Origin of the sequence: Streptomyces alboflavus (assembly GCF_000716675.1) — a bacterium.
Lineage (GTDB): Bacteria > Actinomycetota > Actinomycetes > Streptomycetales > Streptomycetaceae > Streptomyces > Streptomyces alboflavus.
The window spans coordinates 113,502-201,314 of sequence record NZ_JNXT01000017.1; the positions used below are offsets into that span (position 1 = coordinate 113,502).

Consider the following 87,813-nt stretch of genomic DNA (forward strand, 5'->3'; position numbering starts at 1 on the left):
GGAACGCCTCGCGGCCTGCCAATACTCCATGGCCCACCCGGAGGACGGCACCCTGGTCCCGGCCTGCGTCCAGCACGCGGTGCTCGACCCGGCCGAAAACGCGGCGCTGCGCAAGCTGCTGCCCATCGTCGAAGTCCGCACCACCAGCGCACGGAATTCATGAACGCTCAGGAGCCGGAACACCACGGCCGCAGGGGAGGAACAGGGATGCGCATCGGCGTCATCACAGGATCAGGCAGCTATGACTGGCCGCACCTGGAGGACGGGCCCCGGCGGACCGTGACCACAGAGCACGGCGCCGTGACCGTCGCCGAGGGGCGGGTGAAGGGCGTGGAGATCGTGCAGCTGTCCCGGCACGGGGAAGGCCATCTGCGGCTCTCACACCAGGTCGACCACAAGGCCAACCTCGCCGCGCTGCGGGCGCTGAACGTGGACGCCGTCATCGCGCTCACCGTGTGCGGAGCCGTCGACCGGGCGGCCGCCCCTGGCTCGCTCGTCGTCTTCGATGACCTGTACTTCCCGTCCAACCGGCTGCCCGACGGCTCCCCTTGCACGTGGTATGACACCCCGGGTGCCGTCGGCCGCGGTCACTGGATCTTCGACCGGCCGTTCTGCGAACCGCTGCGCCGTGCTCTGATCACTGCCGCGCAGGACAGCGGCGTGCCCGTGGTGGAGAGCGGTGTGTACGGGCATGTGGACGGGCCGCGCTTCAACAGCCGGACCGAGATCGCCGCACTCGCCGCGGCCGGGGTCACTGCGGTCAGCCAGACAGCGGGCCCCGAGGTCGTGCTGGCCGGTGAGGCCGAACTGCCGCTGGCCCTGGTCGGATTCATCACCGACTACGCCAACGGGATCGCGCCGGAGCCCGAACCGGTCGAGGCTCTCCTGGAGCGGATGGCCGCGAGCAAGCGCATCTTCGCGGACCTGGTGGCAGGAGTGGTGCCTGCCCTCGGTGCGCTGCCTCCGACCGGCCTCGTCCACCGGTTCGGCGCATGAGGTCGGCGAGCACCGCGGCCGTGCTGGTGATGGCCAAGGCCCCGCGGCCGGGCACGGTCAAGACCCGCCTGCACCCCCTGCTCGGCCCGCAGCGGTGCGCCGTCCTGCAGGCCGCCCTGATCCGCCACACCGTCGAGACGACCACGGCGGCCGGCCTGCACACCTACCTCGCCTACGCCGCTGACGACACCCCGGCCGCGTACGACTTGTGTCCTGCCCCGCCCGCCGGGGTGCGGGTTCTCCGCCAGCGCGGCACGGATCTCGGGCAGCGGATGACGGCGGCGGTCGCGGACGTCTTCACCGACGGCGCGGGACCGCTCGTGGTGATCGGCACTGACGCGCCGACCCTGACCGGTGACGACCTGTACGCCGCCTTCGAGGCACTCACCGGCGCCGACGTCGTACTCGGCCCTGCGCTCGACGGCGGCTACTACCTCGTCGGCATGCACCAGCCACGCCCCGTGCTTTTTGGGATCGACCCGGCCCTGTGGAGCACGGACAAGGTCCTGGCCGCCACGCTGGCCCAGGCCCGCAGCGTCAGGCTGCACCCCAGCCTGCTCGCGCCGCTGCGGGACCTGGACACCCCTGATGACGCGAGGGCGCTGCGCGCCGATCCGCTCCTGCCGGCCCGTATCGCGTCCCTGCTCGGCCCGTTGGAGACGGCATGAAGGTGTCGATCGTCGTTCCCGTCCTCAACGAGGAAGCCACCGTACAGACGGCGCTGGCCCGGCTGTGCCGCGACTTCCCCGACTGCGAACTCGTCGTCGTGGACGGCGGCTCCACCGACGCCACCGTCGAACTCGCCACCCCGCACGCGAAAGTGGTGCACAGCCCGCGCGGCCGGGCGGTGCAGATGAACACCGGGGCCGCGCACTGCACGGGCGAAGTGCTGTGGTTCATCCACGCCGACACCCACGTCGCCCCGGACGCCCTCGCTCAGATCCGCGCTGCCCTCGCCGACCCCAAGGTGGTCGGCGGCGGCCTGACGCTGCGCTTCGACCGGTGCGGCGCGGGCCTGAACTATCTCGCGTACACGTCCAACGCCCGCGCCCGCCGCCTCCACCACATCTTCGGCGACCAAGCCATGTTCATCCGCCGCGACGTCTTCGACGCCCTCGGCGGCTTCCCCGACCTGGCCATCATGGAGGACCTGGAGATGTCCCGGCGGCTGCACCGCCGCGGCCGCCTGACCGTCCTGCCCGCCGCCTCCACCGCCTCCGCACGCCGCCTGGTCGCTCACGGCGTATGGCGAATGATCGTCTTCATGCAGTACCTGAAGCTGCTGTACTTCGCGGGCGTCGACCCCGAAACCATCCGCCGCCGCTATGCCGCGGGCCCCCGCCTGCCCCGGATCAGACACAGCCGGCCCACACCGGGCCGCCCCTGAACACCCCCTCCCCCACCCGGACTCACGAAAGACACCTCTGACCATGCGGATCGCAGTGTGCGGCGGCCCCTACGGCAACCCCTACGCTCTTGAGTCGTCTATCGCCGACGCCCGTGCCCGCGGTGCCGAGCGGATGTTCTGCCTCGGTGACCTCGGTGGCTTCGGCGCCGAAGTGGACGCCCTGTGGCCCCTGTTGACCGACAACGACATCGAGTGCGTCGCCGGAAACTACGACGTCGCCATCGCCCGCGGTGACACCGACTGCGGCTGCGGCTACCGCGACGCGAAGGACAACGAGTACGCCCAGCTCATCTACGACCACACCCTCGCCACAACCAGCCGCGCCTTCGCGTCCTGGATGGGCCGGCTGCCCACCGAGCGCCGCGAGACGATCTCCGGCCGGGACGTACACATGGTGCACGGCTCCACCCTCGCCCTGAACGACTTCTGGTGGGAGTCCCTGCCCGACGACCAGCACCGGGCTCGCGTGGCTGCCTCCGGGGCGGACGTCGTCCTGTGCACCCATAGCGGCCTGCCCTGGCAGCGTCGCATCGACGACACCCTCGTCGTCAACGTCGGCGTACTCGGCAAACCCGCCAACGACGGGACACGGGAGGTCTGGTACGCGCTCCTCGACCTCGACGCCGGACAGGCCACGGCCGAGCTGATCCCGCTCGCGTATGACTGGCAGGCCCAGGCCGCCTCCATGCGTGCGGCCCGCCTGCCCGGGGTCTTCGTGGAGACGATCGAGACCGGTTGGTGGACGACCTGTCTGGAGATTCTGCCACCGCGTGAACGCTCCCGGGGCCGCTTCCACCTCTATCGCTCCACCCACCCCACCGCCTTCCGACCGGCCGACGACGGCTGGGGCGAGGCGAGCGGCCACGCGCTGGAGGGGGACCGGCCGGTGGTGCCGCTGTTCGGCAGCCCGTACTTCCCTTCCCGGCTGTGGCTGTACACCAATTTCCACTGCAACCTGGCCTGCGACTACTGCGCCGTCGCCTCCTCCCCCAAGGCAACACCGCGCACCCTGCCCGCCGACACATTCCGTGCCCTCGTCGACGAGGCTGCCGCAAGCGGCTTCACGGAGCTGTACGTCACCGGCGGCGAGCCGTTCCTCCACCCCGAGATCGTCGCCCTACTCGACCACGCCTCCGCCCAGCTGCCCACCGTCGTCCTGACCAACGCGATGCTGCTGCGCGGCCGTCGCGCGCACGGGCTCGCCGCCCTCGCCGACCGCAAGCTCACCGTCCAGACCTCGCTGGACGGCGCCACACCCCACGCCCACGATCTGCACCGCGGCGCCGGGTCCTGGCAGCGCACGCTCGACGGCATCGGCCACCTCATCGAGATGGGCCTGCCGCCCCGCGTCGCCCTGACCGAAACCCCGGACAACACCACCGAGATCTCCGCCACCGCCGCGCTCCTGGGCCAACTCGGCCTCCCGGAGGACCATTTCGCCGTACGTCCGCTGCTACGCCGCGGCTTCTCCGATACCGGCGTCGAGATCGGCGAGAACACCTCCATCCCCGAACTCACTGTCAGCGCCGACGGCCTCCACTGGCACCCCGCCGGGGCCGACCGCACCACCAGCCCGGACCTGCACCTCGCTCCTGCTGGAACACCATTGGAGCGGGGCCAGCAGTTGGTGACCGAGCGCTTCTTCACCGCCCGGCTCACTGACGGGAGCCTGCCCCGCCCCGTCCACTGCGCCATCTGAACCGCCCGCGCCGCAGCACAGGGAGGAACCCCAATGCCCCGCACCCCGCATGTCGCGATCCTCGGTGCCGGCCCCGTCGGCCTGGACGCCGCACTCGCCTGCGTCGACGCCGGATGGCCCTTCACCGTCTACGAGGCCGGACAGACGGCCGGAAGCCATGTGCAAGCCTGGGGCCACGTACGGCTGTTCACTCCATGGGATCTCAACCTCTCCCAACGGATGCGGGCGCACCTGGGCGAGATTCCCCAGGACGGCAGTTGCCCCACCGGCCACGAACTGGTGAGCCGGCTCCTGCACCCGCTGGCCCAGCTCCCCGCGGTGGCAAACCGTTTCCGTCACGGCACCCGCGTCACCGCCATCGCCCGCGCCGGCCTCCTCAAACACGAACAGATCGGCACCGAAGCCCGCGCCGCCGCCCCCTTCACCCTGCTCCTCGACACCCCTGACGGCGAGGACACCGCGGAGGCGACCCTCGTCCTGGACTGCACCGGCACCTACTCCCACCCCAACACCCTCGGCGACGGCGGCATCCCCTCCCCTGGCGAGCGCACCCTCGGCCACCGCATCACCCGAACCCTCCCCGCCACCGACGACCCCGGCCGCTGGGCGGGCACCGTCCTGCTCGTCGGCGCCGGCAAGTCCGCCCAGACCGCGGCCCGCGACCTGGGCGCGCTTCCCGACACCCGGCTCGAATGGGTAGTACGCAACCCGGCCCCCGACTGGGGCGCCATCGAGAACGACACACTCCCCGGCCGCCAGGAACTCGTCGACTCCTCCAAGGAGTTGACCGACGGAGCCAACCCCCGCGTCACCGTCCACACCGGTGCCCGCGTCCAGGCCCTGCACACCGACGGCGATCACATCCGGGCTCGCCTCACCACCTCCGGCGACCCGCGCGACGTCCTGGTCGACCACGTCGTCTCGCTCACCGGTTACACCGGCGACCCGGCCCTCTACCGCCAGCTCCAGGTCCACGAGTGCTACGCCACCGGCGCCCCCATGAACCTCTCCGCCGCCCTGCTCGCCGCCTCCGGAGCAGGCGCCGACTGCCTTACCCAGCCCGCTCCCGGCATCGCGCAACTCCGCACCCCCGAATCCGACTTCTACATCCTGGGCGCCAAGTCCTACGGCCGCCTCAACACCTTCCTCCTCCGCACCGGCTACGAACAGGTTGACGCGGTCATCAGCGCCTACACCTGATACTCACTCCCCGTTCGACCGCGAGGTCAGCTGCCTCGCTCACGCGCCAGGGCCGCGAGCGCCTGGTCCAGCAGGCAGCTCACGATCTCCTTGCGGCGCCATGACAGGGTGTCGACGACGAGCTCGGGCGGCACCAGCCGTCGGAATACCGTCTCGTGCCTCGGCCGCCAGGGATCGAGGGTGACCCGCGCCCACCAGCGCGTCTGGTAGTGACTGGTTGGACCTGCTGGCGCCTGGGGGTCCCAGACATGCTGGCAGGCCAGGTAGCCGTACTCCGTCACCCGGGCGCATGCCTCCTCGGCGACTTCACGGACCAGGGCCTCGACGGGGCGTTCTCCCGATTCGATCTGGCCGCCGGGGAGATTCCAGAAGCCGTCATCGGTGGCCACGAGGACTACAAGTCCCGTGGCCGTGAAGCACAATCCGTACGCCTGGCTGACGAGCCCCTCGGGCGGATACCAGCCCGGCGCCATCAGCGTGAACGTGGCGGGGCGGTCGACGTCGTCAACAGGCTGCGGCGAGACACGGGAGTCGACGGGTCCACCCGAATCAGCACGGCGAACGTGGCCGCGCCCGCCATCCCCGCCGTTCGCATCGTCGATCTCAGCCATGCCGCTGTCCCTTCGCTCACCTCATAGCCCGCGTCAGGCGGCAAAGTGCTGCCGTCTTACCCGCTGGTACGTATCTGCGCTCACATACGTGTACCGCGCACGGCTCCTAGCGTGATCGGCGTCAGCATCATTCGTGCATTCGTGCATTCGTGCAGAAGGGCGCACTGCCATGACCACCGCACACGCTTCCCCACAGCATCGCGCCGCCACGGCGATTCCGGCCCATGCCATGTTCGGCGCGGCCGGTGGCATCGTCGGCGGCGTCGCCTTCGGCATCATGATGCAGGTCTGGGACATGATGCCCATGATCGCGATGCTGGTGGACTCCACCTCCACCGCAGTCGCCTGGGTCGTCCACCTGGCGATCTCCGCGTTCGTCGGCATCACCTTCGCCCTGCTGGCCGGCCACCGGGCCGCGAAGATGATGCCAGCAGCCGCCTTGGGCCTCGCCTACGGCGCCATCTGGTGGGTGCTCGGCGCTCTGTGGCTGATGCCCGCCAAGCTCTCCATGCCGGTCTTCGAAGTCAACGAGATGGCGTGGAAGTCCTTCGCCGGACACCTTGTCTACGGCCTGCTCCTGGGCCTGGCGTACTCCTGCATCCACCAGGTCATGCACCGCGACGGCACCCGCTCCGCCTCGTCATGACCACCGCCGACCGGCCGTCCCCACTCCCCCCGGGGATGGCCGACCCCACTGGAGTGACCGAGGATGTCGCGACGTCAGATGACATCCCCGGTGGCGGGCCCATCCCCTACTGTCTGGTCAACGGCGTCGGCGCGCTCGCCGAACCCCCTTGGGGTGCCGGGCCGCCGCCCTGGGCGCCGGGACGACGCGAGGAGAGGGCCCGCATGGCCGAGCACGTGGGAGAGGCCGATACAACCTGGTGCCTGGCCGAGGTCGACATCTTCTGCGACCTGAGCGAGGCAGAGATGGCCGCCATCGCGGACGCGGCTCCGATGAAGAGCTACCGGGCGGGCGAGATGCTGTACGTGCCGTCCCAGCCGTGCGAGGTGCTGTTCATCCTCAAACGCGGTCGCGTCCGCGTCTTCCGGGTCTCCGCCGACGGCCGCGCCCTAACCACCGCGATCATCGCTCCGGGCACCATCTTCGGTGAGATGGTGCTGCTCGGGCAGCGGATGTACGGCAACTACGCGGAGGCCCTCGACGACGTGACCGTGTGTGTGATGAGCCGCGACGAAGTTGACCGGCTCCTGCTCACCGACCCGCGCATCGCGGTGAGGATCACCGCGATCCTCGGCCGCCGTCTCGCCGACCTTGAACAGCGCCTGTCCGACAGCGTGTTCAAGTCCGCCGCACAGCGGGTCGCCACCACTCTGATCACCCTGACGCCTTCAGAGGCCCCGCCGCGCGCCCTGCGCCCGATGAGCGGGCACCCACAGATCTCCCTCACCCACGAGCAGCTGGCCACCCTCGCGGGGACCTCGCGCGAGACAGCCACCAAAGCGCTGCGCGACTTCGCCGACCGTGGCCTGCTGCGGCTCGGACGCGGCAAGGTCACCGTCCTCGAGCGGGACCGCCTGCGCGACGAGGCCGGTTGACGGTGCTCACCAGGAGCGGCGTCTGCCGGCTGGCGCACAGATCCGTCCATAGGCCGGTCAGGATTCGATGAGCCCGCACACCGCTGCGGGGTGATCGGCGGCATCCGCCGTGCTGGTGGCCTGCAACTCGTCGCGCAAGGCGAGGAGTTGTCCGACTATGGCGTCGATCTCCTCGATCCGCTCCGTCAGTAGCTGCCGCACCAGGTCGCACGGCTGGCGCTCACTCTCCTGTCGGGCTCGCAGGATGCGGGTGATGACGTCAAGGCCGAGGCCGAGGGCCCGCGCCCGTCGGATGAACACGGCGGTCCCCACCGTGTCGGGAGCAAAGAGTTGATAGCCCGAGTGGGTGTGCCCGGCCACGGCCAGCAGCCCTCTACCCGTCCACACCCGCAGTGCCTTGCGGGTGACCCCCGCCGCCGTGGCGACCTGGCCGATGGTCATCAGCTCCGTCCGGCTGACCGTTGCCACCGCTTCTCACCTCCTCGCGTGTCCAGTGTTGACCATGCCCCTGGGGCACGGTTCCACCCTGGAAACCACCGGAACAACCCGGAAGATTCCACCCAATACGTCCTCGGGACGTGGAAAGAGGAGGCGGTCATCATGCCGATGAAGGAAGGCGAGGTCTACACCTGCCCCTGCGACGCATGCGACTGCACGATCAAGGTCTTGGTGTCGGCCCCGGCAACCTGCTCCGGAACGGCCCCGACCTGCTGTTGCGGCAAGGTGATGGTCAAGAAGGCGGAGGGCTGAGCCTGCCGTTGTGAGGAGCGCCAGTAAACCGACCGGACGCGCCAAGGCTGGCCCCGGGCGAGTGCCTGGCGCTCCGACGCTCCGGCTTCGGGTGCGTTCAGCAATCGGTGCGGGCACTGTCAGCGAGAATCCGCTCGACGATGGGGCGTGCGACGTCGAAGGCTTCGGCGACGGGCAGGACCTCGGCGTCCGGGTGCTCGGCGAGCCAGTTCTTGGCAGCGTCGGCGCTGGTGAAGAAGTGGACCTGGTTGCAGAAGGAGGCGCGGACCGAGGTCGGCGCGTCGGGGGTGACGAGCGAGACGACGGCGGTGGCGGGTTCCACGTCGGTCGGCCCGTCGGGGGTCGCGGTGAGACGGACCGGCTCTCCTGTGGCGCGGCACGGCGAGGTGACGCGGGCGGGGTGACCGAGGACCGCGGGGAAGGCCAGGGTGTCCAGGGCACACCAGGTGTAGAAGGTGTGGCCGCGCGTCTCGTAGCGGTGCGGGGTGGGGTTGAAGGTGAGGCCGTAGCCGATGATCCGGCCCTGAGCGTCGTACTCCGTGTCGGGCATGGCGGCCAGCGCGGCGCGGATCTCTTCGGCGGGGCGGCCGGTCTGGGTGGCGAGTTGCTCGACGGTGACCGGCTCGCCGGAGGACAGCAGCGTCTGGAGTGGGCGGACCAACCACATCCGCAGGCCGGGGGCGTTACTCAGCGCTTCGGTGAAGCGGGTGGCGAACTTCTGGGTGTCGGTGTCCATGGCGGTTCCTTCCCTTCCCTGTGTGTGGATGGGTTCGATGCCGCCGACCGTAAGGTCTGCCCCCGGGGTGAGAGTCAACACCGCTGGCCGCATCCGCGTGGGTCACCTGCCCAGCGCAGGTCGCCCTCGGCCAAGTCGGCACGGTGCTCGTTCTCGAACTCCTCGATTCGCTCCAGGATCTGCTGCTGAGCGGCGATGCGCTGCCGCAGCCGCTCGCGGGAACGGTGCAGTAGCTCCGCCAGGCGCATGCCGGCCGGCTGCCCGTTGTCGCCGTCCGCCCAGGCGGCGGTCAGTTCGCGGATCTCGGCCACGGTCAAGCCGAGCCCGCGCAGTTCGCCGATGAAGCGTACGCACCACAGGGCGTCGGTGGCGTACAGCCGGTAGTTCGCGGCGCTGCGGCCGAGGGTGTAGATCAGTCCGAGGTCGGTGTACGCGCGCAGGGCCTTGACCGGAACGCCGGTGCGGCGGGACAGCTCCCCGATGGTCATGGCGTGCCGACGCCGCGCGGGCCCGCTGGACTCCATGAGTGCCTCCCTTCCGCCGTCGACTGCTCAGCCGGCGCAGCAGGAGAGCCTGGCGATGTCGCTGGTGAAGGTCTGGGCGGCGAGTTTGAGAGCTTCGGCCATGGTCAGGTACGGGGTCCAGGTGTGGGCGAGCTGGTCGACGGTCATCCCCCCGCTGATCGCGTAGGTGACGGCAGTGATGATCTCCCCGGCGCCGTCGGCGATCACATGGACGCCGAGCACACGCCCGGTGTCGGCGTCGGTGACGAGCTTGACCAGACCGCGGGTGTCACGGTTGGCCAGCGCACGCGGCACATACTCGAGCTGCAGGGTGCGGCAGTCGCATCGGATCCCGGCGTCGGCCGCCTCGGCGTCGGTCATGCCGACGGCGGCGATGGCCGGGCTGGTGAAGGTGACCCGGGGCAGCGCGGCGTAGTCCAGAGTGCGCTCCGTGCCCGCGAGGGCGTTGTCGGCAGCCAAGGTGCCCTGGGCAGCGGCGACGTACACGAACTGCGGGCCTCCGGCGACATCGCCCGCGGCCCAGATCCGCTCGTTGCCGGTGCGCAGGTTGCCGTCGACGAGAACCTCGCCGCGCGTCCCGGTCTTGACCCCCACCATGTCGAGGTTCATTCCCGCGGTGACCGGGCGGCGGCCGGTGGCGATCAGCAGCTGCTCGGCCCGCAGCTCGATCTTCTCGTCACCGCGGTCAGCGGTGAGGGTGTAGCCGTGCGCGTCACGCCGGACGGCGGCGAGGGCCGTGCCGGTGTGTACGGCGATGCCCTCGCCGGTGAACACCTCCTCGATCACCTGTGAGACTTCCGGCTCCTCGAACGGGGCCAGCTGGTCCAGCGCCTCGACGACGGTGACGCGGCTGCCGAGGCGGGCGAACAGCTGGGCCTGCTCCAGGCCGACCGCGTTCCCACCCACCACGACCATCGACTCCGGCAGCGCGTCGAGCTCCATAGCGGTCGTCGACGTCAGGTACCCCGCCTCCTCCAGGCCGTCGACGGGCGGGGCCCACGGAGTCGACCCAGTCGCGATCAGGTAGTGGGCGGCCTCGATGCGGCGGGAGCCACCGTCGTTCAGCTCGATGTCAAGGACCGGGGTCTCGACGGTTCCGGCGAAGGTGGCCGTGCCGCGCACGATGTCCCAGCCGTAGTCGTCCGCGAGGCTGGTGTACTTCTCCGCGCGCAGCCGCTCGACCAGGGCATCCTTGCCGCCGATCAGCCCTGCGAAGTCGACCGGGATCTCGGCCTGGGCCAGGCCGGGGAAGCGGCCTGCAACGGCAGCGCCGTGGCGGGCTTTGGCGGCGGCGAGCAGGGCCTTGGATGGCACGCAGCCGACGTTGACGCAGGTGCCGCCGATCGTTCCGCGCTCGATCACCACCACTCGCCTGCCCATGTTCCGGGCGGCGATGGCCGCGGCGAACGCCGCAGAGCCGGAGCCAATGATGGCCAGATCCAAGCCAAAGCGATCTGTCGTAGTCACGATGACACCTCCACACCGGTAGCCCCGGAAGCCCAGGCCCCCCGACTCTGGATCTATTTGCCTTGCCGAATAGCTCGATGCCGCCATACTATTCGGGTAGGCGAATAGTTCAAGTGGTGGAGGTCGGACCTATGCCCCAGCGCCGCGCGGCGGACGCGCAAGCCATCACGGTGGACACCTGCTCGCACACGGACACGGTCGCCACGTTCTTCCGTGCGCTGTCCGACCCCACGCGGCTGCGGCTCCTGGAATTCATCCTCGGCGGCGAGCGCACCGCTGCCGAGTGCGTCGCTCACGTCGGGATCTCCCAACCGCGGGTCTCCGTACACCTGTCCTGCCTGGCCGACTGCGGCTATGTCACCGCTCGCCGCGACGGCCGCAGACTCCGCTACACCGTCGGCGACCCGCGCGTCGCCGACCTGGTCGTACTCGCCCGCGCCTTGGCCGCGGACAACGCCATCGCACTGAACTGCTGCCCCCGCATCGACCGACCTCGCCCCGAACCAGGTGAGTGACGATGCCTACACCCAGGAGACCGTCCCACGGGAGCGGAACCGCGGCCGCCGTCGGGGCCGCGTTGGTGATGGTCGTCTGCTGCGTCGGACCCGCCCTATTGGCCGGCGGCGCGCTCGGCGCCCTCGGCGGAGTGCTGCGCAGCCCGTGGCTGATCGCGGTGGGCACCCTTGTGGTGGCCACCGCGATCATCCTGGTCGTGCGCCGCGGCCGCGCCGACCGCGCACACTGCTGTAGGCCGCCGCTCAACCCTCCAGGCCAGGAGCAGCAGGCAGATCCAGATCCGTCCGGGCGTAGTGATTGAAGTAGTTCGTGAACAGGTTCACCGCGACATGCGCGAACGCCTCGGTCAGCTCAGTGTCCGACCACCCCTCATGCAACGCCCGCCGCCACGTCGCATCGTCCACCTCGCCGACCTCGGCGGCGATCTGCCGTACGACCGAAACAAGCGCCGCCAGCTTCGCGTCGAAGTCAACCTCGCCCCGGCGGATCGCGACCGTCTGCTCCTGGCTCAGGCCGGCCGCCTTCGCCGACAGGGTGTGTGCGGACTGGCAGTACGCGCAGTGGTCGATCGCCCCCACCGCCAGGGCAATTGCCTCCCTCGTACGGGCGTCGAAGGTGCCGTACTCGGCAATCGCACCGCTCATCCCCGCATAGGCAGCCAGCACCACTGGCGAATGGCCCATCTCCGCATGGATGTTGAGCAGCTTCCCGAACCGCTTCTCCAGCTGCCGCAGCGTCTCGCGGCTCGCCTCCGGAGCACTTCCGACCGTGTGGACCGGGATCCTGGACATCGCTGTCTCCCCTTCGTCAGACGAGCGCCCCGCTTGGGGCATGGAAGGGGAACCCGGCACTACCCCGGTCTCCTTCCGCTCCGCCGGCCCCGGATGGAAGCCCCGCGCCTGCCCACCGGGTTCCTCTGTCACAAGCGTCGAGAGAAGGTGAGCCGGTCATGATGCGCGCGATCTGGAACGGAACGGTCATTGCGGAGACCCCTCGAACCAAGCGGGTGGAGGGCAACCACTACTTTCCGCCCGAGTCCCTCAAACGCGAGTACTTCACGGAGAGCCCGACCAAGTCGTTGTGCTTCTGGAAGGGCGTTGGCCGCTATTACACGCTGACCGTCAACGGCGACGTCAACCCTGATGCGGCTTGGTACTACCCCCACCCCAGCCCGCTCGCCCGCCGCATCAAGAACCATGTCGCCTTCTGGAACGGCGTGACCGTCGAAGGCACCCGCGAGGCAGCGTCGAGGGCGCGGCGATGACGGCGCAGACGAAGCGGAGCCTGGTCTCGCCCACCTCAGACCTTTGATCAGGACTCGGTGTAGCGGGCCAGGAATGAACGCTCGGAATCCGAGAGGCGGCGGGGCCGACCGGTGTCGAGGTTATAGGCGGCGATGGCCGTCGTGCCCTCGGCGTACAGTCGGTCGGCGTCTCGGATCTGGTACGCGAGCTCGAAGGACACCGCCCGGCTCTGCGTAACCCAGACGTGCACATCGACTGGGTCTTCGCGGTAGTGCAGAGGGGCTCGGTATTCGACACTGGCGCGGCTCACGACGAACGCGTGCTGGCGGCGGCCCGCTTCGTCCGCAGGCAGAACCTCCTGGAACATCCTCGTGCGCGCCTCCTCCATGAACCGGAGGAACAAGGCGTTGTTGACGTGCCCGTACGCGTCGGCGTCAGCCCAGCGCAGCGGGCAGGGGTAGGTGTACCTGTGCACGAGAGGGTTCTTTCTGCGGGAGGGGTGGGGCCGCGGTAGGCGTGGCGGTGGCCACACCTACCGCGTCGGTTCTGGCGCGTTGCCGCTGCCGGCGCGGCTCCAGAGCCGGTACGGGATCTAGGCGGCCTCGCCGTGCCAGCTCGGCGGATCGCTGTCGGGCCGAGGCAGCTCAGCCTGGATTTCGCGGAGCACGCGCTGCTCCACGTCGCGTTCGTCGAGAAGCTGCTCGATGCGCGTCGCCGCCGCCGATGGCTCGGCAGGCAGTCCCAGGCGTACGAGCTGCTTCATCTCAACAAGCCGCTCACCTGACAATTCCTCACGCGGGACCCGCGCTATCACCGTCGTGGGCGCCACCTCGGTGACGCCCCACAGCCCGGAGCTTTCTTCGACAGCCCAGAACACGCTCCTCTTGGAAGGCGAGAGCGTCAGTTGAGCGTCGGGGCCCATGAGGCGGCTGAGGGCAGGCAGGGGGGTAGCGCCCTCTCCCGCTTGCGCCGCGGCCTGCGCCGGGCTACTGACCATGCGGCGGGCTGTGCGTGCATCGTCGGCACGGAGGCGTTCTGCCTCGGCGATGCGGTCCTGCGCCCGGCCCCGCTCGTGTGCCGAGTTGTGTGTCTCGTCGGCCCAGGCGTCGCGCACACCGCCCAGGGCGTCGCGCTGGGCGTCGGGTTCCACCTCGGCTCCGGCCTCGACCCACGTCATGACGACGAACCGGCAGTCGGGCATGATTGCGGGGTACGCGACGTGGCTGACGATCTCGATCGTCCTGTAGTCGAGCGTCGGCACGGTGGCGAGGAAGACGTGGCCGTCCCTGTGCTCGACGAGGTCTTCGTCCGACTCCCAGATGCGGCGGACTTCCGGGTTCTTCTTGACGTCCTCGATGAGTTCCTTGAGATCAGCGTCCTCGCCGTGCGTGGACTCAGCGAAGCGCAGCATCCTCACGAAGACCGTGGCGTGCTTGTGCCAGTCGTGGTAGGTGGCCCGCCCCTCGGCGGTAGTGAGCGCCCACCTGATCAGGTTGGCCCGCGGCTCCATCACCCAGGGCCACGTTTCAGCCATCGCCTGGTTGTAGGCGAGGATGTTCCAGTTTCTGTCGCTGAGGTAGGTGGGGCTGGGCATCTGCTGGTCGATGAGCAGGCGCAGCGCGGGCCCCACCTCGGGCTGCCCCTCCGCCGGCGCGGCGCGCAGGTAGGTGCCGACGTTGTGAAGCAGCAGCGCGTGACGCTCCTCGGAGTCGAGCTGCAGCAACTCGGCGAGGGCGTGGCACTGTTCCTGTGTGAAGCGCGGCGTGGCACCGGATTCGACGCCGCGGTACTTGCGCTCACTGACCCCCAGGGCTCGGGCGGCTGCCAGCTGTTTGATCCCCGCGGCCTTCCGCCACCGCTTGAGCATCGCGCCGAAGCCCATGAACTGGCCGGCGGGCGCATGCTCTGCGGGCACGAGCTGTGTCTCCGCAGCACGGGCCGCCCCCTGGTCGCCACGCCGCGCTGCTCTCGTACTTGTACTGGAGGTCTCCTCGTCCGCAGCGCCGTTGCTGTCGGGATGGCCAGGCTCGTTCGCGACCATCAGATCCTCCCTCTTCTCTCGGACCGGGGACTCCTGTTTTCGGGCACGAAAAAGGAGGGTCAGCGCGCTCGCTGGCCCCCGCCCTGCCCTTTCCCCACCACGACCATACGCAATATTCAGGCGATCTTGACCATGTGTGGCATCAACCACACACCACCGGGAATGCATTGTTCACACCTGAACGGAATTCGAGAACGCGGGGAGACGATCGCTACCGAATCGGGCATCTCGACAGACAGCCCAAGATCACTCCGTGAAACCGGCAAAAGTTTGCCGGTTTTCGTTCCCTACGTTTCAGGCCGGTCTAGACCAGATCGCTGAATTCGTTCCAGGCGCCTTCGGATCACCTCATTCCGCTTACTCCGCAAGCGACTTACGGCTCCGTAGGCGACCAGGCGAGTGCGTGCCACCTGCATCATCTATGCATGCAAATCGGGCAAAAGATCGCCGTTGACGCCCCTCGTGCGGCTTGGCTTAAATCCTTCTGACCAGCCGGTTCAACACGTTGTGTCATGAGGCGCAGGGGGTCGCAGTGCAGATCATCTCCGGGATGCTCGGGACGATCCGACGGCTGCCTGCGTCACGGCCCGCGGCCTCGACCCGCAGGCGCCGGTGTCGACGCCCTCCGTCGGCGACTTGTACCGCCGCCTTTAGCTAAGTCTGGACCTTGTGACGGCACCCGCATATGTTCGTCGTCCCTCGCCGGGCCTCCCGCTCGGCGTCTGACGCCAGAAGGAGCGGCATGCGGTTCACGCGAGCCAGCCGGACCGGGTAGCCCGCAAAACAGCGGCGGCGCCCGAGAAGTGCAACTCCCAGACGCCGACCGCCAAATGGAACTCCCGCCCGTGCAAGGGCCGGAGATTTACCCACCTTCACCGCGCCGGGCCAATTCCCAAACACGCCCCGGAGCGGCTTCTACTTCAGAGGAGAGTGTTGCATGCGCGCTGCCCTGCGCAAAAGGCCGGTCCGCCCGGCCAGCGCGGCAGGCTGCCCCCTGTCCACCGCCCGTGACCGCGTGCCGGTCGAGCGGGGCCCGCTCCGGCATCGCGTCGGAGGTGGGGCCTGATGGCACGCATCCGCACGATCAAACCCGAGGCGTTCGAGTCGGAGGACCTGGCCTCGGTCAGCCTCACTGCGGAGCGGACCTTCTTCGGGCTCCTGACCCAGGCCGACGACTCCGGCCGGCACCGCGACCACCCCGCCATCATCGCCGGACGGCTGTGGGCCCTGCGTCCGGAGCACACTGCCACCCACGTCGCCCGCGACCTGGACGAGCTGGCCTCGGCCGGGCTGGTGTGCCGCTACACCGGGTGCGACGGGCGGACCTGGCTGCACATCGTCACCTGGGACCAGCACCAGAAGATCAACAAGGCGACCGCTTCCCGCCTGCCGCGCTGCCCCAGCCACCAGGCCCGGCAGCACTGCGGCAAGTGCCAGGACGCGGCCTGCCCCAGCACGCGGCGCGAGGCGTCGCCCTCGGCGGCGCTGTCTCCTCCCGGAGAACTCCCGGAGGACTCCCGGAGTCCGCAGGGAGGGCTCCCCAGGCCCGTCACCCACGCCACCGGCACCCCGGAGCGTGCTCTGGAGCCCGAGACGGCCACGGTCGGCGCCCCCACGGACACCGACTCGACGTCTGCGGGTAAAACCGCAGGTCAGACGGCACTACCGGAGGACTCCCGGAGGACTACGGGAGGACTACGGGAGGAGTCACGCCCTGGATCTAGGATCTTGGATCCTGGATCTTTCCTTACGGGGCGCGAGGCGCCCGCGCCCGACGCCTCCTCGGCGAAGGCATCGGCCAAGCAGCTGGTGGGCGAGTACGTACGAGGCTGCAACCGGCGCCCGCCGGCGGACTTCCTCGGGCATCTGGGCCGGAAGATCAGCGCCCTGCTCGACGAGCGGTTCGAGGCCGACGACATCCGCGCCGCCCTCGACAAGCTGCGGGCCAAGGGCCTCAATCCCAGCGTGCTGCCGAGCCTGGTGAACGAGGTCGTCAACGCGACGCCACAGTCGGCTGCCGCGCTGTCGTCCGCCTCCGGCGCGGGGCCCTGGGCCAGCACCGGAAGTTCCTACACGCCGTATCTCAACCCCACCGCCGAGCCGACGACGTTTGGAGGCGGCCTGTGACCCGCGCCCGCTACGCCGACCCGCAGCCCGCGATCTCCGAGCGGCTGCGTGCCCGGCTGGAGGCCAAGCTCGCCGAGCGCGGCCTGGATCTGGACCGTCCGCTGCCGGACACCCCGGAGCCGATCCCGGCCCTGGAAGCTGCCCAGGCGCGCATCCCGGTCGACTACCGCTCCGCGCTGCCCGAGCACCCGGACGTCGCCGCGTGGGTGAGCGCCATCGCCGACAACGCCGTGGCGCCGAACGCCGAGGGCGTCAACCCGCACTACGGCACCGCCGGGCGCAGGGAGATCACCCACGGGCCCAGCCTGCTGCTGTGGGGCTCCACCGGCGCCGGCAAGACGCACCAGGCGTTCGGCGCGATCCGCGCCCTGACCGCTGCCGGATGCGGGGTGCACTGGCACGCAACCACCGCCGCCGATCTGTACGCCGAGCTGCGTCCGCGCGCCGGGGTGGACCCCGAGCACATGCTGCGGCGGATCATGCGGATCCCGCTGCTGCTGCTCGACGACCTCGGCGCGGCCAAGCCGAGCGAGTGGACCGAGGAGATCACCTTCCGGCTGATCAACTGGCGCTGCCAGAACCGGCTGCCGACGATCTTCACCAGCAACATGCCGCCCGTACGCACCGACCGGATGCCCGCGCGCCAGGCGGTGCTGCGCGACAAGGTCGGCGACCGCGTGCTCTCCCGCCTGTCCGGCATGTGCACCGCCGTCGAGTTCACCGGGCCAGACCGCCGCTTCCAGCGCCGCTGACCTGCCCCTGCGCCACCGATCCCACCGTGCGGCCCTGCCCGCCGCGCCCTGCCCCGCCTCGCCGCACACCGCCGCACCGCGGTGCTGCCCTGCCGCCTTCCTGCGAGGCGACCTCGGAGACTCCCTTGCGCTACAAGACCACCAACGACTCGCCCGCACCGGACCTGCGGGGAACCGGCGACCACAGCTGGCACCCCCGGGGCTCCTGCTACGGCATGGACCCGGCCCGCGCCGACAAGCTCTTCTTCCACACCGTGCGTGACCGCCGGGCCATCGCCGAGGCGAAGCGGATGTGCGCCACCTGCCCGGTGAAGAAGGACTGCTTCACCTACGCGATCGACCACCAGGTCATCTTCGGCATCTGGGGCGGCCTGACCGACAAGGAGCGCCAGTCCTGGCTGAAGAAGCGCGGCGAGCGTCTGGACTACGACCGCGTACGCGCCACCCTCCAGGGCCGCGATGTGCCTCTGAGCACCGCGGAGCGCAGCACGGTCATCCACCAGCTGTGCCTGCGCGGCTGGAGCCCGGAACGCGTGGCCCACCGGCTGAACGCCGATCTCGACTGGATCCGCGACCTGATGCGCGAGGCCGCACGCGTCATCGAGGCGCGCGACCTCTACTGGGATCTCGTGGAGGAACCCGACGGCACCCTCCGCGAGCGTCGCCCGGACGAGCTTCGCCCGGACGAGGACGGTGCACCGGAAGGCCGCGAGCTGCAGACCCACGCCCTGATCGCCTCCCTCGGAAAGGCTGCATGACCACCCCACCGCTTCAGAGCCTGGGACCACTTCGCCATCGAGACCACCTGGCCCACGAGGTGCCACCGGTGAGCATCACCACGACCCACCGCAACTTGATCATCGGCGGTGCTGCCCTGGTCGCCGCAGTCGCCATGGCAGCCTCCGCCGACACCCTCGCCGCCCTCGGCCGCGCTGTGGGCTGGGGATACGTGCTCTCCTGGGCCCTTCCCGTCAGCGTCGACGTTTTGGCCTTGGTCGCCGGCCTTGCCTGGATCGCTGCGGGTACCGGCCGCAGCCTCGGCCGCGTCCTGACCCTCCTCACCGTCGCCGTCTCTGTCCTGCTCAACGCCTTGGGCCACCTCGTATCGACCGGGCACCTCACCGCCAGCCCGTACCTGGTGATCGGCGTCTCGGCCGTGCCTCCACTCGCCGCAGCACTCGCCGTGCACCTCGGTGCCACCGTCACCACCGACCGCACCGCGCCCTCGACGGACCACGACCGAGTGGACCACGGCGACGAACGAGCGAACCAGACCGGTCCTAAGAATGCGGGCCAGGACGCCGGGGCAGACCAGCTGCCGGACCACGAGCACGGGCGGACCGCGGACCAACCGCCCTCCCCTGCCCGCGCCGACGACGAGCACGGACCCGCCCAGGAGCATGGTCCGGTGAGCGCGGACCAGGGCGCCCCGGCGGACCAGATGCCGGACCGCGAGCACCCGCAGACCGCAGACCACGACACGCGGACCACGGACCAACCAGCCGACTCCGCCCCTGCGGACCGCGGGCGGACCACGTACGCGGACCGGCCGATGGGTCTGGTCCGATGAGCGCGGACCAGGACGCCCCGGCGGACCAGATGCCGGACCGCGAGCACCCGCAGACCGCAGACCACGACACGCGGACCACGGACCAACCAGCCGACTCCGCCCCTGCGGACCGAAGCGAAGGTCGAGGTCGCCCGCAAAGCCGCCCTCGAAGAAGGCCGGATGACCCGCCGGGCCATTCGACCGCACCTGCGCAACGCCAACATCACCGTCAGCAACGAGCTGTTCAGCGACCTCCAGGCCGCCCTGTACGCGGACCCGACGCTCGCCCACCTGCCCCGAGACACGAGGAGAGCCCGATGAAGACCTGCGAGCGCTTCGAGCGCATCAAGAGCGGCTACGAGCGGGACTTCACCTACCTGCGCAACCACTCCCAGCGCAGCGCGGGAACGAAGGCGGCGAAGACGAGCGCGACCAACGCCCTCGCCGTGAAGTCCCGCATGGCCAAAGCCCTCGGCCGGCACTTCAACAGCTGCCCGATATGCGGATGATCAGGCGATAACCGCAGGTCAAACGCCCTATCCCTCGACGCGGTGGCCCGGCCCGGTGCCGGCCACCGCCCCGGCCCTGGAGGACCCGCCATCCGCTCCCGCCACTCCCGTACGTCGATCCCGACCGCAGCCGAAGCGAGTGCCTGGGCGGAAGTCCTGGTCCGCCGCCGTCTCCTGCACGCCGCCGTCCTGGCCCCGAGCGGGCAGTGGCTGGTGCAGAGCACGCCCGAGGCGCCCGTGCGCGTTCTGGACGGGCGCGTCGCCATGGTCGATCTCGCCGCCCAGATCCAGCACCACACCCGCACCACGAGGAACCGCACCCGATGACACACTCGAACAACACGCCGCCCCACTCCCCCAACGAGTCGGTGCCCAACTCCCTTTCGCGGGGAGCAAGTTGTAGGTTCGGACACTCCCCCGCGGGGGGAGTGTCCGAACCAGTCCCCGCCCCAGGGGTGGCGGGGCCCGACCAGCGCCAGGAGGCGCAGGTCGGGAGGGCTGCGACCGAGGGCGGATCGCAGCCAGGGCCCGCCCGTTCCGGGCGGTCCAAGGGGAAGTCACGCCCGCGCGACAAGAAGCAGCGCCGCGCCCACAGCGTCCGCCTCAACGAAACCGAGCACGCTCTCATCCAAAGGGGTGCAGACGCCGTCGGCATGAGCACGGCGGGCTTCCTCGCGTACTCCGGCCTGGCCATGTCCCGCGATCAGTCGCGCACCGCCGTGGCCATTGCCACCGAACGCGATGTGCTCACTGAGCTGTTCGCCGCGCGCCGGCAGCTCGGCTGGGCCGGCAGCAACCTCAACCAAGTCGCCAAGGCCCTCAACTCTGGTGGCGAGGTTCCTCACCTGGCGGCGGTCATCGCAGACATTCAGCGGGCGGCCAGGTCGGTGCAGGTTGCCGCTGACCGGGTCGCCAACCGGCAAGCAGGTGAGGCGGCTTGATCCCCAAGGTGCACAAGCAAGGCAGCGACACCCACGGGCTGCTCAAGTACCTCTACGGCAAGGGCACGCGCGAGGAGCACATCGACCCGCACCTGGTCGCCTCCTTCGACGGCATGGCTCCCGACCCCGGCCGTGACCCGGGCGCGACGAAGCGAGACCTCCAGCAGCTCCTCGACCAGCCCTTGCAGCTCCTCAACCCCGACCAGCGCCCCGAGAAGCACGTGTGGCATCTGTCCGTACGCAACGCCGTCGAGGACCGCATCCTGTCCGATGAGGAGTGGGGGCAGATCGCGCGCCGCATGGTGGCCGCGACCGGCATCGATCCCGGCGACGGGGCGGGCTGCCGCTGGGCGGCCGTCCGGCACGCCGATGACCACATCCACATCATCGCGACCCTCGTACGCGAGGACGGCCGCCGTCCCGATCACCATTTCTCCGGCAAACGCGCCCAGGCTGAGGCCCGGCTCCTTGAGGTCGAATACGACTTGCAGCGGGTCAATCCTGGGGACGGCACCGCCGCGAAGAGGCCCACCAGCGCCGAGCGCCACAAGGCCGAACGCCAAGGCCGTGAGCAGACCGCTCGCGAGGAGCTGCGCGAGACCGTCCGCCGGGCCGTGGCCGGCGCCACTAGCGATGAGGAGTTCTTCGACCGGCTGGCCGCCGCCGGGCTGCTCGTCCGCAAGCGCCTCGCGCCCTCCGGTGACCTGCTCGGCTACAAGGTCGCGCTGGCTGACGACCACAACAGGGACGGTGAGCCAGTGTTCTATCCCGGCTCCAAACTCGCCCCCGACCTCTCCCTGCCCCGTATCCGCGAACGCTGGTTGGCCGCCCAGCACGACGTCGCCGCCGGGCCGGACGATCGCGCCAGCGCGCCGAGCGGTCCGGCACGGGCACGGCGCCGTGCGGCAGCCGCTGCCTGGCAGGCAATCCTGATCATCGACCACGGCGACGACCGTCAGGCCGCAGCCCACATCGCGGCGGCCGGCGAGGTCCTCGACGCCCTCACCAAAACCTCCGCCGCCCACACCCGCAAGCAACTCAGTGAAGCGGCACGGGCTTTCGAGCGCGCCTCACGCTCCCACGTACGAGCCGAGCGCGGGCACGACCGCGCCCTGCGCCAGGCCGCCCGCGACCTCATCTACGGCGGACCTGCCCAGGGCCGAGGCGAGGACGGCGCCACCACCGCCATGGTGATCGACATGGTCGCCTTCCTGGTCATCGCCGCAGCTCACTGGCACGGCAAGAAGAACCACGCCCAGCAGGCCGCTGCCGCCCGCCAGGCCGCCGAACACCTGCGCGCCGCCTACCAGTCCGCCGCCCAGCATCCGATGGCCGTGCTGCGCCACCGTGGCCGCCGTCTCTCCCAACCGCTCCAGCGCCGCCAGGCGGCCCACCTTCGCCAGGCGGTGCCGGAGCTGGCCGAGCAGATCCTCGCCGAGCCCGGCTGGCACGCGCTCGCCGCCACCCTCGCCGACGCCGAAGCCGCCGGCCATGAGCCCGCCGCCCTGCTCGCCGAGGCCGTCGCCCGCCGCGAACTCGACACCGCCGAGTCGGTCAGCGATGTCCTGGTCTGGCGGCTGCGCCGCCTGGCCGACCTGCCCGCCGACGCCTCCGCCATGCCCGAGGTCGGCACGACCACGCCGCAGAGCGCCGGGCGGCCGAAGCGGCCCTCCACCGGGCGCAACAACCGGCCCAGGAAGGCGAGATGATTCCTGAATCCGCAAGTTGCAGCAGGTCAGGGGCTTGGGGCACTCTCCGTGTGGCCGATGAACGACGAAGAGGGGGACGAATGTTTCGACGACGCGCGGACCGCGAGTTCCGTGACGCCCAGCTCGCCGGCCAGGCGATGCTGCAGATGCACGCGACCTGGCAGGCGCCCGACTTCGCCAGCCCGGCCGCCGAGCCGGCGCCGCCCGCCCAGGGCATCGGGGAGGTGCCCGACTTCCCGCCGCCGGACCTTCGTGTGCCCTCCCGCCACGAGGTCGAGGGCCTGATGATGCGCTGGGAGCAGCCGCTCGTCATCGACGGCGAGGTACGCGAGTGCCCGCAGTGCGGCGCGTACCGGGACTGGATCGTCTTCAGCATGCGCGACGACACGATCTGGCTGCGCTGCCGCGCCGGCCACAACACCGCCGAGCCGCGCCTGGACCCGGCCTGGTACAACCGCAACTCCGGTCCGGTGGACCACTTCCACCCCACGCTGGACGACGGCCTGCGCCATCTGGGCCACTGACCCCGCAACCCCTCCCCCGCCGGCAGCGGATCGCGTGTCGGCCCAAGTCAGACCTTCCGCGCCGTACATCAAAAGGGGTTCCGCATGCGTCGCCACACCACGACCGCTCTCGTCCTGACCACCCTCGCCCCACTCGCCCTCACAGGCTGCTCCGACGACAGCCACGGCTCCTCGGGGACTTCGCCTGCGGCGGCCTCCTCGTCCCGCGGTGGAAGCTACGCCGCCGGGGCCACGCCGCTGTCCTCGGCCGCGTTGAGCAAGCGGCTCCTGACGGAGCAGGACCTGGGCGAGGGCTACGTACGCAAGGCGGAGCGCGCCCAGCACAATGACGACGTCACGGTGATCGGCTGCCCCGCGCTGGCCAAGCTCGGCGGGGACGCGGCGACCGGCGGAAGCCTCGACTTCCCGCGCAAGGCGAAGGCCGCGTTCACGTACGGCGCTGGTGGCACCTCCGAGGTGAGCGAGGAGCTCTACAGCGACACCGCGCCCAAGCTGTCCGACGGCGTCGGCCACATCTTCAACGCGATGGCCTCCTGCCCGAAGTACCAGGTCGTCTCGGGCAGCACCGCCATCGACATGACCACCCAGGCCACCACCGCTCCCCAGCTCGGCGAGGAGCAGTGGAGCCAGCTGCTCACCTACTCCGCCGGCGGACAGCGCAGCGTCGTCAAGCAGACGGCGATCCGCACCGGCACCGTGGTGGTCATCGTCGCCGGTTCCCCGGCCCTCGTCGATGCCCACCTGGACAAGGCGCTCGCCAAGATCCAGTCCCGCTAAGCCCCGCCTCCGAGGACGGTGCCCCGGCCGCTGCCCAGCAGCGACCGGGGCACCGCCGTATCGCCATCTGCCGCTAGCAACGCACGCACCCCACGAGGTGGTTCACGGTCTCTTCTCCATCGGTCACGTCGTACAGCACCACCACGCGGGTGGGGATCGGCTGCTCCGGCGGGCGCAGAGGGTCCGCCTCCAGCAAACCGAGCACGCGCTCCGGAAGCGCCCGGAGTACCGGCTCGCGGACCTCTCCGTCCGTCGCATCACCGAGCCAGGACCCGACGCTGACCTCGGGCGTCCCTCCGCAGGCGTGACTCGGGGAAGCGAAATCGCCACGGTCGACGCTCTGCAGCGTCGCCCATCCGGAGCGCTCCATGCCCTCGGCCCGACGCTGGATGGCCTTCAGCATGCCGGTGCCACGAGGGCCTCGCGCACCGGACTTGCCCTTCAGATCGCACAGCACCTGATTCCACGGCGCAGACATCTCCCTGAGCTGCACATGGGAAATCCAGCGACTGACGCCGAGAGCCTGGCCGAAGAGTTGCGCCTGAACGTGGTGGGCTGAGAGGAGCGAGCAGCCGTAGTGCGAAAGGTCAGGGGCCGTATGCCCGCACAGCATCTGCGCCGCGTCCTTTCGGATCGCCCACGCCTCGTGGTTGTACAGGAGATACACCGGAATGCATCCAGCCACCAGCGCGTCGTGAATGAGCAGGTCGCACTGGAACGCGTCACGCTCCTTCAACCAGTAGCGGAACCCGTATTGCCCTTCTTTGGACTCCCTCTTGGCCTGGATCCGAAACCCCAGTCCGTGAGACCGGTTGTGAATCCACAGTTCCCAGTCCGCCCCGTTGAAACTCTCCTGCTCCTTGTTGAACTGGATGACTTTGACGCGACTGCCCATGGCCTGACGCAGATGACGGACATGGACGTCCGTGAAGGTCTCTTCGCCGGGCGGCGGAGAATGTGGTCCGTAGCCGTCACCGAGCCAGTGGTAGGTGTCGGAAGCCATCCATTTCAGAAGGCCGCACAGCGACGGACGCGATCCGGGCCAGACGGTCTGCTCACGAGGGTCAGGACGGAGCGACATGATCATGGGCTCATCAGATCACCGCTTCCCTCGGGTTCCAAGGGCCAATATCACTGCGCGTACGACAAAAGCCCGGCGGGCCAAGGGCCTGCCGGGCTACGGGGTGGGTCAACGCCTGCTCTGACGCTTACAGTTCACGCGTCGGCCTTGCCGGTCCGGGGCGCTCCACGGCGACCAGGCGCTCACGGCGCAGGCGGACCTCGCAGAGGCGGTCCTCGCCGGTGAGGTAGACAAGCAGTTCGGTGGGCCCGGCGGTGCCGCGGCCGAGGACCTCCGCCACATGGTGGCGCTGGGCGCACCCGGAGAGGGTGTAGGCGTCGCCGGGTTCCAGCGCGGCGGCCGTGTCGTCGAGCACGTCCCGTGTCCGGTCCTGCCAGCCTGCCGTCTCCTCCCGCAAGCGGGGCAGGGTCTGGATCTGTCGCAGCACCTCGGTCTCCTCCCAACGGTGTCGGCAGGGCGCGCACGACTGGGCCCCGGGGTTGGGACGATCCAGCGGCTGTCCGCAGTACGCCGTGCCGGTGGCCGCGTCGCGGTGATGGCCGGTGACGAGGTTGCCGCGGCCCTTGGGGGCCCACAGCAGAGCGTCGTCGACATGGCACGGCTCTGCGTCGGGCAGCGCCAGCTGGCCGACGGTGTTGTGGAAGCGGTCAAGAGCGGCGTGGAGCCCGGTGCAGTTGGCGCACACGCGTCGCGCGGTGGACGACCGGTCATCCAGCGACTTGCCGCAGTAGCCGAGCAGGTGCCCGGGGATCGGCCGGTGCGCGGCGGCGCTCTTGCCCGCGCCTGCGGCAGGGCGGAAGTCCGGCTCGCCGCCGGGGTGCGGCGCCGTGGTGAGGATGAGCCAGGCGCGCGTACAGCTCTGGCACAGGGTGTGCGCCGTGTTCTCGCCGATGGGCTGAAGGTCGGGCGAGTGCGTGGCGCACACGGTCAGCGGCTGGGCGCCATTGAGCAGGGCGCCGTAGTGGGCGGTGCCGTTCGTACGGCCGATGGCGAGCCGGATCAGCGGCAGGGACAAGGGACCTCCGTGAGGTAGGCGGCGGGGACAGGGCGGTCAGGCGCGTACGGCGCACAAGCCCACTGGTGAAGAGGTGGTGAGGGCACAGTCGTCCTCACAGGGATGACCCGCGCGGGCCTGGGTGGTGTGGGCCCGTTCGTGACAGCTGATGCACCAGGCGGGCACGGGGGCGAGGTCGCGGTTGCGGGCGAGGAAGCCGACGGAGCCGCAGCGCTCGCAGCACTGCGCGCCGGAAGCAGGGAGCGGGCTCGCGAAGGACACCTCTTCCGAAGGCTGAGGCACGAACGCGGCACGCGAACGACGCGGCGCCGTTCGCGTGCCGGGCTCCGAGTCAGCCGCGGTGGACGATGGTGAGGCGCTTCTCCGCGCTCTGCGGCAGCCGGTGGCGTGCCACCGGGACCGGGGAGGCAAGCGAGGAAGCGAATGCGGCGACCAGCTCGTTGGGGACACTCGGGCTGAAGTTCGCGCACCACAGGTAGGGGGCGCCGAACGTGGGCTCGGCCCATGCCTGCCAGCCCATCAGGTCCTCCCGCAGGTCGGCGTCGGCGATCAGGTCCGGCAGCATCTCGAGCGAGACGTGCGAGGCGAAGCCCGGGTCCGTGGCGGCGGTGCGGGGGCGGTCCACGTCACGGATCCAGCCCTGCGCGCTCAGCGCCGTGACCACCGCCTCGGGCTCCTCGAAGCCGGAATCGGGCACCGTGCTGGCGTCGAGCGCGACGAGGAAGTCGTGCAGTGCCTCGTGCGGAACGCCGGTGGTGAAGTAGGCGTTCCACTGCACCAGGGCGCTGGCGGCGTCCGGGCGGGCGGAGATCTGCAAGGCCACCCGCAGGCCGCCGAGCGTGAACGGGCTGCTGGCCAGGATCCATTCGGCGCCGCGCAGCTCGTCCGGGCTCACATACAGCAGGGTGTCGCGGGCGGTCGGCCACATGCGCCAGCCAAGACCGGTCAGGGTGTCGCCGATCCGTTCGGCGAGGGCGTCGTCGTCGCCGGCCAGATGGCGCGGGGTGACCCAGTGCACCGGGTCCGGCGAGGCGGCGGGGTAGGAGGAGTCAGAGGGATGGTGCGGGTGCAGGGGCGCCTCCGTGGGCTCGGGGGTGGTTCACTGCCCGCCGCTGGGGCGGGTGCCGCGCCGGCGGCGCGGCGGGGCCTCGGTCGGTTCGTGCCAGGTCAGCGCGACCGCGACGTCAGGTTGCAGGGGGCCGAACTGCTCGGCCTCCTCCGGCTCGGTGAGGAACAGCACGGGACGGCCCTCTTCGTCGCGGGCACTGGTAACGGGGCCTGCACGGTGGGCCATCGGGAAGTCGGGGTTGATGGCGAGCTGCACGACGGCGGCGCGGTCGCAGGCCGCCAGCTGGTCGAGCAAGTCGCCGACGGTCGGCTCGGGCTGTGTGTCGAGCGGCTCGGTGCCCTTGGCTTCGGCGATGAACACCACCGGCCGGTCGGCGTCGTCACGGGTGGGGACCACGCCGCCCAGGCGGCGGGCCGTGCGGGCGAAGGGGTTGATCCACAAACGGACCACCACGTCGCGGTCGCTGGCGGACAGGCTCTCCAGCAGGTCGCCGACGGTCAGCTCCGGGGCCAAGGTGTTCTCCTTGTAGTAACGGGCGCCCCACCAGGGGCCGAGGGCAGGGTACGTGCCGTACGTGAGCGGCAGATACGAGCCGCGCGGTGGCAGTGGGCTCACAGCGGCCGGGAGGTGGCCAGCACGCGCTGGACCGTAGCCGCGACGATCTCCGCCGGCGTTTCGGTGTCGAAGCAGATCCGGTAGCCGGGGACCTTGGCGGTACCGGTGACCGCCAGCGTCCAGCCGTCGCCGTCGGTGCCGGGGCGCCCCAGAGGGAACCATCCGAGGTAGAAGCGGCCGTCCTTGCTGCTGACGTGGACATCGGCCCGGTCGTCCACGACGAGGTTGAAGAACTCCGCCTTGAACAGGTCGGTGACCATCGTCGGCTGGCCGGGGCCCAGCTGCCACGAGCGCAGCCGCAGCGCCTCGGTAGTGGTGGAGAATCCGGGTGTGGACGCGTCCACGGTCACGGGCATCACCTCTCTGACCTGGGGTTTCGGGGAAGGTCGTCTACGTTGACATGCCCCTGGCGGCTTCCACCAGTCCTTTCGCGATCTTTCCTGTCTGCCCCCGGCGAACTGCCGAAACCGACTGCCGCAGGCACCGGGCAGACGGTCGAGCCTTCGCCTATGCGCGTGTTGCCGCCGACCAGGCGGCCCCGAGTTCCACGAGCCTGCGGCGGAGCTGGCTTCGCTGGTCCTCCAGGACCAGTGAGGTGGGCGACAGGACCAAGACGTTGTCCCGGTACGGGAGGAACCCGAGCTGCTCCCACCCTCTGGCGATCTTGGTTGTGACGCGGTCCCACTCGGCTTCGTTCCGCAGGCTGTCCGCGCTCAGGTCGGAGACTCCGGGCGAGCACGCCACGGCTCGGCATCCGGGCATGAGCCGGAAGATGGCCTCTGCGGCGAGGATCACGCCCAGGCCGTGCCCCCTCCATTCCTCGTGCAGGGTGACGCGGTCCATGACGAGCAGGGCGGAGCCGTTGTACTCCAGTAGCTCGCTGACCTCGTCCGTGTAGTAGCCGGTGGCGGGGTCGAGGAGGACCTGGGCGATCTCGTAGAGGTCCTCCGACTCCTCCTCCATGGCCGCGAACGCGTTGCGCCCGCGGTCAAGGTGCACGCGGAAGAAGGTCATCGAACCGGCCGCGCTGTCACTCACGGTGTGCGCCGGGCAGTGTTCTGCTTCGCACGCGCCGGGCGCCGCCGGGCAACGGCTGCCGTCGTGCACCCGGCGACGGTGGAGGATCTCCACGCTCCACTCTTCCAACGCGTCCGCGTGGGGGGGTGTCACTCAGCATGTCGGCGTAGCCGATGCGCAGGTGCAGCTCGGAGGGGTCGCCGGGGAACGGCAAGGACTCGGTCACCGCGGCAGCCTAATCACACGGAGGGACGAAGCTGTGATCGGTCGAGAGGGTTGCCGCTGGGGGCCGACTCCCGTCACCCCTTTCAGACGACCTTTCCGGCCGCCGCCGACGCCGTAGCCACACTCTGGGCGAACAGCCCCACATGACCATCACACGCGTAGAAGCGGCGGCCGTCGTCGGGGCCGGCGCAGGGCTCGAACCACATCACAGCAGCATCTCGACAAGAGTGGTGGTCGCAGGTGTGGGGGTCGGTGAGCAGTTCCACCAACCCCATCCGCGCGTGAGTCATGGGTGGAGACTATTGCCTGCGCTGGACACGACGAAGCCCCCGGATTCGCGAAGCGAAGTCCGGGGGCCGTATTCGAGGGGCGTGTTGTTAGCTCTCGGTGGAGGTGTCGTTGTCGGAGTCGTCCGTACGGCGTCGGCGTGCGGCCAGGAGTGCGCCTCCGCCGGCGGCCAGGAGGATTCCGGCGCCGCCGAGCAGCCACGGCGTGGCGTCGGCGCCGGTGTGGGCGAGGGAGCCGTCGGGCTCGGGGGCCGTGGTGCTCGATGCGGTCTCGTCGGAGGCCGGGGAGCCGGTCGGCTTCTGTGTCGGCTCCGGCGTGCCGTCGTCACCGGAGCCGCCGGACGTCGGCTTCTCCGTGGGCTTGTCCGTCGGCTTGTCCGTCGGCTTGTCGGTGGGCTTCTCGGTCGGCTTGTCGGTGGGCTTGTCCGTGGGATCGGGGCTCGGCGGGGTGGTGTGGGTCTTGGCATTGGTGACGGTCACGGTGACCGGGTCGCCGGGCTTGGCCTTGAACTCGCGCTGCCCCTTGTAGAGGTCATACCCCGCGGGCGCCTTGGTCTCCTTGACCCAGAAGTCGGTGCCGGTGCGGTTGTTGACGGGGAGCTTGGCGGTGGCGGTGCCCTTGTCGCCGGTGGTCAGGGTAAGGAGGGTCTTGTCGCCGGTGCCGATGTTGACGGTGGCGCCGGGCAGGAGCTTGCCGGTCTTGTCGTCCTTGGCCTTCAGTAGGACGTAGGCGGGCTTGAACGGGTCGATGATGGTGAGCGGGGCGTCGGTGCCGGGGGTGACGATGACGTCCTGGTCCTCGACGACGTCGTGCAGCGGGCTGCCGCTGGAGACTTCCTTGAGCCGGTAGACGCCCGGCGCCAGGTCCTTGAAGGACAGGTGGCCCTCGGCGTCGGTCTTGCCGCTCCCGGCTTCCTTGCCCTTGGCGTCGTAGAGGGTGAAGGACGCGCCGGGCAGGACGTCGCCGCCCGGGTCCTTCTTGAGGATGGCGACGCCTCCGCCTTCGGCGGCATTGCGCGGGGCGGGCGTGGTGGAGGCGGACGGGGTCGGATCCGGGGTCTGGGCGGAGGCGGTTGGGGCCCAGGCCAGGGATCCGGTCACGGTGGCGGCGACGGTGAGGGCCGCGGTCGGCAGAAGGCGGGCGGGTCGGGTGTGCAAGTAGGAACTCTCCAGGTAGAGGGCGGAGTTGCTGGGGCGAGGGGTTGGTCAGCGGGTCCGGTTCGGGCCGGGGAGCGCAGGGGGCACGGGGAGTGGCGAGGAGGCGGGCGTCTGCTGCGCCGGGGTCGTCGCCGCGACGTACAGGTGGCGTCGGGTGTGGAACGGGACGTCCTTCACCGCGCGGCTTACCGGTTCCGTGGAGACCAGGGAGGCGGTGAAGGCGGCGGCCAGCGTGGTGGGCGTGCCGTAGGAGAACCGTGCGCGCCAGTAGGGCTCGCTCGGGTATCCGCCCGAGGCCGACCAGGTGGGTGAGTCGGCGCCGGTGATGGCGTAACGGTGCCGTACGACGCCGAGGGACTCGGGATCACGGAAGAACTGGGTGCCGTCGGTTTTGATCTCGTGGCTCCAGCCGCGGGCGAGGAGCTGCATGTACGCCTCCTGCGGCGGGGTGTTGTCCTCCAGCAGTCGGCCCTGGCCGCTCTGGCGGTCTTCGAGGTAGAGGTCGACCAGTTCGCTGTGGAAGTCGTGCAGCAGCTCAACAGGGGTGGTGGCGTCGAAGGTGACCTGCCAGGCCGCGGGGCCGAACGGGGCGCGATTGTCGGTGACCGTCCACTTCCCCTTGCGCGGGCTGTCGCCATCGGGGGCCAGGCTGGCGACCAGTCGCAGGCAGGGGCTGGTGGCAAGGGCTGCTCCGTCGTCGGCTTGGTGCACGGACCAGTCCTCGGGGAAGGGCCAGACCGTAGTGAGGTCGACGGCTCCGGGGCCGGCCAGGTGGCGGGGCAGGACCTTCACCTGCTGGCCGGGGTCGAGGTTGGTGAAGGGGTCGGTCGACATGGGCGGGTCCTCAGCGGCGGCGGGCGGGCAGGGCGGCACCGGCCACGGCCGGTGGGAGTGTGGTGGTGCTCCAGCGGGGGACGCTGCGCGTGCCGAGCGCGGGCGGGCGGCGGGCGGCGGTCTGCTGGACGTCGAGCGGGGTGGGCGCGGGAGGCTTCGGTAGCTCGACGGGGGTGAGCTGGGCGAGTTGAGCGAGCCGGGGGCTCAGGTCGGCCTGGTAGCGGGCGATGGGGGCCGGTGCGACAAAGGAGGCCGCCATCGCGGCGATCAGCCTCTTCGGGGTGCGTGCGGTGAAGTTCGCCTGAGCACGAGAACTCCGTACGTCAGGTCCGGCCCACAGCGTCACCACTTCGGCGTCGGGATCGCCGCTGACGACGTCGATGCTCGCGCCGGCCATCTGGTCCGGTGAGACGACCTCGATCAAGCCGCGGGCGAGCGGCTTGCGTTCCCAGCCCGCGTCCAGCAGGGGCTGGACCGCATCGGTCCACTTGTATGAGTGGTCCGCCAGGAAGCTCTCGCTGTCCTCATCCCACTCGCCGGCCAGGGCGTCGATGAAGTCGCGGACGATCTCCGGCGGCATCTTGTCGCTGATACTCGCCGTCCAACGGGATGCGGAGACGGCGTCCTTGGCGGCGCTGATCTTCCACACGTCGAAGTCGTCGCCGAACCAGCCGATCTTGATGCGGTGGTCCGGAGAGGCGATGAGGAGCTGGCACGGTCCGTCGTCGAGATGGTGGTGCGGCCACTCTTTGACGGGCTCGAAGCTGGGATCGCCGATCCCGCCAAGGCCGGCGAGGTAGCGCGGGAAGACGTAGACATCTCCCTCGATCGGGGTGGGGTCGGTCATGGGCACATCCGTCGGGGTCGGGTGGGAGGTCAGCGGGCGGCTGGCGGGCGCGCGGTGGGCGTGGCCGGCCTTGGCGGAGCGACGGCCGTGGACAGGTACGGTGACACCTGGGAAGGGGCGAGTTCGGCGAGGACCTGGCGCTTGAGCACGCCGCGCTGGTCGGCGTTCAGGACGGACATATCCAGTCGTCCGGGGCTGGTCTCGAAGGGACGCAGCCGGTGGCGGATGTGGTCGTAGCCGACGGGGTGTTCGTCGGCCAGACGGTGCAGGGCCTGGTCGAAGAGGCGGCGGTGTTCGGCGTGGTCGGGTTCGTCCTGCTCGCGCTGGGTGATGGTCTGGGCGTACTGGCGGGCGACGCGGGTGTTCTCGGCGGTGCGCTGGTGGACGGCGACAAGGAACCGGCGGGCATTGAGGACGGCGAAGGCGGCTTGCCGCGGCATGACGTCGAGATCGGTGGTGAGCGAGCCGAGCTGGGTGGGGCTGGTGGCCCCGGCGAGCGGGGCGGTCATCTCGGCCAGTTCGTCCAGCGCGGTGCGCCAGCGACGCAGCAGCAAGGGGTGGCGCAGTTCGACGTTGCGCTCGTCCTGCTCCCGCGCATCGGCGGCGACGGTGTTACGGAAGGCGAGGGGGCTCTTGGCGAGCAGGTCGTGGACGACCGGGGTCATGGTGGCGAAGAGCAGGCCCTCGCTCGCGCCCCACTCGATGGCGTCGAACACGTCGGCCGGAGCGGACCGTTGGGCGGGTGGCTCGAGCTGGGTCGCGGCGTATTCCTGGGCGAGGAGTTGCTCGAAGCGGTTGGGGTGGGCGCTGCGCAGCCAGAGGCGGGCTGTGGCGGCGGAGTCGGTGTCCACCTGGTGTCCGGCGGAGGCGTGGTCTTCGGTGCGGCGCCGGTCGGCTTCTTCGGCGCGGGCCTGGGCCAGGGCTGAGCCGATCTGCTGGAGCTGGCGCAGGGTGCGCTCGGCCCGCGGGTCACCGGTCCAGGTCATGCGTTCGGAGGCGACCTGTATCTCGCCCTCGGCCCAGCGCAGCGCGTCGACGAGGTCGTCGCGGAAGTGCGGTCCGTGCAGCAGCTTGCGGGAACTGCGGGGCAGGTGACCGGTCGCGTCCGCGATGGCGGCCGTAACCAGGTTGCGGAAGCTGTCCTGCAGGAGCGGCTGGAGTGTCGTGGCGCCCATGTGAGCGACGTCGTTCAGGAGCAGGGAGCGGCGCTCGGACGGTGAGGGGCGGGAGGGCTGGGGCATGACGGTGGTTCCTGTTCAGCGGGCAGGGCGCGACGAACGTCGTGAAGGGTGCAGGCGGTGCGCGCGAGTTACGCGGTGGACGCGGACCGCGGAGGTTCGACGGCGACGGTCAGGTGGCTGAGGGCCTCGCCTGCGCGCGCCTGGGCGATCTCGGCCGTGGACGCGGTGGTGATCAGGAACCCGGCGCGGGCGCTGAACATGTCGCCGGCGGGCGGCAGGACGACGGTGTCGCCGACGATGCGCTGGAAGACGACCCGCTCCAGCCACGGGGTGCGGGCGGCGAAGCCGTCGTCGAAGTGGCAGTGGGTCAGGGTGCCGGAGGCGCTCGGGTACAGCAGGCGGATCGCGGCGGCGCCGTGGCGGGTGCGGGTGAGGTCGGGGGCCTGGCCGCAGGCGGTGTCGGCGGCGGCGCGGGCCAGGTCCACGCCGGTGGCGAGCTGGACCAGGTGGCCGATCATGTCGCCGCCGAGGCGCGCGTTTACTTCGATCAGGCGGGGGCGGCCGTCGACCAGGCGCATCTCGACGTGGCTCACGCCGTCGGTGATGCCGAGCGCCTTGATGGCGGCGGTGGCGACGGACACCACCTGGTCGAGCAGTGGGTCGGCGGCGTCCACGCTGTGGGCGACTTCCTCGAAGAACGGCGCCTTGCCGAGGGTCTTGCGGGTGACGGCCACAGCGGTGGTGTAGCCGCGGTGGGTGACGCACTCGACGGAGACCTCGGGTCCGTCGAGGTACTCCTCCACGAGCAACTTGGTGCTTTCGATGCCGTCGAGGGCGCCGGTGGCGGCGAACTCGAAGGCGTGGGGCAGTTCTTCGGCGCGGTCGACGCGGATGACGCCGATGCTGCCCGCGCGGGCGGCGGACTTGAGCACGATCGGGTAGCCGATCGTCTCGGCAGCGAGCGCCGCCTCCAGCAGGGAGCGCACGGTCATCGACGCGGCGGAGGGGACGCCGTGGCGGGCGAACAGGGTGCGGGCGGTGGCCTTGTTGCGGGCGGCCTCCATCACCTCCGGGCTGTTCGACGGCAGGCCAAGGCGCCGTGCCAGGCGCGCGGTCTGGACGAGGTACCACTCGGTCCATGTCGCCACCCCGGCCAGTTCGTGCCGCTCGGCCAGGGCCTGACCGGCGGCGGCCAGCGCCTGGGCGTCGTCGGGATCGGCGATCTCGAAGTCGGCGATGAACTCCCGCTCCCAGGTGGGCACGGCGGGAGTGATCAGGACGACGTCGTACCGGGCGGCGACGGCTTCGAGGCAGTAGCCGCGGTATGCCTCGGCCTCCGGACCGGCGGCGGAAACGACAAGGATGGTGGGCAAGGACTCTCCAAAAGGAAGCAGCTAAGGGGCAGTTCGGGCACGGCGGGGCCGGTTCAGGAGGTGCGTCGGCGGCGCAGCTCGAAGACGGAGGCCCACTCGGGGTGGTCCGCGACCAGCTGCCGCGCATACAGCGCGGTGTAGTTGTTGTTGAGCCCGCGCAGCCCCTGCGGGAGTCGCCAGCGCAGGGCCTCGAACAGCTCCTTGAGCCCGATGCGGGTGGCCCCGGCGGCCAGCCGTTCGACCGTCAGCCGCTCCAGAGCCCGGTAGACGTAGGGGTGTTCGGCATCGAAGGCGAGAAACTGTTCGGTGATGGTGGGCCTGGCCCCCGCACGGGAAGAGGGGCGGGCGACCGGTATGACCGTCTGGGCGGCGGCGGGCATGGGCATGGGCATGGGGTGGATCTCCAGGGCGAAAGGGCAGGGAGTCAGGCGAGACGGGCGTGAAGGCCGGGGAGCGTGCGCAGGCGGACGAAGGCGAGGCCCAGGCCCAGGGCCTGCAGCACCGCGCAGGCAGTGATCACATGACCGAGCAGGGCGGGCGGCACCGTGGCGACCAGGACGCCGGCCAGCGGGAACGGGATCAGGAGCAGCAGGATCGTCAGGGAGAGAGTGGCGCCGAACACCTGCTGCGGGATGAGGTGGGAGCGCAGGGTGCGCAGCACCACCGTCATGCCGCCCTCGCCGGCCATGAGCACCGCGATCAGCACGAGGTAGGCGGTGTAGGTGTGGGTGAGGGAGACGGCCAGGCACCCGCAGGCCGCGACGGTGGCGGAGAGCGCGCCGACGGGCCACAGGCCGAAGCGGTCGATGGCGCGGCGGCACACCGCGACCGTGATCAGGGAGGCGACGGCGGCGACCGACCAGATGAGGCCCACGTCCGCGCTGGAGTGTCCGAACTCCTTCACCACGATCACGGGGGCGGCGGCCTGGAGCAGGCCGATGGCGAGGTTGGACAGGGTCAGTCCGCAGACCAGCCAGCCCAACGCGGGCAGCGAGCGCAGCGTTGTCCATCCGGTGCGCAGCCCCGCAAGGACCGGCTGCGGCATCTCGGTCCTGGTGACGTGCTGCCGAGGGGCGAGGGCGGACGCCAGCAGCGAGAAGGCGGCGATCGTGACCAGCATCCCGGCCGCCCCGGCCCGCTCCAGCAGCAGGCCGGCGACGGCGGGGCCGGCCAGGGTGGCGACCTGGTCGATGCCCAGGAGGACCGACTGCACGCGGTGGGCTTGGTCTCCGGCCTGGCGGCTGGCGACGCCGCCCGCCGTCTCGGCGGCGATGTAGGAGAACTCGGTGAGCACGCCGGTCGAGGCGGCGAGCAGCAGGACGGCGACCGTGGTGGCCAGCCCGGCCTCCAGGTGCGGCAGCGCGAGGGCGGCGGCCACGACCACCACGGCCCGCAGCATTGAGGCTGTGCGCAGAACGCGGGTGGTGCCGTGGCGGTCGACCATCGCTCCGGCGACGGCGAACGCGCCCAGGCGCGGCACCCACTCCAGGGCGAACGCCAGCCCGGTCAGGGACGCGGAGTTGGTGGTGGCGAGCACCAGCAACGGGATGCCGTACGTCGTCATCGCGAAGGCGCCAGCATCCATGCTGCGGGGCAGGTAGATGCCGCGCAGCAGGGTGGGGACCGGCCGGCGGGCATGCCGGGGTCCGACACTCGATCTCACGCAGCGGGCTCCCACTCATCCGCCGCGTGGGAGGAGTGGAGGGCCGTGCGGTGCAGGACGTACGCATGCGCCTTAAGCCAGGCGGTCAGGACGTTCCGCGGGCCGTCGAGGGCGGCGATGGCCTCACGGTCGAGGACCGCATCTCCAGGGACCGCCAGTCCGCTCGCCTCGCCGAGGCGGGCGGCGCCGTGTGCGAGAGCCGCTGCGTGGCCGAGCAGGTCGAGGGTGCGCTGGACTCGGGTGACGAAGTCACTGGCCACCGTGGGGAATTGGTGGGTGCGGGCCCAGCGGGCGGCCGTGTCGTACACCTCGGCCAGTTCCTCGCCGCTGTCGGTCAGGCGGTAGCGGACTCGTTCGTGCTCATCGCCGTGGACGAGGCCGAACTCGCGGGCCCGGTCGATGGCGTGGCGCAGTTGGTTGATGGCCACATCGTCGAAGGTGCTCTGCAGGCTGCCGCGGCGGCGGCTGATGGGGCCGTTGTCGTCGATCTCGGTGACCAGGCGGATCAGTGCGGGCAGGGACAGCGCCCTGATCGCCCGGCGCGCCTGCGGGTGGTCGGTGGTGGTGACGCGGCTCATCGGCGCGGCCCTCCTGCCTGCGGAAGGGCGATGGGGCGCGCCGGTATCTGGTGCGAGAACAGGTCGCCGCCCTTCCAGGCGGTGGCCGGCGCGGCCGGGGACTGGGCGGACAGAGCCGGGGGCGTGGCGGCGGGCGCGGGAGTGGCGGGTGCCGGTACGCGGGGCTGGGTGGTCAGCCACGGTCCGGACTTCGCCTGCGTCTGCGCCGGAGCTTGGCCCCACAGGGGGTGGGTGTCGGCGTCGGCGAGCGAGCTCCCCTTTGCCCAGGCGCTCAGAGCCCGGTAGACGGGGGCGAGCGCGTGGCCGTTGGCGGTCAGCTCGTAGACGCGTCCGTCCTTGCGGACCAGGCCGTCGGAGACCAGGCGGTCCACCTGGGGGTAGACGTTGCTGAGCCGGTAGCTGGGCATCGCCGCGGCGGACAGCGCCTTGGCGCTGGAGGCGCCGCGTTCCTTGAGCGCCCACAGGATCGGCGTGGCGTGACGGGGGCCGATCAGCGCGAGGGTGTCTTCGATGTTCTGTGCGGGCGCGACCGTGGCGAGCGGCTCCAGCTTCCCGGTGTCCTTGTTCTTCGCCAGGGGCTTTTCCAGGTGGCTCTCGCCCCAGGCAGCGATCACGGTGAGGACGGGCAGCAGATCGGCGCCCCGCCCGGTCAGGCCGTAGGTGACGTGTCCCTGGGAGACTTCGGTGCGCTCGACCAGCCCGGCGTCGGACAGCTTGCGCAGTTTGGGGTGGAGCGTGCCGTCATTCAGCCAGGGCAGGCGCGGCTTGATCTCCGCGTAGCGCAGGGGCTGGGTGGACAGGGTCATCAGGATCCACACGCTCCACAGCGGGGTGATCATCTCCAGCGACTCGGTGACGCGGGCGACGTCGACCTGGGTGGAGCGGGGCAGACCGGTGGTGGCCAAGGGGGTAACTCCTAGGGCGGGGCAGGTGGATCAGCGGGTGCGGGTGGCAGCGGGCGCCGCAGCGGAGGCGGGTGCGGCGGGGGCCGCCGACGGCGGGGATGGTGTGGCGGGGACGCGGTGCAGGCCGGCGAGGACGGCGCTGACGGTCTTGGCGTGGGCGTCCCGGGTGGCGACGGATTCGGCGATCCGGCGGGCGCAGTCGAGCAGGTGACCTGCTTCGAACTTGCCGATCTCCCGCTCTGGGTGGGCCAGTTCACGCAGCCGCTGGAGCTGGAAGGTGATGTTGCGCTCGGAGAGCTGCAGATCGGTGTGGCTGCTCGTCAGGGCGGCGAGCATGGTGCCGGTCGGGTGGGTGTCGGCGTGGGCTTCGAGGGCGGCTATCGGCTGGCCGTACAGGTCCTCGATGCGTTCGGCGATGGTCTGGGAGGTGGTGTGGGGCAATCGGGGGCTTTCACGGTCGGCGGGCCCGCACCGCCCCGGCACGCGCGGGTGCCGGGGCGGGCGGGAGCGTGGTGGTGAGCCTGGGCTGGGCGAGCTGCACCGGCCGTTCGGTGCGTACTGCGGGCGGTGGCATGGTGCGCAGCAACTCGGTCAGTGCGGTGGCGTATCCGTCGCGGGCGGACAGGGCCGCCTCCATCCACTGCGCGTCGAACCGCAGGTCGTCGGCGGACAGTTCGCCCATGTCCCGGTCGGCGGCGGTGGCGTCGTGGATGCGGTCGCGGACCCGGGCGACCTGTTCCTCGGCCACCGCCAGCCAGGAGCGCAGCTCCAGGGCGCGCGTCAGAGCGGCGGACGCCTCCGGGCCCGCGGCCTGCGCGTACAGCTCGCTCAGCGAGGCGCCGAAGGCTTGGGCCAGTGCCTCGTCTTGGCTGGTGGGCTTGGTGACGACGCTCACCGCACCGCTCCTCGCACCGGTACGGACGGCGTGGGTGTGCTCGGCGCCGGTGCGGTCTGCAGGGCCGGGCTGCGGCGGGGGGCTACCTCGGCTCCCCGCCAGGCTCCCGGTCCCCTACGGCCCAGGGAGTTCGGGTCGGTGTAGTGGCGTACGACCATCGCCCGCCCGTCGCGCACCGCCACGGCGGCATTGACCTGGTGGGCCAGCGCCATGACCGAGTCGTCCAGCACGTCGCCGGGGGCACTGTCGAGGGCTGCGACGAGGGCGTCCTCGGCCTTCTCCAGTACCTCTTGGGCCTCGGTGAGCATTCCGTACCACTTCACGACGACGGTGGCGTCGTTGTTGGCGTGCGGGGCGGCGGCCACCGCCCGGCGCAGGTCGGCCAGCGGCATCTGGAAGCGGGCCTCGATCTGCTGGGTGATGACGCCCATCACGTCATCGGCGTCGTCGGGCACGACGTGGCTCCTTTCCTTGGAAATGCGTGGGCGAGACAAGAACGCGCGCTGTGCTGATCAGCCGCGACGACCGAGAGAAGGTGGCGGAATCCGGTGAATTCGCCGGAGTGCGGTGCCTAGTGGAGGCATGTGTAGACCTCGCGGTAGACGTACGAGCCGGAGACCCAGCCCTTTACGCCGGTGTTCTTGTCGGTGATGTAGTGCCAATTGCCGCTGGTCTTGTGGACCGTGAACTTGTGGCCGGCATAGAGCACGCCGACGGCGGTGGACTTGGCCGACGTCTTGGAGCGGATCGTCACGGCCTTCGTACCGACCTTCCACGGGCCGAGCCGGTCGCACTGGCCGCTGACCAGCGCAGTGGCCGGAGCCTGCGCAGGGGCGGCGCTCGCGGACGTGGCGGCGACGAGCGGGAGAGCGAGCGCACCGAGAACGGCGGGGGAGACGGCTATGCGGGTTGAGCGCATGGGGAATTGACCTCCAGAGGGAGAGGGAACGGAACACGGATCCACACCCGGGCTGACGCCGGGCGGGTCGGGTTCAAGAGTCCGGAGAATCCCCGGTTTTGCTAACCGGGGATGTGCTGCTATGTTTCGCCCTTCACCGGGGCCGGCGCCTCACGGATTCACCCCGGAGAAGGCCGGATGCGGCGCGAATTCGCCTTTCTCGTCAGCGAGTTGGGCCACTACGCGGCGCGGGGGCCGAGGGAAGGCCGGGCAGCGTGGACGGTGCGCTGTGCCGGGTCGCTGTCTGGGCGGTCGGCAGGGGGACGTCTTCGCCGGACCAGTGGGCCTGCCACCAGGCGGTGGCCTGCTCGTAGGTCGCAAAGCCGCCTTCGCGCAGGGTGTGCGTCCAGTGCTCCGTGTCGACCTCTTCCAGCAGCACCCGGAACCGCAGCGGCGCCTTCTCATCGATGGCGGCCAGGAGCACCGTGATCTGCACGCGGTCCGGGTCGTCGTCCGAGGTGTAGCTGGTGACGAGGGCGAAGTGGTCGCCGTCGGAGGTGAGGCGGTCCTCCAGCGCCTTGGTGGCCTCGTCGGCGGCGTCGGTGCCCATGTCCGGGCGCAGGCCGATGGCGTCCTTCGGGCAGCCGCGGGCGATCAGCCAGCTCTGCGCCATGGGCACCAAGGGCAGCTGCTCGTGCTGGAAGCGGAAGGTGCGGGCCTGAACGTCGCGCTGCAGGTGGAGGGCCACCAGCTGCGGCTCGCCGGGTATGCCCCAGGTCACCGCGCCGTTGTGCAGAACGTAGTAGCTGTGCCGTTCGTCGTCGGTGTGGTACTCGGCGAGCACGGTGAGTTCAGTTGCTTCGATGTCGATGTGCTGCCAGAACTGCTCGGCGACACGGTCGTTGACGGCGTCATAGCCGTCGAGGCGGAAGTCCGGGGATGAGGGCATAGGGGCTTTCGGGGACAGGGGTGCACGCGGAGCGGTGCGGGTTCAGCGGCGGGCGGGGGTGGCAGCGGGCCAGGTGCCGGGCCGGGACACGGGGACGGCGCCGGGCGCCCTGGGCGAGCGCGGGGCGGTCAGGGCCGCGCGGCCGGTGTCGGTCAGGGTGACGGGCTGGCCTGCCGTGACCGGGTGGGAGGTGTCGCGCACCACCAGGCGGTCCTCCTCCAGGCGTTGCAGCTGGCTGTAGGGGATGCGGGTGCCGGAGGCGGTGACGACGTACACCTGCTGCGTCAGCAGGTTCTGGTGGAGCTTGGCGCCCTGGGTGATAGCGAGCAGCGCGGCGATGTCGGGCGCGGGCAGGTTCGGCACGTCGCGAGGAGCCTTGTCCCGGGCGGCGGCTTCGACGGGCTCGAGCGCGGCGATGGCCTGGGCCTGCCGCTCATCCCGGGTGCGGGCCGCGTCCTCCAGCAGGCCGACGGTCCGGTCGATGCGCTCGAACAGCGCGTCATCGACGGGGTACTCGCCGGAGGAGAGGCTGTTGAGCTGGGACCGGTAGAAGATCACGTTGGTCTCGGCCTGGACGAGGGCCCGGTGGGTGTCGACCAGGTGGGTGTGCGGTTCGTCGAGCAGGTCGCGGTCGCGGTGCTGCCACAGCCGGTCGATGCTGTGGCCCACGGCGGCCTCGATCCGGTGGTCAAGCTGGGTCAGAGCCTTCTTGACCGGAGCGTTGCGGGGCATAGAGAGGTTCCTTGGAGTGGGGCGAGGTCCGGTGCGCGAGGCCGCTCACGCCGAGATGCAGGCGTACGGCGAGGTGCGGTCCGTGCCGCGTTTCGCGGACCGGGCCAAGACGCCGGAGCAGGCGGAGCATCGGACGGTTGGATGCCTCGGTGTAGGTGCTCAGGGTGCGGGCGCCCCGGGCGTGGGCGTACTGGGCGGCGTGCCGGGCCAGCGCGGTGCCGATGCCCCGGCGCTGGTGGGCGTCAGCGACTTGGAGACCGAGGTCGAAGACGCCCGCTTCCCGGCTGACGGGACCCGTGCACACCAGCGCGAGCGGCTCGTCCCCGGCGCCGAGCCCCAGCCAGCAGTCGGCATGCTCCAGCAGCTGGCCAAGGGTGCCGTGCGGCAGGTGCGTACGGCCCCAACGGCGCAGCAAGTGCGCGGAGGAACAGCGCTGGTGGAACGCGTCGACGAGCGGGAAGTCCTCGACCTTTACGCGGCGAAGGGCCGTGAGGGCGGGGTGCCTCAGCAGGAGCAGTCGGGCAGCGCGGCCTCAAGGGAGCTGCGCAGGTATCCCTTGAGCTGGCCGGTGCCGAAGCGGACGTTGCGTGGCCGCGCGCCGTACGGGGCCAGGAGACGGCCCAGGCGCAGTGGCGTGAGTTCGGCGTACGACCAGCGGCTCTCCGCCATTCCGGGGAACTGGCGCAGGCGGTCGGTGAGATCGGCCGAGGACATGGCGTCCGGATCGCCGTCAGCGGCGAAGACGTCGAGACACGCGTGGACGATCGTGTGCTCGGTGTCCGGGCAGGAGCGGCAGTCCGCCTCGTCGGCGGCGGCATCCGCTTCGCCGTCACCGCCGACGGGGGCACAGCAGCACTGGGTGCTGAGCAGGCGGGTCAGCTCGGCGCCGGCCAGCACGCGCAGGATGAGGACGTCGGTGAGCTGCTCCAGCTGCTCGTGGGTGTCGGCGAGGCAGCCGGTCGGCTCACCGCCGGCCACGGCGAGGAGCTGCGCGTCCAGCTGCTGAACTCGGCGGTAGGTATCGACAATTGCCCGGTGGTGCGGGTTCTCCTGTGGGGTGTCGAGTCCGGCGAGGGCGGCCGTGAGGTCGTCGAGGCCGGAGGGGAAGTGGGTCGTCAAAGAGTGCGGTCCTTCGGAGTCAGGGACAGGGCGGGGCGGGGAAGACCGGGCACCGCGTACGGCGGCGGGCCCGGCTTGGGGACGTCGCGGCGCGCCTCCAGCTGCGGCGAGCGGGAGCGGGCGGCATGGGCGAGCGCGCTCACCGGGCGGCGCGTGATGCCCAGGCGTTTGCGGGCGACGTTGTACACCTCGTGGCGGTCGCGCGGGCGTACGGCCACCACATGGATCTCGGTGCGGTGCGCCGCCTCCGGCGGGGCCGGGCGCTGGGCGTAGACGATGCGCCAGGCTTTGCGATGATCGACGTACAGCTTGCGGTAGTCGGCGAGTTCGCCGATCAGTTTGGGGCCGAACTGCTTGGCATTGACGACGTCTTGAAGCTGGGCGAGGGCCAGGTCGCGGATGTCGCCGGGGGCCTGAAGGAGGTCGGTCAGGGCGCGCGGGTCGAAGGAGAGGCCGAAGGCGGGCTGTTCGGGCCCGCTCATGCGGCCTGGTCCGGCTCGCCGGGCTCCGATTGGTCCGCGGAGGCCGAGCGGGCGGAGCGGATCGAGGAGGTGGGGCCGGGCAGCAGGCGGTGTGCGTCGCGGTCGGGGTCGGTCTGGCAGGCCGAGAGCGGTCCGCCGGGGGCGCGCACATGGGCCAGGCAGTGGGTGAGGAAGTCGCGGTGCCACACGAACATCCCGGACGGCCCGGCTTCGGGGTCTTTGTGCTGCTGGTAGGCCATCCACAGGGCGTGGAGCCAGGCGACGACGTCGTCGTGCTCCTGCCACTGCTTGCACCACGGGGCCGCGGTGGTGACCTCGGCGCCGTAGGTGTCAATGAGGAAGCCGTCGACCCAGTCGGTGAGCGCGTCCAGCTCGTCCTCGTACTCCTCGCCCTCCAGTTCCAGGATCGGGCGCGGCTCGGGCGGCGCCTGGATCGGCGCTCCGGGCATCCCGGGAAGGCTGGGCATGCCGAACGCCGCGAAGGGCGAGGGGTCCGGTGGTGCGGAGAGGCTGTCGAGCTGCCGGGCCTGCTCGGCCTGCTGCTCCATGAGCTTGCGGACGCTGGCCTCGACGCTCTCCAGATTCGAGTCCGGGAGCCGGACAGGGTCCATTTCCCCGTCGTCGGGGAGGTCTATGGATTCGGGCACGAAGTAGTTCTCCTTGAAGCCGCGGCCGATGGCGTGGGAATGACGGCTCCACGATCCAGAGATTCCCCGGTTTCGCTAACCGGGGATCCGGTGCTATAACGCATCGCGCGGCACGGGGAAAGGCGAACCAGAAGTCCGCTCTTGCCCCGTGCCGACATCGGGAAGTCCCTAGGCAGACAGGACGAAGTCGTCCTGGGACAAGGTCTGTTGCACGGTCACGGTCAGCCGGTCTGCGGCCACCTCGGCGTACTCGCGGGTCTTCTCCACCCCGATGAACGAGCGCCCCTCCAGCAGGGCCGCAACGCCGGTGGACCCGGATCCGGCGGTGAAGTCCAGCACGGTGCCCTGCTCGGGGCAGATCTTCACCAGCTCGCGCATCACCTCCACCGGCTTCTGCGTGATGTGCTGGCGGTTCTTGCCCGAGGGCTGCGATGCGGAGTAGAGGCCGGGCAGATAGACCGGGTTCCGGGAGCCGTCGATGGCGCCCTTCGAGCCCCAGATGATGAACTCGCAGTTCTGGGTGAAGCGGCCCTTCTGCGGCCTGGCCTGCGGTTTGTGCCAGGCCAGCACGCCGCGCCACAGCCAGCCGGCGGCCTGCAGGGCGTCCGTCGTCGTCGGCATCTGGCGCCAGTCGGTGAACAGCAGCGCGGTCCCGCCGGGCTTGGTCAGCCGGTGCGCCTCGGTCATGATCTGGGTGAGCCAGAAGCCGTAGCTGCGCTGATCCATGTTCTCGCCGGTGAAGTCCGGCAGTGCGTGCTGCGCGTCGGCGGAGGTGTACTTCTGCTTCGCGCTGCGGCTGGTGCGCTCCTTGGCTGTCCGGCCGCCGCTGTTGTACGGCGGGTCGGTGATGACGGAGTCCACGCAGTGGTCCGGAAGCTCGGCAAGGACGCTCAGCGCGTCGCCCTGATGCAGGGAAAAAGGCAAAGGGATACCCCAATTCGGGTCGATGACAGGTAGGTAGAACGCTCCGACGCTCAGGCAGAACCCCACGGGCCGAGACCGGGCATGAAGATGCCCGGGGCCCGTGATGCGGGTGCGAGGGGGAGGAGTCATCAATGTAGGGCACGATTCCCGGTGGAGCGGTGTCGCTGGGCGAAATTCCTGCGGAATTGTTTTCTGACTGAGTGTTATGCCGCCGACCGGGGATCCGCGCTTAGTGTTTTAGAGCCCGGCAGATCCCGCCGACGGCTCCCCACTCCGCCCGCCCTCACGAACCGAGGACCGCCATGCCTGGCCACACCTGAACCTGACCGACGCACGCAGAAGCGAGGTGCAACTCGCCGCGTGCGTCGGGGCCCCGATTTACCCACCACCGGCCACCGCGACCTTTCCCAAGCACGCCCGAGCGGCCGGAACTTCACCCCTCAAGGACGCCCTTGTGACAACTCCCTACCCTCCCCTGCCTGAAACCCCGCCGCCGGCAGGCGTGCCGGATTGAAGGCGATAGCCGCCGGCATCGGCGTCGTCTTCCTCTCCCCCCTGCTCCTCGCGGGCACGGCCATGACGGTGGCCGCCGCCTCCAGCGAAGCCGCCGAAACCACCAGCTCGTTCAGCGGCTGCCTGCATGACGTCGACACGGACGCCGTCACCAAGCAGGTGACCAAGATCCTCGACGGTGCGTCCGCGAAGGACGTGAAGGTCGAGGGCCTGTCCCTGCCCGCCGAGCAGGTCCCCAACGCCCAGACCATCGTCGCCACCGGCCTCTCGCTGGAGGTACCCAAGCGCGGGCAGATCGTCGCGCTCGCCACCGCTATGCAGGAATCACGGCTGCGCAACCTCGGCTCCGGCGACCGCGACTCGCTGGGTCTGTTCCAGCAGCGACCCAGCCAGGGCTGGGGCACCGCCCAGCAGATCCGCGACCCGGTGTACGCCTCGGAGCGGTTCTACAAGGCGCTGCTGAAGGTCAAGGGCTGGGAACAGATGACCGTCACGCAGGCCGCCCAGGCCGTGCAGAAGTCGGGCTTCCCGGACGCGTACGCGCAGTGGGAACCGCTGGCCACTGCCCTGCAGAAGGCCATCGCGAAGACCTTCCCCGGTGGCGACAAGGACAAGCCCGCCAAGGGCGGCGACAAGTCCAAGGACACCGACTCCCCGGCTTCCGGATGCGGTCCGGCCGAGGACGGCTCCTCCTACGGGCGCATTCCCGAGGGCAGTGTGCCCAAGGGCTACACCATCCCCAAGGACGCCGACCCCAAGGCGCGTAGGGCCATCGACTGGGCGATGCACCAGCTCGGCACGATGTACCAGTGGGGCGGCAGCTGTACGGCTGCGCACGGCCCTGACCCGATGGGCCGCTGCGACTGCAGCTCGCTCATGCAGCAGGCGTACGCCAAGGCCGGGATCAAGCTCACCCGCACCACGTACACCCAGGTCAACGAGGGCAAGGCCGTCTCGCCCGACAAGCTGCAGCCCGGCGACCTGATCTTCAGCCGCGGCACGGCCCAACGCCCGGAGCACGTCGGCATGTTCATGGGTGCGGGCCTCGTGATCGAGGCCCCAAAGACTGGCAAACCGGTACGGATCACGCCTCTGAAGGACTGGGCGATTCTCGCCGTCCGCCGCGTCCTCTGACGCCGCCTGCCGCCCGACTCCCCGCACCACGCGGACCGGGCCGGCCCCTTCTCGGCGCCGCTCGCGCCATCCCCCTTCACCTCGTCCCCCCTGTCGCCGGCCGCAGTCGGCCTGCGCACGCAAGGAGTCCCGCCACACCCATGCCCATACCACTCGCAGACCGCGTCATCCAGCTCGCCTACGACCCAGGCGTCTCCCCCAAGGGCGGCGGCCTGCCCGGCCTGGCCGTCCTGAAGAACGTCGTCAACAGCATCAACCTCTTCGGCATCGTCGCCGTGGTCGGGGCCTTGGCCGTCTCGCTCGGTGTGTGGGCCTGGGGCCACCACACCGGCGGCCACCAGGCCGAGGCCAACGGCAAGAAGGGCGCCATCGTCGCCGCCGGCGCCGCGCTCGGCCTCGGCGCCGCCAACGGCATCGTCGCGTTCTTCAGCGCCCTGGGGTCGCAGGTCCACTGATGAAACGTTCCCTCTCTCTGTCCTCCTACGGCGTCGGCTGGTCGGCCAACCGCCGCATCGCCATCGTCGCGATCATCCTCACCGCCCTGCTGGCCCTGGCTGCCGCCGTCGCGTTTTTCACCGGCCGCGACAACGGCGGTCACTCCGACTCCGGCTCACCGTCCGCCGCCGACAGCACCGCGCCCTCCGAGAAGGCGCCGAAGCCGGGCACCGGCACCGGATCGGTACCCAAGCCGCCGCAGATCGCCGAGCCGGTCGCCTTCGCCAAGGCCGCCGCCCAGATGCTGTGGACCTACGACACCCGGGACACCACCCGGGACCAGCAACTGGCTGGCATGCGCGCGTGGATGACGAAGGAGACCAAGTACGCCGACTGGTCCTCGGTGAACGCGCAGGTGCCGGATCCGACCCTGTGGTCGCGCATGGCCGACAACGACCAGCACGCCACCGCGAAGATCACCGAAGGCCACTACCCGGGCGCGTTCAAGCAGGCCCTGGCCGACGATCCGTCCGCGATCACCGAGGCGTACGTCTACGTCGTCACTGTCAACGGCAAGCAGGAGATCGCCTGGAAGAAGGGCGGCGGCGGAGCTGAGGAACGCGCCGTGACCCTGGCCGTTCAGTGCCACCCCGGCCACGACTGCACCCTGGCCGCCATCGCCCCGAACGTCACGCAGTGACCCGCGCCTGACACAAGAAAGGAGGCCAACTCCCCGTGGGTTTCTGCAATCTCCCCCTCGCCGACAAGGTGTGCGGCATCGCCGGCGCCGCCAAGGGCGCCGTCGACTTCGCCAGCGATCCGGGCAAGGTCATCGGCGACTGGATGGCCAAATCCTCCGGCGAACTCGCCGCCGCCGCAGCCGACCTGGCCGCCAAGGCCGTCAACGCCACCACCAAGGTCGACCTGAATGCGGGCTGGTTCCGCGACAACTACGAGATGCTGCTGCCGATCGGCCTGGTCATCCTCGTCGCCACCTTCTGCGCCCAGCTGGTGCGGGCCGCGATGAAACGCGACGGCCAGGCCCTGAGCCAAGCATTCACCGGCACAGCTTCCGGCGTGATCTTCGCCTTCAGCGCCATCGCCCTGACCACCGTCGCGATCGAAGTCGTCGACGCCCTGTCGGACGGGCTGTTCAAGGCATCCAACCTGTCGATCGAATCGGCCGTGCGGCGCATCGTGAAGGTCTCCCAGATCCCGGCGCTCGCCGGATTGGGCTGGCTCGTCGCGGTCTTCGCCGCCATCGGCGCCGCCATCGGAGCGTTCCTCTACTGGTGCGTGATGATGGTCCGCAAGGTCGGTATTTTGGTGATGGTGACCTTGGCGGTCTTCGCCGGTGCCGGCGGCGGCTGGGAAGTCGCCCGCCGCTGGCGCCGCGGCTGGATCGAAGCCACCGCCACCCTCGTCGTCAGCAAGCTCCTGATGACCGTGATCTTCGTGCTCGGCATCGCCGCCATGGGCAAGACCGAGGCCAAGGACGGCCTCGGCGCGCTCGCCGACGTCATGTCCGGCATCGTGATCATGGTGCTGGTGCTGCTGTGCCCGTACGCGACCTTCAAGTTCGTGCACTGGGCCGCAGAAGGCACTGACGGAGAATCGATACACCGAGCCGGTGGTGCCGGAGCCCAGCTCGCCAAGCAGCACACCGAGCGCGCAGGCCGCAAGGCCGCCGCGATGGCGGCCACCGCCGGAACCGGCGGCGCGGCAGCCGGAGCGGGCGCCGCCCCGCAGGGACCTGACTCGGTGCCCGGCGGCGGCTTCCCCGGCGACATCGCCGCCAACCCCACCGGCGGCAGCGGCCAGGAATCCGGCAACTCCGGTGGTTCCTCCGGCGGCCAGGGCATGAAGGACGGGCTGGAGAAGGCCGTCCAGCCTCCGCCCACACGCCCCAGCGATGACACCAGCGGCCAGTTCGGCGGCGGTCCCGGCCAGGGCGGACCCGGCTCAGGCTCGGGCTCCCCGTCCGGCGGCGGGTTCCTGTCCAACCCGGCGGGCTCGTCCACGCCTCCGCCGCAGGGCGCACCCCCGGCCCCGAACTCCGCTTCCTCATCCGGTGCCAGCGGCGCCGGCGCACCGCCTCCGCCGCCTCCGCCCACCGGCATCTGACCCCGCCCCTCACCCCGGAGCGGCACGCACCACGCCCCCGTGTGTGCCGCTCCGGCCCCGCCCGCGCACCACCGGAACGGCCCTTGTCTGAACTCTCGATCACCCCCCTCACGGTCAAATTCCCCCACAGGTCGAAGCGCGGCATCCTGCTCGGCCTCACCCTTCCCCAACTGGTCCTGGTCTCCTCGGCGTTGGCGCTGCTGCTGGTCACCGTCGTCAGCACCGGACTCCTCGGCGCGATCGTGCTCGCCCCGCTGTGGGCCGCGGTCGCCGCGCTGGTCGCCATCCGCCGCAACGGCCGCTCCCTGATCGACTGGGCGCCGATCGTCGTCCGCTTCGCCCGGCGCCGGCGCAGCGGGCAGACCCTGTGGCTGGCCCGGCCGGTCACCCGCCCCCGCCACGACGGCACCCTCCACCTGCCCGGCACCGCCGCCTCCCTGCGCGTCGTCACGCCCTCGGACTCGGCCAACGGCGCCGCCGCGGTGCACGACCCGCACAGCCAGACGCTGACCGCCGTCGCCCGCGTCTCCAGCAGAGCCTTCGCCCTGCTCGACCCCGCCACGCAGAACCACAACGTGTCCGGGTGGGGACGCGCCCTGGCAGGCATCGCGCGGACCGGGCATGTCGCCTCCGTGCAGGTCCTGGAGCGCACCGTGCCCGACAGCGGCGACACCCTCGCCCGCCACTGGGCCCAGCAGGGACGCCCCGAGACCCCGGTCGCCGGGCAGGTGTACTCCGACCTGGTCGCCTCCGCCGGACCGGCCGCGGCCCCGCACGAGGCGTACCTGGCGATCTCCCTGGACCTCAAGGCCGCCAAGCGCCTGATCAGTCAGGCAGGCGGAGGTTTCCCCGGCGCGTTCACGGTGATGGAGCAGACCACCAGCGCTATCGCCCAGGCCGCCCGCAGCGCGGGCCTGATGGTGACCGGCTGGCTGACCGCCCGCGAGATCGCCGCCGTCATCCGCACCGCCTACGACCCCAAGGCGCTCTCCAACCTGCAGCAGTGGTCCGAGAGCGGGCGCGCCGAGGCCGACCCCGCTGCCGCCGGGCCCGTCGTCCAGGTCGAGGAGTACGACCGGGTGGCCACCGACTCCGCGCGGCACGCCACGTACTGGGTCGAGGACTGGCCGCGCACGGAGACCGGCGCCGGGTTCCTGCACGGGCTGATGTTCACCGCCGGTGTGCGGCGCAGCCTGTCCCTTATATACGTGCCCCAGGGGCTCGAGTCCGCGATGCGCGACGTCCAGCGCAAGAAGGCCGCGATCATCTCGGATGCCGCCGAGCGCTCGCGGCGCGGCCAGGTCGACTCCGAGGCCGACAGCGTCGAGTACGCCGACGTCAAGACCCGCGAGCGGCAGCTGATCGCCGGACACGCGGACGTCGCCCTGACCGGCCTGCTCACCGTCTCGGCTGAGACCGACGCCCTGCTGGACGCCGCGTGCGCGCAGATCGAGACCGCCGCCGTCACCGCCCAGGTCGACCTGCGCCGCCTCTTCTACCAGCAGCCCGACGCCTTCACCCTCGGCGCGCTGCCCCTGGCCCGCACCGCCCTGTAATCCACCTCGGCCCCACCCGATTGGGGCCCGTGCCCTGCCGCACCGGCAGGAAGGATCTTCCCCTTTGACCTCAGCCACCCCCGTCGGCGACGCGCACCCCTATCTCCGGGCTGCCAGTGCCGGAGTGCGCCACCACACCCGCACCCTCACCGCCGAAACGGCCACCGCGCCGGTGCCCGCGGACCGCACCCACCTCGACGTCCTGCACGCGCACCTGATCGCCCTGCACCGCCTCGTCGACCAGCTCCAGGCAGCAACCCGGCCTCCGCACCCCGCGGCAGGACGGCAGCTGGCCACCGCCGGCACCCGGCTGTGGCAGGCCGGCGCCGCCCTCCACGACGCCTTCCACCTCCTGCCCGCCGTCCACGAGACGTCTGCGGACGAGGAGGAGTGCCGCCCCGAACGGCTCCCCGAAGGCCCTCCGGTGCTGACCATCTGCCAGCGCCACCTCGCCGCCAGCCACCTCGTGCGCCGCACGACCACCCCCACCGACCTCAACAGCCCCCTGCACGGCCACAGCACCACCTGCGCCCTGTAACTCCCCTCCTGCGAAAGGCCCCTGACTTGCGCACGCTCAAGCGCTCCACCTCCGCCGCCCTCGTCCTCGCCGCGCTCACCGGCACCGCGGCCCTGGCCATCGCCACCCCGGCATCCGCCGCCAGCTACCACTGCAAGACCAGCACCAAGTCCGTCGACGACGCCGCCTACGACGGCATATGGGCCGACAACTGGGACTTCACCGTCAAGCTGTGCTCCAAGCAGTCCGGCGACTACCTCTACAGCTACGCGTCCATCTCCTGGGACGGCCCGGCGTACGGCCGGGTCGACGACTCGAGCATCTTCGACGGCGCGTACTTCAAGCTGCAGGCCAAGAAGTCCGTCTCGGGCACCGACCCGGTCCTCAAGTCAGCCAACTACTACGGCATCGAATCGCGGCTGGAAAACAGCGACTCCAACGCCAACTACAACAACCACTACACGACGCCCGTGATGAAGACGAAGGTCGGCGCGGCGCGTGTGCTCACGGACGGCGAGCTGCACCTGGACTGGAACAACGACGGCAACGGCTACGGGCGCCACCAGTTCACCGCCTCCCCGGTCGTGTGATCGCCCGCCTCCCCGACCGCCGTCATCTGAAAGCCGCCCCGTCATGACCCACCGGCCCGCCCGGCGCGCCCGCCGCGCCTCGGCCTCTCCGCTGTTCACCCCGCACGGCACCGACCGCGCCAGCCGCAAGGCAGCGCGCCGTCAGCTCGCCGAGGCCGCCGCCAAGGCCCGCGCCGAAGCCGCCCTGCACCCGGCCGGCACCGAACCGGCCGAGCAGGAGATGCCGCAGCCCCTCTTCCCGCCCAGCGGCCGTCCCGGCCCCGCCTCCGCACGCGGCGGCAAGCTGAAGCTGCCCGCGCACCGCATGACCACCGCCACCGTCGCGGGCGCCTACCCCTTCCTCGCCGAAGGCGGGCTCGGCGCCGAGGGCATCTACATCGGCCGCGACGTGCACGCCGAAGCCTCTTTCTGTTTCGACCCGTTCGCCCTGTACGGCAAGATCGAAGGCTTCACCAACCCGAACGTGCTGCTCGCGGGCGTGATCGGCCAGGGCAAGAGCGCCCTGGCCAAGTCCTTCGCCCTGCGATCGGTGGCCTTCGGGTACCGCGTGTACGTGCCGTGTGACCCCAAGGGGGAATGGACCCCGGTGGCCGCCGCGCTCGGCGGCACCTCGATCGCTCTCGGCCCTGGACTGCCGGGCAAGCTCAATCCCCTGGACGCGGCCCCTCGCCCGCCATCGGTCTCCGAGACGGACTGGGCGAGCGAGATCCGCAAGAGGCGCCTGCTACTGCTCGGTTCCCTGGCCCGCACCGTCCTCGGGCGGGACCTGCTGCCGATGGAGCACACCGGCCTCGACGTCGCCCTGGACGCCGTGGTCACCCGCGCCGCCGCGAGCGGACGCACCCCGCTGCTCGGCGACATCGCCGCCATGCTCAACAGCCCCGACGAACTCGACGCGGCGGGCGGCCTGATGTCCGGCCGCCTGGGCGATGCCTCCCGCGACCTGGCCCATGCCATGCGCAGATTGGTTCACGGTGACTTGGCCGGCATGTTCGACGCGCCCTCCACCGTGCGCTTCGACCCGAGCAGCCCGATGCTCACCATCGACCTGTCCCGGCTGGGCGGCTCCGGCGACGACACCGCCCTCGTCCTCGCCATGACCTGCGCCTCCGCCTGGATGGAGTCCGCCCTCTCCGACCCGAACGGTGGTCGGCGCTGGATCGTCTACGACGAGGCGTGGCGACTGATGCGCCACCCCGGCCTGCTGGCGCGCATGCAGTCCCAGTGGAAGCTCAGCCGCGGCCTGGGCATCGCCAACCTGATGGTGATCCACCGGCTGTCCGACCTGCTCACCGCGGGCGACGCCGGATCGCGCGGACGAGCCCTCGCCGAGGGTCTGCTCGCCGACTGCTCCACGCGCATCATCTACCGCCAGGAGACCGACCAACTCCACGCTGCCGCAGCCCTCTTGGGCCTCACCTCAGTGGAGAGCGACGCCATCTCCCACCTCAACCGCGGCAGGGGCCTGTGGAAGGCCGCCGGACGATCTTTCATCGTTCAACACCTCCTCCATCCACACGAATTGTCACTATTTGACACGGATGCCCGAATGCATTAGCGCATCGAACTGCCGAACGGAAACCCCGTGACCACCGCTTCCCAGCCCAACCCGACCGGGCCGTTGCGCTCCTTCACCGTCGCCCAGGACGGCACACTGCACTTCACTGTGCGCGCCCGGGACCTCGACCACGCACACGAACGGATCGCCGGTCTCGAAGCCTCCGAAGCCGGAGCAGAAGTCCCCCTGGGCGACGGCGTCCAGCTGACCCACGTCACCTACGGCGCTGTGGCCGACTCCGACATCAGCCCCACCGATCCACAGGCCCAGAGCCCGGCTCAACCGCCCGCCCTCGGCACCCAGATGGTGGTCGAGGCCCTCGGCACCTCGCCGCAGCGCCTCGGCCGACTCCACACGACTGATTCCACCGAGGACGCCGTCGCCTGGCTCGTGGTCGTGGCCGCCCGCCATCTGGACCGCGTACACGAACAGCTCATCAACGCCGCCCAGTACGCGGCCTCCACTCTGACGCGCGTCGCCACCGGGAAGGCGCAGATCAATTCGTTGGGAGTCCTGCAGAACAGCGCCACGCAGATCGACATCCTGGCCGCGCGCCGCGCCGACGCCATCGAGCGCCTCAAGGAAGTCCTCCATGTCTACCGCCAGGTGGCAGCCCCCGACGACGTCACCGCGCAACCGGCGCATCACGCCGGCCAGGCCCCGATCCGCCCGGCCGCCCCCATCGCTCCTCCCGGCCGCCCATCGCGTCGCCGGTGACCCTGCCCCTCTCTTCCAAGGAGTCCATGCCCGCCTCCCGCGCCGACCTCGCCTCCTTCTCCGAGGCGCTCGCCGCTCGCCTGCCCGGCGACTGGCACAGCACGTACCGCCAACACGACGCGCACGGCGACCAGTTCCCTCTCGACGACGAGGTCTGGGACAACGGTCACGTCAACTGGGCATTCAGCGAGTTCGTCCTCGGTCACGACGCCCAGCTGGCCGGGCCCGACGGTCAGCGGCTGTGCGTCATCGACCGTCCGCTGCATCCCGACCAGTTCCTCGTGGTTCCCCTCGCCCCGGACGAGGGCCTCAAGTCCCACCACTTCCATGGCGTCGACGAGCCCAACGGCATCAAGGTCGGCAACGACCCGCTGCGCGCTGCCGTCGCGGTCAGCCGCCGCGTCCTGCCCCGCTACCAGCGCGCCCTGGCCGCCGTGCGCCACAACGCGCAGGTCCAGCCCGAGCCCCCGCTGCGCCCCGCGCCGCCCGAGGTCGACCAGGTCCTCACCCTGACCCGGTACGCCGACGGCGCGTTCGGCACGCCGTACGCGACGGTGCCCGCAGAGGCCCGCAGCACGCTCTACGTCCACGGCTTCCAGTACCACCCGCACCAAGGCGCCTTCCTCCTGCCCGCCGCGTACGGCGAGGCCGGCCAGGCCCTGCGCATCCAGGCCGTGGCGCAGCAGCTCGCCGCCCACCGCATCGGCGTCAACCTCCGGCACAGCCCGCCGTCTCCCGCCGCGCGGCCCGCGCTGAACACCCGCGCCCCGCTGCCGAGTTCGACGCCCGCCGCCCATCACCGCTAGACCCCGCCGGGTATCGCGGCCCGACCCTGCTTTCAGGAGATCCCACCTGTCCACGTCTTCCGCCACCCCCGCGGTCCCCGCCGCGGACATCACCACCCCCACCGATCCCGACGGCCGCTACGTATACGGCCGCCAGGTCCTCGCACTCACCGACCAGCTCAACGGCACGACGTCCTACGAGCACGCCGCTGCCCTGGCCGACCAGGTCCTGGAACCGACCGACGGCCTGCTGGAGCGACTGGCCGAGTTCTTCGAAGCGGCGGCCGAGAAGGCCAAGGAGGCCGACCACGACGACGGGTTCGACCTCCACTACGACCTGGAGGACGCAGCGTCCACCCTGCGCGGGCTCGGTGAAGACCTGCACGTCGCCGTCGACCGCATGCGCGCCCTGGCCCCGCGCTCCCCTACACGCCAGGCCACCAAGGCGACCGTCACAGGCTCGAGCATCGGGCTGCCGACGGCGGTGCTGCCCACGCCTGGTCGCACCCGGTGACAGCGCCAGAGGCGCCCGGTTTGCTCGCCGGTCTGGAGCAGGCGGCGCACCTGCACTCGCTGGCCGAGCGCATCCACCATGCCGCCGACGATCTGCCAGCCCCGCAGCCCACTCACTCGCTCGCCAGCATCAGCGAGGACGTCGAGGACCAAGTCCGCGTCATCGCGGGCGTCTTCGCCTCGCTCGCGCATGAAGCCGCCGTCCACGGCCGGGCGGCGAAGCAGCATCTCGGCGCGGCAGATGCCCTGGCCCACCGCAAGGTCGCACTGATGACGCGGGCGGCCGATCCTCTCGGCTGGGCACTGGCCAAGCTGGGCGAGGCCGTCGCCCAGATCGGGCGCCTCCAGGAGATCAGCGCCGGCCCACGCACCCCCGAGCGAGCCCAGGCCATCGACACGGCACGCGCGGCCCTGGACGACCGGCTGTTCAGTGCCCACCGGCACCTGACCGACGCGGCCGGCAACCTGCACCGGGACGCCGACCTGCTCGTCGCGGCGGCATCCGGGGCACGGCGCGGGCCAACTGCTCCGCCCGCTCACCGCAACCGGACACCCGCCGCACGGCCCGTGTCCACTCGCCTGCCGCCGACCGCCTCTAGAACCCTCCGCTGACCTGCGCAGACACCGTGCGATACCCCGCTGCGGGGCAGCTTCGCGCCCGCGTGACCGCGCGGGTGAAGGCGGCAACATAGCCGACGATCCCCGGTTAGCGAAACCGGGGATCGTCCGGACCCTAGAGGCGGATCACCCCACCACCCCTTTCTTGAGGAGCACCTCATCCGCCGCCCCCTCCACCGTTTCCCCCTGGCCATCGCCACGGCCTGCGTGGCCCTGGCCGCGACTGCCTGCGACAGCGGCAGCGACAACCCCGAGGCCAAGAACCCCGCTCCGTCCGCCAGCGCCGACAAGGAACGGGAGCTGCCGCCCGCGCTGACCAAGCAGCAGGCCCTCGCCGAGATCGACCGGTATGCGACGGTCAACAACAAGGCCAATGCCGACCGCGACCGCGACCTGCTCGACACCATCGAGGACGGCCCCCTGTATGCCATGTCGGTCTCTGAGTACAAGGAGACCGAGGGCCTGACCAAGTCCGAGCGCAAGGCGTACAAGCCGTGGGCGTACGACGCCAAGAGCGCCAAGCTGTACATCCCGCGCATCGCATCCGGGCAGGCGCGCTGGTTCGCCGCCGCGCTCTCCAGCACCAAGGGCAAGGCCCCCGACCGGCTCGCCGTCTTCGCCGAACAGCCGCAGCACAAGCGGTGGGAGATGGTCTCCGTCGCCGATCTGTACGGCACGGACCTGCCCAAGGTCGCCCTGGACGCCGACGGATACGCCACCGCCGTCGCCGCCAACGGCAACAAGGACCTGCCCGCGGGAGCCGACCTGCTGCGCAGCGGCATCCTGGACAACTTCGCCACCGGCGGCCAGAACTCCGGGAAGAAGGTCTTCGCCAAGAGCAAGGCGAGCAGCCAGCAGATCAAGGTCCACGACGAGACCGTCAAGCAGTACGGCAGCCAGGGCACCAGCACCTTCGCCGGCGCCGCCAACCGCTACCGCGACGCGTACGCGCTGAAGACCACCGACGGCGGCGCGCTGGTCTTCTTCTCCCACACCCACACACAGACCGACGCGGTCGCCCGCTCCGGGCTGCAGCTCAACCCCGGTAAGGGCGACCGGGCCTGGCTGCACGACATCCCGCGCACGAGCATCCGCTACGAGTTCGTCTGCAACGACGCCGCCATTGTCCCCGCCAAGGCCGCGCCCTCCACGCTCCTGGCCTACACCTGCGCCCGCACCGACGCGTCCGGCCCGCCCGTGAACTCCCCTTCCCTGCCCCGCGTGTAGCGCGGCCTTCCACCGCACCTCACCTGGAACAGCCCTTGCCCGACCCCGACTTCGAGCTGTACGACAACGTCGGCCGCGACGCCGACCAGATCGCCGCCGCCCGCTACGGCATCGCCACCGACCGCGACCTGCTCCGCTGGGCGAAACGGGATGCCGAACCCTTCCTGGGCGAACACCCGCTACCGGACACCCCCTTGCCGGGCCCGGACCTGGCCCCGTATCACCACGCGCTCGCCGCCGCCGAGACACCAGCGCAGGCCAGCGCCGTCACCCAGCACCTCCTGGACGCTGCCGGACCCGTGCTCCAGGCGGTCAGCGACTACCTGCTGTCCGCGGCCCGATGGCGCGGCCAGAACCGCGGAGCGGAGCCAGAATCCCCGCCCAAGATGCTGATGGCAGCGGCCAGCCGCAGCCTTGACGCGCTGGCCCTCGCGCACAGGGCCGACCTGGCCATCCTGCGCGCCGCCTACGACCCCGCGCCGACACCGAAGGCGCGGGCCAACGACCCGACCAGTGCGGCATCTGCTCTCCCCCCGGCTCCGCCACACACTCCTCCCACCGGGCCGGCCCCCGGCCGGTAACCAGCGCTCCCCCGAGGTCACTTGTCCACCGGATCCTGCATCGCCCGCCCCACCGAGACCGGCTACACCGGCATATACGTCCACTTCGACGGCTACCCCAGCGGGCGCCTTCCGCTGCTCCTGGCCGCCTACCAGCACCGCTTCGCCCACGACGTCGAAGCCATGAGCGTCCACCTCATCGACCAGGTGGCCATCGCCTGGGACGAGCTGGGCACCGACCTCCTCGACGGCGCCCCCAAGTCGCTGGTCAAGAGGCTGACCGGCGGGCAGAGATGGCCCAGCCGCGAGATGGACGACATCATCACCTCGGACGGCTCCCCGCCCGAGCGGGTAGTCATCACCGAGGTCAACTCCAGCTCGCTGTCCTGGGGCTACGTTCTGCATCCCGCCGGGATCGAAGTCATCAGCCTGTACGCGGCCGACCGCGGACCGATCGTCGACTGGAACACCGACCCGCGCACACGGTTCAGCGACAGCCCGTACCTGTGGCTCCCCGGCCATCCGGTACCCGCTAGCCGACCGCCGCGCACCCGGCCAGCCCCAGCCGCTCCGGCACCCGCCTCACCGGCCACCCGGTCCGCCGCCCACCGCTGACCTCGCCTCTTTCGTCTCTGGAGAACGTCCTGTCCTCGCACTCCCGCCCCGACATCACGGTCGTCATCGCCACCCGGCTCCGGCCCGAACGCCTGGGCTACCTCGCCGAACTGCACACCAGCCTGACCCGCCAGACCGTGCCGTGGGAGGCCGTCCTCGTCCTCGACGGGGCCGACCCCGCGCTCCTGCCCGAACCGCTGGCCGCCGATGCCCGCATCCGCGTGGTCGAAGTGCCCCGCCCGGTCGGCGCTGCCGCCGCCCGTAACCTGGGCCTGCGCACCGTCCGTACCCCTCTGGTGTGCTACATGGACGACGACGATCTCGTGCCGGACGACAGCCTCGCCATCCGGCACCAGAGGATCACCGAGACCGGTCTGGGCTGGGTGGCGGGCTGGAGCGCCGACCTGCACGAAGACGGCTCCACCACGCTCTGGCGCTGCCCGACGCCGCCCGGCGTGCACCAACCCGGTGACGTGACCGGGTACTGGACCAGTCCCGAGGCGCAGATCCCGCTCGGCCAGACCATGCTCCTGGCCCGCACCGACCTCGTGATCGCCGCGGGCGGACACGGCGGGCTCCCCGCCGGAGAAGACTTCTTGATGGTCAACGGCGTGACCAACCTCGCCGCAGGCGAACTGCTTCCGCACGTCGTCTATTTCTATCGGCAGCACTCCGCCCAGATGACCGCCGGCGGCGCTGTGGCCTACCGCAGTCTGCGGGGTCCTTCGCGCGATTTCGCCTTCCGGCACGGCCGCGCACTGCGCTCCGCGCTGCGGCACGCGCAAACGCGCGGGCAGGAGCTGGTGTCCTGATGGCCTCCGGCGTCACCCAGGCGACCTTGGACTACCTCGCCCGGCGCCTCAACGACGTCGCCGCTCAACTTCCCACCACGCATGCGGATGTGGACGCAGCGGCGCTCACCGACGACATCGCCCTGCTCGCCCATCACCTGACCTACGCCGGCGAACGCGCGCAAGAGCGCTTCGCCGACCCCGAGACGGTCCACCTCCCCGAGCGCCACACTCTGATGCGGCTCGCCGAGGCGATGACCGTGATCACCAGCGCCATGGGTCACCTCACCGAGGCCCTGGACTGCGTGTCGACCGGCTTCTACCGGGAGGCCATCCCCGGGGTGGAGACCTCGCACCTGCGAGGCGACCCCAAGGCACTGCGGATCATCGCGGCCGAGAAGTGCCGCACGGCCCGGACCCGGCTGATCGCCACTGCTGCACAGCTCCACACGGAGACCGGCGGGAGAGCCAAACAGCCCCCGCTGGCCACGGCCCCCGTGGCACCTCCCCCCGTTCCATCCCCGTCCCCCGCGGTCGCCGTGTCACGGACTGCGCGCTGACCACCTGGACCCCATGTCGCCCACACCACCCACGCAAATCATCCTCAGCACCAGCCGCGCCAACGGGCTCGTCGCCATCCCCTACGGCGAGGAGCACCGCCGAGCCACCAGCGCCCTGGAAGAAGCCGGATTCCACCGGATCCACGGCGGCGCCTTCGCCGCGCCACTGGCCGACTGGCCGGCCACCCGTCAAATGGCCAGCGCCCTGGTGCACCGCGCCCGCGAGCACGGCGCGACCATCACCACCAGCCCCCGTCCCTACCTCGCGGACTTCGGCGACGACCTCGCTGCCCAACTGCCCGGCACCTGGAGCGCGCAGCTGGAGCTCTACTACCACCCCGTGGTGCAAGAGGACCTCATCGGCCCGCTGTGGGACAGCGGAGACCTCCTCCAGGCGCTGCTCCACGACCCCGTACCCGCCGCCGTTGTCCTCAAGAACGGGATGGGCACCGAACTACTGCTGATCGAACGCCCCGGGCACAGCAGCAGATACCTCCTGGGCGCCTTCGCGACCGAGGAGTACGACGACAACTGGGAGGAGCCGAATGCGCCCCGCAGCATCGTGCTGCCAGGCGACCCGGACCTCGCAGCTCGCGCCGTCGCCACCTCGTTCCTGCCCTCCTACAGCCGGGCCCTGCACCAGCGTCGGCTCGACACGGTCCTGCGCGCACTGGAGCGCATCCGGGCCGAGTACGAGACCCTGCAGGCCATCAAGGCGTCCGGCCGCTACAGCGACGGCGTACCGCTCGCCGACGCCCGGATGATTCCCGAGATGGAGCGCACGTTCGCCGACTTCGCCTGGCTCTCCTTCCGCGACGTCCTTGAGCACGCTCCCGTCCTGCTCAGCCGGTGCCGCCCTGCCATGACCCCCTGGCCCCAGGACGCCGCCGCGCTGGAGCGTCTGCGCACAGCAATCGCCGACAGCCAGGACACGCGGGACGAGGACAAGGCCCTGAGCGGCGTCCTGTTCTCCGTCGACGGGTGGAAACAGGCTCGCAGCCGCTTCGGGGTCGCAGCCCTGCCCGCGATCGAGACCTGGCTCGCCGACAGCGAGACGTTCGAGCGCCAGGCCCGCGCCGCCGTCCCGGGCGGACCGGTGGCGCTGGCCGCGCCGAGCCCGCGCTTGCTCACCGCCCGCCCGGCACCCCCCGCCGTGCCCCGGTCTTCCGCGGCGCACCGCTGACCCCGCAGAAAGGATCCGCCTTCTGTCCGACCACTTCCACTTCGCTGTCCACCCCGAACACGGCTTCGTCGCCGCCCCCACCGCCGCCATCACCCCGCACCTGGCCGAGTGGTTCCTCACCCGCGAGCAGTTCGAGCCCGTCCCCGACCTGCCGGGCCTGTACCGGCTCACCCAACCGGAACAGGACGGCCAGCGCCGCACCCGCCAGGCCGTGCAGGACCTGCGCCGACACGGCTTCGCCGTGCAGGCCGACTACTCCCTGGACCCCGCGATCACCCCCGGGCCCGCCCGCCCGTACCTGCGCAACGGGCTGCTCGAGCGACGCCAGCGCATCGCCCAGGCCGCCGCGGCCACCTCGCCGCAGCGCGCCCCCGCGCTGTCCACCGCCCCAGCGCAGCCCTCGGCGCAACCGGCTGCGGTCCCCGTCGCCGGACCTACCCACGGCGTCGGGCCGGGCAGGGGACGGTGAGCGTGAGCGCCGAGCCCATCCGCATCGCCCGCAAACGCGGCGGCGAGGTCGAAGTCGAAGGCCCGGTCGATGAGTTCGCTGCCCAGATCCTCGACCGCGCGGGGTTCATCTTCCGCCCGGCCTTGGGCGGCGTGTGGATCCGGCTGCACTTCGACACCGGCCAGGAGCGCGAGAACCAGAAGGCCACCCACGCCGCCCGGATGCTCAGCGCCGCGGGCTACCAGGTCGACCTCGACCCGAACCTGCTCCCCGCCGCCGGGCACCGCGCGCCGGTGAACTGGTGGCCACCGCGCACCGGCACCGCCATGGCAGCGCAGCCCGCGCCCAACTCCACGCAGCGGCCCCGACGCTGACTTCCCACGACACAAGGCACCATGACCCCATCCGCCAAGATCACGTTGTACCTCAGCGCCCGCGGCAAGATCATCGCCCTGCCGAGCGGGACCGGCCGCAGGTGGGCTGAGACCGCCCTCGACCTGTCCGGCTTCACCCAGAATCACGATCAGATCCACACCCTGGCGCTGGATGACCAGGCCCAGGCGCGCCAAGCCCTCACGCATCTCCACCAGGCCGCCCGCGACTGCCAGGTGACCGTGACCACTCACCCCCGCCCCTACCTCGGCGATGTCGCCGAGGCGATCGTGGCGGCGCTGCCCGGTCACTGGATGGCAGAGGTCGAGCCCTTGCGAGAGCAGCAGGACCAGCACTACCTGCGGGACTACTTGTGGGAGACCGGCACGCTCCACGGCCTCCTTCAGACGAACAGTCTCGGCTTCGCGGCGATCCTCCGTGACGGCGGCGGCACCGAGCTGCTGCTGGCCGAACGGCCCTCGGACGGCTCGTACATCGTCGCCGCCCTGACCCCGAGCCCTGATCACGTCCGCGTGACAGGTCCGGCTCCGCGCAGCGTCATCGCGTCCGACGCCCGGCTCGCCGCCCGGTTCATCCAGACCCGGCTGCTGCCCGACTACGAGCGGGCCGTCCATCTCTCACGGCTGGACGAGGCGGAGGAGGACCTGCGCTGGGCTCAGGAGCACGGACCGGGGACGTACGACACCGTGGACCTGGAGGCAGCGCTGTACCGGTTCCGCACCCACGCCACCGCGTTCATCGCCACCCTGCGCGCGAGCACGCCGCTCTCGACCGAGCAGGCCATCTTCCTCGATCGCATGGAGGACGGCCTGCGTCTCGACGAACTGGAGGACCCGGATCCCGAGGCCCTCGCCGATGCGGGAGCGGTGTGGCTCATCGACGGCGAGGAGCTGATCGAGATGACCCGCGCCGCCACACCCCCTGCCCCCGTCACCCCGGCAAAGCCCAAGGCACTGACCGCAGCCACGCTGCCCCCGCCGGCAGTTGTCACCGCCCACGGTGTGCGCCGCTGAACCCCGCACGCCGCCACCGCGCACCCTGTCCCGGAGCACCCCATCACCGACACCCCCGCCGAAGACCTCGGCACTGCCCTCGACGAACTGCAGACCTTTCAGACGCAGTTCGCGCTGATCCACAGCCGCTACGAGCGCGCCTGGTCCCACGCGGCCGGTGCCGCAGATGCATCGCACGCCGCAGCAGTCATTGCGCGCGGCAGGCGCCAAGACGGCGCCGAGGCGTTCGAGCGCCACGTGCTGCCGCACACGACCACGCTGCTGGCCGCCGCGCGGAGCGCCGTGGACGCCATGCCGCCGGCCCGCCACCATGCGGCCTGGCGCGAGCTGATCGACGACATGGCCCACGCCGCCGACCAGATCCACCGCATCCGTTCGGCGCCCGCCGGCCAGGACGAGCCCGATGCTTCCCGTGTCCGCCACCTCCAGTTGTGGCCCTACGTGCTGGCCTGGGCCGAGAGGTCCTTCATCATCGGTGACCTCGCCGGACAGCACCGCCCCGTCGCCCCACCCCTGAGCGGTGAAGAGCTTCGGCTCTGGCAGGGCCGTGCGCAAGCAGCTTGGCAGCGCGGCGACTTGGACACGACGGATGTCTGGTACAGCGCCAGCAACGAGCTGATCACTCTGGCATATCTCGTCGAGCAGGGCGAGCAGACGGTGGTGGTCCTGGCGGGCGAACTCGGCAGCGAGCAGATGCGGGTCCTGAGCCACTACGACTCCGTGAACAAGGCAGTCGAAGCGGCCCCGCCCGCAGTGCCCGCAGGGGTCCTGCACCCGGACATCGCTCCCTTCGCACCCCAGGCCCCCGCAGCGGAGACCCCGGTTGCCAAGCTGGTCCGGCAGGTCGACGAGGCGCGGCACACCGGGGACATCTACATGGCCCTGCTCGACGCCGTGGATGACTCCGGCTTCTCCCGCGGTCCGCTGCCCCGCCTGTCCGAACTCCTGGACCGGGCGGCGAAGTTCGCCGACGCACTGGAGACGAAGCAGGGCCAGCACTCCGCCGCCCGCCTGTCCGTGCTCGCGCGGCAACTGGGCGCGCTGAAGGAGGAAATCGAGTCCGCCGCGGAGAGCCTCGGGGCCGGCGTCCTGCCACCCCACCGCACTCCACGCCCCGTCTTCCACACCCTCCCCACGCCCCCGGCACCGCCAACCGCACCGCCCGCCGGACCGACCGCGCCCAACAGCCCCGGCCCTGCCCGCCGCCGCTAGCACCCACGCACCGGGGTGTCCCACCACAGAAAGCACGCGTTGACCTCCACCACCGGCTCCGGCCCGCTGCTCGCGCAACGCCACGTCGCCCGCCTGCTGTTCGGCACACTGATCGGGAGACTCCCTAATGGCATGGCTCCCGTCGCGATCCTCCTCCTCGTCGCCGACCAGGGCGGATCGCTGAAGACGGGCGGCCTGCTGTGTGCGCTGTACGGACTGGCCTCCGCCGTCGGGCAGCCGGCCCTGGGCCGGATGGTCGACCGCCGCGGACAGACTCTGGTCACCGCGACGGCGGTCCTGCTCACCACCGTCTGCCTGCTGGCCCTGCCGATGGTCGAGGTTGCCGCCCGGCCCGGCCTGGCCGCCGCTCTTGTCGCGCTTGCCGGGCTGAGCACCCCGCCGCTGGAAGCAGGACTGCGGGCCCTGTGGCCCGTGGTCCTGCCCGACGAGGCGCGGCGCCGGGCCGCGCTCGCGCTCGACACCGGCGCCCAGGGACTGATCTACGTCACCGGGCCGCCGCTGGTCGCCGTGCTGTCCACGACGGCGGGACCGCGCACCGCGATGGTGGTGAGCGCCGCGCTCGGACTGCTCGGCGCCGCCGTGGTGCTCAGTGCCGCGCCCTCGCGCCGCTGGCGCCCGGCTCCCGCACCCCAGCGCACTGGGACGCTCGGGCCCCTCACGCACGCGGGGCTGCGGTGGTTGTTCGTCGCGGTGAGCGGCGTCGGTTTCGCCCTGGGAGCGATGAACGTGTGGGCAGTCGCCCTCGCCGACCAGCTCCGGATGGACCTGTTGTCCGGGCTCATCCCCGCCGCGCTGTCCACCGGCAGCCTCGTCGGCGGCTTCCTGTACGGGCGGCGCACCTGGCCCGGCACGCTCACCGCGCAACTTCTCTCGGCGGCCCTGCTGTTCGCCGTCGGATGGCTCCCGCTGATGGCCGCCACCGGGCCCGTCTCGGCCATCGTGCTGACGGCAGTACCGGGTCTGCTGCTCACCGCCGTGATCACCTCGGCGTTCCTGACGGTGGACGCCCTCGCCCCGCCCGGCACCACCACCGAGGCGTACGCCTGGCTGATCGCCGCCGTCGGCACCGGCCAGGCCGCCGGGACCGCCCTGTCCGGCGCGCTCGCCGAGCACCCCCTGATCGGCCCGGCTCTTCCCGCCGCCGGCGCCGTGCTCGCCCTCACCGTCCTGCTCGCCGCGCGCCGCCATCTCGCCGTCCTCGGCGCCACCGCTCGCCGCCGGGGCAGGCACCGCCGCACACCGACTCACGCCGCCCGCTGAACACCCGCCACCACAGATAGGAGACCCGCATTGCCCGAAGCACCAGCAGAGCCGTTCATGACGATCCGGCACGCCATCACCGGCGAGATCACCACCACCGGCTACAACGCCGCCGCCCGGCGGATCCTCCTCCAGGACGGCTTCGAAGAGACGCCAGGCTGCGCCTGCCGAGCGACGGAACCCGGTACGGAGCAGACGCACGGGCCTGCTCAGCAGCCAGCGAGCTGCTCGTCGCCGGCCTCCTGCACCTGGACCGAGCCCTCGGTCGGCCGGTGAGCGCCGACGGTACGCCCCGGTTGGCCCGGTCGCCGATGTCGGCGCCGTCCGTGATCCGCTCCGAGAGAGGCCAGCCTCTCCAGCGCATCGCCAACCCCGCCCGCACCCGCACCTGTTGAAGGATCCTCGTTTTGACCACACCCGGAACGCGCACCAGTCCCGCGCGCACCAAGGGCGGCGAACTACGGGCCAAGGTGGCCCGGCTGCTGGCCGACCGGCCGGCGGACACGCTCACCATCGGGGACATGGCCAGGCAGCTGGGCCACTCCCACGGCGCCGTCCGCAACGCCGCCCTCACCCTGGTACGACGCGGCGAGGCCGACCAAGGCGGAACCGGACAACCGGAGTTCCGCGCGAGCGCGAAAACCGCCGCCGCCGCGCAGACCGCTGTGATCAGCCCACCGGGCACCCACTCGCCCCGCGCCCAGGCGGCCACGACCCGCACGGCCATTCCCGCAGCAGCCACGCCCCGCCAGACCGGCCCGATCCGCCGCGCGGGGGGCCAGATCTACCACCCCCGGGAGCTGGCCGATCTGCCCGACGTCGAGGCGTTGAATCGCTTGCGCGACGCCGACGTGCCGGTGCTGCTCTACGGCCCTCCGGGCACCGGCAAGACGAGTCTGGTCGAGGCGGCGTTCCCGGACCTGCTCACCGTCGCCGGTGACGGCGACACCACGGTCGGCGACCTGATCGGCGAGTACACACAGGACGACGCGGGAGCCTACGTCTTCCAGTACGGGCCGCTGGTCACCGCGATGACCGAGGGCCGCGCCCTGCTGATCGACGATGCCACCTTGATCTCACCGAAGGTGCTGGCGGCGCTGTATCCCGCGATGGACGGGCGCCGGCAGATCCAGGTCAAGGCCCACAAGGGCGAGACCATCAAGGCCGAGCCGGGCTTCTACGTGGTGGCGGGCCACAATCCCGGCGTCCACGGGGCGGTGTTGACGGAGGCGCTCGCGAGCCGGTTCAGCGTGCAGATCCAGATCGGCACGGACTATGACCTCGCCCTGGCGCTGAGGATCGATGCCCGGGTGGTCCGGGTCGCCCGACACCTCGCCCACCAGGTCGAACTCGGCGAGCTGGGCTGGGCCCCCCAACTGCGAGAGCTGCTCAGCTACCAGAAGACCGAGGCCGTCCTCGGCACCAACGCCGCGCTCGCGAACCTCGTCGGCATCGCTCCCCCGGAGGATCGCGACATCGTCGCCGACGCCGTCATCAAGGCTGTCGGCGTCAAGAAGATCGCGCCCCTCACCCTCGGCAAGCAGCTCCCCGCCTCGGCCGCCCGGCAGCCCCCAGGCAGCACCGGCTCCGCACAACGGGGCCGCCCGCGATGAGCGCCCACCACCACGTCCAGTCCCCCGCCACCACGCCGGACGACGACGCCGACCTCGCGCGCTGGGACGACGACGGCGCCCCGCCCGCGCAGCCCCGTTCCTCCCCGGCCGCGTGGCTGCGTGTGGGAGCCGAACTCGGCGACCGGCTGGTCGCCCTCTCCGGCCGCCAGGACCTCCTCGTCACCTGCCGCCCCGGCACGCGCAGCGGCGCACCGGCCGCGTTCTTCCCCACCCTGGGCGAGGTCGAGTTCGACGCCGGTCTGTTCGCCCCGCTGAAGCCCCACGAGATCCATCCGCGGATCGTGGGTGACGAGGAGCGGTATCCCGCTGCCTGGGGCGTGTTCGTCCACGAGGCCGCGCATGCGGCCCACTCCGTGTGGACGGCGCCTGCCGGAGCGAACCCCCGTGTCGTCGAGGCCGCGCTCCTGCTGGAGGAGAGCCGTGTCGAAGGCGCGCATCTGATCACGCGGCCCACGGACCGCACGTACCTGCGCACCAGTGCCCGAACCCTGGTCATGCCCGACATCGCCCACCCCACCCTCCAGGGCATCGATCAGGCCGCCGCCGTGGCGGCTCTGATCCTCGGCCGCCGTGACGTCGGCATCCTGGACGCCGACGAGACCCGGGCCGTCGCCGATCTGTGCGAAAAGGTGCTGGGCGCAGACCTGCTGGGCACACTCACCCGCATCTGGAATGCAGCGCACCAGTGTGCCGACCACGACGCCACGACCATGCTCGCGCACGGTCAAGAATGGTGCGACGCTCTGGACACCGCGGCCCCTGCCCTGCCCGTGCCGGAGAACCTCACCGATCTGCTGTCTGGCGCCGTGGGGGTCGTCATGGACAGCACGGCAGCCACCGACGCCGCCGACCTCGCGGCACAGGCCGCAGCGACCAACGCCACGGCCGCGAAGTCCAAAGCGCAGGCTCAGGACCGCGCCCAGCGGGCCGGCCAGCGACGCAAAGCCGCCGCCACCGCCAAGTCGGTCTTCAACGCCCGTGGCACCACCGTCAACCCCGACGGCACACCGGCGCCCTACGGCAACCCGGTCACCGGCACCCGCAGGCCCACCGCCGCCGAGCAGAGTGCCGCCGCGCGCCTGAGCCGCGCCCTGCGTGCCGCCGCCTACCGCGAGCGGACCGAGGTGCGGACCACCAGCCCCACCCCGCCCGGCCGCCTCAACATGCGCGCGGCCCTCGCCCGCGATGCTCAGCGCGCAGCCGGATCGGTCCCCACCGCAGAACCGTTCACCCACACCCACCGCCGGAACTCCCCCACCCCACCGCTGCGTGTGGGGATCGCCGTCGACGTCTCCGGCTCCATGCGGGCCGCCTGCGCGCCCGTCGCATCCGCTGCCTGGATCGTGGCACGCGCAGCAGCCCTGACCGACCCCGACTCCCGTACCGCCACCATCGCCTATGACCAGCACCTGACCGCATTGACCCGACCCACCCACCGAGCACCAGAGCGCGTGACAACGTTCGATGCCAACGGCGGCCACCACAACCTCGGCGACGCCATCGACGCACTCGACCACGGCCTCGAACTCAGCCGCCCCGGCGCCGGCCGCCTCCTCGTGATCGTCACCGACGCCCACTACGGCAGCGACGAAACCGCTCAAGCCGTCACCCGCGTCAAGCAGCTCACGGCCGCCGGCTGCGCCGTACTCCAACTCACCCTCACCGCGAACTCCCAGCACTTGCCGGGGACCACCTTGCTGCACCTGCCCCGGCCCTCCAGCGCACCCGCCGCCATCGCCACGGCGGCCACAGACGCCATCCGCAGGACCCGCTGAGACGACGCAGAAGACAGAAAGCAGGAACAACCACGTGGCAGTCCGTACATCATTCGAAGTTGTCCACAGCTGTGGACACACCCAGCTGCATGATCTGTCCGACCGGCCCGCCGACAAGCGGGCCTCCTTCGCCCGCTGGCTCGCCTCCAAGGACTGCACCGACTGCTGGAAGGCCGCCCGCGACAACGACAGCGCCAGCAAGGAGGAGTGGCTCGCCGCCCGTCGCGCCGCCGAACAGCAGGCCGCCGCCGACTGGGCCGCCCAGTTCGAGATGCCCCCGCTCGAAGGCCCGGAGAAGGCGCTGGACTGGGGCGAACGCTCCCGCCACCAGTTGGTCACCGCCGCCTACACCGCCCTGGTCACCGAAGGCACCTGGGACGAGGCGGACTGGGCCGCACTCGAAGAGAAGATCCGCACGATCAGCCGCGCCGGGTGGTGGATCGACCAAAGAGACGCCGAAGGAACCGACCTTCCCGAGCTTCTCGACGCCGCCACCGAGGCTGACCTCGGCACCGAGAACCCGTTCCGCTAGAGGTCCGGGCGAACGCTGCGGGCCGGACCGCGCGACGCGTTATACCCCACGATCCCCGGTTAGCAAAACCGGGGATCGTCCGGACCATTGTCCTTCCACCGCCGCCCGTGCCGTTCGTGGAAGGACCCTCGCTGTGCCCCAAGCTGCCCGCCCGCCGTACGTTCCCGAAGACATCCTCACGCCCGAGAGGGACATGACCCACAGCCACTTCCGGCCCGGCGACCAGGTCGTCATCCTCAAGGGCGTCGCCGGCGGGGAGCTGTGGGGCGATGCCATGACGGTGGTGGCCCCGTCCTGGCACACGCCCACCGAGGAGGACGGATGGCGGCTGCGCGACCCCAACGGCGGGCAGCAGACCTTCGTCACCGCCCACCCCCGCTACCTGGTCCACCTCTCGCGGCGCTGCCCCGACTGCCTTATCTACCTGCGCGCCCTGGAGGACTACCTGATACCGAAGTTCACCGACGCGGGCACCGTGATCGACTGCGCGTGGTACTTCACCACCGACAAGAACCAGATCGTGCACATCGCCGACCGTGGGAACGGCCAGTGATCGCCCACGTCTTGGAGGCGGAACACTTTCCCTCCCTCCCCCTCTCCGTCGCTCTGGGCCGTCCCGTTGCCGAACAGGACGTGCTGGGCGAGGTGGTGGTGGCCCACTCGCACACCGAGCACAGCTACGCCCAGGGCAGTCCGCAGGAGTGGATGTTCGCCGACTGGGAGGACCATCTCCTGGAACCGGTCAGCCTCCACCCCTACGCTGCCGGGCCAGGCGCCAACGCCCCCGAAATCTTCCATCTGGCGGTCCGGCTGCATCCCACGGACCGGGCCCTGCACCCGTCGGAGTGGGCGGAGATCGCGCAGCGGCTGGCCCACGTCACCGGCCTCACCGTTCCGGGGACCGAGCAAACGTGCCGCTGGGTGGCCCTCCAGGCGCAGCCCGGCCGCCTCGACATCATCGCCAACCTCATTCGCAGCGACGGCGTTTGGGCCCGCCAGCCCCACCTGCTGCACCGGGCGCTCATGGACGAGTGCCGGCGCATCGAGGACGATCTCGGCCTCGTCCCGGCGCAACCCCGACAGGGGCGTCCGCTCACCGCGATGCTGCCCGCAGCGCGCCCCGCGCTGCCACGGGCAACAGAGGATCAGTCCCCGCCCTTCGTCGCCGCCCAGCTCGCCACGCTCATGTGCCAGCTCGCCGACGAGACCAACGGGCCGATCGCCTCGGTGCGCGGCCTGGTCGAGCAGGCCGCGCACCGCCTGGAGGAACTGCCCCACGCCTACGGGCCCGATGCGGGACACCGGCTGGAGTGGATCGCCCGGCGTCTGTACGGCATCCAGCAGGACCTGGAAGCGATAGCAGCGGATCTGCCCGGCGGCAACCAGCGCGCCGCTATGGCCCCCCGCGTACCTGCCGCCCCTCTTGGCGCGCCCGCGCGCCGCTCGCGCTGAACACCCCCGAGAAAGTCCCGCCCTTGGCCATTGCCGACCGCAATCTGACCCTGCAACGCGACGTGCACTCCGGCGAAGTCCTCGCCCGCGGAGGCGACCCGGAAGCGCACAGCATCCTGGAGCGCACCGGCTTCGTTCCCGTCGTCCGCGTGCACGAGCGCTACCACCGCCTGCCCACCGGCCTCGACGAGGCCGAGGAGGAACGTCTGGCCACCCGGGCCGTGGCACGGCTGCGTGCCGTCAAGTACGACGTCGACTGCGACGCGGCGTTTGAGACCGAACGGCGCGAGGCGCACTATCTCCCGATCGGCGCCTTGGTCGCCCACCAGGCCGAACGCATCCGCCAGGCGACCACCACCGAGGAGGTCGCGGACGCGCTGACCGAACTCACCGCCGCCCACGACGGTGTCCTGGCCGCCCTCGACGACGTCCTCACGGCAACGATCGAGTTCCACATGGGCCTTGGCGGAGCAGCCGACATCGCCACCGCCGGGCGTCTGCGCTACCTCGCCGAAGGCCGCCTGGGCGTCATCCGCTCCGACCTGGCCGGGGTGCGTGCCGACCTCGCCGACCGGCACGAACCTCACCCGCAGCGCAGCGTGTGCAGCGCCGAAGTCGGACCCACCGAGCGCGAAGCCTCCGCCGTCTGCGGCTGCCCGCCCCCGTCCCGGACCACCCCCGCACCCAGCCCGCCGCCCGCTTCCCCGGCGCCCGCCGGACGGCGGCGCTGACCCCCATCCCCGAGGAACCCATGCACGACCACGAATCCGCCCCCGATCTCGCGTCTTTCGCCATCGCCCTCGCCGACGAACTCCCCGGCAACTGGACCAGTGAGCACCAGATACATGCGCACTACCCCGACCAGTTCGCCCGCGCCGAACACGTCTGGGACATGGACCTGGTCGCGCACGCGATTGCCGAGCACGTCCTGGACCAGGACGCGGTCCTCACCCGCGACGATGGCGCCCGCCTGTATGTCATCGCGCGCCCCCGCAGCGGCGAGGAGTTCCTCGTCGGCGCCATCGCCCCGGCCGACCTCCCCGCGGACGCCTTCCACGCCGTACGAGAGCCCGACGGCATCGCCGTCCCCGACGACCCGGTCCAAGCCGCCGCGGACATCACCACCGACCTGCTGCCCCGCTACGACAAGGCCCTCGCCCAGGTCCACGACAACGCCGCCCGCCTCACCCCGGCCACGCCCCCGGAACTTGTGGTGATCACGTTGAGCGGGCGGGACTTCCACGTCACCAAGCCGGAGCGGGCGGATGCCGCCCAGATCCTCGCCGACAACGGCTGTGTCTACGACCGGGACCAGGACGCGTTCGTCCTGTCCTGCGAAGACACCGCCGCACAGGCCCAGGCGATCCAGCAGGCGGCAGCGCAACTGGACCGGCTCGGCATCGGCGTCAGCGTGCGGCTCCCGCAGGCCAAGCCCGCCCTGGACACCACCCCCGTCGCGGCCCCGTCCAAGTCGCCCGCACGGCGGCGGTAGCCCCCAGAAGAAGGGAGGAGCCCTCGTGGGCAACAGAGCCGACGGCTACGGCAGCGACGTAGAGATCTACCGCAAGCCCCTGACCGACACGATCTATGCCGAGACCCCCACCGGTGCGCCCGAGCAGCTCCTGACCCTGCTCGACGCCCTCGGCCTGGAACGCAAGACCACGGTGACGACCGGCCCCGTCTACACCTGGCACGAAGTCCCCGGCCACCTCAGCGAGGCCGAGCAGAAGAAGGCCGCCACCCGGGCCCTGCCCTCCCTGCTCCTGGCCGGATACGTCGTCAACATCCCCGACGAACTCTTCGACCCCACCGCCTACCAGGAAGCGGTCGCGGACATCCGCAATCACCGCCACCCCACCGCCGCACCGCCAGCCAGCACCCGGCCCGCGGCCAAGGCCCCCAGCCGCACCACTCCTGCCCGGCGGTGAACCACCACGCCCCGGAGCCCCCGCCTATGACGCTCGCCGACGAGCACGACGTCGACGTCCTGATCTACCACCGCGACGGCACCATCTTCGTCGACAGCCGCACCGGCGCCCCCGAACACCTCCTGGAGCTGCTCGACGGACTCGGCCTCGACCCTCACTGCGCACCCGAGGAAGACGACCAATGGCATCAAGTCCCTGAGCACTGGAACGAGATCGCCGTGAAACAGATGGCCGACCGCGCAGTCCCCCTGCTGACCAGCGCCGGATACCGCATCTCCATCGACACCGTCATCGGCGGCACCGCCTACCAAGCCGCCCGCGCCACAACACGACCGTCGCCACCGGCCCCAGCCCCCGCGACACCACCCTCCGCAGGAAGCCACCGCTCCCGCCGATCCCCCTGACCGCCCTCTTCGGCCGGCCCCTGAAACGGGGCCGGCCCCACCGCCCGAGAGAGACCGCACATCCCCGCACCCGACCACACGCCCCCGCCCATCACTTCCACGCGAAAGCCGCGCCTGGCCGCGGCCCTGTTCCGCCACTACCTGCGCGCCGTCGCCGTCGGCAGCACGGAGCGCCCGATCCCGCTGGCCGGCGCCCGGCCAGAAGCCACCCTCAGCGAAGCCCGCCGCCTCGGCCGACGCGGCTGACCACCCCTCTCCCTTGCCCCAGGAGGCCCATGACCGACCCGTCCAACTCCCCCGTACACCTCGCTAGAGACATCGCCTTCCGCTTGAGGGTCCTGGACGAATACCTCACCCAGGCCACACCGAGCCAGGCTGCCGAGATCCTCAGCGAGGTCTTCGACCTCGAAGACGGGCTCGTGACCGGGGTGACCCACCTGGTGGAGACCGGCTCCCGGTTCGCCCAGGGCCAGGCCCACCGCGGCATGCTCCCGCCCGAGGTGTGGCTCGCGATGGGCCGGTCCGCCAACGAACTGCACCGCGTCGGCACGGATCTTGACGAGCACACCGACGCCATCAAGCAGCTCGGGAGACCACCCGCCGCAGTAAGCACCACGCCGCCCAACCCCGTCGCCTCCGCCATGGTCGTCAGGAGGAGCCGCTGAAGAAGCAGCAGTGGACCGGCTGGGGCCCCGGCGCCCAGCAGGCCGAACAGCACTACCTGGTCGAGCCCCGCTACCTCGCAGGCGGCGGCGACATCCGCTACGTCAGCGAGTTCCTTCGCGCCTCCGGCTGGAGTGACAAGTCCAAGACCGGCGGACCGCTGGTCTTCGACAGCCCCGACAAGTCCGTCCGCATCGGATACGACCCCTTCACGCAGCCCGGCGGGTGGACGATCTCCGGGAAGGCCGCCCCCGGCCAGGAAGCCTGGCACGCCACGTTCACCCGCCAGGTGCCCGTGGAGATCGTCGCCGGGTTCACCGACGCGCTCACCCGCCCCCGCTCCGCGCACGCGCCCAACGTGTGGGCGCCCCTGCAGGAGCAGCGCTGGAAGACCGAGCAGGGCCAGCACTTCACCGCCATGAGCCCCGACGGCGGCGCCTGGATGCAGTTCCACCAGTCCAAGCCCGGCGAGGCGCTGTGGTGGGCCGGGGCCCGCAACGAGCACGGGCGCGTCTGGGACGCCAGTTTCACCAGCAGCACACCGATGCACCTCATCCAGGCATTCAGCACCGCGCTGTCCGACCCACAGCAGGTCATCCGTCCGCGCGGACATGTACCGCCGTCCACCCGCATCCGCACCACGTCCGTGTCGGTGCGGCCCGACGAACTGTCCGCCTGGCAGCAGACCCGCATCCGCGCCGCCCGCGCCGCCACCTGGGCCCGCAACTCCTGGGCCTCCACCCGGCCCCGACGCCAGACACCCACCGCCGGTCCGTACGCGCAGGCAAGCTCCCGGACCCGCCGCTGACCGGCCCCCGGCCCTCCGGCCGTCCCCGTCCTCTCACTGAAAGCACCCCAACTTGCCCCACCACGCACCCGATGCCCCCACCCCCGGCCAGATCCGTCAGGCCACGAGCACCCTCGCCAATCTCGCGGCCTACCTCCGTACGCATCCCCCGCTGCACGACGTACTGCCGCTGCTCGCGCCACTGCTCGACGAGGACGACGGCGTCCCGATCCAGCTCGGCAACATCCTGCGCTGCAGCGAGCACCTCATCGGCCAGCAGGCCGCGTTCCCCCTGAGCGCCGAACTCCGCCTGAGCACGGAAGCCTTCCGCGAAGCCGCCCAGGAGGCCACGGACTGGCATGTTCTGCACTGGGACATCCAGCGGCTGCGTACGCAGACCGGCGCCCCGGGACGATGAACGATCCCTACCTGCCCACCCGCGCCAACTCCCCGCACGACATCATCTGGTTCGAGACCCAGCCCCGCCATCTCGCCGGACGCGGCGATCCGCGGCACATCACCCAGGCGCTGCGGGCCGCGGGCTGGGCGAACCGCTCCGACCCGGCTTTCCCCCCACGTCCTGCTGGTCGGCCCCGACTACCGGCACACCGTGGTGCTGGAGCCCGACCCCGAACCGTACGGGGCATGGTGGCGCGTCCGTGGCCAGGAAGCAGACGGCCGGCGCTGGTACACCGAGTTCGGCGCCAACACCCCCGTGGAGATCCTCGCCCACCTCACCGACGCGCTGCTCGAGCCCGCCCCGGAGCAGGCTCCGCCGATCTGGTCGCCCCTCACCGCGGCAGGCTGGTCCTACGAGCGCGACGAACACGGCAACGAGATCGCCCGCCACCCCGACGGCATCCTCAGCCTGGAGCGGCGGGCCGTCGAGCCGGGAGAGACCTTCCACTGGCGGGCCCAGGCCGCCGTGCCCAACGGCGGCGGTGGCTTTCGCCGCATCTGGCACGCCTACCTCGACGACCAGATGCCGCCCCACCTGATCGCCGCGTTCACCAGCGCGCTGGCCAGCGACGAGCCCGTACAACGCGGCATGTACGACGTGCCGCACAGCCACCTGGTCACCCAGGAACAGCGCGGCCCGCAGGGCGAGGAGCTCGCCACCGCGCACGAGGCCCGGCTGAAAGCCATCCGCGCAGTCGCCCGGAAAACCCGCCGCAGCGCCGCCCTGGCCACGCGGGGCGGCCCGCCTTCCCCTGCGGTTCCCTCTGCCGCTGCCCGAAGCCGGTGAACACGGCCGGGCACCCCCACCCGCCCGGCTCCCCCGTCCCGGGCCCGCGATCCCTCACCAGGACCCCGCCTTGCCCACGTACACACCACCCGCACACGCCCACCAGCTCTACCTGAACCAACTCGCCCGGTACCTCCGCGACAGCAGGCTCATCCACGCCCGGTGGGCCATCTACGCACACGAGCACTGCGACCCCGACACGGGCCGGCCCGACGACGAAGTCGCCTACGCCCGCCGCCAGGTCCAACGGGACGCGGACCTCCTGTCCGCCTTCGGCGCGGTGTTCTACCACGCCGACACCCTGGTGGACGTCGCGCAGCAGCAGCTCGACCAGCTGCCCGACTCCGAGCAGACGCGGCACCTAGCCGGGCAGCTTCGACAGCTGCACACCAACACCCAGCAGCTGTCCGCCGTGCACCGCCGTTGGATCGACCGTCGCGACGCCCTGCCGGACGGCGCCGGGGGCAAGGCGCACGAAGCGCTGCTCGCTGAGTCCTACTCCGAGGCCCGGCCCCACCTCGACCAGTGGACTGACCACGGCCAGGCCGTCCTCGACGTCAACGCCGTGGCCCGCGAGCAGCTCGGCCCCCAGACCGCACCGCCCGCTGCCACGCGCGAGGACCAGCTGAACGCCGCTCCCGCCACACCCCCGCCAGCGCCCCGCGCCGCATCCCCCACCGGCCGGATCCGCTGACCGAGCCGGGCGGCACGTCCGCCCGGCTCACCGCCCCCTATCCGTCCTCCGTCTGAGAGCGCTCTTGTCCCCACCTGCCCAAACGCCCGATGCGATCCACCGCCAGCGGCTGCAGCAACTCGCCGTCTTCCTACGCGAGAGCGAGCAGATCCTCGCCGACTTCGACGCCTGGCGCGAGGAGCACAGTGACCCCGACGGCTGGCCCCTCGACGACGCCGAGCACAGCCGTCGTGCCGTCAAGCGCGACGCGGACACCTGGCGGTCCTTCAACCGCGTCCGCTCCTTCGCCAAGGAACTGCTGGCCACCGCCGAAGTGCAGGTGCAGCAGCTCAACCCCGCGCACCTTCAGTCACGCTGGCCCTGGTAGCTGGGCGTCCTCGACTACGCCCTCAAGCAGCTCGGCACGCTTCAGCACGAATGGCTCGAAGCCCGCGACGCGCTGCCCCTGAACGCCAGGCCGGGCAGCTTCGCGTACGACGACGCGCTCGCCGAACGCAACGAGGAAGCCTGGTCCTACCTCGACGACTGGTCCAGCCACGGCAAGGCCCTCCTCGAAATCCAGGCCGCCGCCCAGGACCTCCCGCCCCGCTCACCGGCTCTGACCTCAGCCACAACACACGCACGCCCCGCAGCTCTCAGCACGCCGCCGTCCTCCGTCGTCCGGAGGTGACCGGCGTGCCGCACGACATCGACGTGGTCCTGGTCGCCCCCCGCTACCTCGCCGGCCCCGGCGACCCGGCCTGGGTCACCGTTCCGCTGCACCGCGCCAGCGGGTGGAGCACCGCCGAGGACCCGCTCGTGCCCCGGGTCATCCTGACCAGCCCCGACCAGCTCGCCCAGCTGCGCATCGCCCCCGACCCCGACCCGGCCGAGCCGTGGTGGACCCTGCGCCACGCGCACCACGGTGACCAACGGGCCTGGTCGATGACCTTCGACGCCCACACCCCGGTCGAGATCATCGCCGCGGTCACCGACGCCCTCACCGCCCCCGCCCCACCGCCGATGGCGTCCGGCGACCCGTACGAGCCGCTGCGCGCGGCAGGCTGGCAGGCTCCGCGCCACCACGACGGCCTCACCTCCCCCCGGGGCATGACCGCGCCCGACGGCCTGGCCCGCGTCGACCGCACCGTCCACGAGGACGGCCGCACTGCCAACTGGATCGTCGAGACCTCCGTCCATCAGCTCCCCACGGTGTGGCGCGCGTACGTGGACGGCAACACCCCGCCGTATCTCGTCTCGGCGCTCTTCGGCGCGCTGGCCGACAAGACGCCGCTGGTCCGCGAGCCGCACCGCGTCCCACACCTGGCATCCACCCAGGGGCGCACCAGCTCCGGCCAGGTCAGCGCGGACACTCTCGCCTTCGCGCTGGAACGCCGCACCGCCTCCCTCTCCAAGCGGCGCACCCCGCCGCCACCGGCCGCTGCGCCCTGCTCGCCGAACATGCCCAAGCCGCGTCGGCCCCGCTGACCCGCCAGCACCCAACTCCCCTTCTGGAACCGCCCTCTTGCCCCAGCCCTCCTCCACCAAGTCCACCGACGCGACCGACATCGTCTTCAAGATTCTTCTTGGGGCCATCGCCGTCGGCGTTCCCCTGTCCAATCTCGCCTGGCTCGGCGGCCAGATCACCGCCTGGGCCACCGACTCCGGGCCCGGCGCCCCCTACCAGCCCGTTCAAGCCCTTCTGCACCCCGAACGGCTCTGGCCGGACCTGGGGGGAGCCGCCCTCCTGTTCGGCACCCGTGTCCTGCCCGGCGCCGTGCTGCTCGCCCTCGGCCTCACCGCCGCCGTGCTCTACAAGCGGCACAAGGGCGCCGGTGGCGGGCGCAAGAAGCGCATCGACGGCATGGCCAAGCACACGGACATCGAGCCGCTGATGTCCAAGGCCATCACCTCCAAAGCCCGTTCGCTGCGCCCGAGCCTGAAGGACGCCAAGCACATCGACGCTCGTGACACCGGCGTCCTTCTCGGCAACCTCCAGGGCACGAAGTACGAGGTGCGCATGGGGTACGAGGACGTCGCCGTGGCCATCATGGCGCCACGCTCCGGCAAGACCACCTCCCTGGCGATCCCCTCCATCCTCAACGCGCCCGGCCCGGTCCTGCTGACCTCCAACAAGGCGGCGGGCGATGCCTTTACCGCCACGCTCGACGCGCGGGCGAAGGTGGGCCGGACCTGGTCGATGGACCCGCAGCAGATCGCCCACGCCCGGCGCGAGATGTGGTGGAACCCCCTGGCCACCGCCAAGACCCTCGACGGAGCGGGCCGACTCGCCGGCCACTTCCTCGCCGCGAGCGTGGACGCCTCCCAGCAGGGCGACTTCTGGTCCAAGGCCGGATCCAACATCCTCTCCCAGCTCTTCCTCGCCGCCGCCCTCGACGAGCGCCCCATCACCGACGTGATGCAGTGGCTGGCCTTCCCCGCCGACCGCACGCCGCTCGACATCCTGCGCGACCACGGCTTCGCCGCAGTCGCCTCCCAGCTCAAGGGCACCGTCGAAGGCCCGCCCGAAACCCGCGACGGCATCTACGAGACCGCAAGGCAGTACGCCGCCGCGCTGCTGAACTCGGAGATCGCCGCATGGGTAACCCCGCAGAAGGACGTCGAGGAGTTCCGTCCGGAAGCGTTCGTCACCTCGACCGACACGTTGTACCTGCTCTCCAAGGACGGCGGCGGCGGAGCCAGCGCCCTGATCGCCGCATGCGCGGACTCGGTCATGCGGGCCGCGACCGCGCAGGCCGAGCGCGCCGGCGGGCGCCTGGACCCGCCGATGCTCGCGATCCTGGACGAGGCCGCGAACGTGTGCAAGATCAGTGACCTGCCGGACCTGTACTCCCACCTCGGCAGCCGCGGGATCATCCCGATCACCATCCTGCAGTCCTACCGCCAGGGCCAGAAGGTCTGGGGGGACGCGGGCATGGACGCCATGTGGAGCGCCTCCACGATCAAGGTGATCGGATCCGGCATCGATGACCCGGACTTCGCCGACAAGCTCTCCCGGCTGATCGGCGACCACGACGTGGAGACCACCTCCACCTCGCACTCGGAGTCCGGCAAGTCCACCTCCGTATCGATGCGGCAGGAGCGGATCCTGGCCGCCGACGCCATCCGCGCCCTGCCCAAGGGCACCGCACTCTGCTTCGCCACCGGCATGCGCGCCGCCATGCTCGACCTGCGCCCCTGGTATCTCGAGCCCGGCGCCGACGAGCTGTCCGCCGCCTCCGCCCGCGCGTCCAAGGGCATCACCGAGCGGGCCGTCGCCAAGGCCGCCCCCAAGCAGTCCGACTTCGACACCGCCGCGTAGACCTCGCCCTTCTCCCTCAACCGCTCGGCTTCGCGCACCGTCCCTCCCGACCTGCGCACCGACCGTCAGCACACCTGGAACCGCCTATGCCACAGATCCACGACGTCCCCGACGACTGGAACCCCCGCCATCGCTGCTGCCTTGAGTGCGGCAACAGTGACCCCGAGGTCACGCTGCGGGCCATCACCCACCCCGCAACGAACCAGCAGGCCCTCGCCTGCACCAGGCACATCGCGGAGGTCGACGCCGTCCTCGATTCCTTTGCATCCGCGCCGCAACCTCCGGCGGAACCGCCGATGCTCACCACCGCACCGGCGCCGTCCGCCGCACGCGCCCCTCGACACCGCTCCCGGGCATGACCGAGCCATCCGCCGACGCGTTGCTGTTCGAGGTGCCCCCACCGCCGACGCCCGTCGAGCGTCTGCTGGCCCTCGCCGACCACTACACCCAGCACAACGACATGCTCGACCTGCTGCTCGCCGACAGCGCCGAGCCCGATCCGGCGACACACGTCGCCGCCGCGCAGAACCTGGCCGCTGAGACCCTCGCCGTCATCCAGGCCATTCACGAGGAACGGCTCTATGAGAGCGCTGACTTGTCCGAAGCCGTCGTCCGGCTCAAACAGCTCGCCTACCTGAGCGCTGCCTCCGCCGGCCATGGCCCCCAGCTGGCCCGCGAACTGACCGCTCTGACCCCCGAAGCCGTCGTGGACAGCGCGACGCGCGTGGCCGGAGAGATACGGCGACGGCGCTTGAGCAACGCCTCACCACCCGAGGAATCGTTCTCCGCCGCGCAGCACACGGCTCTGCACGAGATCGCCCGCGGCCACGTCGTGGTCACCGGTTCCACCGACCGGCAGTACGTCCACCACCGCACGGCACGCGTGCTGATCAGCACGCTGCGGTCCCTGGAAGCCAAGGACCTCGTCGCACGCAAGGCCAACTCCGCAGCACCCGCCTATATCGGGGGGCCGCCCCAGGACCGCGTGCACCTCACCCCCACCGGAGCCACGGTCCTCGCCGCCGTCCTCACCCTGCCCCCAGCCGCCCCGGCGGGCCCCTCACCCCGCCCCGCGACCAGCACGAAGACGGCCAGCCGAAGCCGCTGACCCCCTTCCGGAGCACCATGCCCCCGCTCGACCTGAACGAACAAACGCAGCAACTGCGCTCCCTGGCCCAGGGGTTCGAGGAGCTGCACGACCGCGTGCGCGACCTCTCCTACTCCCCGGGGACGGACGCGCTGCACCAGATCACTCCGCTCCTGCTCAAGGCCCAGGAACTGACCGCCACCGCGCTCGGGCACCTGACGGCGATGGACAACAGCACGTACACGAGCGTCACCGGCAGCCGCGCCGGGCTGGAGGCTCTGTCCGCCACCGTCGCCGGCGCGTCCCTGGCCTGCACCGACCTTGCCGAGGCCATCTCCGCCAACCCGTACGAAGGGGCGCCCTTCGACGGGCATCCGGCTGACGACGCCCAGGTTCGCGCGGCGCGCCATGCCGAGGCCATCCCCCGCATGAACAGTCACCTCAAGGACGCCGCCCTGCAGCTCGACGTGGGGGCGACCGCCTGCCACTACCTCGCCACCAACATCAGCCGCAGCCTCCCGGCCGCCACGCCCCGCCCTCCACATGCCTCCCAGCACCAGGCCGGGCCCCGGCTCAACGACACCCAGTACAAGGCGCTGAAGTCACTGGCCCGGGGAGAGGGACGCCTCTACGAGAGGGTTCAGCACCAGGGACTGAGCGTGACCCGGGTCGCGGCGAAGGACGGCACCCGCATCTCCATCGTCACCTTCCGGGCCCTTGCCAAGCGCGGCCGCGTCACCACCGACACGAGCAAGTCCTTGCTCATCGGCCAGGAGATCGCGGTCACCGAGCAGGGACACCGCTCCCTGGCCCAGCACCGCCCAGCCGCTCTGTCCACCACGACGGCGGTGCCGACGCCCAATCCGCCTGCGGTGCATGCACCACGGCGATGACGAACCCCGCCCCTGCGGACCTGGATCCGCTCCAGGCACCCGTACCTCCGCAACTAGCGAAACACACACCGAGCAGCTCCCCTCCACCTGCGCGCTGAAGGCGCCCCGCACCGATTGGAATCCCGAGCCACCCCGATGACCGCCCAACTCTCCGCGCCCGAGGCGCTGCTGGCACTCGCCGGCGAATACAACCGGCACAACGATGCCCTCAACTCCCTGGCCATCATGGAGATCAACGGCACCAGCCCCGCGACCTCGGTCGGCAAGCAGATCCCCCGAACCCAGCACCTGGCCCACTCAGCGCTCCACATCGTCGACGCGCTAAACCACCAGCGGATGTACCACAGCCCCGGCATCCGCTCCGCCTACGCACGCATCCGACAGCTCGCCCATCTCGCCCTGGACGCGGCCGATCACCTCCTGGACGCCGAGGACATCCTCGACGACGCCCGCGTGGGCGCCCCCAGCGAAGACGGCCCGCCCCTGACACCCCAAGAAGCCCGATCCGAGGTGCGAGACCGCCTCGCCCTCGTGCGCGACCTGACCGCCCTCGGCGCCGACGACACGGTGGCCACCGCGGAACTCCTGGTCACCGAGATGCGGCGCCAACGCCTCCTGCCCGCCGACCAGCTGCTCGACCTCTCGCCCGCACAGCACACCGCCCTGCGTGCCGTCGCCCAGGGCCACGTGACGATCGACCGCCACGACGACAAGCCCAGGGTCAGCCGCGACGATCTTCGGATCAGCATCAGCACCATCCGCTCCCTGGAAACACGCGGACTCGTCGGCCGCGAGGAGACCCCACGGATCCTGCACGACGAACGCATTCACCTGACCGCCGACGGCTGCCGCACCCTGGCGGCCAGCTTCGGCCATGCACGGCCCCCCGCCCTGACAACCGCCCGCCCGGCACAGGTCAAGGCCGCTGCGTCGCCCGCGCGCTCCCGCTGACGCGCGCCCCTACCGCTGCCAGCCGCGTCACGGTCGTGCGGCCCCGCCTTCTCGCTCCGTCTGGAGATCCATACGCTCCCCGCTCACCCGACCCCGTACCAACTGGCCCGCGCTCTGGCCGACATGATCACGCCCGACATCGCGATCCGAGATGTCCTCATCGGCTACCGAACCCGCCCGCGGGTCGCCTCCCGTTTCGGCCACCGCAGTGGCGGCGGCTCCATCCACCACTACCTCGCAACCCTGCACCCCCGGCTCTACGGCCCAACGGCGGATCACGGTCCGCTACCGACCGACCTGGACGAGCTGCGGCTGTGGGCCCTCGCCCAGGCCGGTGAGCATCAACAGACGGCGGTCCTCGACCGCCTCGCCGCCCAGTTGCCTCATACAGCCCAGCTCCTGAAGCACCCGCTGCCCGAGTCCGCTGTTCCGGCACCCACCCGCGCCTGGCTGCAGGACGCCGCCGGCACTCTGCGCCAACTCGCCGACCAGATCCACCGCGTGAGCCCCGCCTTCGCCTGGCCCCACACCCCGGCGGAGCAGACGTCCCCGACCACGGGGATGTCTGGCCCCGACCCTGCTCCGCAGGACATCACCCGCGCCCTCGCCGACTTCATCTCGCCGGACGACGTCCCGCTCAGCTTTCGCCCGCACCCGCGCACCGGCGGGCGCTTCACCGCGCGGGAGGCGACCGCGACGGCCTTCGGCTCACTGCTGCATGCCCGACTTCACGGCCTGGAAGCCGCAGCAGCCACCCGACCGCAGCCGCGGGAGGAGCTGAACTGGTCCCTGCGCGCCGCAGCCGACCAGCAGGCAGCAGCCCTCGTCCGGCTCTCCGGCCAGCTGCACAGCGCGGCCGACATCCTCACCTGGGCCCAGCACTGGTCCCACTGGCGCCAGCTGCCCCGCGACATTCACGCCCAACTGGGCTGCGCCGCCACCGCGGTGCGTGAACTCGCCGACGGCATCAGCAAGATCCCCGCGCCTTCCCGGCGCCGCCCTGTCGGCGACGGCCGTGCTCGTGCCGCCCACCGCGCCGTCTCCGGCACCCCCACGGCGCTGACCCTCCCCCATCCCCTGCCTCATCCCTCAAGGACGCACCATTTCCGACTCCGAATCCCCCGCCTTCAAGTGCATTTCTCTAGGCGCTGGAGTTCAATCCAGTGTCATGCTCGCCCTGTCCGCCAAGGGCGTTCTCCCCAAGGTCGATTACGCGATATTCGCTGATACCGGCTGGGAGCCGCAGGCCGTTTATCGGCATCTCGACCGACTGGAGCGGGACATAGCCGAACCGGCCGGAATCCCCATCCTGCGCGTCTCCTCCGGAAACATCAGAAAAGACGCACTCGACCCGCAACACCGCTTCGCTTCAATGCCCCTTTACATCCTGAACCAGGACGGCAAGCCCGGGATGACCAGGCGCCAATGTACTGGTGAGTACAAAATTAAGCCACTGAAGAAGAAGGTGCGCGAACTCCTCGGGTACCCCTATCCGGCACGCATCCCGAGAGACGTCTACGTGGAGCAGTGGGTCGGCATTTCGACCGATGAATTCCACCGGGCCAAGGACTCGGACGTCAAATATATGCGCAACCGCCATCCACTCATCGATATAGGCTGGTCAAGAGCCGACTGCGTAAGGTACTTGACGTCCCTCGGGCTGGCAGACACACCGAAATCAAGCTGCCTTGGGTGCCCTTTTCACGGAAACGCGCAGTGGAGATCCATCCGGGACTCCTCACCACAGGAGTGGGCGGACGTGGTGGCCTTCGATGCGGCCATCAGGCAGGGAAATGCACGCGCCAACGCCACCGGCAACCGACTGCTGGGCGAGGCGTTCCTCCACCGCTCGCGCGTGCCGCTCGACCAGGCGCCGATCGACCATGTCACCGCCGCCGAATGGGCCGCCCTCCAGCAAGAACTCGGCGACAGCGCAGCAGACGCCCAGGAACTGGAAGAGGGCGTTATCGACGGCTGCTCCCCGTGGGCCTGCCGCGGTGAAGTCGAGCCTGTCCAGGACGACTTCGGGCTGGCCTCTTGATACTCGACCTGTTCGCCGGCCCCGGGGGATGGAGCCAGGCCCTGACCGTGCTCGGCGTACGGGACGTGGGCCTGGAATGGGACGAGTGGGCATGCAAAACCCGAGCGGCAGCAGGGCAGTTGACGATCCGCACCGATGTCGCCGCCTATCCCCTCTGGCCGTTCCTCGGCAGGATCACCGGGCTGATCGCGAGCCCGCCGTGCCAGGCATGGTCGATGGCCGGCAAACGCCTCGGGCTCGTCGACCAGCCCCTGGTCCACCAGGCCGTCGCCGACCTCGCTCAGGGGCTGGACACCCGCGACAAGCTGCTCGCCGCCTGCCGTGACGAACGCTCCCTGCTCGCCGCCGAACCCATGCGCTACCTGCACGCCCTGCACCAGCACGGCCAGCCGGAGTGGGTCGCGATGGAAGAGGTCCCCGATGTCCTGCCCTTGTGGCGCCAGTACGCCGCGATCCTGCGGACCTGGGGGTACTCGGCCTGGACGGGAGTCTTGAACGCGGCCGACTACGGGGTGCCGCAGACCAGGAGGCGGGCAATCCTGCTCGCCTCGCGCACACAGACCGCCGCGCCGCCACCCCCCACCCACGCCAAACTCGCCGAGCCCGACTCGCTGTTCGGTCCGGGCCGCGCCCGCTGGATATCCATGGCCGAAGCCCTGGGCTGGGGCGCCACCGACCGTCCCGTACCCACCGTCTGCGCCGGAGGCGGACCCGGCGGCGGGCCCGAACCTTTCCCCTCCGGCTCCCGCAAGACCCTCAGCGACGCCCGCGACCGCGGCACCTGGAAACCGCACCCGCCCGCCAACCCGGCCGTCGCTGCGGCGGATGGCCGGGCGGAGAAGGCCGTCCACTCCGAGAACCCCACCGTCCGAGCGATACCTGCGGCGTGGCGCTGGACCCTGCGCAACAACAACCAGGCCAACGCCACCGTCCGCACCATCGACGAGCCAGCCGGGACCCTGTTCTTCGGCCACCGGGCCAACGAGTGCGTGTGGCAGGCCGAGCCGGTCAACCCCACACCCCCGGGCACCGACCCGGCCCCCGACCCGATCCGGATCACCGCCGCCGAGGCCGGCATCCTGCAGACCTTCCCCGCCGACTATCCCTGGCAGGGCAACAAGGGCCAGGTCTTCAGCCAGGTCGGCAACGCGGTCCCGCCCCGCCTCGCCGCCCACCTGCTCGCACCGCACCTCGGCAAGTCCCTCACCCCCGACGACTTCACCCTGGCCGCCTAATGCCCCATTCCCCCTCCGACGACAACGACGACCTGGACGGCCTTCCGCCGCCCCCACCCGTGCACTACGCCGAACAATCCCTGCTCGGCGCCCTCCTGCTGGACCCTCACCGCCTCGACGAGATCGGCCCGCTGGATCCGGACCACTTCTCCAACCACACCCACGGCGAACTGTTCCGCGCCATGCGCACCGCGCCGGCCCCCGACGCCGAGCAGCACCGCACCAGCCCAGCCTGGCTGAACACCGTCCTGGACGCGGCCCGCCCTCACGCTCCCGGGCTGACCGCCTCCTATCTGCACACCCTCATCCAGGTCTGCCCCTGGCCCAAGCACGCGGTCACGTACGCGCGGATGATCCGCGCCGACCACGCCCGTCGCAGCCTGCGCATTCACGCCGAGCGGCTGGCCCAGACCGCGGTGGACACCACCCTGCCCCACCGCGCGAAGGCCACCGTCCAGCAGGCCGACGCCCTCGCCCGGTTCCTGGACGACCTCTCCGGCCGCTTCGCCGCGCACCCCGGCTCCCTGCCGCGCACCGCGCTGCCCCCATCCCCCGCCAGGGACACGAGCGAGGAAGCCCTCGACGAGGAACGCCTCCTGATCGCCACCGCGACCGCGTACCCCGCCGAGACCCGTCAGATGCGCTGGCTCGTGTCCGAAGACTTCGCGTTCCCACTGCATGCGGCGCTGTGGCAGTGCCTCACCGCGCTCACGCACCGCGGCGATGCCGTCGACCCGATCACCGTGCTCTGGGAAGCCCAGCACCGCGGCCTGCTCGCACACGACATCGCCCCCGCCGACCTGCTGGCCCTGCTCTCCACGCCCGTCGGCTCCCCCGAACACTGGGGCGAGAAGGTCCTGCAGCGCGCTCTGCTCACCCGCGCGCAGACCGTCGCCGTCAGCATCGCCGCCTTCACCGACGATCCGGCCAACAGTCCGCACCAGCTGATCACCGGCAGCCGACGGGCCCTGGCCGACCTCACCGCCGTGCGCTCCCGCTGGCAGCAGGCCACCAGCCCAGCACTACCGCGTACCGCCCGCCCGGCCCGAACCCCGGCTGCCCCTCGGGCCGGGCCGCCACCGCGGACCGCTCCAGTCCCTGTCCGAGCCACCCGCTAGAACCCCCGGTCCGGGCCGACCTCCTCGTCGGCCCGGACCGGCGAAACGAGCCCCCTATGCCCGACACCGCGCCCGACGCACACGTTCATCTCGCCCTGCACCCTGAGCACCCCAGCGCCGTCGTCGCCACCATCACCGGCAGCACGCTGCACACCGCCCGCGCCACCCTCGCCTCGGAAGGCTTCAGGCCAGCCAGCGACGACACGATGCTCCTCGTCCGCATCGACCACGAGGAGCCCCACTACGCCAACATCACCGCCAGCCTCCTGCGCGACACCGGCATCACCGTGGACATCAGCGACCAACTGCAGGAGGAGATCGACACCGAGTGGACCTGGGCCGACCATCCGATGACCTGGCTCGACCGTAACGAGATCCGGCTCGTATCCGCGGAGGCCCAGAAGATCCACGACGACATCCAGTCCGGCCGCCTCACCCTCCACCTGCACGCCCACGACGGCCACACCACCGTCGCCGTCGGCACCTACCAGCACGCCGACAGCGTCCACCTCCACGGCGAGAACCACCTGCGGGTCGTCAGCAGCTCCTACGACACCCCCGGCGAGGCCATCGCCGACTTCGAGCGCCTGTACGGCGATGCCGTCCGCCCCGGCCCGCCGCCGCCCACCGACACGGAACAGCAGGCCGCCCAGGCTCTCGCCGCCGTATCGACTTCAGCGCCAGCCATCGGCGCTGACGCACCGGTAAGACCGCCGGAGTCGAAGACGGAGTTGGTGCCGGTGTACGCGGCCGACCCCGGTGACCATGAAGGGCTGCTGGACAAGTTCCTCGAGGAACAGGGCGAGTGGGAGAAGTACCAGGCCATCCCTATTGAATCGGCGTGTTGAAGCCGATCTGACAGGGTGGCACGGTGAACAAGTGGCGTGTGTTCTGGGTCCCCAAGTCAGCGCCGATCACCCGAGCGCACGTACCTGTCCTGGCGGGCTGGACCGACCTGGCGGAGCGCGAAGCGTCAACCGGGATCCGGCCGGGGGATCCGATTCTGCTGGCGCCGGACTACCGCATCGACGAACTCCTCAGCCTGTACACGCGCAGCAGCCCGTTCCGCGCATACACGAAGGAGACGAAGCGGAACTACATCACGGACCTCTGCCTGTTCCTCAACTTCCTGTGGCAGCGCGGAAGGGTCTGGACGCAGGCGGTCGAGTCCGATGTCGACGACTTCCAGTTCTGGCGCCAGACGGCACCCGAGAACCCGCTGCGGGTGGGCGGGAACAAGTGGAACCGCGAACTGGCCGCGCTGATGAACCTGTACACGTGGGCGACGAAGCCGGGCAGCGAGTTCCTGCCACGTAACCCGGTGCCGGTGCATCGAGTAGTGGGCCGGCACGGGCAGGTCGTCGAGGTGCCCGACGGGAAGGCGAAGGACGCCCGGGGTAGCAACGTTCACTGGCTGACGCCCCGAACGTTTCGTCTGTGGGTGGACGTCGGGCTGCGCGGCTACGGCGCTGACGGGCTTCCCACGCGGGGCTGGGTGTTAGGCGGCACTGATCATGCTCACGGGTGGGGCATTCAGGGTGCCGATGGTTGAGAAGCGGACTGCCCCGCAGGGGCGGTCCCTGCGGGGCAGTTGT

At 71.0% G+C, this 87,813-nt stretch carries 106 protein-coding genes (1 of these 106 cut by a window edge); 71 read left to right on the forward strand and 35 right to left on the reverse strand.

Features of this window, described 5'->3' with window-relative positions; translation table 11 throughout:
- The 6 genes in view from OO63_RS14935 to OO63_RS14965 are tightly spaced (at most 44 nt apart) and all read left to right on the forward strand, a layout consistent with a single transcriptional unit that may run on beyond the window.
- Positions 1 to 163, forward strand: partial view of a hypothetical protein gene (locus OO63_RS14935; RefSeq protein ID WP_030359232.1) — the 3' portion only. Its footprint begins 1,250 nt before the window's first position; only the last 163 of its 1,413 coding nucleotides appear in the window; its start codon lies beyond the left edge, outside the window; it ends in the stop codon at positions 161 to 163.
- Positions 164 to 207: 44 nt separating this feature from the next.
- Positions 208 to 996: an MTAP family purine nucleoside phosphorylase gene (locus OO63_RS14940; protein ID WP_030359231.1), complete on the forward strand. Its 789-nt coding sequence runs from the start codon at positions 208 to 210 to the stop codon at positions 994 to 996.
- Positions 993 to 1,664 (forward strand): TIGR04282 family arsenosugar biosynthesis glycosyltransferase, encoded by a 672-nt coding sequence (locus OO63_RS14945; protein ID WP_030359230.1) that lies wholly within the window; start codon positions 993 to 995, stop codon positions 1,662 to 1,664. Before OO63_RS14940 ends, OO63_RS14945 begins: the two co-directional genes overlap by 4 nt.
- Positions 1,661 to 2,383, forward strand: coding sequence for a TIGR04283 family arsenosugar biosynthesis glycosyltransferase (locus OO63_RS14950; RefSeq protein WP_030359229.1), 723 nt, complete (start codon positions 1,661 to 1,663; stop codon positions 2,381 to 2,383). Before OO63_RS14945 ends, OO63_RS14950 begins: the two co-directional genes overlap by 4 nt.
- Positions 2,384 to 2,426: 43 nt before the next feature.
- A complete protein-coding gene (locus OO63_RS45400) occupies positions 2,427 to 4,103 on the forward strand; it encodes a radical SAM protein (RefSeq protein ID WP_051834878.1) in 1,677 nt (558 codons plus the stop codon).
- A 33-nt stretch (positions 4,104 to 4,136) separates the two neighbouring features.
- Positions 4,137 to 5,303 carry an NAD(P)/FAD-dependent oxidoreductase gene (locus OO63_RS14965; RefSeq protein ID WP_030359228.1) on the forward strand — a complete coding sequence of 389 codons (1,167 nt, stop codon included), beginning with the start codon at positions 4,137 to 4,139 and terminating at the stop codon, positions 5,301 to 5,303.
- Between the two features lie 26 nt (positions 5,304 to 5,329).
- On the opposite strand, the gene OO63_RS42215 is transcribed toward OO63_RS14965, so the two are convergent.
- Positions 5,330 to 5,914: an NUDIX hydrolase gene (locus OO63_RS42215; RefSeq protein WP_051810879.1), complete on the reverse strand. Its 585-nt coding sequence runs from the start codon at positions 5,912 to 5,914 to the stop codon at positions 5,330 to 5,332.
- Positions 5,915 to 6,083: 169 nt separating this feature from the next.
- On the opposite strand from OO63_RS42215, the gene OO63_RS14975 reads away from it, so the two are divergent.
- Together OO63_RS14975 and OO63_RS14980 are read left to right on the forward strand one after the other, a co-directional pair.
- A complete protein-coding gene (locus tag OO63_RS14975) occupies positions 6,084 to 6,560 on the forward strand; it encodes a hypothetical protein (RefSeq protein ID WP_030359226.1) in 477 nt (158 codons plus the stop codon).
- Positions 6,561 to 6,763: 203 nt separating this feature from the next.
- On the forward strand, positions 6,764 to 7,474 hold the full coding sequence (locus OO63_RS14980) for a Crp/Fnr family transcriptional regulator (protein ID WP_234311215.1): 711 nt from the start codon (positions 6,764 to 6,766) through the stop codon (positions 7,472 to 7,474).
- 57 nt (positions 7,475 to 7,531) lie between these two features.
- On the opposite strand, the gene OO63_RS14985 is transcribed toward OO63_RS14980, so the two are convergent.
- On the reverse strand, positions 7,532 to 7,942 hold the full coding sequence (locus OO63_RS14985; RefSeq protein WP_031192235.1) for a MerR family DNA-binding protein: 411 nt from the start codon (positions 7,940 to 7,942) through the stop codon (positions 7,532 to 7,534).
- A gap of 132 nt (positions 7,943 to 8,074) precedes the next feature.
- Here OO63_RS14985 and OO63_RS45975 point away from each other — a divergent pair, with 132 nt between their 5' ends.
- Positions 8,075 to 8,224: a hypothetical protein gene (locus tag OO63_RS45975; protein WP_169786615.1), complete on the forward strand. Its 150-nt coding sequence runs from the start codon at positions 8,075 to 8,077 to the stop codon at positions 8,222 to 8,224.
- A 97-nt stretch (positions 8,225 to 8,321) separates the two neighbouring features.
- Here OO63_RS45975 and merB read toward each other — a convergent pair whose 3' ends face one another.
- From merB to merA, 3 genes are all read right to left on the reverse strand, one after another.
- Positions 8,322 to 8,960, reverse strand: coding sequence for an organomercurial lyase MerB (gene merB, locus OO63_RS14990; RefSeq protein ID WP_030359223.1), 639 nt, complete (start codon positions 8,958 to 8,960; stop codon positions 8,322 to 8,324).
- A 74-nt stretch (positions 8,961 to 9,034) separates the two neighbouring features.
- Positions 9,035 to 9,484: a MerR family transcriptional regulator gene (locus OO63_RS14995; protein WP_234311214.1), complete on the reverse strand. Its 450-nt coding sequence runs from the start codon at positions 9,482 to 9,484 to the stop codon at positions 9,035 to 9,037.
- A gap of 27 nt (positions 9,485 to 9,511) precedes the next feature.
- Positions 9,512 to 10,951 (reverse strand): mercury(II) reductase, encoded by a 1,440-nt coding sequence (merA, locus tag OO63_RS15000; protein ID WP_234311213.1) that lies wholly within the window; start codon positions 10,949 to 10,951, stop codon positions 9,512 to 9,514.
- Between the two features lie 131 nt (positions 10,952 to 11,082).
- On the opposite strand from merA, the gene OO63_RS15005 reads away from it, so the two are divergent.
- On the forward strand, positions 11,083 to 11,466 hold the full coding sequence (locus OO63_RS15005; RefSeq protein WP_051810880.1) for an ArsR/SmtB family transcription factor: 384 nt from the start codon (positions 11,083 to 11,085) through the stop codon (positions 11,464 to 11,466).
- Between the two features lie 243 nt (positions 11,467 to 11,709).
- On the opposite strand, the gene OO63_RS15010 is transcribed toward OO63_RS15005, so the two are convergent.
- Positions 11,710 to 12,258 carry a carboxymuconolactone decarboxylase family protein gene (locus OO63_RS15010; protein ID WP_030359219.1) on the reverse strand — a complete coding sequence of 183 codons (549 nt, stop codon included), beginning with the start codon at positions 12,256 to 12,258 and terminating at the stop codon, positions 11,710 to 11,712.
- A gap of 158 nt (positions 12,259 to 12,416) precedes the next feature.
- Here OO63_RS15010 and OO63_RS15015 point away from each other — a divergent pair, with 158 nt between their 5' ends.
- The gene (locus OO63_RS15015) at positions 12,417 to 12,731 is read left to right on the forward strand and encodes a DUF427 domain-containing protein (RefSeq protein ID WP_030359218.1); all 315 of its coding nucleotides are present in this window, start codon (positions 12,417 to 12,419) and stop codon (positions 12,729 to 12,731) included.
- A 47-nt stretch (positions 12,732 to 12,778) separates the two neighbouring features.
- On the opposite strand, the gene OO63_RS15020 is transcribed toward OO63_RS15015, so the two are convergent.
- A complete protein-coding gene (locus tag OO63_RS15020; protein ID WP_030359217.1) occupies positions 12,779 to 13,186 on the reverse strand; it encodes an acyl-CoA thioesterase in 408 nt (135 codons plus the stop codon).
- Positions 13,187 to 13,303: 117 nt separating this feature from the next.
- Complete coding sequence (locus OO63_RS15025) at positions 13,304 to 14,752, reverse strand: helix-turn-helix transcriptional regulator (RefSeq protein WP_078619137.1); 1,449 nt, start codon at positions 14,750 to 14,752, stop codon at positions 13,304 to 13,306.
- A gap of 1,065 nt (positions 14,753 to 15,817) precedes the next feature.
- Between OO63_RS15025 and OO63_RS46330 the strand changes: the two genes are divergently transcribed.
- The 11 genes from OO63_RS46330 (at position 15,818) to OO63_RS15075 (ending at position 23,640) form a co-directional block, all read left to right on the forward strand.
- Complete coding sequence (locus tag OO63_RS46330) at positions 15,818 to 16,879, forward strand: hypothetical protein (protein ID WP_051810881.1); 1,062 nt, start codon at positions 15,818 to 15,820, stop codon at positions 16,877 to 16,879.
- A complete protein-coding gene (locus OO63_RS15035) occupies positions 16,876 to 17,631 on the forward strand; it encodes an ATP-binding protein (RefSeq protein WP_030359214.1) in 756 nt (251 codons plus the stop codon). The genes OO63_RS46330 and OO63_RS15035 overlap by 4 nt, the downstream gene beginning before the upstream one ends.
- Positions 17,632 to 17,756: 125 nt before the next feature.
- On the forward strand, positions 17,757 to 18,389 hold the full coding sequence (locus OO63_RS15040; protein WP_030359213.1) for a WhiB family transcriptional regulator: 633 nt from the start codon (positions 17,757 to 17,759) through the stop codon (positions 18,387 to 18,389).
- 68 nt (positions 18,390 to 18,457) lie between these two features.
- A complete protein-coding gene (locus OO63_RS42220; RefSeq protein WP_051810882.1) occupies positions 18,458 to 19,201 on the forward strand; it encodes a DUF2637 domain-containing protein in 744 nt (247 codons plus the stop codon).
- 159 nt (positions 19,202 to 19,360) lie between these two features.
- The gene (locus tag OO63_RS45405) at positions 19,361 to 19,501 is read left to right on the forward strand and encodes a hypothetical protein (RefSeq protein ID WP_157854003.1); all 141 of its coding nucleotides are present in this window, start codon (positions 19,361 to 19,363) and stop codon (positions 19,499 to 19,501) included.
- Positions 19,498 to 19,689 carry a hypothetical protein gene (locus tag OO63_RS15050; protein ID WP_030359211.1) on the forward strand — a complete coding sequence of 64 codons (192 nt, stop codon included), beginning with the start codon at positions 19,498 to 19,500 and terminating at the stop codon, positions 19,687 to 19,689. The genes OO63_RS45405 and OO63_RS15050 overlap by 4 nt, the downstream gene beginning before the upstream one ends.
- A gap of 42 nt (positions 19,690 to 19,731) precedes the next feature.
- Positions 19,732 to 20,016 carry a hypothetical protein gene (locus OO63_RS15055; protein WP_033264145.1) on the forward strand — a complete coding sequence of 95 codons (285 nt, stop codon included), beginning with the start codon at positions 19,732 to 19,734 and terminating at the stop codon, positions 20,014 to 20,016.
- Entirely contained in the window at positions 20,013 to 20,630 is a 618-nt protein-coding gene (locus OO63_RS47770) for a plasmid mobilization protein (RefSeq protein ID WP_397622176.1), read from the forward strand. Before OO63_RS15055 ends, OO63_RS47770 begins: the two co-directional genes overlap by 4 nt.
- A complete protein-coding gene (locus OO63_RS15065; protein WP_030359208.1) occupies positions 20,627 to 22,339 on the forward strand; it encodes a relaxase/mobilization nuclease domain-containing protein in 1,713 nt (570 codons plus the stop codon). Before OO63_RS47770 ends, OO63_RS15065 begins: the two co-directional genes overlap by 4 nt.
- An 80-nt stretch (positions 22,340 to 22,419) precedes the next feature.
- Positions 22,420 to 22,863 carry a hypothetical protein gene (locus tag OO63_RS15070; RefSeq protein ID WP_030359207.1) on the forward strand — a complete coding sequence of 148 codons (444 nt, stop codon included), beginning with the start codon at positions 22,420 to 22,422 and terminating at the stop codon, positions 22,861 to 22,863.
- An 84-nt stretch (positions 22,864 to 22,947) separates the two neighbouring features.
- The gene (locus tag OO63_RS15075; RefSeq protein WP_030359206.1) at positions 22,948 to 23,640 is read left to right on the forward strand and encodes a hypothetical protein; all 693 of its coding nucleotides are present in this window, start codon (positions 22,948 to 22,950) and stop codon (positions 23,638 to 23,640) included.
- 73 nt (positions 23,641 to 23,713) lie between these two features.
- Here the strand turns inward: OO63_RS15075 and OO63_RS15080 are convergent, their stop codons facing one another.
- The 27 genes from OO63_RS15080 to OO63_RS15210 form a co-directional block, all read right to left on the reverse strand.
- Positions 23,714 to 24,727 (reverse strand): DUF6615 family protein, encoded by a 1,014-nt coding sequence (locus OO63_RS15080; RefSeq protein WP_157854004.1) that lies wholly within the window; start codon positions 24,725 to 24,727, stop codon positions 23,714 to 23,716.
- A gap of 121 nt (positions 24,728 to 24,848) precedes the next feature.
- A complete protein-coding gene (locus OO63_RS15085) occupies positions 24,849 to 25,736 on the reverse strand; it encodes a hypothetical protein (protein ID WP_030359204.1) in 888 nt (295 codons plus the stop codon).
- A gap of 331 nt (positions 25,737 to 26,067) precedes the next feature.
- The gene (locus OO63_RS15090) at positions 26,068 to 26,754 is read right to left on the reverse strand and encodes an SPDY domain-containing protein (RefSeq protein WP_031192239.1); all 687 of its coding nucleotides are present in this window, start codon (positions 26,752 to 26,754) and stop codon (positions 26,068 to 26,070) included.
- Between the two features lie 81 nt (positions 26,755 to 26,835).
- The gene (locus OO63_RS47580; RefSeq protein ID WP_346009326.1) at positions 26,836 to 27,420 is read right to left on the reverse strand and encodes a hypothetical protein; all 585 of its coding nucleotides are present in this window, start codon (positions 27,418 to 27,420) and stop codon (positions 26,836 to 26,838) included.
- Complete coding sequence (locus OO63_RS15100) at positions 27,417 to 27,776, reverse strand: SPDY domain-containing protein (protein ID WP_397622177.1); 360 nt, start codon at positions 27,774 to 27,776, stop codon at positions 27,417 to 27,419. The genes OO63_RS47580 and OO63_RS15100 overlap by 4 nt, the downstream gene beginning before the upstream one ends.
- A 151-nt stretch (positions 27,777 to 27,927) precedes the next feature.
- Positions 27,928 to 28,458, reverse strand: coding sequence for a hypothetical protein (locus OO63_RS42225; protein WP_157854005.1), 531 nt, complete (start codon positions 28,456 to 28,458; stop codon positions 27,928 to 27,930).
- A gap of 287 nt (positions 28,459 to 28,745) precedes the next feature.
- A complete protein-coding gene (locus OO63_RS15110; RefSeq protein ID WP_157854006.1) occupies positions 28,746 to 28,952 on the reverse strand; it encodes a hypothetical protein in 207 nt (68 codons plus the stop codon).
- An 87-nt stretch (positions 28,953 to 29,039) separates the two neighbouring features.
- Positions 29,040 to 30,107 (reverse strand): MSCRAMM family protein, encoded by a 1,068-nt coding sequence (locus OO63_RS15115; RefSeq protein WP_030359199.1) that lies wholly within the window; start codon positions 30,105 to 30,107, stop codon positions 29,040 to 29,042.
- Between the two features lie 48 nt (positions 30,108 to 30,155).
- Positions 30,156 to 30,941, reverse strand: coding sequence for an SPDY domain-containing protein (locus OO63_RS15120; protein WP_030359198.1), 786 nt, complete (start codon positions 30,939 to 30,941; stop codon positions 30,156 to 30,158).
- Between the two features lie 10 nt (positions 30,942 to 30,951).
- Positions 30,952 to 31,788 (reverse strand): SPDY domain-containing protein, encoded by an 837-nt coding sequence (locus tag OO63_RS15125; RefSeq protein ID WP_031192241.1) that lies wholly within the window; start codon positions 31,786 to 31,788, stop codon positions 30,952 to 30,954.
- A gap of 29 nt (positions 31,789 to 31,817) precedes the next feature.
- A complete protein-coding gene (locus tag OO63_RS15130) occupies positions 31,818 to 33,029 on the reverse strand; it encodes a hypothetical protein (RefSeq protein WP_051810884.1) in 1,212 nt (403 codons plus the stop codon).
- A gap of 68 nt (positions 33,030 to 33,097) precedes the next feature.
- Positions 33,098 to 34,333 (reverse strand): ATP-grasp domain-containing protein, encoded by a 1,236-nt coding sequence (locus OO63_RS15135; protein ID WP_030359195.1) that lies wholly within the window; start codon positions 34,331 to 34,333, stop codon positions 33,098 to 33,100.
- A gap of 62 nt (positions 34,334 to 34,395) precedes the next feature.
- Positions 34,396 to 34,728: a hypothetical protein gene (locus OO63_RS15140; RefSeq protein WP_397622182.1), complete on the reverse strand. Its 333-nt coding sequence runs from the start codon at positions 34,726 to 34,728 to the stop codon at positions 34,396 to 34,398.
- A 38-nt stretch (positions 34,729 to 34,766) separates the two neighbouring features.
- Entirely contained in the window at positions 34,767 to 36,005 is a 1,239-nt protein-coding gene (locus OO63_RS15145; protein ID WP_030359193.1) for an MFS transporter, read from the reverse strand.
- Complete coding sequence (locus OO63_RS46335) at positions 36,002 to 36,583, reverse strand: hypothetical protein (protein WP_051810885.1); 582 nt, start codon at positions 36,581 to 36,583, stop codon at positions 36,002 to 36,004. The genes OO63_RS15145 and OO63_RS46335 overlap by 4 nt, the downstream gene beginning before the upstream one ends.
- Positions 36,580 to 37,488, reverse strand: a complete 909-nt coding sequence (locus tag OO63_RS15155; RefSeq protein ID WP_030359191.1) for a winged helix-turn-helix transcriptional regulator — start codon at positions 37,486 to 37,488, stop codon at positions 36,580 to 36,582. Before OO63_RS15155 ends, OO63_RS46335 begins: the two co-directional genes overlap by 4 nt.
- Before the next feature lie 30 nt (positions 37,489 to 37,518).
- On the reverse strand, positions 37,519 to 37,929 hold the full coding sequence (locus OO63_RS15160) for a hypothetical protein (protein WP_030359190.1): 411 nt from the start codon (positions 37,927 to 37,929) through the stop codon (positions 37,519 to 37,521).
- Between the two features lie 10 nt (positions 37,930 to 37,939).
- Complete coding sequence (locus tag OO63_RS15165; protein WP_030359189.1) at positions 37,940 to 38,383, reverse strand: hypothetical protein; 444 nt, start codon at positions 38,381 to 38,383, stop codon at positions 37,940 to 37,942.
- Complete coding sequence (locus OO63_RS15170) at positions 38,380 to 38,838, reverse strand: hypothetical protein (RefSeq protein WP_030359188.1); 459 nt, start codon at positions 38,836 to 38,838, stop codon at positions 38,380 to 38,382. The genes OO63_RS15165 and OO63_RS15170 overlap by 4 nt, the downstream gene beginning before the upstream one ends.
- Positions 38,839 to 38,954: 116 nt before the next feature.
- Positions 38,955 to 39,302, reverse strand: a complete 348-nt coding sequence (locus tag OO63_RS15175) for an SH3 domain-containing protein (protein WP_030359187.1) — start codon at positions 39,300 to 39,302, stop codon at positions 38,955 to 38,957.
- A 202-nt stretch (positions 39,303 to 39,504) separates the two neighbouring features.
- A complete protein-coding gene (locus tag OO63_RS15180) occupies positions 39,505 to 40,230 on the reverse strand; it encodes a hypothetical protein (RefSeq protein ID WP_051810886.1) in 726 nt (241 codons plus the stop codon).
- A 42-nt stretch (positions 40,231 to 40,272) separates the two neighbouring features.
- Positions 40,273 to 40,962 (reverse strand): hypothetical protein, encoded by a 690-nt coding sequence (locus OO63_RS15185; protein WP_030359185.1) that lies wholly within the window; start codon positions 40,960 to 40,962, stop codon positions 40,273 to 40,275.
- Positions 40,919 to 41,479, reverse strand: a complete 561-nt coding sequence (locus tag OO63_RS15190) for a GNAT family N-acetyltransferase (RefSeq protein WP_346009327.1) — start codon at positions 41,477 to 41,479, stop codon at positions 40,919 to 40,921. The genes OO63_RS15185 and OO63_RS15190 overlap by 44 nt, the downstream gene beginning before the upstream one ends.
- A complete protein-coding gene (locus OO63_RS15195; RefSeq protein WP_030359183.1) occupies positions 41,467 to 42,081 on the reverse strand; it encodes a DUF3631 domain-containing protein in 615 nt (204 codons plus the stop codon). The genes OO63_RS15190 and OO63_RS15195 overlap by 13 nt, the downstream gene beginning before the upstream one ends.
- The gene (locus tag OO63_RS15200) at positions 42,078 to 42,563 is read right to left on the reverse strand and encodes a hypothetical protein (protein ID WP_030359182.1); all 486 of its coding nucleotides are present in this window, start codon (positions 42,561 to 42,563) and stop codon (positions 42,078 to 42,080) included. The genes OO63_RS15195 and OO63_RS15200 overlap by 4 nt, the downstream gene beginning before the upstream one ends.
- Complete coding sequence (locus OO63_RS15205; RefSeq protein ID WP_031192244.1) at positions 42,560 to 43,174, reverse strand: DUF4913 domain-containing protein; 615 nt, start codon at positions 43,172 to 43,174, stop codon at positions 42,560 to 42,562. The genes OO63_RS15200 and OO63_RS15205 overlap by 4 nt, the downstream gene beginning before the upstream one ends.
- Positions 43,175 to 43,378: 204 nt before the next feature.
- Positions 43,379 to 44,134, reverse strand: coding sequence for a DNA-methyltransferase (locus tag OO63_RS15210; RefSeq protein ID WP_030359180.1), 756 nt, complete (start codon positions 44,132 to 44,134; stop codon positions 43,379 to 43,381).
- A gap of 510 nt (positions 44,135 to 44,644) precedes the next feature.
- Between OO63_RS15210 and OO63_RS15215 the strand changes: the two genes are divergently transcribed.
- The 49 genes from OO63_RS15215 to OO63_RS15455 all read left to right on the forward strand — a co-directional run bounded on the left by OO63_RS15215 (position 44,645) and on the right by OO63_RS15455 (position 87,770).
- Positions 44,645 to 45,781, forward strand: coding sequence for a C40 family peptidase (locus OO63_RS15215; RefSeq protein ID WP_030359179.1), 1,137 nt, complete (start codon positions 44,645 to 44,647; stop codon positions 45,779 to 45,781).
- A gap of 140 nt (positions 45,782 to 45,921) precedes the next feature.
- The gene (locus tag OO63_RS15220) at positions 45,922 to 46,236 is read left to right on the forward strand and encodes a DUF6112 family protein (protein ID WP_030359178.1); all 315 of its coding nucleotides are present in this window, start codon (positions 45,922 to 45,924) and stop codon (positions 46,234 to 46,236) included.
- Positions 46,236 to 46,916 carry a hypothetical protein gene (locus OO63_RS15225; protein ID WP_030359177.1) on the forward strand — a complete coding sequence of 227 codons (681 nt, stop codon included), beginning with the start codon at positions 46,236 to 46,238 and terminating at the stop codon, positions 46,914 to 46,916. The genes OO63_RS15220 and OO63_RS15225 overlap by 1 nt, the downstream gene beginning before the upstream one ends.
- Positions 46,917 to 46,951: 35 nt before the next feature.
- The gene (locus tag OO63_RS15230; protein ID WP_030359176.1) at positions 46,952 to 48,340 is read left to right on the forward strand and encodes an SCO6881 family protein; all 1,389 of its coding nucleotides are present in this window, start codon (positions 46,952 to 46,954) and stop codon (positions 48,338 to 48,340) included.
- A gap of 83 nt (positions 48,341 to 48,423) precedes the next feature.
- The gene (locus tag OO63_RS15235; RefSeq protein ID WP_030359175.1) at positions 48,424 to 49,896 is read left to right on the forward strand and encodes an SCO6880 family protein; all 1,473 of its coding nucleotides are present in this window, start codon (positions 48,424 to 48,426) and stop codon (positions 49,894 to 49,896) included.
- Between the two features lie 64 nt (positions 49,897 to 49,960).
- A complete protein-coding gene (locus OO63_RS15240) occupies positions 49,961 to 50,434 on the forward strand; it encodes a DUF6238 family protein (RefSeq protein ID WP_030359174.1) in 474 nt (157 codons plus the stop codon).
- Between the two features lie 26 nt (positions 50,435 to 50,460).
- Entirely contained in the window at positions 50,461 to 51,003 is a 543-nt protein-coding gene (locus OO63_RS15245) for a hypothetical protein (protein ID WP_030359173.1), read from the forward strand.
- 43 nt (positions 51,004 to 51,046) lie between these two features.
- Positions 51,047 to 52,561, forward strand: a complete 1,515-nt coding sequence (locus OO63_RS15250; RefSeq protein WP_030359172.1) for an ATP-binding protein — start codon at positions 51,047 to 51,049, stop codon at positions 52,559 to 52,561.
- A gap of 27 nt (positions 52,562 to 52,588) precedes the next feature.
- Entirely contained in the window at positions 52,589 to 53,278 is a 690-nt protein-coding gene (locus OO63_RS46340) for a hypothetical protein (RefSeq protein ID WP_063750406.1), read from the forward strand.
- Positions 53,279 to 53,304: 26 nt separating this feature from the next.
- Entirely contained in the window at positions 53,305 to 54,084 is a 780-nt protein-coding gene (locus OO63_RS15260; protein ID WP_030359170.1) for a hypothetical protein, read from the forward strand.
- Positions 54,085 to 54,597: 513 nt separating this feature from the next.
- Complete coding sequence (locus OO63_RS42235; protein WP_051810887.1) at positions 54,598 to 55,188, forward strand: hypothetical protein; 591 nt, start codon at positions 54,598 to 54,600, stop codon at positions 55,186 to 55,188.
- Positions 55,189 to 55,401: 213 nt separating this feature from the next.
- A complete protein-coding gene (locus OO63_RS15270) occupies positions 55,402 to 56,421 on the forward strand; it encodes a DUF8094 domain-containing protein (protein ID WP_234311212.1) in 1,020 nt (339 codons plus the stop codon).
- A 35-nt stretch (positions 56,422 to 56,456) separates the two neighbouring features.
- The gene (locus OO63_RS15275; protein WP_234311211.1) at positions 56,457 to 57,002 is read left to right on the forward strand and encodes a hypothetical protein; all 546 of its coding nucleotides are present in this window, start codon (positions 56,457 to 56,459) and stop codon (positions 57,000 to 57,002) included.
- 21 nt (positions 57,003 to 57,023) lie between these two features.
- On the forward strand, positions 57,024 to 57,596 hold the full coding sequence (locus OO63_RS15280) for a hypothetical protein (RefSeq protein WP_031192245.1): 573 nt from the start codon (positions 57,024 to 57,026) through the stop codon (positions 57,594 to 57,596).
- A gap of 65 nt (positions 57,597 to 57,661) precedes the next feature.
- Positions 57,662 to 58,408: a glycosyltransferase gene (locus tag OO63_RS15285; RefSeq protein WP_397622183.1), complete on the forward strand. Its 747-nt coding sequence runs from the start codon at positions 57,662 to 57,664 to the stop codon at positions 58,406 to 58,408.
- Positions 58,408 to 58,947 (forward strand): hypothetical protein, encoded by a 540-nt coding sequence (locus OO63_RS42240; protein WP_051810888.1) that lies wholly within the window; start codon positions 58,408 to 58,410, stop codon positions 58,945 to 58,947. The genes OO63_RS15285 and OO63_RS42240 overlap by 1 nt, the downstream gene beginning before the upstream one ends.
- Positions 58,948 to 58,960: 13 nt before the next feature.
- A complete protein-coding gene (locus tag OO63_RS15295) occupies positions 58,961 to 60,130 on the forward strand; it encodes a hypothetical protein (RefSeq protein WP_030359163.1) in 1,170 nt (389 codons plus the stop codon).
- Between the two features lie 471 nt (positions 60,131 to 60,601).
- Positions 60,602 to 60,952, forward strand: a complete 351-nt coding sequence (locus OO63_RS15305; protein ID WP_030359160.1) for a hypothetical protein — start codon at positions 60,602 to 60,604, stop codon at positions 60,950 to 60,952.
- A 21-nt stretch (positions 60,953 to 60,973) separates the two neighbouring features.
- Positions 60,974 to 61,984 (forward strand): hypothetical protein, encoded by a 1,011-nt coding sequence (locus tag OO63_RS15310; RefSeq protein WP_030359159.1) that lies wholly within the window; start codon positions 60,974 to 60,976, stop codon positions 61,982 to 61,984.
- A 237-nt stretch (positions 61,985 to 62,221) separates the two neighbouring features.
- Complete coding sequence (locus OO63_RS15315; protein WP_051810890.1) at positions 62,222 to 63,196, forward strand: hypothetical protein; 975 nt, start codon at positions 62,222 to 62,224, stop codon at positions 63,194 to 63,196.
- A 39-nt stretch (positions 63,197 to 63,235) separates the two neighbouring features.
- Positions 63,236 to 64,477: an MFS transporter gene (locus tag OO63_RS15320; RefSeq protein WP_030359157.1), complete on the forward strand. Its 1,242-nt coding sequence runs from the start codon at positions 63,236 to 63,238 to the stop codon at positions 64,475 to 64,477.
- A gap of 57 nt (positions 64,478 to 64,534) precedes the next feature.
- Positions 64,535 to 64,753 carry a hypothetical protein gene (locus tag OO63_RS15325; protein ID WP_030359156.1) on the forward strand — a complete coding sequence of 73 codons (219 nt, stop codon included), beginning with the start codon at positions 64,535 to 64,537 and terminating at the stop codon, positions 64,751 to 64,753.
- 194 nt (positions 64,754 to 64,947) lie between these two features.
- The gene (locus OO63_RS15330) at positions 64,948 to 66,090 is read left to right on the forward strand and encodes an AAA family ATPase (protein ID WP_030359155.1); all 1,143 of its coding nucleotides are present in this window, start codon (positions 64,948 to 64,950) and stop codon (positions 66,088 to 66,090) included.
- Entirely contained in the window at positions 66,087 to 67,886 is a 1,800-nt protein-coding gene (locus tag OO63_RS15335) for a vWA domain-containing protein (RefSeq protein ID WP_030359154.1), read from the forward strand. Before OO63_RS15330 ends, OO63_RS15335 begins: the two co-directional genes overlap by 4 nt.
- A 34-nt stretch (positions 67,887 to 67,920) precedes the next feature.
- On the forward strand, positions 67,921 to 68,418 hold the full coding sequence (locus tag OO63_RS15340) for a hypothetical protein (RefSeq protein WP_030359153.1): 498 nt from the start codon (positions 67,921 to 67,923) through the stop codon (positions 68,416 to 68,418).
- A gap of 193 nt (positions 68,419 to 68,611) precedes the next feature.
- On the forward strand, positions 68,612 to 68,971 hold the full coding sequence (locus OO63_RS15345) for a hypothetical protein (RefSeq protein ID WP_234311210.1): 360 nt from the start codon (positions 68,612 to 68,614) through the stop codon (positions 68,969 to 68,971).
- A complete protein-coding gene (locus OO63_RS15350; protein WP_030359151.1) occupies positions 68,968 to 69,870 on the forward strand; it encodes a hypothetical protein in 903 nt (300 codons plus the stop codon). Before OO63_RS15345 ends, OO63_RS15350 begins: the two co-directional genes overlap by 4 nt.
- A 23-nt stretch (positions 69,871 to 69,893) precedes the next feature.
- Positions 69,894 to 70,601 carry a hypothetical protein gene (locus OO63_RS15355; protein ID WP_030359150.1) on the forward strand — a complete coding sequence of 236 codons (708 nt, stop codon included), beginning with the start codon at positions 69,894 to 69,896 and terminating at the stop codon, positions 70,599 to 70,601.
- Positions 70,602 to 70,621: 20 nt separating this feature from the next.
- The gene (locus OO63_RS15360) at positions 70,622 to 71,362 is read left to right on the forward strand and encodes a hypothetical protein (RefSeq protein ID WP_030359149.1); all 741 of its coding nucleotides are present in this window, start codon (positions 70,622 to 70,624) and stop codon (positions 71,360 to 71,362) included.
- Positions 71,363 to 71,387: 25 nt separating this feature from the next.
- A complete protein-coding gene (locus OO63_RS15365) occupies positions 71,388 to 71,798 on the forward strand; it encodes a hypothetical protein (protein ID WP_030359148.1) in 411 nt (136 codons plus the stop codon).
- A gap of 26 nt (positions 71,799 to 71,824) precedes the next feature.
- On the forward strand, positions 71,825 to 72,202 hold the full coding sequence (locus OO63_RS15370) for a hypothetical protein (RefSeq protein WP_030359147.1): 378 nt from the start codon (positions 71,825 to 71,827) through the stop codon (positions 72,200 to 72,202).
- 275 nt (positions 72,203 to 72,477) lie between these two features.
- A complete protein-coding gene (locus tag OO63_RS15375) occupies positions 72,478 to 72,867 on the forward strand; it encodes a hypothetical protein (RefSeq protein ID WP_030359146.1) in 390 nt (129 codons plus the stop codon).
- Positions 72,864 to 73,673 (forward strand): SPDY domain-containing protein, encoded by an 810-nt coding sequence (locus OO63_RS15380; protein WP_030359145.1) that lies wholly within the window; start codon positions 72,864 to 72,866, stop codon positions 73,671 to 73,673. Before OO63_RS15375 ends, OO63_RS15380 begins: the two co-directional genes overlap by 4 nt.
- 52 nt (positions 73,674 to 73,725) lie before the next feature.
- Entirely contained in the window at positions 73,726 to 74,070 is a 345-nt protein-coding gene (locus OO63_RS15385) for a hypothetical protein (RefSeq protein WP_030359144.1), read from the forward strand.
- A 192-nt stretch (positions 74,071 to 74,262) separates the two neighbouring features.
- On the forward strand, positions 74,263 to 74,898 hold the full coding sequence (locus tag OO63_RS41455) for an SPDY domain-containing protein (protein ID WP_051810892.1): 636 nt from the start codon (positions 74,263 to 74,265) through the stop codon (positions 74,896 to 74,898).
- A gap of 70 nt (positions 74,899 to 74,968) precedes the next feature.
- Positions 74,969 to 75,592: a hypothetical protein gene (locus OO63_RS15395; protein WP_063750407.1), complete on the forward strand. Its 624-nt coding sequence runs from the start codon at positions 74,969 to 74,971 to the stop codon at positions 75,590 to 75,592.
- A 64-nt stretch (positions 75,593 to 75,656) separates the two neighbouring features.
- On the forward strand, positions 75,657 to 75,959 hold the full coding sequence (locus tag OO63_RS44695; RefSeq protein WP_051810893.1) for a hypothetical protein: 303 nt from the start codon (positions 75,657 to 75,659) through the stop codon (positions 75,957 to 75,959).
- A gap of 308 nt (positions 75,960 to 76,267) precedes the next feature.
- A complete protein-coding gene (locus tag OO63_RS15405; RefSeq protein WP_234311209.1) occupies positions 76,268 to 77,059 on the forward strand; it encodes an SPDY domain-containing protein in 792 nt (263 codons plus the stop codon).
- A gap of 37 nt (positions 77,060 to 77,096) precedes the next feature.
- On the forward strand, positions 77,097 to 78,893 hold the full coding sequence (locus OO63_RS15410; protein ID WP_030359141.1) for a type IV secretory system conjugative DNA transfer family protein: 1,797 nt from the start codon (positions 77,097 to 77,099) through the stop codon (positions 78,891 to 78,893).
- An 86-nt stretch (positions 78,894 to 78,979) separates the two neighbouring features.
- Complete coding sequence (locus tag OO63_RS45410; protein WP_157854007.1) at positions 78,980 to 79,252, forward strand: hypothetical protein; 273 nt, start codon at positions 78,980 to 78,982, stop codon at positions 79,250 to 79,252.
- Positions 79,249 to 80,001 carry a hypothetical protein gene (locus OO63_RS15415; RefSeq protein WP_030359140.1) on the forward strand — a complete coding sequence of 251 codons (753 nt, stop codon included), beginning with the start codon at positions 79,249 to 79,251 and terminating at the stop codon, positions 79,999 to 80,001. The genes OO63_RS45410 and OO63_RS15415 overlap by 4 nt, the downstream gene beginning before the upstream one ends.
- Positions 80,002 to 80,018: 17 nt before the next feature.
- The gene (locus tag OO63_RS15420; RefSeq protein ID WP_063750408.1) at positions 80,019 to 80,873 is read left to right on the forward strand and encodes a hypothetical protein; all 855 of its coding nucleotides are present in this window, start codon (positions 80,019 to 80,021) and stop codon (positions 80,871 to 80,873) included.
- 135 nt (positions 80,874 to 81,008) lie between these two features.
- Positions 81,009 to 81,824: a hypothetical protein gene (locus OO63_RS46795; RefSeq protein ID WP_030359138.1), complete on the forward strand. Its 816-nt coding sequence runs from the start codon at positions 81,009 to 81,011 to the stop codon at positions 81,822 to 81,824.
- Between the two features lie 123 nt (positions 81,825 to 81,947).
- Positions 81,948 to 83,051, forward strand: coding sequence for a hypothetical protein (locus OO63_RS15430; RefSeq protein ID WP_030359137.1), 1,104 nt, complete (start codon positions 81,948 to 81,950; stop codon positions 83,049 to 83,051).
- A complete protein-coding gene (locus tag OO63_RS15435) occupies positions 82,993 to 83,865 on the forward strand; it encodes an adenine nucleotide alpha hydrolase family protein (RefSeq protein WP_030359136.1) in 873 nt (290 codons plus the stop codon). The genes OO63_RS15430 and OO63_RS15435 overlap by 59 nt, the downstream gene beginning before the upstream one ends.
- Entirely contained in the window at positions 83,862 to 85,100 is a 1,239-nt protein-coding gene (locus OO63_RS15440) for a DNA cytosine methyltransferase (protein WP_030359135.1), read from the forward strand. Before OO63_RS15435 ends, OO63_RS15440 begins: the two co-directional genes overlap by 4 nt.
- Positions 85,100 to 86,218, forward strand: a complete 1,119-nt coding sequence (locus OO63_RS15445) for a DnaB-like helicase N-terminal domain-containing protein (protein ID WP_030359134.1) — start codon at positions 85,100 to 85,102, stop codon at positions 86,216 to 86,218. Before OO63_RS15440 ends, OO63_RS15445 begins: the two co-directional genes overlap by 1 nt.
- 56 nt (positions 86,219 to 86,274) lie before the next feature.
- Positions 86,275 to 87,066, forward strand: coding sequence for a hypothetical protein (locus OO63_RS15450; protein WP_051810894.1), 792 nt, complete (start codon positions 86,275 to 86,277; stop codon positions 87,064 to 87,066).
- 23 nt (positions 87,067 to 87,089) lie between these two features.
- The gene (locus OO63_RS15455) at positions 87,090 to 87,770 is read left to right on the forward strand and encodes a site-specific integrase (RefSeq protein WP_030359132.1); all 681 of its coding nucleotides are present in this window, start codon (positions 87,090 to 87,092) and stop codon (positions 87,768 to 87,770) included.
- Positions 87,771 to 87,813 lie beyond the last annotated feature (43 nt).

Coding starts and splice junctions, on each gene's coding strand:
- OO63_RS46335 (WP_051810885.1), bottom strand. CDS start 36,583: ATGAGCCGCGTCACCACCACCGACCACCCGCAGGCGCGCCGGGCGATC.
- OO63_RS14940 (WP_030359231.1), top strand. CDS start 208: ATGCGCATCGGCGTCATCACAGGATCAGGCAGCTATGACTGGCCGCAC.
- OO63_RS15375 (WP_030359146.1), top strand. CDS start 72,478: ATGACCGACCCGTCCAACTCCCCCGTACACCTCGCTAGAGACATCGCC.
- OO63_RS42215 (WP_051810879.1), bottom strand. CDS start 5,914: ATGGCTGAGATCGACGATGCGAACGGCGGGGATGGCGGGCGCGGCCAC.
- OO63_RS14965 (WP_030359228.1), top strand. CDS start 4,137: ATGCCCCGCACCCCGCATGTCGCGATCCTCGGTGCCGGCCCCGTCGGC.
- OO63_RS45400 (WP_051834878.1), top strand. CDS start 2,427: ATGCGGATCGCAGTGTGCGGCGGCCCCTACGGCAACCCCTACGCTCTT.
- OO63_RS15080 (WP_157854004.1), bottom strand. CDS start 24,727: ATGATCATGTCGCTCCGTCCTGACCCTCGTGAGCAGACCGTCTGGCCC.
- OO63_RS15125 (WP_031192241.1), bottom strand. CDS start 31,788: ATGACCGACCCCACCCCGATCGAGGGAGATGTCTACGTCTTCCCGCGC.
- OO63_RS45405 (WP_157854003.1), top strand. CDS start 19,361: ATGACCCGCCGGGCCATTCGACCGCACCTGCGCAACGCCAACATCACC.
- OO63_RS15430 (WP_030359137.1), top strand. CDS start 81,948: ATGATCACGCCCGACATCGCGATCCGAGATGTCCTCATCGGCTACCGA.
- OO63_RS15420 (WP_063750408.1), top strand. CDS start 80,019: ATGCCCCCGCTCGACCTGAACGAACAAACGCAGCAACTGCGCTCCCTG.
- OO63_RS45410 (WP_157854007.1), top strand. CDS start 78,980: ATGCCACAGATCCACGACGTCCCCGACGACTGGAACCCCCGCCATCGC.
- OO63_RS15435 (WP_030359136.1), top strand. CDS start 82,993: ATGCTCGCCCTGTCCGCCAAGGGCGTTCTCCCCAAGGTCGATTACGCG.
- OO63_RS15345 (WP_234311210.1), top strand. CDS start 68,612: ATGACCCACAGCCACTTCCGGCCCGGCGACCAGGTCGTCATCCTCAAG.
- OO63_RS45975 (WP_169786615.1), top strand. CDS start 8,075: ATGCCGATGAAGGAAGGCGAGGTCTACACCTGCCCCTGCGACGCATGC.
- OO63_RS15100 (WP_397622177.1), bottom strand. CDS start 27,776: ATGCCCGTGACCGTGGACGCGTCCACACCCGGATTCTCCACCACTACC.
- OO63_RS15220 (WP_030359178.1), top strand. CDS start 45,922: ATGCCCATACCACTCGCAGACCGCGTCATCCAGCTCGCCTACGACCCA.
- OO63_RS15370 (WP_030359147.1), top strand. CDS start 71,825: ATGACGCTCGCCGACGAGCACGACGTCGACGTCCTGATCTACCACCGC.
- OO63_RS46795 (WP_030359138.1), top strand. CDS start 81,009: ATGACCGCCCAACTCTCCGCGCCCGAGGCGCTGCTGGCACTCGCCGGC.
- OO63_RS15205 (WP_031192244.1), bottom strand. CDS start 43,174: ATGGACCCTGTCCGGCTCCCGGACTCGAATCTGGAGAGCGTCGAGGCC.
- OO63_RS15250 (WP_030359172.1), top strand. CDS start 51,047: ATGACCCACCGGCCCGCCCGGCGCGCCCGCCGCGCCTCGGCCTCTCCG.
- OO63_RS14945 (WP_030359230.1), top strand. CDS start 993: ATGAGGTCGGCGAGCACCGCGGCCGTGCTGGTGATGGCCAAGGCCCCG.
- merB (WP_030359223.1), bottom strand. CDS start 8,960: ATGGACACCGACACCCAGAAGTTCGCCACCCGCTTCACCGAAGCGCTG.
- OO63_RS15075 (WP_030359206.1), top strand. CDS start 22,948: ATGCGTCGCCACACCACGACCGCTCTCGTCCTGACCACCCTCGCCCCA.
- OO63_RS15185 (WP_030359185.1), bottom strand. CDS start 40,962: ATGCCCCGCAACGCTCCGGTCAAGAAGGCTCTGACCCAGCTTGACCAC.
- OO63_RS15295 (WP_030359163.1), top strand. CDS start 58,961: ATGTCGCCCACACCACCCACGCAAATCATCCTCAGCACCAGCCGCGCC.
- OO63_RS15450 (WP_051810894.1), top strand. CDS start 86,275: ATGCCCGACACCGCGCCCGACGCACACGTTCATCTCGCCCTGCACCCT.
- OO63_RS15445 (WP_030359134.1), top strand. CDS start 85,100: ATGCCCCATTCCCCCTCCGACGACAACGACGACCTGGACGGCCTTCCG.
- OO63_RS47770 (WP_397622176.1), top strand. CDS start 20,013: ATGACACACTCGAACAACACGCCGCCCCACTCCCCCAACGAGTCGGTG.
- OO63_RS15200 (WP_030359182.1), bottom strand. CDS start 42,563: ATGAGCGGGCCCGAACAGCCCGCCTTCGGCCTCTCCTTCGACCCGCGC.
- OO63_RS15325 (WP_030359156.1), top strand. CDS start 64,535: ATGACGATCCGGCACGCCATCACCGGCGAGATCACCACCACCGGCTAC.
- OO63_RS15310 (WP_030359159.1), top strand. CDS start 60,974: ATGACCCCATCCGCCAAGATCACGTTGTACCTCAGCGCCCGCGGCAAG.
- OO63_RS15140 (WP_397622182.1), bottom strand. CDS start 34,728: ATGCCCATGCCCGCCGCCGCCCAGACGGTCATACCGGTCGCCCGCCCC.
- OO63_RS14980 (WP_234311215.1), top strand. CDS start 6,764: ATGGCCGAGCACGTGGGAGAGGCCGATACAACCTGGTGCCTGGCCGAG.
- OO63_RS15175 (WP_030359187.1), bottom strand. CDS start 39,302: ATGCGCTCAACCCGCATAGCCGTCTCCCCCGCCGTTCTCGGTGCGCTC.
- OO63_RS42240 (WP_051810888.1), top strand. CDS start 58,408: ATGGCCTCCGGCGTCACCCAGGCGACCTTGGACTACCTCGCCCGGCGC.
- OO63_RS14995 (WP_234311214.1), bottom strand. CDS start 9,484: ATGGAGTCCAGCGGGCCCGCGCGGCGTCGGCACGCCATGACCATCGGG.
- OO63_RS15260 (WP_030359170.1), top strand. CDS start 53,305: ATGCCCGCCTCCCGCGCCGACCTCGCCTCCTTCTCCGAGGCGCTCGCC.
- OO63_RS15335 (WP_030359154.1), top strand. CDS start 66,087: ATGAGCGCCCACCACCACGTCCAGTCCCCCGCCACCACGCCGGACGAC.
- OO63_RS46330 (WP_051810881.1), top strand. CDS start 15,818: ATGGCACGCATCCGCACGATCAAACCCGAGGCGTTCGAGTCGGAGGAC.
- OO63_RS15110 (WP_157854006.1), bottom strand. CDS start 28,952: ATGACTCACGCGCGGATGGGGTTGGTGGAACTGCTCACCGACCCCCAC.
- OO63_RS15120 (WP_030359198.1), bottom strand. CDS start 30,941: ATGTCGACCGACCCCTTCACCAACCTCGACCCCGGCCAGCAGGTGAAG.
- OO63_RS15015 (WP_030359218.1), top strand. CDS start 12,417: ATGATGCGCGCGATCTGGAACGGAACGGTCATTGCGGAGACCCCTCGA.
- OO63_RS15070 (WP_030359207.1), top strand. CDS start 22,420: ATGTTTCGACGACGCGCGGACCGCGAGTTCCGTGACGCCCAGCTCGCC.
- OO63_RS15005 (WP_051810880.1), top strand. CDS start 11,083: ATGCCCCAGCGCCGCGCGGCGGACGCGCAAGCCATCACGGTGGACACC.
- OO63_RS14950 (WP_030359229.1), top strand. CDS start 1,661: ATGAAGGTGTCGATCGTCGTTCCCGTCCTCAACGAGGAAGCCACCGTA.
- OO63_RS15180 (WP_051810886.1), bottom strand. CDS start 40,230: ATGCCCTCATCCCCGGACTTCCGCCTCGACGGCTATGACGCCGTCAAC.
- OO63_RS15010 (WP_030359219.1), bottom strand. CDS start 12,258: ATGTCCAGGATCCCGGTCCACACGGTCGGAAGTGCTCCGGAGGCGAGC.
- OO63_RS15050 (WP_030359211.1), top strand. CDS start 19,498: ATGAAGACCTGCGAGCGCTTCGAGCGCATCAAGAGCGGCTACGAGCGG.
- OO63_RS15225 (WP_030359177.1), top strand. CDS start 46,236: ATGAAACGTTCCCTCTCTCTGTCCTCCTACGGCGTCGGCTGGTCGGCC.
- OO63_RS14975 (WP_030359226.1), top strand. CDS start 6,084: ATGACCACCGCACACGCTTCCCCACAGCATCGCGCCGCCACGGCGATT.
- OO63_RS15025 (WP_078619137.1), bottom strand. CDS start 14,752: ATGGTCGCGAACGAGCCTGGCCATCCCGACAGCAACGGCGCTGCGGAC.
- OO63_RS15360 (WP_030359149.1), top strand. CDS start 70,622: ATGCACGACCACGAATCCGCCCCCGATCTCGCGTCTTTCGCCATCGCC.
- OO63_RS15415 (WP_030359140.1), top strand. CDS start 79,249: ATGACCGAGCCATCCGCCGACGCGTTGCTGTTCGAGGTGCCCCCACCG.
- OO63_RS15130 (WP_051810884.1), bottom strand. CDS start 33,029: ATGCCCCAGCCCTCCCGCCCCTCACCGTCCGAGCGCCGCTCCCTGCTC.